The 115,343-nt window shown below is 70.1% G+C and carries 88 protein-coding genes (1 of these 88 running past the window's edge); 58 read left to right on the top strand and 30 right to left on the bottom strand.

All coding sequences use genetic code 11. From position 1 onward, the window contains the following. Positions 1 to 28 precede the first annotated feature (28 nt). The 6 genes from Ahu01nite_RS33090 (at position 29) to Ahu01nite_RS33115 (ending at position 20,161) form a co-directional block, all read left to right on the top strand. Positions 29 to 15,655, top strand: coding sequence for an SDR family NAD(P)-dependent oxidoreductase (locus Ahu01nite_RS33090; protein ID WP_203840638.1), 15,627 nt, complete (start codon positions 29 to 31; stop codon positions 15,653 to 15,655). Beyond that, positions 15,652 to 16,938 (top strand): ATP-grasp domain-containing protein, encoded by a 1,287-nt coding sequence (locus Ahu01nite_RS33095; RefSeq protein WP_203840639.1) that lies wholly within the window; start codon positions 15,652 to 15,654, stop codon positions 16,936 to 16,938. The genes Ahu01nite_RS33090 and Ahu01nite_RS33095 overlap by 4 nt, the downstream gene beginning before the upstream one ends. Further along, the gene (locus Ahu01nite_RS33100; RefSeq protein WP_203840640.1) at positions 16,928 to 18,007 is read left to right on the top strand and encodes an LLM class flavin-dependent oxidoreductase; all 1,080 of its coding nucleotides are present in this window, start codon (positions 16,928 to 16,930) and stop codon (positions 18,005 to 18,007) included. Before Ahu01nite_RS33095 ends, Ahu01nite_RS33100 begins: the two co-directional genes overlap by 11 nt. Next, positions 18,000 to 18,968 (top strand): acyltransferase domain-containing protein, encoded by a 969-nt coding sequence (locus Ahu01nite_RS33105; protein ID WP_203840641.1) that lies wholly within the window; start codon positions 18,000 to 18,002, stop codon positions 18,966 to 18,968. The genes Ahu01nite_RS33100 and Ahu01nite_RS33105 overlap by 8 nt, the downstream gene beginning before the upstream one ends. Then, the gene (locus Ahu01nite_RS33110; RefSeq protein WP_203840642.1) at positions 18,965 to 19,717 is read left to right on the top strand and encodes a thioesterase II family protein; all 753 of its coding nucleotides are present in this window, start codon (positions 18,965 to 18,967) and stop codon (positions 19,715 to 19,717) included. The genes Ahu01nite_RS33105 and Ahu01nite_RS33110 overlap by 4 nt, the downstream gene beginning before the upstream one ends. A gap of 177 nt (positions 19,718 to 19,894) precedes the next feature. Next, entirely contained in the window at positions 19,895 to 20,161 is a 267-nt protein-coding gene (locus tag Ahu01nite_RS33115; RefSeq protein ID WP_203840643.1) for a hypothetical protein, read from the top strand. 1 nt (position 20,162) lies between these two features. On the opposite strand, the gene Ahu01nite_RS33120 is transcribed toward Ahu01nite_RS33115, so the two are convergent. Beyond that, a complete protein-coding gene (locus tag Ahu01nite_RS33120) occupies positions 20,163 to 21,137 on the bottom strand; it encodes a helix-turn-helix domain-containing protein (RefSeq protein ID WP_203840644.1) in 975 nt (324 codons plus the stop codon). Positions 21,138 to 21,348: 211 nt separating this feature from the next. On the opposite strand from Ahu01nite_RS33120, the gene Ahu01nite_RS33125 reads away from it, so the two are divergent. The 4 genes from Ahu01nite_RS33125 (at position 21,349) to Ahu01nite_RS33140 (ending at position 23,942) form a co-directional block, all read left to right on the top strand. Continuing rightward, positions 21,349 to 21,873 carry a SigE family RNA polymerase sigma factor gene (locus Ahu01nite_RS33125; protein WP_203840645.1) on the top strand — a complete coding sequence of 175 codons (525 nt, stop codon included), beginning with the start codon at positions 21,349 to 21,351 and terminating at the stop codon, positions 21,871 to 21,873. Next, positions 21,860 to 22,924: a hypothetical protein gene (locus tag Ahu01nite_RS33130; RefSeq protein WP_203840646.1), complete on the top strand. Its 1,065-nt coding sequence runs from the start codon at positions 21,860 to 21,862 to the stop codon at positions 22,922 to 22,924. Before Ahu01nite_RS33125 ends, Ahu01nite_RS33130 begins: the two co-directional genes overlap by 14 nt. A 117-nt stretch (positions 22,925 to 23,041) precedes the next feature. Beyond that, on the top strand, positions 23,042 to 23,218 hold the full coding sequence (locus Ahu01nite_RS33135) for a hypothetical protein (protein WP_203840647.1): 177 nt from the start codon (positions 23,042 to 23,044) through the stop codon (positions 23,216 to 23,218). Between the two features lie 244 nt (positions 23,219 to 23,462). After that, on the top strand, positions 23,463 to 23,942 hold the full coding sequence (locus tag Ahu01nite_RS33140; RefSeq protein ID WP_203840648.1) for an Hsp20/alpha crystallin family protein: 480 nt from the start codon (positions 23,463 to 23,465) through the stop codon (positions 23,940 to 23,942). Between the two features lie 502 nt (positions 23,943 to 24,444). On the opposite strand, the gene Ahu01nite_RS33145 is transcribed toward Ahu01nite_RS33140, so the two are convergent. Both Ahu01nite_RS33145 and Ahu01nite_RS33150 read right to left on the bottom strand, forming a co-directional pair. Continuing rightward, the gene (locus Ahu01nite_RS33145) at positions 24,445 to 24,903 is read right to left on the bottom strand and encodes a protein kinase domain-containing protein (RefSeq protein WP_307794633.1); all 459 of its coding nucleotides are present in this window, start codon (positions 24,901 to 24,903) and stop codon (positions 24,445 to 24,447) included. Between the two features lie 27 nt (positions 24,904 to 24,930). Continuing rightward, the gene (locus tag Ahu01nite_RS33150; RefSeq protein ID WP_203840649.1) at positions 24,931 to 25,758 is read right to left on the bottom strand and encodes a LacI family DNA-binding transcriptional regulator; all 828 of its coding nucleotides are present in this window, start codon (positions 25,756 to 25,758) and stop codon (positions 24,931 to 24,933) included. Between the two features lie 41 nt (positions 25,759 to 25,799). Between Ahu01nite_RS33150 and Ahu01nite_RS33155 the strand changes: the two genes are divergently transcribed. Then, positions 25,800 to 26,975: an ROK family transcriptional regulator gene (locus Ahu01nite_RS33155; RefSeq protein ID WP_203840650.1), complete on the top strand. Its 1,176-nt coding sequence runs from the start codon at positions 25,800 to 25,802 to the stop codon at positions 26,973 to 26,975. Here Ahu01nite_RS33155 and Ahu01nite_RS33160 read toward each other — a convergent pair. From Ahu01nite_RS33160 to Ahu01nite_RS33175, 4 genes are read right to left on the bottom strand one after another with little or no spacing between them, the layout of a single operon-like run. Continuing rightward, positions 26,970 to 29,414, bottom strand: a complete 2,445-nt coding sequence (locus Ahu01nite_RS33160; RefSeq protein WP_239159331.1) for a glycoside hydrolase family 2 protein — start codon at positions 29,412 to 29,414, stop codon at positions 26,970 to 26,972. The two genes, Ahu01nite_RS33155 and Ahu01nite_RS33160, sit on opposite strands and share 6 nt — an antisense overlap. Beyond that, positions 29,411 to 30,232, bottom strand: coding sequence for a carbohydrate ABC transporter permease (locus tag Ahu01nite_RS33165; protein ID WP_203840651.1), 822 nt, complete (start codon positions 30,230 to 30,232; stop codon positions 29,411 to 29,413). The genes Ahu01nite_RS33160 and Ahu01nite_RS33165 overlap by 4 nt, the downstream gene beginning before the upstream one ends. Then, complete coding sequence (locus tag Ahu01nite_RS33170; protein ID WP_239159332.1) at positions 30,229 to 31,086, bottom strand: carbohydrate ABC transporter permease; 858 nt, start codon at positions 31,084 to 31,086, stop codon at positions 30,229 to 30,231. The genes Ahu01nite_RS33165 and Ahu01nite_RS33170 overlap by 4 nt, the downstream gene beginning before the upstream one ends. After that, a complete protein-coding gene (locus tag Ahu01nite_RS33175; RefSeq protein ID WP_203840653.1) occupies positions 31,083 to 32,369 on the bottom strand; it encodes an ABC transporter substrate-binding protein in 1,287 nt (428 codons plus the stop codon). The genes Ahu01nite_RS33170 and Ahu01nite_RS33175 overlap by 4 nt, the downstream gene beginning before the upstream one ends. A gap of 174 nt (positions 32,370 to 32,543) precedes the next feature. Here Ahu01nite_RS33175 and Ahu01nite_RS33180 point away from each other — a divergent pair, with 174 nt between their 5' ends. From Ahu01nite_RS33180 to Ahu01nite_RS33190, 3 genes are all read left to right on the top strand, one after another. After that, entirely contained in the window at positions 32,544 to 33,710 is a 1,167-nt protein-coding gene (locus Ahu01nite_RS33180; RefSeq protein WP_203840654.1) for an ROK family transcriptional regulator, read from the top strand. Between the two features lie 161 nt (positions 33,711 to 33,871). Continuing rightward, positions 33,872 to 34,867, top strand: coding sequence for a glycosyl hydrolase (locus Ahu01nite_RS33185; RefSeq protein ID WP_203840655.1), 996 nt, complete (start codon positions 33,872 to 33,874; stop codon positions 34,865 to 34,867). A gap of 198 nt (positions 34,868 to 35,065) precedes the next feature. Then, positions 35,066 to 36,373 (top strand): serine/threonine-protein kinase, encoded by a 1,308-nt coding sequence (locus tag Ahu01nite_RS33190; protein WP_203840656.1) that lies wholly within the window; start codon positions 35,066 to 35,068, stop codon positions 36,371 to 36,373. Between the two features lie 77 nt (positions 36,374 to 36,450). Here the strand turns inward: Ahu01nite_RS33190 and Ahu01nite_RS33195 are convergent, their stop codons facing one another. Genes Ahu01nite_RS33195 through Ahu01nite_RS33205 form a run of 3 tightly spaced genes read right to left on the bottom strand, consistent with a single transcriptional unit; the run spans position 36,451 to position 39,277 of the window. Beyond that, a complete protein-coding gene (locus Ahu01nite_RS33195; RefSeq protein ID WP_203840657.1) occupies positions 36,451 to 37,101 on the bottom strand; it encodes a response regulator transcription factor in 651 nt (216 codons plus the stop codon). After that, positions 37,089 to 38,162 carry a hypothetical protein gene (locus Ahu01nite_RS33200; protein WP_203840658.1) on the bottom strand — a complete coding sequence of 358 codons (1,074 nt, stop codon included), beginning with the start codon at positions 38,160 to 38,162 and terminating at the stop codon, positions 37,089 to 37,091. The genes Ahu01nite_RS33195 and Ahu01nite_RS33200 overlap by 13 nt, the downstream gene beginning before the upstream one ends. Continuing rightward, a complete protein-coding gene (locus tag Ahu01nite_RS33205; protein ID WP_203840659.1) occupies positions 38,159 to 39,277 on the bottom strand; it encodes a sensor histidine kinase in 1,119 nt (372 codons plus the stop codon). The genes Ahu01nite_RS33200 and Ahu01nite_RS33205 overlap by 4 nt, the downstream gene beginning before the upstream one ends. Before the next feature lie 153 nt (positions 39,278 to 39,430). Between Ahu01nite_RS33205 and Ahu01nite_RS33210 the strand changes: the two genes are divergently transcribed. The 4 genes from Ahu01nite_RS33210 to Ahu01nite_RS33225 are packed head-to-tail and all read left to right on the top strand — an operon-like array spanning position 39,431 to position 42,121. Further along, the gene (locus Ahu01nite_RS33210) at positions 39,431 to 40,264 is read left to right on the top strand and encodes a lysozyme family protein (protein WP_203840660.1); all 834 of its coding nucleotides are present in this window, start codon (positions 39,431 to 39,433) and stop codon (positions 40,262 to 40,264) included. A gap of 14 nt (positions 40,265 to 40,278) precedes the next feature. Further along, positions 40,279 to 41,157 carry a peptidase inhibitor family I36 protein gene (locus Ahu01nite_RS33215; protein ID WP_203840661.1) on the top strand — a complete coding sequence of 293 codons (879 nt, stop codon included), beginning with the start codon at positions 40,279 to 40,281 and terminating at the stop codon, positions 41,155 to 41,157. Next, entirely contained in the window at positions 41,154 to 41,621 is a 468-nt protein-coding gene (locus tag Ahu01nite_RS33220; protein WP_203840662.1) for a hypothetical protein, read from the top strand. Before Ahu01nite_RS33215 ends, Ahu01nite_RS33220 begins: the two co-directional genes overlap by 4 nt. 26 nt (positions 41,622 to 41,647) lie before the next feature. Next, positions 41,648 to 42,121: a hypothetical protein gene (locus Ahu01nite_RS33225; protein WP_203840663.1), complete on the top strand. Its 474-nt coding sequence runs from the start codon at positions 41,648 to 41,650 to the stop codon at positions 42,119 to 42,121. A gap of 53 nt (positions 42,122 to 42,174) precedes the next feature. Here Ahu01nite_RS33225 and Ahu01nite_RS33230 read toward each other — a convergent pair whose 3' ends face one another. The 8 genes from Ahu01nite_RS33230 to Ahu01nite_RS33265 all read right to left on the bottom strand — a co-directional run bounded on the left by Ahu01nite_RS33230 (position 42,175) and on the right by Ahu01nite_RS33265 (position 49,145). Next, complete coding sequence (locus tag Ahu01nite_RS33230) at positions 42,175 to 43,002, bottom strand: hypothetical protein (protein ID WP_203840664.1); 828 nt, start codon at positions 43,000 to 43,002, stop codon at positions 42,175 to 42,177. A 76-nt stretch (positions 43,003 to 43,078) separates the two neighbouring features. Beyond that, positions 43,079 to 44,071: an aldo/keto reductase gene (locus Ahu01nite_RS33235; RefSeq protein WP_203840665.1), complete on the bottom strand. Its 993-nt coding sequence runs from the start codon at positions 44,069 to 44,071 to the stop codon at positions 43,079 to 43,081. A 29-nt stretch (positions 44,072 to 44,100) separates the two neighbouring features. Next, on the bottom strand, positions 44,101 to 44,952 hold the full coding sequence (gene pdxY / locus Ahu01nite_RS33240) for a pyridoxal kinase PdxY (protein ID WP_203840666.1): 852 nt from the start codon (positions 44,950 to 44,952) through the stop codon (positions 44,101 to 44,103). Then, entirely contained in the window at positions 44,949 to 46,529 is a 1,581-nt protein-coding gene (locus Ahu01nite_RS33245; protein ID WP_203840667.1) for a DUF8823 domain-containing protein, read from the bottom strand. The genes pdxY and Ahu01nite_RS33245 overlap by 4 nt, the downstream gene beginning before the upstream one ends. Before the next feature lie 35 nt (positions 46,530 to 46,564). Continuing rightward, positions 46,565 to 47,203, bottom strand: a complete 639-nt coding sequence (locus tag Ahu01nite_RS33250; protein WP_203840668.1) for a hypothetical protein — start codon at positions 47,201 to 47,203, stop codon at positions 46,565 to 46,567. A gap of 20 nt (positions 47,204 to 47,223) precedes the next feature. Next, positions 47,224 to 48,066: a hypothetical protein gene (locus Ahu01nite_RS33255; RefSeq protein ID WP_203840669.1), complete on the bottom strand. Its 843-nt coding sequence runs from the start codon at positions 48,064 to 48,066 to the stop codon at positions 47,224 to 47,226. A gap of 30 nt (positions 48,067 to 48,096) precedes the next feature. Next, a complete protein-coding gene (locus Ahu01nite_RS33260) occupies positions 48,097 to 48,453 on the bottom strand; it encodes a hypothetical protein (protein WP_203840670.1) in 357 nt (118 codons plus the stop codon). Continuing rightward, positions 48,453 to 49,145 carry a hypothetical protein gene (locus Ahu01nite_RS33265; protein ID WP_203840671.1) on the bottom strand — a complete coding sequence of 231 codons (693 nt, stop codon included), beginning with the start codon at positions 49,143 to 49,145 and terminating at the stop codon, positions 48,453 to 48,455. Before Ahu01nite_RS33265 ends, Ahu01nite_RS33260 begins: the two co-directional genes overlap by 1 nt. A 117-nt stretch (positions 49,146 to 49,262) precedes the next feature. Here Ahu01nite_RS33265 and Ahu01nite_RS33270 point away from each other — a divergent pair, with 117 nt between their 5' ends. After that, positions 49,263 to 49,511 (top strand): hypothetical protein, encoded by a 249-nt coding sequence (locus tag Ahu01nite_RS33270; RefSeq protein WP_203840672.1) that lies wholly within the window; start codon positions 49,263 to 49,265, stop codon positions 49,509 to 49,511. On the opposite strand, the gene Ahu01nite_RS33275 is transcribed toward Ahu01nite_RS33270, so the two are convergent. After that, positions 49,508 to 50,305 (bottom strand): hypothetical protein, encoded by a 798-nt coding sequence (locus Ahu01nite_RS33275; protein WP_203840673.1) that lies wholly within the window; start codon positions 50,303 to 50,305, stop codon positions 49,508 to 49,510. The genes Ahu01nite_RS33270 and Ahu01nite_RS33275 overlap by 4 nt on opposite strands. Before the next feature lie 60 nt (positions 50,306 to 50,365). Continuing rightward, positions 50,366 to 51,286 (bottom strand): hypothetical protein, encoded by a 921-nt coding sequence (locus tag Ahu01nite_RS33280; RefSeq protein ID WP_203840674.1) that lies wholly within the window; start codon positions 51,284 to 51,286, stop codon positions 50,366 to 50,368. Between Ahu01nite_RS33280 and Ahu01nite_RS33285 the strand changes: the two genes are divergently transcribed. From Ahu01nite_RS33285 to Ahu01nite_RS33435, 31 genes are all read left to right on the top strand, one after another. Next, complete coding sequence (locus Ahu01nite_RS33285) at positions 51,263 to 51,685, top strand: hypothetical protein (RefSeq protein WP_203840675.1); 423 nt, start codon at positions 51,263 to 51,265, stop codon at positions 51,683 to 51,685. The genes Ahu01nite_RS33280 and Ahu01nite_RS33285 overlap by 24 nt on opposite strands. A gap of 129 nt (positions 51,686 to 51,814) precedes the next feature. Continuing rightward, the gene (locus Ahu01nite_RS33290; protein ID WP_203840676.1) at positions 51,815 to 52,462 is read left to right on the top strand and encodes a LuxR C-terminal-related transcriptional regulator; all 648 of its coding nucleotides are present in this window, start codon (positions 51,815 to 51,817) and stop codon (positions 52,460 to 52,462) included. A 142-nt stretch (positions 52,463 to 52,604) separates the two neighbouring features. After that, a complete protein-coding gene (locus Ahu01nite_RS33295) occupies positions 52,605 to 52,946 on the top strand; it encodes a hypothetical protein (protein ID WP_203840677.1) in 342 nt (113 codons plus the stop codon). After that, positions 52,934 to 53,902: a hypothetical protein gene (locus Ahu01nite_RS33300; protein WP_203840678.1), complete on the top strand. Its 969-nt coding sequence runs from the start codon at positions 52,934 to 52,936 to the stop codon at positions 53,900 to 53,902. Before Ahu01nite_RS33295 ends, Ahu01nite_RS33300 begins: the two co-directional genes overlap by 13 nt. Then, positions 53,899 to 54,705 carry a hypothetical protein gene (locus Ahu01nite_RS33305; protein WP_203840679.1) on the top strand — a complete coding sequence of 269 codons (807 nt, stop codon included), beginning with the start codon at positions 53,899 to 53,901 and terminating at the stop codon, positions 54,703 to 54,705. The genes Ahu01nite_RS33300 and Ahu01nite_RS33305 overlap by 4 nt, the downstream gene beginning before the upstream one ends. A 2-nt stretch (positions 54,706 to 54,707) precedes the next feature. Further along, positions 54,708 to 56,288: a phage tail sheath subtilisin-like domain-containing protein gene (locus Ahu01nite_RS33310; RefSeq protein WP_203840680.1), complete on the top strand. Its 1,581-nt coding sequence runs from the start codon at positions 54,708 to 54,710 to the stop codon at positions 56,286 to 56,288. A 9-nt stretch (positions 56,289 to 56,297) separates the two neighbouring features. Then, positions 56,298 to 58,682 carry a phage tail sheath family protein gene (locus Ahu01nite_RS33315; protein ID WP_203840681.1) on the top strand — a complete coding sequence of 795 codons (2,385 nt, stop codon included), beginning with the start codon at positions 56,298 to 56,300 and terminating at the stop codon, positions 58,680 to 58,682. A gap of 24 nt (positions 58,683 to 58,706) precedes the next feature. Further along, complete coding sequence (locus tag Ahu01nite_RS33320) at positions 58,707 to 59,168, top strand: phage tail protein (protein ID WP_203840682.1); 462 nt, start codon at positions 58,707 to 58,709, stop codon at positions 59,166 to 59,168. Next, positions 59,165 to 59,992, top strand: coding sequence for a T4 family baseplate hub assembly chaperone (locus tag Ahu01nite_RS33325; protein WP_203840683.1), 828 nt, complete (start codon positions 59,165 to 59,167; stop codon positions 59,990 to 59,992). Before Ahu01nite_RS33320 ends, Ahu01nite_RS33325 begins: the two co-directional genes overlap by 4 nt. Next, a complete protein-coding gene (locus Ahu01nite_RS33330; RefSeq protein ID WP_203840684.1) occupies positions 59,935 to 60,165 on the top strand; it encodes a hypothetical protein in 231 nt (76 codons plus the stop codon). The genes Ahu01nite_RS33325 and Ahu01nite_RS33330 overlap by 58 nt, the downstream gene beginning before the upstream one ends. A gap of 6 nt (positions 60,166 to 60,171) precedes the next feature. Further along, positions 60,172 to 62,154 carry a hypothetical protein gene (locus tag Ahu01nite_RS33335; RefSeq protein ID WP_203840685.1) on the top strand — a complete coding sequence of 661 codons (1,983 nt, stop codon included), beginning with the start codon at positions 60,172 to 60,174 and terminating at the stop codon, positions 62,152 to 62,154. Positions 62,155 to 62,164: 10 nt separating this feature from the next. Then, a complete protein-coding gene (locus Ahu01nite_RS33340; protein ID WP_203840686.1) occupies positions 62,165 to 62,737 on the top strand; it encodes a CIS tube protein in 573 nt (190 codons plus the stop codon). Continuing rightward, a complete protein-coding gene (locus Ahu01nite_RS33345; protein WP_203840687.1) occupies positions 62,737 to 63,051 on the top strand; it encodes a LysM peptidoglycan-binding domain-containing protein in 315 nt (104 codons plus the stop codon). The genes Ahu01nite_RS33340 and Ahu01nite_RS33345 overlap by 1 nt, the downstream gene beginning before the upstream one ends. Continuing rightward, positions 63,048 to 64,181 carry a phage late control D family protein gene (locus tag Ahu01nite_RS33350; protein WP_203840688.1) on the top strand — a complete coding sequence of 378 codons (1,134 nt, stop codon included), beginning with the start codon at positions 63,048 to 63,050 and terminating at the stop codon, positions 64,179 to 64,181. Before Ahu01nite_RS33345 ends, Ahu01nite_RS33350 begins: the two co-directional genes overlap by 4 nt. 9 nt (positions 64,182 to 64,190) lie before the next feature. Next, positions 64,191 to 64,874 carry a phage baseplate assembly protein V gene (locus Ahu01nite_RS33355; RefSeq protein ID WP_203840689.1) on the top strand — a complete coding sequence of 228 codons (684 nt, stop codon included), beginning with the start codon at positions 64,191 to 64,193 and terminating at the stop codon, positions 64,872 to 64,874. A 10-nt stretch (positions 64,875 to 64,884) separates the two neighbouring features. Then, on the top strand, positions 64,885 to 65,286 hold the full coding sequence (locus Ahu01nite_RS33360) for a hypothetical protein (RefSeq protein WP_203840690.1): 402 nt from the start codon (positions 64,885 to 64,887) through the stop codon (positions 65,284 to 65,286). Then, positions 65,283 to 65,654: a GPW/gp25 family protein gene (locus Ahu01nite_RS33365; RefSeq protein WP_203840691.1), complete on the top strand. Its 372-nt coding sequence runs from the start codon at positions 65,283 to 65,285 to the stop codon at positions 65,652 to 65,654. The genes Ahu01nite_RS33360 and Ahu01nite_RS33365 overlap by 4 nt, the downstream gene beginning before the upstream one ends. Next, positions 65,651 to 67,147 carry a baseplate J/gp47 family protein gene (locus Ahu01nite_RS33370; protein ID WP_203840692.1) on the top strand — a complete coding sequence of 499 codons (1,497 nt, stop codon included), beginning with the start codon at positions 65,651 to 65,653 and terminating at the stop codon, positions 67,145 to 67,147. The genes Ahu01nite_RS33365 and Ahu01nite_RS33370 overlap by 4 nt, the downstream gene beginning before the upstream one ends. Next, entirely contained in the window at positions 67,144 to 69,657 is a 2,514-nt protein-coding gene (locus Ahu01nite_RS33375) for a phage tail protein (RefSeq protein ID WP_203840693.1), read from the top strand. Before Ahu01nite_RS33370 ends, Ahu01nite_RS33375 begins: the two co-directional genes overlap by 4 nt. Before the next feature lie 3 nt (positions 69,658 to 69,660). Next, positions 69,661 to 71,574, top strand: a complete 1,914-nt coding sequence (locus tag Ahu01nite_RS33380; RefSeq protein ID WP_203840694.1) for a DUF6519 domain-containing protein — start codon at positions 69,661 to 69,663, stop codon at positions 71,572 to 71,574. Positions 71,575 to 71,591: 17 nt separating this feature from the next. Next, complete coding sequence (locus Ahu01nite_RS33385; protein ID WP_203840695.1) at positions 71,592 to 74,198, top strand: vWA domain-containing protein; 2,607 nt, start codon at positions 71,592 to 71,594, stop codon at positions 74,196 to 74,198. Between the two features lie 351 nt (positions 74,199 to 74,549). Continuing rightward, complete coding sequence (locus Ahu01nite_RS33390) at positions 74,550 to 77,063, top strand: metallophosphoesterase family protein (protein ID WP_203840696.1); 2,514 nt, start codon at positions 74,550 to 74,552, stop codon at positions 77,061 to 77,063. A gap of 6 nt (positions 77,064 to 77,069) precedes the next feature. After that, entirely contained in the window at positions 77,070 to 80,432 is a 3,363-nt protein-coding gene (locus Ahu01nite_RS33395) for a DUF6603 domain-containing protein (RefSeq protein ID WP_203840697.1), read from the top strand. Between the two features lies 1 nt (position 80,433). Further along, entirely contained in the window at positions 80,434 to 83,826 is a 3,393-nt protein-coding gene (locus Ahu01nite_RS33400) for a hypothetical protein (RefSeq protein WP_203840698.1), read from the top strand. A 29-nt stretch (positions 83,827 to 83,855) separates the two neighbouring features. Continuing rightward, positions 83,856 to 88,361, top strand: coding sequence for a hypothetical protein (locus Ahu01nite_RS33405; protein WP_203840699.1), 4,506 nt, complete (start codon positions 83,856 to 83,858; stop codon positions 88,359 to 88,361). Beyond that, entirely contained in the window at positions 88,354 to 90,054 is a 1,701-nt protein-coding gene (locus tag Ahu01nite_RS33410) for a hypothetical protein (protein ID WP_203840700.1), read from the top strand. Before Ahu01nite_RS33405 ends, Ahu01nite_RS33410 begins: the two co-directional genes overlap by 8 nt. A gap of 13 nt (positions 90,055 to 90,067) precedes the next feature. Next, a complete protein-coding gene (locus Ahu01nite_RS33415) occupies positions 90,068 to 91,423 on the top strand; it encodes a hypothetical protein (RefSeq protein WP_203840701.1) in 1,356 nt (451 codons plus the stop codon). Further along, positions 91,417 to 92,106, top strand: coding sequence for a hypothetical protein (locus Ahu01nite_RS33420; RefSeq protein WP_203840702.1), 690 nt, complete (start codon positions 91,417 to 91,419; stop codon positions 92,104 to 92,106). Before Ahu01nite_RS33415 ends, Ahu01nite_RS33420 begins: the two co-directional genes overlap by 7 nt. A gap of 115 nt (positions 92,107 to 92,221) precedes the next feature. Next, positions 92,222 to 92,764: an IPT/TIG domain-containing protein gene (locus tag Ahu01nite_RS33425; protein WP_203840703.1), complete on the top strand. Its 543-nt coding sequence runs from the start codon at positions 92,222 to 92,224 to the stop codon at positions 92,762 to 92,764. A gap of 119 nt (positions 92,765 to 92,883) precedes the next feature. Continuing rightward, on the top strand, positions 92,884 to 93,426 hold the full coding sequence (locus Ahu01nite_RS33430; RefSeq protein ID WP_203840704.1) for an RNA polymerase sigma factor: 543 nt from the start codon (positions 92,884 to 92,886) through the stop codon (positions 93,424 to 93,426). A gap of 104 nt (positions 93,427 to 93,530) precedes the next feature. Further along, positions 93,531 to 94,313: a LolA-like protein gene (locus tag Ahu01nite_RS33435; RefSeq protein ID WP_203840705.1), complete on the top strand. Its 783-nt coding sequence runs from the start codon at positions 93,531 to 93,533 to the stop codon at positions 94,311 to 94,313. A 303-nt stretch (positions 94,314 to 94,616) separates the two neighbouring features. Here the strand turns inward: Ahu01nite_RS33435 and Ahu01nite_RS33440 are convergent, their stop codons facing one another. The 3 genes from Ahu01nite_RS33440 to Ahu01nite_RS33450 all read right to left on the bottom strand — a co-directional run bounded on the left by Ahu01nite_RS33440 (position 94,617) and on the right by Ahu01nite_RS33450 (position 96,878). After that, the gene (locus Ahu01nite_RS33440) at positions 94,617 to 94,979 is read right to left on the bottom strand and encodes a hypothetical protein (protein ID WP_203840706.1); all 363 of its coding nucleotides are present in this window, start codon (positions 94,977 to 94,979) and stop codon (positions 94,617 to 94,619) included. A 62-nt stretch (positions 94,980 to 95,041) separates the two neighbouring features. After that, on the bottom strand, positions 95,042 to 95,851 hold the full coding sequence (locus Ahu01nite_RS33445; RefSeq protein WP_203840707.1) for a polysaccharide deacetylase family protein: 810 nt from the start codon (positions 95,849 to 95,851) through the stop codon (positions 95,042 to 95,044). A gap of 112 nt (positions 95,852 to 95,963) precedes the next feature. Next, on the bottom strand, positions 95,964 to 96,878 hold the full coding sequence (locus tag Ahu01nite_RS33450) for an SDR family NAD(P)-dependent oxidoreductase (protein ID WP_203840708.1): 915 nt from the start codon (positions 96,876 to 96,878) through the stop codon (positions 95,964 to 95,966). Positions 96,879 to 96,979: 101 nt separating this feature from the next. Between Ahu01nite_RS33450 and Ahu01nite_RS33455 the strand changes: the two genes are divergently transcribed. Further along, on the top strand, positions 96,980 to 97,645 hold the full coding sequence (locus Ahu01nite_RS33455) for a TetR/AcrR family transcriptional regulator (RefSeq protein WP_203840709.1): 666 nt from the start codon (positions 96,980 to 96,982) through the stop codon (positions 97,643 to 97,645). 40 nt (positions 97,646 to 97,685) lie between these two features. Here the strand turns inward: Ahu01nite_RS33455 and Ahu01nite_RS33460 are convergent, their stop codons facing one another. Both Ahu01nite_RS33460 and Ahu01nite_RS33465 read right to left on the bottom strand, forming a co-directional pair. Further along, entirely contained in the window at positions 97,686 to 98,252 is a 567-nt protein-coding gene (locus tag Ahu01nite_RS33460; RefSeq protein WP_203840710.1) for a Uma2 family endonuclease, read from the bottom strand. An 88-nt stretch (positions 98,253 to 98,340) separates the two neighbouring features. Continuing rightward, on the bottom strand, positions 98,341 to 99,474 hold the full coding sequence (locus Ahu01nite_RS33465; RefSeq protein WP_203840711.1) for an ROK family transcriptional regulator: 1,134 nt from the start codon (positions 99,472 to 99,474) through the stop codon (positions 98,341 to 98,343). Between the two features lie 113 nt (positions 99,475 to 99,587). Here Ahu01nite_RS33465 and Ahu01nite_RS33470 point away from each other — a divergent pair, with 113 nt between their 5' ends. The 3 genes from Ahu01nite_RS33470 to Ahu01nite_RS33480 are packed head-to-tail and all read left to right on the top strand — an operon-like array spanning position 99,588 to position 104,923. Further along, positions 99,588 to 101,684 carry an alpha-galactosidase gene (locus Ahu01nite_RS33470; protein ID WP_203840712.1) on the top strand — a complete coding sequence of 699 codons (2,097 nt, stop codon included), beginning with the start codon at positions 99,588 to 99,590 and terminating at the stop codon, positions 101,682 to 101,684. 4 nt (positions 101,685 to 101,688) lie between these two features. Next, entirely contained in the window at positions 101,689 to 102,645 is a 957-nt protein-coding gene (locus tag Ahu01nite_RS33475; protein ID WP_203840713.1) for an acetylxylan esterase, read from the top strand. Positions 102,646 to 102,655: 10 nt separating this feature from the next. After that, positions 102,656 to 104,923, top strand: a complete 2,268-nt coding sequence (locus Ahu01nite_RS33480; protein WP_203840714.1) for a glycoside hydrolase family 95 protein — start codon at positions 102,656 to 102,658, stop codon at positions 104,921 to 104,923. Here Ahu01nite_RS33480 and Ahu01nite_RS33485 read toward each other — a convergent pair. Continuing rightward, positions 104,920 to 105,273, bottom strand: a complete 354-nt coding sequence (locus tag Ahu01nite_RS33485; RefSeq protein ID WP_203840715.1) for a MerR family transcriptional regulator — start codon at positions 105,271 to 105,273, stop codon at positions 104,920 to 104,922. The two genes, Ahu01nite_RS33480 and Ahu01nite_RS33485, sit on opposite strands and share 4 nt — an antisense overlap. 87 nt (positions 105,274 to 105,360) lie before the next feature. On the opposite strand from Ahu01nite_RS33485, the gene Ahu01nite_RS33490 reads away from it, so the two are divergent. Then, on the top strand, positions 105,361 to 106,230 hold the full coding sequence (locus Ahu01nite_RS33490) for an NAD-dependent epimerase/dehydratase family protein (protein WP_203840716.1): 870 nt from the start codon (positions 105,361 to 105,363) through the stop codon (positions 106,228 to 106,230). Between the two features lie 46 nt (positions 106,231 to 106,276). On the opposite strand, the gene Ahu01nite_RS33495 is transcribed toward Ahu01nite_RS33490, so the two are convergent. The 4 genes from Ahu01nite_RS33495 to Ahu01nite_RS33510 all read right to left on the bottom strand — a co-directional run bounded on the left by Ahu01nite_RS33495 (position 106,277) and on the right by Ahu01nite_RS33510 (position 110,711). Beyond that, positions 106,277 to 107,020, bottom strand: a complete 744-nt coding sequence (locus tag Ahu01nite_RS33495) for an LPXTG cell wall anchor domain-containing protein (RefSeq protein ID WP_203840717.1) — start codon at positions 107,018 to 107,020, stop codon at positions 106,277 to 106,279. Between the two features lie 122 nt (positions 107,021 to 107,142). Then, positions 107,143 to 108,810, bottom strand: a complete 1,668-nt coding sequence (locus Ahu01nite_RS33500) for a type 2 periplasmic-binding domain-containing protein (RefSeq protein WP_203840718.1) — start codon at positions 108,808 to 108,810, stop codon at positions 107,143 to 107,145. Positions 108,811 to 108,834: 24 nt separating this feature from the next. Next, on the bottom strand, positions 108,835 to 109,728 hold the full coding sequence (locus tag Ahu01nite_RS33505) for a carbohydrate ABC transporter permease (RefSeq protein WP_203840719.1): 894 nt from the start codon (positions 109,726 to 109,728) through the stop codon (positions 108,835 to 108,837). After that, a complete protein-coding gene (locus Ahu01nite_RS33510) occupies positions 109,725 to 110,711 on the bottom strand; it encodes an ABC transporter permease (protein ID WP_203840720.1) in 987 nt (328 codons plus the stop codon). Before Ahu01nite_RS33510 ends, Ahu01nite_RS33505 begins: the two co-directional genes overlap by 4 nt. A gap of 180 nt (positions 110,712 to 110,891) precedes the next feature. Here Ahu01nite_RS33510 and Ahu01nite_RS33515 point away from each other — a divergent pair, with 180 nt between their 5' ends. From Ahu01nite_RS33515 to Ahu01nite_RS33525, 3 genes are all read left to right on the top strand, one after another. Continuing rightward, positions 110,892 to 112,034: an ROK family transcriptional regulator gene (locus tag Ahu01nite_RS33515; RefSeq protein WP_203840721.1), complete on the top strand. Its 1,143-nt coding sequence runs from the start codon at positions 110,892 to 110,894 to the stop codon at positions 112,032 to 112,034. Between the two features lie 98 nt (positions 112,035 to 112,132). Continuing rightward, a complete protein-coding gene (locus Ahu01nite_RS33520; protein WP_239159333.1) occupies positions 112,133 to 114,583 on the top strand; it encodes a X2-like carbohydrate binding domain-containing protein in 2,451 nt (816 codons plus the stop codon). Positions 114,584 to 114,702: 119 nt separating this feature from the next. After that, a protein-coding gene (locus tag Ahu01nite_RS33525) for a GGDEF domain-containing protein (RefSeq protein WP_203840722.1) crosses the window boundary here: on the top strand, positions 114,703 to 115,343 show its 5' portion. Its footprint extends 436 nt past the window's final position; only the first 641 of its 1,077 coding nucleotides appear in the window; the start codon lies at positions 114,703 to 114,705; the stop codon falls past the right edge of the window.

The following is a 115,343-nucleotide window of genomic DNA, read 5'->3' on the forward strand; positions in this document are numbered from 1 at the left end:
CGGGTCGCTGCAGCAGCGCACCGAGGACATGCTCAAGGATGTGCTCACCGAGGTGCTGCACCACGCACCCGGCACGGTCGAATCCGGCGTCAACCTCATCGAATACGGCATCGACTCGCTGAGCATCATGGAGACCACCCGGCGGCTGGAGAAGATCGTCGGGTCGCTGTCCAAGACGATCTTCTTCGAGCACCTGAACATCTCGTCCGTCGCGCAATACCTCGTCCGGACCCGGCACGACCAGCTCACGGCCCTGTTCACCGCCGCCGCACCCGCCGCTGTCGCCGAACCCGCCGCTGTCGCCGCTCCTGTCGCTGTCACAGCTCCCCTTGCTACCACCGCTACCACCGCTGCCGTCGCTGCCACCGCTCCCGCTGCTGGCGCTGAGCCGGCCGGGCGGGATCGGGACATCGCCATCATCGGGGTCTCCGGGCGTTATCCGGGCGCGAGCACCCTCGACGAGCTTTGGGAGGTGATCGCCGATGGGCGGCACATGTTCGAGGAGATTCCCGATGAGCGGTGGAGTCACGAGCAGATCTACGACAACGACCGGGCGGTGCTGGGCAAGAGCGTCATCCGTACCGGGACGTTCCTGACCGACATCGACAAGTTCGACCCGCGGTACTTCCGGATCTCCAAGCGTGACGCCGACCGGATGTCCCCCGAGGTGCGGCTGTTCCTGCAGGCCGGGGTCGAGGCCCTGGAGGACTCGGGCTACTCGAAGGAGACGATCCAGCTCCAGTACGACGGCGACGTCGGCGTGCTCGTCGGCACGATGAGCAACCACTACAACCTCTACGGCTTCGAGAACAGCCTGACCCGCGGCTCCGAGGAGAGCGGGAGCTACACCGCGACGATCCCGAACATGCTGTCGTACTTCTACGGGTTGACCGGGCCGTCAATCTTCATGGACACGATGTGCTCGGCGTCGTCAACGTGTATCCACCAGGCCGTACAGATGCTGCGCTCCGGCGAGTGCCGCATGGTCGTCGCGGGTGGCGTCAACCTGATGCTGCACCCGTACAACCTGATCGCCTCGTCGCAGGAGTACTTCACCACCGGCACGTCGGACGTCATCCGCAGCTTCGGTCAGGGCGTCGACGGCACCATCCTCGGCGAGGGTGTCGGCGCGATGGTCCTCAAGCCGCTCGCCGAGGCCGAGCGCGACGGCGACCACATCTACGCCGTCATCAAGGGGACGGCCCTGTCCAACGCGGGCATCCGTAACGGTTTCACCGTGCCGAGCCCGGCCATGCAGGCCCGCGCGGTCGAGAAGGCCTTCGACGACGCCGGCATCGACGCGCGCACCGTGAACTACGTCGAGGGCCACGGATCCGGGACGGCACTGGGCGACCCGATCGAGGTCAGTGCGCTCACCAGCGCGTACCGCAAGCACACCGCGGACAGCGGGTTCTGTGCCCTCGGCTCGGTCAAGGCCAACATGGGCCACCTGCTGGCCGCCGCCGGGATGATCGGCATCACCAAGGTGCTGCTCCAGCTGCGTCACGGCATGCTCGCGCCGTCGCTGCACAGCACCGAGCTCAACCCCGACATCGACTTCGGGGAGACCCCGTTCCGGGTGCAGCAGGAACTCGCCCCCTGGAACCCGATCGTCATCACGCAGGACGGCGTCACGGTCACGCTGCCCCGGCGCGCCGGCGTCACCTCCATCGGTGCGGGCGGCATGAACTCGCACATCATCCTCGAGGAACACCGCACGACCCGGCCTGCTGCCAATGGGCCGGCCGGTGACCAGCTGTTCGTCTTCTCCGCCATGCACGAGGCGGCACTCGCGCGGTACCTGACGACGTTCCGTGCGTACCTGGAACGGGCGGACGACGCGGAGCTGCCCGACATCGCGTACACGTTGCGGGTTGGCAAGAATGCTCTGCCGCATCGATGGGCATTCACCGCCACGGACAAGGCGGCCGCGCTGGCGGCGATCGACCGGTATCTGGCCGGCGCCCGGGATGCCGTCCTTGGCGAGCACCCTCAGGCGTGGGTGGCGGGGCGTAGCGTCGACTGGACGCAGCTGCCGGTGGCACGGCGGGTGTCGCTGCCGGCGTACCCGTTCGACAAGATCAAATGCTGGATCGAAAGTACGCCCGGAGCGCCGTCGGTGCTAGCACCGCTAGCACTGCGCGAACGGCTGCATCCGTTCATCACCCGTAACGCCTCCGATGTACGGGGGCTGCGCTGGGAACTGGACGTCGACCTCACCGACCTGCGTGACTACAGCTACCGGCTACAGGACACACCGGAGATCATCAGCACGTACGCCGTGGACCTCGCGCTCGCTCTCACCCGGCTGAGCGGGCACTCCGACAGCCCGGCGGTGCACGACCTGCTGCTGTTCCAGCCGATCGACTGGGCCACGACCTCGCGGCTGGACATCGTCTTCGACGGCGGGCGCGGCTCTGTCCGTACTCATGACGGTGCCGTTGTGGTCTCTTTCAGCGCCGGGACGGGCGACGCGGCCGAGACGCGCCGCGTTGAGGTAGGGCGCACCGAGCGCGTCCTTGATCAGCAGGGGTTCCTGGCCTCGCTCGCTGAGGGAGGTCTGCAGTACCGGGACGCCTACAGTGCTGTCGACGGGGTCGAGCGGACCGTGGACGGGCAGACGGTGCTGCGGCTGCGGGCTCCACGGCTGCGCCAGGACCATGTACGGCGCAACGTCACCCTTGATCCCGCTGTGCTCACCACCGTCGACCAGGGGCTGCGGTGGCAGGCGAAACGTGCCGGGGTGGTGGACTGGGCGCGGGCCGGGCTTTCCGGTGCGGGGTCGGTGCGGCTCGGGGTTACCGCGCCGGTCAGCGCGATCGTGTTCACGTCGGCCGGTGACGTCCTGCTGCTCTCCGACGGCGGTGACGTTGTCGCCGAACTCAGCGACGTGCGATCCGGTGCCGAAATCAGCGGCTCGCGGTCCGGCATCGGTGACACCGCGGGCGTTCCGTTCGTCTCCCCTGCCACGGCACCACAGCCTCAGCGAATCGCCCCGACCTACATCGCGGCACCACAGTCAGCGCGACCGGCCCCGGTCGTCGTCGCGGCACATCAACCGGCTCAGACCTTCGGTGCGGCACCTCAATCTGCGCCGCAAGCTCCGACCTTCGTTGCGACACCGCAGGTTGTGCCGGCGGGCTCGGCCTTCCTTGCGGCACCGCGGGCTGAGGAGCCGGCTGTGGCTCTTATTGGAGAGCTGCAGGCGATCGCGGCGGACATCCTCGGGTTCGAGGCGCATGAGCTGGATACCGGGACCGGGTTTGACGCGTTCGGGTTCGACTCGATGTCGCTGGTCACGTTCACGCAGCGGATCAAGGAACGGTTCGGGCCCGAGCTCAGCCCGGCGGTGTTCTTCGACCTCAACACGATCGACGCCCTGGGCGATCACCTGGCGACAGAGCACGGCGTGCGCGATGTGCGTCCCACCGCCGCGCCTGCGATGCCCACGGCCGTAACGCCGATCGCCACGGCCGCTGCCGCCGTTCCGGCTGTAGCAGTTACATCGGGGACAACGGCGCCCGGCGGCGGGATGCCTGTTGCTGTGATCGGGGCTGCGGGGCGGTTTCCCGGTGCGCGCACGCTCGATGAGTTCTGGGCGAATCTGACGGCCGGGGCGGACCACGTCACCGAGTTCCCCCTGCACCGCTACGAGGGTGACTATCGCCGCAGCATCGAGGGTGCCGACTTCCCGCACCGCATGGGGGTGCTCGATGACATCGACGCTTTTGATGCCGCGTTCTTCGGCATTCTGCCGCGGGAGGCCGAGCGGATGGACCCGCAGCACCGGCTCGTGCTGGAGACGGTGTGGAACGCGCTGGAGCACAGCGCACATCAGCCGGACGAGCTGCCGTCGGACACGGGGGTCTTCATCGGTGTCTCGGCCAACGAGTACAGCGGGCTGCTCACCGCGTACGGCGTGACTCCTGATGCGTTCACCACCGTGGGTAACACGCACTCGATCCTGGCCAACCGGGTCTCCTATCTGCTCGATGTACGCGGGCCGAGCGAGCCGATCGACACCGCCTGCTCCAGTTCGCTGGTGGCGGTCCACCGGGCGGTCGAGGCGATCCGTTCCGGGGCGTGCGCCATGGCGGTCGCCGGTGGGGTCAACGTGCTGCTCGGCGCGGACGGGTTCGTCAGTGCGCAGCTTGCCGGGATGCTCAGCCCGGACGGGCGGTGCAAGACCTTCGACGCACGGGCCGACGGGTACGTCCGCGGTGAAGGCGTCGCCGCCGTGGTCCTCAAACCGCTCGCCGACGCCGAGCGCGACGGTGACGCCATCATGGGCGTGATCCGGGGTACCGCGCAGAACCACGGCGGCCGGGCGAACTCGCTGACCGCGCCGAACGCCGACGCGCAGGCCGAGCTGGTGAGCGCGGCCATCGGCGACCTCGACCCCGCGACCATCGGCTACATCGAGACGCACGGCACCGGCACCGCCCTCGGCGACCCGGTGGAGATCCGCGGCCTGCGCAAGGCGTTCCGCGGTCTCGGCCACGCCGACGACGGTGCCTGCGCGCTCGGCTCGGTGAAGGCCGGCATCGGGCACCTCGAGGCAGCGGCGGGCATCGCCGGGCTCGTGAAGGTGCTGCTCGCGCTTGAGCACCGGGTTCTGCCCGGCACCGTCGGACTCGACCGGATCAACCCTTACATCGAGCTGGCAGGTGGCCCGTTCCATGTGGTGCGGGACGCCCAGCCGTGGCCCGCGCCTCGCGATGGAGCGCCGCGCCGTGCCGGGGTCAGCAGCTTCGGCTTCGGCGGGGTGAACGCCCACGTGGTCGTCGAGGAGTACCACCGCGTGGCGCAGGAGCAGCGGAACGTCACCGGTGTTGTGGTGCCGCTGTCGGCGCGTACGCCGGGACAGCTCGTGCAACGGGCCCGTGACCTGCTCGCTCATTTGCAGGGCGCGCGGCCGTCACTTGATTCGATCGCCTGGACGTTGCAGGCGGGGCGGCAGGCGATGCGCGAACGGGCCGGTTGGGTCGTCGCGTCGCACGAGGAACTTGTCTCGGCGCTGCGGGCCTTCATCGACGGTGGCAATCCCGCACCGGCGGCGACCGCGGGCGGCGATCTGGGATCGGTGCTGCAGCGGTGGCTCGGCGGCGGGCTGGTCGATTGGAGGTCGCTGTACGGCGCGCGGACGCCGAACCGGGTGCACCTGCCCGCCTACCCGTTCGCCGGCGACCGTTTCTGGATCCCCGGCACCGGCCGTGATCAGCGACCCGGCACGGCCGACAGTCATCCACAGCCCGCGGCCGCCAGTCGCGATCAGCGGCCTGCGGCAGGCACGGGCAGGACGTCGCTCTTGACCGCGCTGTGGGAGCCCGCTGCGGCAGGGACTGCTGGTAGCTACGACCGGCATGTCGTGATTCTCTTCGGGGTCGACGGGGTGGTGCCCGGGGCCGAGTGTTTCCGCGTCCGGACGGACAAGGGCCGCCCGGAGAGCCGCCTGCGCGACATCTCCTGGCAGGTCGCGCGGATCGTGCAGGAGCTCGGCGAACCGGCCGGGCGAACCCTGGTGCAGATCATCGCCGAGAAATCCGAGGGAGCCGATAGAGCCGGGCAAGCCGATGGAACTGCAGCGCTCGCCCTCGCGGGGCTGACCCGGACGCTGACCCGGGAACTGCCCGGCATGACCGGTCAGGTCATCGTCATCGAGGGCCAGGACGTCGCCGCGGTTGCCGCGGAGAACTCCGGGGGCGCCGCCGATCTGGTGGTCTACCGCGACGGCGTACGGACCGTGCCGGTCTGGACCTCCGTCACCCCGGCGCCGGACAGGACCGCGACACCTTGGCGCGACGGTGGCACGTACGTGATCACCGGGGGCGCCGGTGGGATCGGGGCGCACGTTGCCCGCCGGATCGCCGCGGACACCCGTGACGCGACCGTGGTCCTCAGCGGCCGGTCGCCGCGGGACGCACGCATCACGGCGCTGCTCAGCGAGCTGGAGCATGCCGGACTGGTAGCCCGGTACGTGCGGGCGGACGTCTCACGGTGGGAAGAAGTGCGGCATCTGGTCGCGCAGTCCGGGCAGGTCACCGGCATCGTGCATGCCGCCGGCCAGACCCGCGACGCCCTGCTCACCGGCAAGACGGCCGAGCAGTGGGACGAGGTCCTGGCGCCGAAGGTGGACGGTCTGGTGCATCTCGACCGGGCCACCGCGGACCATCCGCTCGAGTTCGTTCTCGCGTTCTCATCGGGCGTCGCCCTCACCGGAAACCCCGGTCAGGCCGACTATGCGGTCGCCAACGCTTTCCTTCACGCGTACGCCGAGCAGCGCAACACCCAGGTTTCGCTGGGCCGGCGCCATGGGCGTACGACGGCGATCGCCTGGCCGTTGTGGCAGGACGGCGGGATGCGGGTGAGTGCGAGCACCCGCGACTACCTGTGGCGTGACCGGGGACTGGCCCCGATGCCTACCCCGGACGGCCTGACCGCACTCACCGCCGCGTGGCAGCTCGGCGCCGACCAGGTCTGGGTCCACCACGGCGACCCGCAACGGCTGCCGACAACGCCGGAGTCAACGCCGACTGCGTCGCTCGAGCCGGTCAATCAGGTCAATCCGATCGGGCAAGCCGATCAAGTCAGGCAGGCCAATCACGCCGGGCACGCCGGGCAGGTCGGGCAGGTCGCCGCGGACGGTCCGGCCGTGGATGTTGACGCGGTTGTCGAGCTGTTTGCCGAGGTCACCGGGCTGGCCGTGGATGCCGATCGGCCGCTGATCGATCTGGGTCTGGAATCAGTGATGATCATTCAGCTCAACCGGCGACTGTCCGAGATCGCGCCCGGCTTCTCCCGGACAGTCTTCTACGAACAGCCGACCTTGCGAGCGGTGGCAGCCACCCTGCGCGGCCAGGCACAAGCCGCACCCATCCTGCGCGGGCAACAGGCGGTCGCACCCGCGGCGCAAAGGCCGAGGGCCGCGGGCCCCGTGCCGGGCGACGAGCCGATTGCGATCATCGGGATGAGTGGCCGGTATCCCGGGGCGGCGGATCTCGACGAGTTCTGGGAGAACCTGAAGGCCGGGCGGGACAGTGTCCGTGAGGTGCCGGCGGATCGCTGGGCGCTGGACGGGTTCTTCGAGCCGGATCGGGACCGCGCCGTTGCCAGCGGCCGTAGTTACAGCAAGTGGGGCGGGTTCCTCGAGGATGCGACCGCGTTCGACCCGCGGTTCTTCGGGATCGCGCCGCGGGATGCGTACGCCATGGATCCGCAGGAACGGCTGTTCGTTCAGGCGGGCTGGGAGGTGCTTGAGGACGCCGGCTACACCCGGGCTCGCCTCAACGAGCAGCACCGGGGCGGGGTCGGGGTGTTCGCCGGGGTCACCAAGGTCGGGCACGCACGGTATCCGGCCGGGCGGCTCGCCTCGGGGGAGCTCGTGGTGCCCGGGTTGTCGTTCGCGTCGTTGAGTGCGCGAGTGTCGTACCTGCTGAATCTGACCGGGCCGAGTTTGACCGTCGACACCATGTGCTCGGCGTCGCTGACCGCGATCCACGAGGCCTGCGAGCATCTGCGGCGCGGTGACTGCGAGGTGGCCGTTGCCGGTGGCGTCAACCTGTACACGCATCCACTGGACTATGTGGAGCTGTGCCGTTCGGGGATGCTGTCGCCCGACGCGCGGAACCGTTCGTTCGGTGCCGGTGGACACGGGTTCGTGCCCGGTGAGGGTGTCGGCTGTGTGCTGCTCAAGCCGCTGAGCCGGGCGGTCGCGGACGGGGACCGGGTGCTCGCCGTGATCCGGGGATCGGGCATCAACCACGGTGGGCGTACCAGTGGCTACACCGTGCCAAGCCCGGTTGCGCAGGCCGCTCTGATCCGCGCCACCCTCGACAAGGCCGGGATCCCCGCGGACCGGGTCGGCTATGTCGAGGCTCATGGCACCGGCACCGAGCTGGGCGATCCGATCGAGATCACCGGTCTGAGCACCGCGTACGACCAGGACAGCACCGAACGGCAGTACTGCGCGATCGGCTCGGTGAAGTCCGGCATCGGGCACCTGGAGGCGGCCGCGGGTATCGCCGGCCTGACCAAGGCGGTGCTGCAACTGCGGCACAGGCAGCTCGTGCCGTCCCTGCACGCCGGCAGCGTCAACCCCAACATCAGCTTCGAGCGCACCCCGTTCCGGCTCCAGCGTGAGCTGACCGCGTGGGAGTCCGCACAGCCCCGCGTCGCCGCGGTGTCGTCGTTCGGCGCCGGTGGATCGAACGCACACATCATCGTGGAGGAATACGTCATGCCCCCTGCGCCGAACGCGGGACGCGCCACGGACGAACACATCGTCGTCCTCTCCGCGCGCACCGGTGAACAGCTGGACCGCTCCGTCGACCGGCTCGGCGAGTTCCTCGACCGGCATCCCGGCACCGACCTGGCCGCGCTGGCCCACACCCTGCAGACCGGGCGGGAGGCGATGACCGAGAGGTACGCCGTTCTGGTCTCCTCAACCGCAGAACTACGTGCTGCTCTGCGTACGGGCAGGGGCCATCGGGGCACCGCCCTCGCCCTCGCTGAGCTCGACGGTGACAGCGACCTGCAGAACGAGTTGGTGCGCCGCTGGATCGAAGCGGGCAGCCTCGGCAAGCTCGCGGCCCTGTGGGTTTCCGGTACCGCGGTGGATTGGTCCCTGCTCGGCTCCGGGACCACGCGGCCGGTGTCGCTGCCGACGTACCCGTTCGCCAAGGACCGGTTCTGGATCGGGGATCTGACCGCGACCGAGGTGGCCGCTCCGCCCCCTGCCGCGCCCGCGGCCACGCCGGACTGGGATCACTACATCTCTGGCCTGGTACGGCAGAAGGTCGCGGTCGCTCTGGCCCTTGACGAGTCCGAGGTACGCGGTGATGTCGCCTTCGCCGACTACGGGCTCGACTCGATCCTGGCGATCCGTGTGGTCAGCCAGCTCAACGAGGCCCTGTCCCTGCGCCTGTCCACCAACGTGATCTTCGATTTCAGCACCGCCGACCGCCTCGCCCAGCACCTCCGCACCGAGTACCGCGACACCATGACCCCACCGGTGGCGCCGGCAACCCCGGCAGTCGCTGACACATCGGTAGCGGCGGCAGGACCGGTAGCAGCGGCAGGGCCGGTAGCAGCGACCGGAACGGCACGCGGGCCGATCGCCATCATCGGGATGAGTGGCCGGTATGCCGGTTCGGACGATCTGGACGAGCTGTGGCAGCACCTCGCGGCCGGCGATGATCTGATCACCGAGGCGGATCGCTGGGACCTCACCGGTGTCAGCGACTGCACCAGAGGCGGCTTCCTCGACCGCATCGACGAGTTCGACGCGATGTTCTTCACCGTCTCCGGCACCGAGGCCGCGGTGATGGACCCCCAGCAGCGGCTCGTGCTGGAGGAGGCGTGGAAGGCCCTGGAGGACGCCGGGTACGCAGGCCCGGCAGCCGACCGCCGCTGCGGTGTCTACCTCGGCGGCTGGGCGGGCGACTACCACTCGCTGCTCGGCGACGACGCTCCCGCGCAGACGTTGTGGGGCAACATGAGCTCGGTCATCCCCAGCCGGGTGTCCTACTTCCTGGACCTCGAAGGCCCGGCCATCGCCGTGGACACGTCGTGCTCCAGCTCCCTGGTGGCCATCGACCTCGCCTGCAAGGACCTCTGGCTCGGCCGTACGTCGAGGGCGCTGGCCGGTGGTGTGTTCCTGCAGTCGACGCCGCGGCTCTACCGCCAGGCCGACCGCGCCGGGATGCTCTCCCCCACCGGCGTCTGCCACTCCTTCGACGAGCGTGCCGACGGGTTCGTGCCCGGTGAGGGCGTCGGGATGGTGGTCCTCAAACGGCTCGAGGACGCGCTGGCCGACGGCGACCACATCCACGGCGTGATCAGGGCCATCGGGACGAACCAGGACGGCGCCACCAACGGCATCACGGCGCCCAGTTCGCTCTCCCAGGAGCGGCTGCTGCGTGACGTGTACGAGGACTTCGCCGTCAACGTTGACAACATCCAGTTCGTGGAGGCGCACGGTACGGGAACCGGGCTCGGCGACCCCATCGAGTTCGGTGCGTTGACCCGGGCGTTCCGGGCGCACACCGACCGGCAGGAGTTCTGCGCCCTCGGGTCGCTCAAGGCGAACATCGGGCACACCCAGTTCGCCGCCGGGGTGGCCGGGGTGCTCAAGGTGCTGCTGGCGCTCAGGCACCGGCAGATCCCCGCCCTGACCAGCTTCGCGACCGCGAACCCGGCGATCGAGCTGACCGGCAGCCCGTTCCGCGTCCCGACCAGCCTGCAGAGCTGGGACGTCGCGGACGGTGTGCCACGCACCGCGGCGGTCAGCTCGTTCGGGGCGAGCGGCACCAACGCCCACCTCGTCATCGAGGAGGCACCCCCGGCCGTGCGACGCGGCCCGGCGCCGCAGGGTGAGCAGGTCGTCGTCCTGTCGGCGAAGACCCCGGAGCAGCTCGACCAGCAGAAGCAGCGTCTGGCGGCCCACCTGCGTTCGGCCGGCTCGGACGTCGCGCTGGGCGACGTGGCGTTCTCCCTCGCGGCGGGCCGGCGGCACTTCACGCACCGCTTCGCCTGTGTCGCCGACGATCTGACGGAGCTGGTCGCGGTCCTCGACGGGAGCTCTTCCGCTCGTACGAACGACGGGGTGCGCACGTTCCTGGAGGGTGGCGCACCGCCGGTCATCACCGGCGCGGCCCGCCGGGTCCCGCTGCCGACGTACCCGTTCGCCGGGGAGCGTTACTGGCCCCGCACCGGGAGGCCGGCAACCGGCGAGCCGACGACTGGAGGGCTGGCGACCGAGGTTGTCCTCAGCCCCGGTGACCAGCTCATTCGCGAGCACACGGTGCAGGGCCGCGGTGTCCTGCCCGGTGTCGCGCACCTGGAACTGGTACGCAGGGCGGCGGCACGGATCACCGGCGCGACGGTTATGGGGTTCCGTGACGTCACCTGGGCGCGGCCACTCACCGTCACGACGGAACCGGTCACTGCCCAGATCGCGTTGAGCACGGATGGCACGGACGGTTACCGGTTCACGATCGCGGCCGGCGACACGGTCTTCTCCCAGGGAGACATCACGCTCGCCCGGTCGTCGCGGCCGGTCCCGGTCGACCTTGCCGCACTGCGCGCCTCCTGCCGCGACAGTGTTCCGGAGGAGCGCATCCACGCGGCCCTGACCGCGGCGGGTATCGACCACGGGCCTGCTCTGCGCGCGATCCGCGACGCCCGCGTCGGTCCCGGCCTGGTGCTCGCGGAGCTGCGGCTGCCCGCCGGAGCCGAGCGCGGGATGCCCGCACCGGCCCTGCTGGACGCCGCCATTCAGGCCTCGGTCGCCACTCATCTGGCGGGTGGTGAACGGCGACTGCAGGACACCGCGGTGCCATTCGCGCTGAGCAGCTACGAGGTGTATGCCCGCTGCGGTGACGTCATGTGGGCGGTCGTACGTGGTGGGCAGGCGGGCACGCTTCCCGCGCTCGACATCGACCTGGTCGACGCGTCCGGGGCGGTGTGCGTGCGGATGAAGGGATATACGGCCCGCCGAACGGCACTGCCACCTGTGACAGCGGCTGCCACATCGGGCACGTACGCGCCGCAGTGGGAGCCGACCGTGACAGCGACCGCTACATCTGCCATGTACGCGCCGCGGTGGGAGCCGATTGCGGCCACCGCGGCGAGCACGCCTCGCGCCGGTGACCGGGTGCTGGTGGCGGGTGGCACCCCGGTGCAGTGGGCGACGCTGTCCGCCACCGGCGCGCACGTGGACATCTGGCCGCTGCCCGCTACTGCCGCGGCGGCCGACGTCGACGCGGCGTTGCGTACCCGTGGGCCGGTCGATCATCTCGTCTGGATCGCGCCGGCCATTGAGCTCAAACCGGCTGACGCGGCGGGGTACATCGCCGCGCAGGAGGAGGGTGTCATCGCCGCCCATCGCATGATCAAGGCGTTGCTGGCGACCGGTTGCCAGGAACGGCCACTGGGTATCACGCTCGTCACCACGCGGGCATTGGCAACGCATGCCGGTGACCGGGTCGAGCCGGCCCACGCCGGGCTGCACGGGCTGTTCGGGTCGCTGCAGCGCGAGTATCCGCATTGGATGGTGCGGCGGACCGACGTCGAGAACGCCGGCTGGCCCGCGGATCTCACCGCTCTGCCGGCCGCGTCGCCCGACGACGCGTGGGTGCATCGCGCCGGAAGCTGGCTCGCGCGCCGGTGGACGCCGTTCAACGCGCCCGGCCGGTCGATCTACCGCGCGGACGGCGTCTACGTGGTGGTCGGGGGTGCGGGTGGGCTGGGCACCGCATGGACCCGGCATGTGGCCGCGCTCGGCGCTCACGTCGTCTGGATCGGCCGCCGGCCGCAGGACGCGGACATCGACGCCAAGCTGCGATCGATCGACGGGCCCGGCACGGTCCGGTACGTGCAGGCGGACGCCGGTGACCCGGTCGCGTTGCGCCGCGCCATCGATGTCGTCAAGCGTGATCACCCGAGCATTCACGGCGTGGTGCAGGCCGCGCTGGTGTTGCGGGACAGCGGTTTTGCCGCGATGACCGAGGACGATCTGCGGGCCGCGCTCGCCGCAAAGGTCGACGCGACGGTCGCGCTGGCCGAGGCGGTCGAGGGCGAACCGCTCGACTTCTTCCTGCTGTTCTCCTCGATGCAGTCGTTCACCACTGCGGCCGGGCAGGGCAACTACGCCGCCGGGAGTACGTTCCTCGACGCGTACGCCCATGCGTACGCACAGCACCGCGACCTTCCGGTAAGGGTGATGAACTGGGGGTGGTGGGGCAACGTCGGCAGTGTCACGTCGGCGTTCTACCGCGAGCGGATGAGCCGGGCCGGCCTGGAGTCGATCGAGGCCGCCGACGGCATCGCGGCGCTGGATGTGCTGCTGGACGGCGTTCAGCCGCAGCTGGCGTACATCAAGATCAATGAGCGCAACACCCTGCCCAACCTCGACCGCGCCGCAGCCGGTGAGCCCCGCGATGAGGACGCGGACCTGATCGAGCGGGTGCGGCACTGGCGCAACGAGGAACGCGACCCGATGCTGGCCACCGTTCTGGCGGCTCAGCTCGCCACGATCCCGGACCGCTCCACGATCGCGCCGCAGTACGCCGAATGGATGCGGCACGCCGAACGGCTCCTGCCCGCCGGCCGGCCCCAGCCCGCGCACACCGCGCTCGCGGAGTGGGACCGCCGCTGTGTCACCTGGTCCGCCGAACCCGACAAGGCCGCCGAGGTACGGCTGGTGACCGCCGCGCTGCGGGCTCTGCCGGACGTGCTGACCGGCCGGATCCGGCCGACCGACGTGCTGTTCCCCGGCGGGGACATGGGGCTGGTGGAGGGCTGCTATCGCGACAACGACGCCGCCGATCTGTTCAACCGGGCGATGACCCGGGCCGCCACCGCCCTGGTCGCCGGGCATGTCGAGCGGGACCCGCAGGTCCGGCTCCGGATCCTCGAGATCGGCGCGGGCACGGGCGGGACGAGTACGGCGATGTTCGAGGCGCTGCGGGCGTACGAGAAGAATATCGACACGTACGTCTTCACCGACCTGTCGAAGGCTTTCCTCAACCGGGCCCGGGCGCGGTTCGGGCCCTCGGTGCCCTACCTGGAGACCCGCCGGCTCGACGTCGAGCAGCCGATCGCCGGGCAGGGCTTCGCGGACGGCGACTTCGACCTGGTCATCGCCGCCAACGTGCTGCACGCCACCCGCGACATCCGGCGGACCGTGCGGCACAGCCGGACGGCCCTGCGCGACGGGGGTTCGCTGCTGCTCAACGAGCTGTCGAAGTTCGACCTGTTCAGCCATCTGACGTTCGGGCTGCTCGACGGGTGGTGGCTGTTCGACGACAAGGCGCTGCGCATCCCCGGATCACCCGCGCTCACCCTGGACAGCTGGCGTGAGGTCCTGAAGAGCGAGGGCTTCCCGACGGTGGTGTCCGAGCTGCCGCGGGCGGGAGAACTCGGCCAGCAGATCCTGCGCGCGGTCACCGCCACGGCCGCGGCTAGCGAGCCTGCCCCGCCGACTCCAGCGACCCTAGCGACGCTAGCCGTTCCCACGGCCCCAGCGGCTCTAGCAGCGCTAGCGGCTCCGGCAGTCCCAGCAGCGCTAACAGCGCTAGCGGCTCCGGCTGCCCCAGCGGCCCTAGTAGCGCTAGCGGCTCCAGCGACTACCGCGCCGATCACGAACGTTATCCGGGACCGGGCCGCCGCTGTCCTCGACATCCCGGCCGGGCGAATCGACACCGCGGCGCCGCTCACCGACTACGGACTGGACTCGATCCTCGTCCTGCAGCTCGCGAATGCCCTGCGCACCGAGCTCGGCACGAACGTGACCCCGGCGATGCTGTTCGACGCCGGCTCCATCGACGAGTTGAGCGCCCAGCTGGGCGGAAGCACCACCGCGGCGGGTGAGACCTGGCAGCTGTCCCACGGCCAGCACGGCATGTGGCAGGTCCAGCAACGCTGGCCGGACACCACCATCTACAACCTGCCGATCCTGTTCGAGGTGCACGGCGAGCTCGACGAGGACGCGCTGGAACGCGCCGTCGCGGAGCAGTTCCGCCGCCACCCGGTCCTCAGCGCGGTCCTGCACGAACGCGACGGCGTCCCGGTGATGGATATCGACCCCACCCGCCGGCCGTCGTTCGGACGGGTCGACATCACCGCCGGCTCGCGGGTCGCTCAGCTGGCCCGACTGCGAGAACTCGCGAACCAGCCGTTCGACCTGAGCACCGGACCGCTGCTGCGGGCACACCTGGTCACGCTGCCCGGCCGGCGTCGCCTGCTGCTGCTCACGGCGCATCACATCGTGCTGGACGGCACCTCGACAACGGTGCTGATCCGCACGCTAGGCGAGGCGTACCGCGACCGCGACCGCGGCAGCAGTGGTAGCGGCAACGTGGCCACAACAAGCGCGGTCTCCTACCAGGACTACGTGACATGGGAACGCGACATGCTCGCCGGGCCCGACGGGGAAAGCCACCGCGCCCACTGGGTCGCGGAGCTGGGGAACACGCCGGCGGCGCTCGCTCTGCCCTACGACCGGGCCCACGACCCGGCGCGGACACCCCGCGCCGACGCCCTGCCGATCAGGATTCCCGCCGACCTGGCCGGCGCCGTCGCCGCCACCGCCCGTACCCATCGGGTGAGCATTTCCACGGTCATGTTCACGGCGTACGCGATGTTCCTGCACCGCCTCACCGGTCAGCGTGACTTCGTCGTGGGACTGCCCACCGCCGCCCGTTTCGACGAGCGGTTCCGGTCGGTCGTCGGGCAGTTCGCGAACTGCCTGCCGATCCGCTGCGAGCTCACCGGCGAGGAGGACTTCGCGCAGTTGACCCGCGCGCTGCATCACCGGGTCCTGAAAGGAATTGAGCACGGCGCGTACCCGTACGCGCAGATCGGTCAGGCCTTGGATGCCACCCACGAACCGCTCGTGACGACGAACTTCCTGTTCCAGAACTTCGAAGGCGTCGGCCTGCTGACCAACGCCGGGGCGGCCCGGCCCGGCGAGCTCGACCTGCGGCAGTTCGACGATCTGCCCGACGCCGGGGAACGGCGGCTCACCGTCGAGATCTACCCCGACGGCGAGGGCTACAAGGCCTTCTTCAAGTACGACACCAACGTGTTCGACGCGACGACCGTCCGCGCGATGGCCGACGAGTGGTTCACCGTCCTCCAGGAGGTTGTCCGATGAAACCCCACGTGGTGCATGTCGGGTTCTACGAGAGCTACGCCGACGCGGTGGACTTCGACGCCTGCAACGTCACGCTCGTCGTCGACCGCTACGCCGCCGGGCTGCTCAGCGACCCGGTCCGCGCGAAGTTCGCCGCGATCGCGGTGCTGGACGTCCCCGACCGTATCGACATGGACGACTACGACCGGGCTTTCGACCAGATCGAGTCAGCGGTACGCGGATTCGCCGGCACGTTCGGCACACCCGACGCTGTAGTCGCGGTGTACGAGCACACGACACTGCCCGCGGCCCGGCTGCGGGACGTGTTCGGCGTACCCGGAACGGATCTGCGCACCGCCCTGTTGTGCCGCGACAAGGTGGCCATGAAGCAGGCACTGCGCGGCGTGGTGCGGACCCCAAGATTCTGGGCGGTGGACGAGAAAACGACACCCGACCGCCTCGCCGAGATCGTCGCGCGGATCCCGGGGAAGGTCGTGCTCAAGCCCCGCAGCCAGGCGGCCGGATTCGGGGTGCGGGTCTTCGACAGCGGGCACGACCTGCTCGACCATGTCCGGACCGAGCCGATCGGGGCTGCGCACGAGATCGAGGAGTTCATCGGGGGGACGATCGGGCACACCGACGGCGTGGTCCGGGACGGGCAGTTGCACTTCTTCAGTGCCTCGGACTACTACGGCGATTGCTACAGCACCCAGCATCACAACGCGCCGCTCGGTTCGGTCACAGTGGACGATCCCGAGCGGGTTGCGCGGCTTTCGGCGTACACGAGCACGGTCCTGAAGGCTCTGGGTCTGCGCGACAGCGCGTTCCACCTGGAGTTGTTCACGACGCCGGACGACGACCTGGTCTTCCTGGAGATCGCGAACCGGTTCGGTGGCGGCTACATCCGGCAGCACGTGCGGACGGCGTACGGCATCGATCTGGCCGACGAGGCCGTCCGGGCCTGCACCGGCACGCCGTCGTCCCTGCCGGGACCGGCCACCCACCGCGACGTCGAACCGGTGCCCGGCGGTGCCTCCGGGGCGCTGTGGGCCGGCATGGAACAGACGAGTGACCCCTGCCGTGTGCAGGCCGTGCACGGGGTGGAAACGCTGCCCGTCTCGGTGCTGCACGCCGATCTGCCCGAGGTCGGTCAGGTCCTCAACGACGGCCGCCCGGTCTTCCACACCACCGGCACGTTCGTGATCGCCGGGCCGAGCAGCGCGGCGGTGCGCCAGGACATGGAACACATTCTCAAGACCTATTCCATTGATGTACGCGAGGAGGCGATCAGCGATGCCCGTTGAATTCCTGGGAACCGGTGCGATCAACGACGGTTCGGAGATCCGGGACCGTTCCGGGGCTCTCATGGACCCGGAGTACACGATCCGGCTGGCCCGCGCCCACGAGGACTTCGGGTACGACCGGGTGCTGGTGCCGTACTGGACCAGCGCTCCGGACCCGACGATGGTCGCCGGTCTGATCGCGGCGAACACCCGCAGCCTCGGGCTGGTTGTCGCGCACCGGCCGAACGTCTGCCACCCGACGTACGCGGCGAAGATGTTCGCGACCCTGGACCAGATCTCCGGCGGCCGCGCGACCGTGCACTTCATCACCGGCGGCGTGCAGAGCGAGCAGCAGCGTGAGGGCGACTATCTGAACAAGGACCAGCGGTACGCCCGGACCCGCGAGTACATGGGCATCGTCAAGCGGGCGTGGACGACGCGGGAGCCGTTCGACCACGACGGCGAGCACTACCGGTTCACCGGGTTCCAGAACGACGTCGTCCCGGTCAGCGCACGCGGCCCCGAGGTGTCGTTCGGTGGTTCGTCGCCGGCCGCGTACAGCGCCGGAGGAGCCGAGGCGGACATCTACGCGCTGTGGGCCGAGTCGCTGGAGGGCACCGCCGCGCAGATCGCGTCGATCCGGGCAGCCGCGAAGGCCGCCGGGCGCACCGATTCCCCGCGGATCCAGATCGGTTTCCGGCCGATCATCGCGGCGACCGAAGACCTCGCGTGGAAGAAGGCCCACGACATCGTGGAGCGGCTCTACGCCCGCCGGGACCCGGACCACAAGGCGGAGAACGCGGGTACGCAACGCTTGCTGGCGCTGGCCGGCAAGGGTGAACGCCATGACCGAGCACTGTGGACGGCGACGGCGGTCGCCACCGGAGGCAGCGGTGACACCACCGCGCTGGTGGGCACGCCGGACACCGTGGCCGCGGCGATCCTCGACTACATCGATCTGGGTGTGGACATCATCGCGGCCCGCGGCTACGACTGGCTCGGCGACGCCATCGACTTCGGCCGCTACGTCATCCCGTCGGTGCGCGAAGAACTCGCCAAGCGAACGGTTGAGGAGACCGCGAATGTCTGAGAACGGCGTGGTGTTCGTGTTCCCGGGTCAGGGTGCGCAGTGGGACGGGATGGCTCGCGAGCTGCTGGACACGGCACCGGAGTTCGCCGCCGAGATGGATCGCGCCGCCGCGGCACTCGATCCGCTCACCGGCTGGTCGCTGCTCGACGTGCTGCGCGGTGTGCCCGGCGCGCCCGAGCTCGACCGGGTCGACGTCGTGCAGCCCGTGCTGTTCGCGATGTACGTATCGCTCACCGCGCTGTGGCGTTCCCACGGCGTCGAGCCGAGCGCGGTGATCGGGCACAGCCAGGGCGAGATCGCCGCCGCGTACGTCGCCGGCGCCCTCGACCTGAACGACGCCGCCCGGGTCATCGCGCAGCGCAGCAGGTTGCTGGCCGAGCTCGCCGGCACCGGCGGCATGGGATCCCTGGTGCTGTCGGCCGAGAAGGCGCAGGAGTATCTGCGGCGCTGGCCGGGGCGGCTGACCCTGGCCGCGATCAACGGCCCGCAGAGCGTCGTCGTCTCCGGCGAGGTGGCTGCGCTCAATGAGCTGCTGGTGCAGTGTTTCCGCGACGACGTCATGGCCCGCAAGGTCAAGGTCGATTACGCCTCGCATTCGCCGCTGATGGAGCCGTTGCGCGAGCCGATCCTCGCCGACCTGGCGTCGATCTCGCCGCGCTCGGGCGTCGTGCCGTTCTACTCCTCCACGACCGCCGACCTGGTCGACACCGCCGGCCTCGACGCGCGGTACTGGTTCGACAACCTGCGCGGCGCGGTGCTGTTCGAACCGGCGCTGCGGGCCGCCGTCGCCGGTCACCGGACGGTCATCGAGGTCAGCCCGCACCCGGTGCTGCTCGAAGGCATCCGCGCGATCGTCGCGGCGGCCGGCAGCACGGCGACGGCGGTCGGTACGCTGCGCCGCGGGCACGGTGGGCTGGCGCAGTTCGAGGAGTCGCGTACCGAGATCATGGCTGTCCGGTGAGCGCGCAGCTGTGGTTGCGGCGCTATGCGCGTACTGATGAAGGATCGGGCCGCGGCAGGCTCATCTGCCTGCCGCATGCCGGGGGTTCGGCGCCCTTTTACCGGTCGCTCGCGCTCGCGCTGGAGCCCGGCCTGACCGTGTTGTCGGTGCAGTATCCGGGCCGGCAGGACCGCCGTGGTGAGCCCCTGGTGCCGAGCGTGGCGGAGCTGGCCGACCGGCTGGCCGAGGTGATCCTGCCGCTGGCGGATCAGCCGCTCACGTTCTTCGGCCACAGCATGGGTGCGACCGTCGGGTTCGAGACGATCCGCCGGCTGGAGGACAGGGGTGCCCGGGTCGACCGGTTCTACGCCTCCGGCCGGGTGGCACCGTCGCGGCAGCGGCTGAACGAGCGGGTCCATCTGGCGCCCGACGCGGAGATCCTGGCGGAGCTGCGCAGCCTCGACGGCACCGACACGAGCCTGTTCGACAACCCGGAGATGGTGGCCCTGATCATGCCGGCGCTCCGCAACGACTATCAGGCGATCGAGCGTTACCGCAGCGAGCCCGGCTCGGTCATCACCAGTGCCGTGCACGCGTTGATCGGCCGTGACGACGTGAAGGTGAACGATGCCGAGGCCCGCGCGTGGGCCGAGCACACCCGCGGCCCGTTCGAGCTGACGACGTTCACCGGCGGCCACTTCTATCTGACGCAGCACCAGGATCGGATCGCCGGCCTGATCCGTGCGACGGCGTTGACGGCCCTGACCTGAAGCGCTGGCCTGAAGCGCTGGCCTGAAGCCCTGACCTGAAACGTCCTGGACGGTTGAGGCCGCCCGTCCGCCCTTCCCGCAGCACCCGTCCGAGCGGAAAATATTGCCCGGGGGAACGGCACTCCCCCGGGCACCGCCCCTTGCCGGTCCTTGCCCGCCGACTGAATCGACGTACCCATGCGTCTTGTGACGATAAAGCTCGTCCCGCACGGCCGCTGCCCGGCCAACGAGTCGCCGCCGGCGGTGATCACGGACGTGATCTGGACCGCGGCCACACCGGAGGACCTCCTGGAACACGTGAGCATCCGGTCGGGCCCGGCGGTCATCCATCTCGGCTTCTACAGCCGCCTCGACGGAGAGCCGGCGTCCGCGTCGGCCGCGGCGATCTGCCGCCGGGCACTGGCGACATCGCCGTCCCTGAGCGGCTGGAGACTCTCGCCGTAACTCAGAGCCAGCCGAGCTGGGCGGCCTTCACACCCGCCTCGAACCGGCTGCGCGCACCGAGCCGCTCCATGATCGAAGCCATCATCCGGCGTGAGGTGCGAGCGGAGATGAACAGCTGCGACGCCGAGGACTCATCGGTGTGCCCCTGCGCGATGAGCACCAGCAGCTGCCGTTCCTGCTCCGACAGCCCGATCCGCTCGGTGTCCGGCTCCGCTCCCAGCGGCGTGGCGACATCCCAGGTGGCCTCGAAGAGCGCGACGAGGGAGGCGATCACGCCCGGCCCGGTGTGACACAGCGCTCCCTTACGGGTGTCGACCGGGTCGATGGGTACCAGCGCGATCGAGTTGTCCACCAGGACCATCCGCGGCGGCAGCGTCGCCACCGTGCGGAACTCGCCACCACGGCCGGTCAGCTCACGGGCGTACTCAAATGTCGCTTCGTCCTGCCGGATGCTGTCCACCCCGATGGTCCGGATGGTCACCCCCCGTCGCAGCACCGACTCGTCATTGCGCAGTGCGGCGGTCAGCGCCGGGCCGGACTGGGCACCCCCGGGCATAAAGGTCATCACCGTACGCGTGGCATTGCACGACAACTGCTCCAGCCGCCGCTGCACGGCCTGGATCCCGTCGAGCCGCTCGACACCGCCCTCGTCACCGGCGCGACCGCCGACGGTTCGCAGCTCGCTCTCGGCCAGCATCCGGGTGATCATGTCCTGCCGTTCGGCGATCTGCTGCTGCCGTTCGACCAGGTGACGCCGCTCCTCCGCCATCAGCTCCTGCAACCCTGCCAGCGGATCGACGGCGAACATCCGGCCGGGGTCCTCCAGCGACTCCCGGAGCAGCCGGCGCTCGAAGAGCACGTCCAGCGCCGTACGGATATCGTCGGTCGAGAGGGTGAGATGCTCCGCGAGCTGCTCGACGGACATCTCCTGATGCCCCAGCATCGCGCGGTAGACGGTCTCCGGTATCCCCTGCATGCCTAGAATCTGAAGCAAGGTACAACTCCCAGGTCCTGCGCTGATCCAGCCGGGTATCGCTGATTGCCGGACCGCTACCGGTTCGTCGACCAGACAATCGGAAACCTATAAGCCCAAAAAGATCTTGGCTATCAGGGTCTTGCCCGACAGAGCCGTGCAACCTTCCTCGCCGCTGCGGCCGTTCTATCTCCGCCGAAGGGAGGCAGGCGATTTGAGAGCCGCAGACGAAGACGCGTTTCGTGAGTTCGTGACGTCGCAGATGGCGTCGTTGCGCAAGCTGGCATACCTGACCTGCGGCGACTGGCACGCGGCGGAGGACGCCGTGGCCAACGCGCTGGTCAAGCTCTACCCGCGCTGGCGCAAGCTGGAGCGCCCGGACCTGTACGTCAAAACCATGGTCTACCGGGCCGCGATCGACGAGACCCGGCGCCCGTGGCGGCGGGAACGGTCGGCCGGCGATGCCATGCCCGAGGTCGCAGTGCAGGACTCGGCGGGCGCCACCGATGAGCGGTTGCGACTCAAGGCCGCCCTGGACGGAGTGCCGCCCCGGCAGCGGGCCGCCGTGATCCTGCGGTACTACCTCGGCCTGAGCCTGGAGGACACGGCCCAGGTCCTGGGCTGCAGCCTCGGCACGGCGAAGAGCCAGACCTCCCGGGGCCTCGCCAAGCTCCGGGAGCTCATGGCCGCGGAAAAGATCGATCTCAGCGAAGGAGAGTTGTCCCATGCGGTTGCATGAGCTCGTGGACACGGTGACGGCCGACGAGCCGCCGATGGGTCGCGGCATCGACATCGACGGGATCGTGTCGGCCGGTCGCCGGGCCGAGCGTCGTCGCAAGGGCGGATTTGCCATGGGCGGTGCGGCGGTGCTGGTCGCGGTGGTGACGGCCGGCGCGTTTGCGCTGCCCTCGCACGACACCACCACCGCCACCACCACCGCCACCGCCGCCGCGGAGACGTCATCGCCGTTCAGCTTCACCTTCGGGGCGTATGACGCGGGCAGGCTGCACGTGCAGAACCCGACCGACGTGTCCGGCGCCTACCAGGTCGCCACGATAAAGATCGACGACGCGCCCTCGAACGCGTATGGGTCGCTGACGGTCTACCAGCGGGGCGCGTTCAACGAGGCCTCCCTCGCCAACGCCACGACGGTGAGCGTCAACGGGCAGACCGTGCTCCAGGCGAGCCTGCTTGCGGACAGCAAGCCCAGGACCGGCGACAAAGCGATCGCCTGGCAGCACGCGGACGGCGCCTGGGCGGTCGTGAAGGCGTTCTCCACCGACGCGGACAACCCCTCGTTCGCCGACCTCACCGCGCTGATCGCCGGCCTCGAACCGAACAGCAGCCCGAACCCCGCCGTCCTGCCCTTCACGATGGGTTACCTGCCGGCCGGCTACACCGCGGTCGACGTGGCCGAGCACTCGCTGCCCGGCTGGGACAGCGTCACCGGCAGCGACGCCAGCGTCTACGGCGGCGCGATCTTCGCCCGGAACGCCCCGGCAACCGGCCTGTCGGACCCGTACCTCGACCTGCCCGGCAGCTTCACCATCACGGTCAGCTCCCTCGCCGAATCAGCACAGAAGCCCCCACCCATCGACGCCGCCCACAAGTGCACCGACGCCGACGCAGCGACGTTCTGCACCTACTCGATCATCACCGGCACAACCCTGCTCTCGGTCACCGGCAACCTCCCCATCGCCGAGAAGACCCGGGTCGCCAAGTCGATCAAACTGGCCGACCTCACCGACGAAGCCACCTGGACCCCCGCCTCCAAGCTCCTCCAGCCGTAACGTCACGCACCTGCGCCGAGGCCGCTTAGCCACGGCGCGATCAACGCGATTTCGCCGGGGCTCCGGGTCAACCTTTCCGGTACCGGCGTCGTCTTGACCGCGACGACAGGAGAGCCCGTGGCGAAGGGACACCTGGACACCCGCTCCTACGGCGCGACCCTGGAGCTGTCCGGCCACGGGCTCACGGTCGAGGTGAAGCGGCCGGCCGACGTGGTCCGGCGAGCTGACATCACGGGTCCCGGCCGGCGGGCCGGGGCCGGCGGGCCGGGGCCGGCGGCAGAGCGAGATATCTAGTCGGATCAACACAGATTTTCTTTGCGCAGCTCAGAAGATAAACACCCGCGAACCTTGCCGATTTACTTGCCAGCTCGTCGGTCCGGGTGCTACAAAATACGTGTCGCTGCTGCTCCTCGCGGTGATGGACCACTACGGGAGCCACACCACCGGAGCATGCTGCGACCTCGGCGAGCTTGATCTTCAGCCGAGCGCCACGTGTCCGCCGGGCAGGCCGGCGGACCACTCCAGAGAGGTGGATCCAGTGGTGCTGACTTTCGATCCTTTCCGCGAGTTCGACCGCCTGGCCGGGCAGCTGCTCGGCGCTGGAACCGCCCCGGGCAGCACCGTCCCGGGCGGGACCACTCTGGCGATGCCGATGGATCTCTACCGCTCCGGCGACCACTTCGTCCTGCACTGCGACCTCGCCGGCGTCGACCCCGGCTCCGTCGAGATCGACGTCGACAACCGCGTGCTGACGATCCGCGCCGAGCGCTCCCCGCGCACCGACAACGACGTGCAATGGCTGCGTCGCGAACGCCCCACCGGCACCTTCGAACGCCGCCTCACCCTCGCCGACGGCCTGGACCTCGACCGCATCACCGCGACCTGGCAGGACGGCGTGCTGACCCTCACCATCCCGGTGGCCGAGGCCGCCAAGCCCCGCCGCATCTCCATCACCACGGGCGACAAGGGTGTCGTCGAGAGCTCAACCACCGACGCCACAGCGATCTCCAGCAACTGATCGGGCCGGGCTGAAAGTCGACCGGGCTGAAGTCGACCGGGCTGAAGTCGACACCGGGCAGCGGCTTCCACCTGGAGGTCGAGCACCGGGCTGATAGTCGGCAGGTCCACAGACCACGTCCGGACGTGGTCTGTGGACCGTCGGTTCAGCCGACGGCGATGTGGGCGTCCCGGAAGACGACCTTGATTTTGGGGCCGCCGCCTCCCTCGCTGGCGCCGAAAGTGACCTTGCCGCTCTTGTGGCGGGCGCCGGAGGACCTGCCGCGGGAGAGGTCGCTGGTCAGGACCTTTTTGCGTCCACCGAGACCGTGGCGAACGGGTTGTGGCCCGTTGCCGCGAATGCGACCACCGCCCCCACGCGAAGATGTCCGCGGCCGGGGTCAGGCTCTCCTCCGCGTCCGGGGAGAACCGTTCCGGGGACATGTACGCCAGCATGCCGACCATCTCCTGCGTACGCGTGTGGTGGCTCGTGGCCTCGACCGCCTTCGCGATGCCGAAGTCGATCACCTTCGGCGAGCCGACGCGAACAGCACGTTCGCCGGTTTCAGGTCGCGGTGCACGATGCCCGCGCTGTGGATCGCGACCAGCGCCGAGGCCACGCCGACCGCGACGCTGTGCAGGCTGCCACCGCGCAGCGGCCCCTGGCTCCGGACGACCTCGGCCAGGCTCGGACCGTCCACATACTCCACGACCAGGTACGGCGTCTCGTGGTCGGGATCCGCGTCCAGCACCTCGGCCGTGCAGAACGCCGGGACCTCGCGCGCCCGGTTGACCTCGCTGCGGAACCGGGCCCGGAAGTTCTCGTCCAGTGCGTACTGTGCCCTGATGACCTTGACCGCGACGGGCGTGCCGGCCGGGTCGCGGGCCAGGAACACGTCGCCCATGCCGCCCTGGCCTAGGCGGCTGATCATCTCGTAGCGACCCAGAACGCGGGGGTCCCCTGGGCGCAAGGAAGAGGTCACGCGGGCACTGTCATGCCCCGGGGGAAATCAGCGCGTGCTTGCGCGGGCCACCAGATGGGCGGTCGGGGCCTGGTAGACGGCGGGCGCCGCGCCGGTCATCGCGTCGAGCAGGGCGCGGGCGGCCAGCTCGCCGATGCGGCCGACGTCGTGGCTCATCGCGGACAGCGCCGGCACGGCCAGCTGGCACAGGGCGGAGTCGTCCCAGGCGACCACCGAGATGTCACCCGGGACCGCCACGCCGCGTTCGCGCAGCTCGTCGAGCACGGCGAGCGCCATCAGATCGTTGTCGCAGACGATCGCGGTGGGGCCGCCACCGAGCAGATCGGCGGTGACAGCGCGGCCTGAATCGTACGAATAATCGCCCTCACCGTGCAGCAGCCGCAACCCGCGCGTGGCAGCCTCGGCCTCGGTGCCCTCGCGGCGCAGTTGGGTGTGCACGAACGACATCGGGCCGCTGATGTGCCCGATGACCTCGTGCCCGCGCTCGGCCAGGAACCGGACCGCCTCCCGGGCGAACCCCGCGTCATCGGTCCACACCGTCGGCAGGCCCGACGCCGTCGACGGTGCACCGAGGACCACGGCGGGCAGGCCCAGCCGGTGCACCAGGGCGACCCGGTCGTCCTCGGTTGTCAGGTCGACGAGCACGACACCGTCGACCTGCTTGCCGGCGGCCCACCGCTCGTAGGTCTCGTTCTCGGCCTCGCGATCGGTGACGACCTTGACCAGGACAGACACCCCGGCCGGGGCGAGCACGCGCTCCAGCCCCTCGAGGAACTCGTGGTAGTAGGGCTCCTCGCCCAGCACCCGCGAGGCACGCGCCAGCACCAGCCCGACCCGCCGTTGCGCCTGCGTCACCACTGCCTCCGGTTCTGCTCCCTAGGCGATACGGTACCGCCATGGCACGTCGAGAAACGCCGGCGGCCGGGCCGGGGAGCCGGGCGCTGGTCGTGGATGTCATCCGGTCGGCGGGCACGATCAGCCGGGTGGAGCTGGCCGGGCTGACCGGGCTGACCCAGCCGTCGATCTCCATGATCGTGCGGATACTGATCGCCGACGGCGTCGTGCACGAGACCGGCTCGGCGGGTTCGGTGCGCGGGAAGCCGCGCAAGCTGCTGGCGATCACCCCGGCCGGGCGGTTCGGGATCGGGTTCCATCTCGGGGTCGACGCGCTGACCTGCGTCGCCGTCGACCTCACCGGCGGGGTGGTCGGGCGGGAGGTGGTCCCGCTCGACGGCGACGACCCGGGCGGTGACGATGTGGCGGCCCGGCTGGCCGACCGGTTCCGTGACTTCACCGACGGGCTCGACCTGCCCACATCGCGGATCGAGGGCCTGGCGATCGTGGCGGCAACCGCCCGCCCGGGGCGTGAGGCGGCCGGCCCGGATCTGAACGCGGTCCGCGCCGAGCTGGCCGGCCGGCTGGGTATCCCGGTCCTGGTCGAGAACGACGCGGCGGCGGCCGCGCTGGGCGAATTCTGGAGCCGGCGGGTCTCGCGGGACCAGTCGTTCGCCGGCATCTACCTGTCGACCGGGATCGGTGCGGGCCTGGTCTTCGGGGGTGCGCTGTTCCGGGGCACGAGCGTTGACGCGGGTGAGCTGGGACATTTCTCCATCCATTACGACGGCCGGCCCTGTCCGTGCGGCAACCGCGGCTGCGTGGAGCGGTACGCCTCGATGACGGCCGTCGCCGACACCGCCCGCGCCGACGCGGATCTGGCCGGGCGGTTGCGGCTGGAGGGGAGCGTCCCCGAGGTGTACGACGCCGTCGCTCGCGCGGCGGTCAGTGGCGACCCCGGTGCGTACGCCCTGCTCGACGAGGCAGCCGGCCGGCTCGCCGTGGCAGCTGCCTCGATGGTGAACCTCCTCGATGTGGGCCGGCTGGTCCTGACCGGGCCGGGAGTCGCCGTGGCGGGTTCGATCTTCGCCCAGCGGGTGCGCGGTCAGCTGGCCCGCAGCGTGCACGCCCGGCATCGCCGCGAGGTCATGGTGGAGTTGTCCGCGCAGCCCCGGGACGCCGCGAGCATCGGAGCCGCCGCCCTGGTGGTGCAGGCGTCGATCGCGCCCGCGTCATAACTCCGGCGACAGGACCGATGCCAGGTCGGTGAGCACCCACGGCGCTTTGATCAGTGCGGGATCGAGTGCGTGCGGCGCGCGTACCCGGATGGTCGTGGTCTCCCCCGGCAGCAGGGTGAGGAAACCGCGGTCGGCGACCGCTTCGGGGTGGATCCGGTCGGCCTGCAGCAGCACGTCCCTGGCCAGGCCGGCAGCGCGGACATGCACATCCAGGCCGCCGGGGACCGGCTCGGCGGTGACGGTCAGGCCCGCGTCGGGATAGGGGAAATCCTTGTCGGGTACGCCGAACCACAGCGCCCGCGCGTCGTCGAGCGAGGCCACCATCAGTTCCCCGTCACCGAGCGCGGCCACGTCCTGCGCGATCTCCACCGTCGACACCTGCCGGGCGGGCACGTCGACCTGCCCGGCCCACGCAGCCCGGATCTCGCCGGCGGCGGTGCGCCGGTGCACGGCCAGCCGCCCGGACCAGGGTTGGGGGCTGTCGTTGAGCACCGCGACGACCAGGCCGGTGACGCGCGGCTGCACGGTGAGGGCGTGCGGGGCGTGCAGCGACTTGAGCTCGAAGTAGAGCGGTTTGAACCGGCCCGCCCCGTCGATCGCCGCCCAGGACGTGACCGGCCACAGGTCGTTGAGCTGCCAGAGGATCGTGCCGCCGGTGTGCGGCCAGTGCGAGCGCCAGTGCTCGACGCCGGTGCGGATCGCGCGTACCTGGTTGAGCTGGGTCAGGTAGTGCCAGGCCTCGGTGCTCGCGGGCGTGCCGAAGTGCGGGGCCAGCCCGCGGGCGAGTTTGCCGTTGCCGTCGTCGGCTTTCTGGTGGTGGAGCACGCCCGGGGAGTCCGGCAGCATCGGGTCGTCGGAGACCGCGTCGCGCAGGGTGGTCCACGCCGGTGGTGCCTGCCAGCCGAACTCCGCGACGAACCGGGGTGCCGAGTCGCGGTAGTTCAGGTAGTCCTCGCGGTTCCACACCTCCCACGAGTGGAACGTGCCGTGGCCGGTGTCGTTGGGCAGGTGGTCCCACGAGCCCGACCAGGGGCTGCCCGCCTGGTACGGGCGTGACGGGTCAAGCTCGGCGACGATCTGCGGCAGCGTGTGCAGGTAGTAGCGCTCGCCCCAGGTCAGGTCGCCGCCTTCCTCCTGGTCCCAGCGCATCGCGCCGTGCAGCCAGAGGTTCTCGTTGTTGCCGCTCCACGTGATCAGGCTGGGGTGCGGGGCGAGCCGGGTCACGTTCTCCCGGGCCTCGGCGACGACCTCCGAGTAGAGCGGCTCCTCCTCGGGGTAGCAGGCGCACGCGAACAGGAAGTCCTGCCACACCATCAGGCCGAGCTCGTCGCAGATCTCGTAGAAGGCGCGGTCCTCGTACAGGCCGCCGCCCCACACCCGGATCAGGTTGACGCCGGCGTCGGCCGCGGCCCGGAGCCTGAGTTCGTAACGCTCGCGGGTCATCCGGGACGGGAAGATGTCGTCGGGGATCCAGTTGACGCCCTTGATCAGGACGGGTTCGCCGTTGACCTCGATCACGAACCGGGAGCCGGCCGCGTCGGGGGTGTGGTCGATGGCGACGCTGCGGAAACCGGTGCGTTGCTGCCGGCGATCCAGGAGTACGTCGCCGGCGGACAGTTCGACGGTCAGCTCGTACAGTGCGGGGTCGCCGTAGCCGGTCGGCGCCCAGGGGCGTACCCCTGTGATGGTCTTGTCGAGACGCAACCGGGACGCGCCGGGCGGCATCTCGTCGCGTGCCACCTCGCGGCCGTCGAGAAGAACCCGCACGCCGAGCGGCGCGTCGTGCAGGCGCTCGGCCTCAATCGTCAGGTCCAGGCGGGCCTCGCCATCGGCCCACGTCGCGAGCGGGCGGACCACGGCGAGCCGGGCGACGCTCCAGGCCTCCAGCCGGACCGGGCGCCAGATCCCAGCGGTGACCAGCGTCGGACCCCAGTCCCAGCCGAAGCTGCACGCCATCTTCCGGATGAAGTTGAACGGCTCCGGGTACGCGTTGGCGCGCGCCCCGAGCAGGTCACGGACCCGTTCAGCCTCGGTGTAGGCGGAGGTGAACCGTACAGTGAGCGGCTGCGCGCCGTCGGCGAGCAGATCGGTGACGTCGTAGCGGTAACTGCGGTGCATGTTGCGGGTCGTGCCCAGCGTGACGCCGCCCAGTTCGACGGCCGCCACCGTGTCGAGGCCGTCGAAGACCAGGTCGACGCGTTCGTGCGCCGGACCGCTCCGGGCCACCTCCCGGGTGTACTCCCAGTCGGTGCGCCCGACCCACGCGACGGCCTTCTCGTTGTCGTCCTGGAACGGGTCCGGCAGCCGGCCCGCGTTGATCAGGTCGACGTGGACGCAGCCCGGGACGATCGCGGGTACGGCGCTGTCGTTCGCGTGTTCACGCAGTTCCCAGGCCCCGCCGAGGTCTTCGCAGTGCAGCATGTGTTCGTCCTTGGTCACTTGGTGGCTCCTGCGGTGATGCCGTTGTAGATGAAGCGCTGCAGCAGCAGGAAGATCAGCACGGTCGGCAGGAGGACGATCATCGTGCAGGCGGCGATCGTCTCCCACTGCGCGCCGTACGGTCCCTTGAAACGGAACAGCGCGGTGGAGATGACGTTGAGATCGGGCGATCGCATGTACAGGAAAGGAATGTAGAACTCGTTGTAGATGGCGATGCCCTTGATGATCACGACGGTGGCGATGGCCGGTTTCATCAGCGGCAGGATGATCCGGCGGTAGATGGTGAACCGGCCCGCGCCATCGATCATCGCGGCCTGGTCGAGGCTCAGCGGGATCGACTGCATGAACTGGATGAAGATGTAGATGGACACGATGTCGGTGCCCAGGAACAGCACGATCGCCGACCACTGGGTGTTGACCAGGCCCATCGACTTGACGATCTGGAACGTCGCCACCTGTGTGGTGACGCCGGGGACCAGCGCGGCGACCAGGAACAGGCCCAGGACCAGGCGCTTGAGACGGAAGGCAAAGCGGCTTATCGCGTACGCGGCAAGCGTCCCGATCGCCACCGTTCCGCTGAGCGAGATCACCAGGATGACCGTGGTGTTCCAGAATCCGCGCAGCATGTTCCCGGCCGTCCACGCGGTGGCGAAGTTGTCGAAGTTGAGCCAGTTCCGCGGCGGGGTGAGCGGGCCGGTCGCGTTGTACTCGGCATGCGTCTTGAGAGCGGCGAACAGCACGACCACGAGCGGGATCAGCACCACGAGCGAGGCGATCACCAGGGAGGCGTACTTCGCGCTGCGCGCAAGGGTTCTCATGTCAGGGTCACCTCGTCGTCGGGCAGGATCCGGCGCTGGACCCAGGTGAGTACCAGGACGATCAGCAGCAGCACGACCGCCATGGCCGAGGCCAGGCCGATCTGCCGGAACTGAAATGCCGTCTGGTACGCCTGGACGACGAACGTCCGCGTCCCGTTCGCGCCGCCGGTCATGATGAACGGGATCTCGAACACCGCGAGGCTGCCGGAGATCGCCAGGATGAAGGACAGGCTGATGATGCGCCGGATGCCGGGCGCGATGATGTGCCGGAACTGGTGCCACCGGTTCGCGCCGTCGATCTCCGCGGCCTCGTAGATCTCGCCGGGGATCGACTGGATCGCGCCGAGGAACAACACGAAGTTGAGCCCGGTGAACCGCCACACGGACGTACCGGCGAGGGAGAAGTTCGCGATGTCCGGGTTGCCAAGCCAGTACTGCGTGTGCTCGCCGAGCCCGATCGCCCGCAGCATCGTGTCCAGGGTGCCGTCGGGCTGGAACAGGTAGAGGAAGACGAAGCCGACGGCGACACCGTTGAGCAGGTACGGGAAGAACAGGATGCCCTTGAACAGGTTCTTGAACCTGACGTTGAACGAGAGCACGACCGCGAAGTACAGGGCGATCGCGATCTGTGCGAACGACGCGACGAGGTAGTAGCCGCTGACAAGGAAGACGCGCCAGTACTGCTCGTCGGTGAAGACCCGGATGTAGTTGCCGAAGCCGGCCGGGTCCATCGTGACGTCGAGGCCGTCCCACGTGTGGAAGCTGTAATAGAGCATGTTGGCGACCGGCACGTAGGTGAACGTGATCAGCAGGATCAGCGCCGGTGCCAGGTACAGCCAGGGGCGGTTCCTCACTTCATGACCTCTGATTGGGCTGCGCCCCACCGCTTGTTCAGGTCGGCGAAGTACGACTCCTTGTCGCCCTTGGCCGCACCGCGGGCGATGTCGACGAGTTTCTGCCGGTAGATCTCGCCCTTCAGGTCGATCTCCGACTTCTTGATGATCTCGTCCTCCTTGCCGGCGTTGGTGGTCGCCGCCGGCACCTCCACCAGCTCGGCGCCGGTGGCGGCGAAGGCCTGCAGAGCCGCGGGGAGCGGCTGGCTGATCGCCGGCGGGATCGCCTGCTGGTCCGCGGCGAACCCCGAGTCGTTGACGAACCAGTCGAGGAACGCCCTCGCGGTGGCCTTGTTGCCGGAGTTCTTGCTGACCGCGGCCATTTTGTCGCCGTCGATGGCGGCGTGGAACTTGCCGCCGGTCTGGTAGGGGAACGGCCAGAAGCCGATGTCGCCGGGGTTAGGACCGGCGGCCTGCATCTGTGGCACCGCCCATGAGCCGAGCAGCATGGTCGCGACCTTGCCGGTGGCGAGCATCGGCTTGGAGCTCTCCCAGTTGGTCGTCAGCGGGTCCTTCTCACTGAGCCCGCTGTGCACGATGTCGTAGAGAAGCCCGTCGGTGATGTACTGGATCTTGCCGGGCTGCCAGGGTGCGGCGTCGGCCGGGAACGTGTCGTTGATCGCCGGGTCGGCCAGGACGGCGCGGTGGTTGTTCCACTCGCTGAGCGGCCAGGCGTCCTTGTAGTTGGTGTAATACGGGATCGCATCGGTCTTGTCGGCGACGGCTTGCAGACCGGCGAGGAATTCCTGCGGTGTCTTCGGTGGTGCGGTGATCCCGGCCTGGGCCCAGATCCGCTTGTTGATGACAAACCCCTTGGCGACGCCGCCCAGCGACAGGCCGTACACGTTGTCCTCGTAGGTCGCCGGGCCGGTGAACCGGTATTTCGCCTTGAGGTCGGTGGCGGTGCCGAGTGGTTCGAAGAACTGGCTGTACTGGTCGAGGGCGACGGTGCCGGGGATCAGCAGGACGTCGCCGTAGTCACCACCGCTGAGCTGGGTGGTGACGTCGTTGTCGTAGTTCGTCACGCCCTCGAACGTCACCTTCGTGCCGGGGAACCTGGCCTCGAAGGCGGTGGCGTACTGCTTGAACGTGGTGTCGACCAGGTCGGTGCGGTTGGTCAGGACCGTGATGGCCCCCTTCACCTCGCCGCTCTGGTCGCTCTCGTTGTTGCCGGCGCCGCCTGTGCAGCCGGCGACCAGGGCGAGCGCGGCCGCCGCGCCGAGAAAATTCCTTCTATTGATCATGCTGGGATCCGTCCACCGAGGGTGATCGGGGCGGGTACGACACCGCCCGTTGGAGCGCTCAGCATGGGACGGCCGTTACAGCGCTGTCAAGATTAGATTACTAATTTATTTTAAGCCCCGGTGGTATCGGCGCAGCTCGGTGACTTCCTGAGAACGCCGTCTAAGGTCATCGGCATGGCTCGTCGAGAAGCACCCGCCGCCGGACCGGGAAGCCGCGCCCTGATCGTCGACGTCGTGCGGTCCTCGGTGGCCATCAGCCGGGTCGAGCTCGCCGAGCTGACCGGGCTCACCCAGCCGTCCATCTCGAACATCGTGCGTGACCTCATCGCCGACGGGATCATCCACGAGATCGGCTCCATCGACTCGGTGCTGGGGCGGCGGCGCAAACTCATCGCGATCAGCCCGGCCAACCGGTTCGGCGTCGGCTTCAACCTCGGCCCGGACACGGTCACCTGCGTGGCGATCGACCTCACGGGCGGCGTGGTCGGGCGGGAGGTGGTCCCGCGGCGGCGCGACGAGAGCTGGGGGGTGGACCGGCTGGCCGAGCGGTTCGAGCGGTTCACCGGCGGGCTGGCCCTGCCCCTCGACCGCATCGAGGGCCTGGCCGTGGTCACCCCCGCGGATGCGCTCGCCCCGCCGGCGGACGGGCCGGCCGGGCTGGAGGAGCGGCTCGGGCTGCCGGTCCTGGTGGACAATGACGCGGCGGCTGCGGCGCTGGGTGAGTTCTGGAGCCGCCGGGTGTCACGTGAGCAGGCGTTCGGCTGCATCTACCTGTCCAGCGGGATCGGCGCCGGGTTCGTGTTCGGCGGGGCGCTGTACCGCGGGGCGAACTTCGGTGCCGGCGAGCTCGGTCACGTGTCCATCGACTACGCCGGGCGCGCCTGCCCGTGCGGCAACCTGGGCTGCGTGCAGCAGTACGCGTCGATGCGCGCGATCGTCACCGCGGCCCGCGACCACGCCGACCTGCGAAAACGTCTCCCCCTCGACGGCGGCGAGTCGAGCGCGTACGACGCCGTCGCCCGCGCCGCGGTCAACGGCGACTCGGACGCGTACCAGGTCCTGGACAACGCCGCCGAGCGGCTGAGTGTCGCCGCGACGTCCATGGTGAACCTGCTGGATCTCGGCCGGCTCGTCCTCACCGGCCCGGGTGTCGCCCGGGCGGGATCCATCTTCGCCCGCCGGCTGCGCGCCCACCTCGACCGGACCGCACACTCCCGGCAACGGCACAGCGTCACCGTCGAACTCTCGGCCCAGCCCCGCGACGCCGCCGGCATCGGCGCCGCCGCCCTGATGGTCCAGGCCTCCGTCGCCCCCGGCCACACCCCCGGCCAGACAGCCTGACGCGCCACCACCCCCGGCCCACGGCCTGACCCTCATCAATCTCCCCCATTAACTTAAATTATTAATCCTTCTATTGACACGGCCGGGAGAGCTGCCCGAAGCTTTCGTCACCAAGCCGGATCCCCACCTCCGACCCCCGTCCAGAAGGAGGACCACCGAGCATGAAAATCCCCATTCGCGCTCTGACCGCGACGCTCGCCGCCACAGCCCTGCTGGCAGCCGGCGTCTCGGCCGCCATGCCCGCCCAGGCGTTCGCCGCGACGCCGAAGCAGACCGTGATCAACTACCTGAAGGCGATCACCGGGAACCACATCGTCAGCGGCCAGCACAACAAGGAACCCGCTTCCGCCCCCGGTCAGTACACCCAGCAGGTGCACGACGTCACCGGTCAGTGGCCCGGGCTCTGGGGTGGCGACATGATGTTCAACTCCGCGGATGTCGCCAACCGCCAGCGGGTGATCGATCAGGCCAAGACCGAGTGGGCGAACGGCTCACTGGTCGCCCTCACGTGGCACGCGTGTTCCCCGACCGTCAGCGCCACCTGCAACTTCGACGGCGGCGTGAAGACCAGCATCAGCAACGCCCAGTTCCAGGAGATCGTCACCGGCGGGACCACCCTCAATGCCACGTGGCGCAGCAGGATGGCGGCCGTGGTGCCGTACCTGAAGCAATTGAAGGATGCCGGGATCCCGGTGCTGTGGCGGCCGTTCCATGAGATGAACGAGACCTGGAACTGGTGGGGTGGCCGGTCGGGTGCGAACGGCGGCGCGAAGATCTACCAGCAGATGAAGGACTACTTCGACAGTCAGGGGCTGGATAACCTGATCTGGGTCTGGAACGTGCAGGACAACCCGGCCGGCGGCTGGGCCGGTTACTACCCGGGCAGCAACTACGTCGACGTGGTGTCGCTGGACGCCTGGTACAAGAGCTACCCGTCGAGCGGCGACTACCAGCAGATCCAGTCGATCGCCGCGGGCAAGCCGATCGCGATCGCCGAGCTGGGCAAGCTGCCCACCGCGGCCCTGCTCGACAGCCAGCCCAGGTGGGCCTACTTCATGATCTGGTCCGAGCAGCTGCGCGGTAACAACAGCAACACCGAGATCCAGAACTCGTACTACCTCCCCCGCGTCTACAACCAGGGCGAGATCACCTTCTGACGAACCGCGTGCCGCCCGTCACCGAGAGGGCGGCACGTGGCCTGGTGTGGCAGTACTTCCGCCGTTTTCGCCCGTGACTTCATCGAACCGTTGCCATGCGGCCATCGATCGGGGCGGTTTGATCACTGCGGCCCGGGGTAGGATCTGCGCACATCCACCGAGGCTCTCTCACTGTGGGTGGTGGTGGGGGAGGTCGCGGTGCAAGAGCTCGCAGGGCGTTACCGGGTGGGCAATGCCGTCGGCCGGGGCGGTAGCGCGGTGGTCCATCGCGGCTTCGACCGTACGTTGAAACGACACGTCGCGATCAAGCTGTTCTTCCCCTACAACTACGCCGACGACGCCGCGGATGCCGTGCTGCTCGAGGCGCGGACGGCGGCGGGGCTCAACCACCCGAACATCGCGCGGGTCTACGACTACGGCGAGGTTGCGGACGGCGCCGACCGCACGCCGTACCTCATCATGGAGTTCGTCGCCGGTGAGACGCTCGCCGACCGGCTCAAGGGCATGGGTCCCCTGCCGTGGCAGCGCGCCGCCGAGATCGGTGCGGACGTCGCCGCCGCGCTGGCCGCCGCCCACGAGCAGAATCTCGTGCATCGCGACGTCAAGCCCCGCAACGTCATGCTCTCCCCGGACGGCACGAAGGTCCTCGACTTCGGCATTGCGGCCGCGGCGGGCAAGAACGCCGTCGACACCCAGGGCCGGCTGTGGGGCACCCCGGCCACGCTCGCCCCGGAACAGCTCCGCGGTGAGGCGACCTACCCCGCAGCCGATGTGTACGCTCTCGGCCTGCTGCTGTTCGAATGCCTCACCGCCGAGCGCGCCTGGCCGGGCAACAGCATCGTGGAGATCCTCACCGCCCGTCACCACAATCCGTCGCCCCGGCTGCCCCGCATCCCCGGGCTCCCCCGCGACCTCATCCGGCTCTACGAGGCGTGCACCGCCGACGACCCGGCCCGGCGTCCCACGGCGGCGGCCGCGGCCGACATCCTGCGGCGCAGCTCGGAGCCCCTCACGGCGTTCATTCCCGCTATGGGGACGGCGCGCTCGCGACGGCGTGGGGTCGTCATGGCAGCGTTGGGTGTCGTGACGGTGGCCCTGACCGTCGTGGGGATGCAGCTCGCCAACGGTGCCGCGACGCCCGGCGGTCACCCCGCCGACGCCGCTGTCGGCGAGACACCGCCCGCCGCGACGACACCGGCCGTGCCCGGCTCGTCGACACGACCGGTCATCGCGCCCGAGACCACAGCGGTCGTCCCCGTGGAGTCGACCGTGCCCAGCCGGCCCCGCTCGTCGTCCAAGCCGGCCCCGTCGGCCAGTGCGTCCCGCTCAGCGAGCCCGTCCGCGTCGCCCTCCGGCTCGCCGACCCCGTCCACGCCGCCGGAGTCCCCGGACACCAGCCCCACCCCGACCGAGCCGGTCGACCCGACCCCCGACCCGGACCCGACGTCCACCCCGGTCGAGACGCCCCCGCCCACCCCGACCGGCGAGGCCCAGGGCCTGGTCTGAGCGGGGCCTGGTCTGAGCGGGGCCTGTTCTTAGCAGGGCCTGTTCTTAGCAGGGCCTGTTCTGAGCGGCGGCGGCCGTCAGAGGTCGTCGAGCTGGATCAGTCCGTCCTGCAGGGCGCGCGCGACCAGGGCGGCCTTCGTCGAGGCGGGGCGCCCGGCGCGGGCATAGCGGACCCGGACCCGGTCGATGTAGCCCTCGACCGTCCGGGGCGAGAGGTTGCACCGGGCAGCGACCAGCTGTTTGGACTCGCACTGGAACCAGGCCAGCAGCACCTCCTGCTCCCGCTCGGTCAGCCGCGGGCGATCGGAGGCCTCGTTCGCCGACATCGCTCCGGCGAGGGCGGGTGGCACGTACGGCAGATCCTGGGCGGCCGCCCGCACCGCCGCGACCAGGTGTTCTTCTCCCTCGGCCTTGGTGAGGAACGTGGCGCAGCCGGCGTCGAGGCAGCGCAGCGCGGTCTCGCGGTCCTCGCGCATGGTGTAGACGATCACGCGCCGGCCGGCGGCGACCAGCTCCGCCAGGGCGTCCCAGGCCACGGTGTGCCGGTCGGTGAGCTGCAGGTCCAGGACGACGACGTCGGCTTGCAGGCCTTCCGGGGTGGTGGCGATTCTCGGGTCGTTGCCGGTGGCCGTGACCGTGATCCCGGCGGCCTGGAACCAGGCGCGGGCGCCGGCTAGGACCACCGGGTGATCGTCGACGATGGCGACGGACGGGTTCAGAGGGGACATGTCAGCTCCACCCACAGGGTTTCGTCGATGGTGGTGGTGCGGATCGCCAGCGGGGCGGGGACCGGGTCGAGCATGAACGGCCCCCCGGGGTTGCCGGTGCGGGCGACGACGCTGAGGCTCAGGTGGGTGGGGGTCGGCACGGCGGTGAGGCGCAGGCGGGACACCGGCAGGCGGGCGCACGCGCGCACCACGTCGAGGGCCGCCCGGCGCAGCACGGGTGGCAGATGGCCGGTGTGCACGGCGACCTCGACCCGGGTGCCCGCCGCCTGCAGGTCGTCGAGGCAGGCTGACAGGTCGTCACCGAGCGGGTCGCCGTCGTCGTGGTTCCACGCGGCCAGCAGACGGCGCACCTGGGCAGCCGCGATGCGACTGCTCCGGCGCAGGCTGTCGTCGGGGACGGTGCCGGCTGCGACGCCGGCGAGGCTGGCCAGGACGGGTTCGACGGCGGCGGCGACCGTCCGGGAGCGGCGGAGCCGGTCGTCGTGCAGCGCGGACGCCACGAACTGCTCCGTGCGGATGGCCTCCTGCGTCAGCTGCAGTTGCCTGGTGGCCTCGGCGGAGCGTTCGAGTGCCCGTGTCGCCAGCGCGATCGGGACCTGCAGGCCGAGAATGCCGAGTGCCCGGACGCACATCACGGCGATCTCCGGCGGTCCGGCGGGGATCGCCGCGGCCAGGGCGAGCACCACCGGCAGGGCCAGCCACAGCACGAGCAGCGACAGCCGGACACCGGAGGCGATCGTCAGCAGCAACCAGCCGTTCACCCCGATCGCCCAGTTGGCGTTGGTGTGCTGCAGACCGGCGGGCACGGTGAGGGTGACGGCGGTGGTGGCGGCGAGTGTCACGGCGCTGAGGGTGGTCGCGAGCACCTGGCGTTGCCGGGTGCCCCGCTCGGGCCAGGCCATGAGGCCGGCCGTCGCGAGCCAGGCGCCGATGCTGGCCAGGTAGGCCGCGCGCTGGATGCCGGCGGAATTTTCGAGGGCGTCGGCGCGGTACAGCACGAGCAGCAGCACGCCGCACATCACCCAGGTCCCCCACCGGGCCGCCCTGCGGATGTCGGTCACGCGGCGGGCCAGCGCAGTTCGACCCGGGTGCCCCGGCCCGGGGCGCTGACGACCCGGGCGCTGCCGCCGGCCCGGCGCATCCGGGCCTCGACGGACAGTCGCAGGCCGAGATGTGTCCCGCCGGGAACGTCGCCCGGCCGGAACCCGCGACCATCGTCGATGACGTCCAGCGTCACCGTTCCCGGTGCGGGTAGCCGCAGCCGCAGCCGGGCCTGGCCGGTGCCGGCGTGTCGTTCGACGTTGCGCAGTGCCTCGTCACGGGCCAGGAGCAGGGCATCGATGGCGTACGCGGGGATCGCCGGAACGTCGCCGGCGGGTTCCTGCGTGACGGTGACGCCGAGCGTACCGTTCTCGGGCGGTGTGGTCAGGTCCGCGAACGTGGCGGTCCGGGGTGCGGGCTCGAGCCGGGACAGGTCGGATCGCGCCCGGTGCTGCAGTTCGGGGCCGCTGACGCCACGCGCCGCCGCCGCCGTGAGCGTGGCGGCGACGGTGTCGTGCAGCACCGCGAGGTGTTCCTCGACGTCGGCACGGCGGGCAGTGGTGAGCTCCGCGTCGCGCCGGGCGGTGGCTGTGGCGGCGGTGAGGTCGTCGACGCGCCGGGCGCTCCGCGTGACCAGCACGATGAGGCACCGGGCCAGCCCGCCCTGCCAGAGCAGCATCACCGCCTGGGCGCCGCGCAGGTTCCAGTCGTCGCCCGGCGCCAGCGCCGACCCCGTCCACACGGCGGCCGCGGTGACGGTCGTGTAGCCGAGACCGACGAGCGGGCGGGTGTAGAACTGCGCAGCGCCGACACACACGGAGGTCACCGGCCGCGCCCAGTCGTCCAGGTCGAGATGCCCGTGCGACGGGTGGAGCAACGGCAGCAGCACGCACGCGGCAACGAGCGGGATGCCGTCCACGACCGCGCGTGCTCGCGGCCACCGCCCGGCCAGCACGAACGCGACCTGCCACGCCAGGACGGCGACGACGACCGCGGCGGAGGCCGCTGTCACGCCGCCGAGGGGCACCAGGGCGGTGCAGGCGACGACGACGAGCACCTTGGCGGTCACGGCGATCCGGGCGGCGGCGGCCTTGACCGAGGTCTCCACCGGCCCGATGTCGCTGATGGTGTGCACAGCCGCCCCCTTTCTCCCCCGCGCGCGCCAGCCTATTTGATCAATGCCACCCCGCCGGCGGATGAGGGTCGTTCACCGCTCACCGCAACGGTTACGCGTCAGTAGCGTCCTCTCCCGACAGAGCAGAAACCACTTTGCACGGAAGGGTTTCCGGTGAACGTTTCCCGTCGTTCCCTGCTGGCACTGGGCGCCGCCGTCCCCGCGCTCGCGCTGGCCCCGCAGTCGGCATTCGCCGCTGCCGCACTGCCCACGGTCGATATGGAGGCCGTGCTCAAGGCGGCGCAGTGGGACCCGGTCAAGGCCGACGAGGCGGTCACCGCCGGCGCCGGTCCGAGCGTCAAGCTGGTCGAGACCGCCCTGCGTAAACAGGGCCTGCTCGACGCCTCCTACGTCGATGGTCACTTCGGCAGCAAGACCATCGCCGCGTACGCCCAGTGGCAGAAGCAACTCGGCTACAGCGGCATCGACGCCTCCGGCCTGCCCGGCAGGACGTCGCTGACCACACTCGGCGACGGGCAGTTCACGCTGACCCGGATCTTCTCGGTCGGCGCCAGGACCACCCACCAGGGGTTCCCCGTCAACACCCGGACCCTGGCCATGCTGAAGGCGGCCCAGACCCGGTCCGGGATCACCTTCACCGTCGAGCAGGGCTCGTACTCCCCCGGCGCCGACCCCACCTCGGCCGGTACGCACGACGGCGGTGGCGCGCTCGACCTGGACGCCGAGGCGCTGACCGCCGCCAAGCGCACCGCCGCCGTGACCGCGCTGCGCCAGGTCGGCTTCGCGGCCTGGCTGCGGACACCGTCCCAGGGTGACTGGCCGCTGCACATCCACGCCGTCGCGATCAGCGACACCGACCTGTCCGCCTCGGCGCAGAAGCAGGTGGGCGCCTATTACGAGGGCCGCAACGGCCTGGCGAACAACGCGGCCGACGACGGCCCGCGCGTCTCGAAAGTCACCTACGAGGAATACCTGCGTTCCCTCTGACAAGGAGTTCGTCCATGAAGAGATTCAAAGCTCTCGCCATCGCCGCCCTGATCGGCGCCGGCATCGTCACCGTGGCCCCGACCGCCGCGCACGCCGCCGGTCGCGACGGTGTCTGCAACGACGGCGAGTTCTGCCTGTACTACAACAGCGACAACGAGGGATCGATCTCCGACTTCACCGGTTCGATCTCGGACTACGGCGCCACCCAGCCCAGCTGCTACGAGTTCAAGGGCGCCGGCGCCGGCCAGGACCTGTGCGTGAAGAACGAGGCCGCGTCGGTCTGGAACCGCTCCGAGGTCCCGGTCACCGTCTACTTCAACAGCGGCTACGGCGGCGCCCACCAGGGCATCGCGGCCGGTAAGAAGGTCAACCTCAACTCGAAGCTGAAGAACGAGAACGCGTCGCACAAGTTCGGCGTCGACGACACCGCCGACGAGAACCTGACCCACGGTCTCTACAACGCCAGCGGCACCATCACCTGCGGCTTCGACCGCTACACCACCACCCCGGGCCGCCACGAGGGCATCGACATGGCCCGCGAACTCGGCGCACCGGTCCGGGCCCTGCTGTCCGGGAAGGTCATCAACATCGTCCGCGGCTCGACCGGGAGCGGCGGTCTCTCCACCATCGCGATCTACCACTCCGGCATCGACGCCACGATCATCTACCTGCACAGCGCCCCGCTGGCAAGCCTGAGCGAGGGCGACACCGTCACCCGCGACCAGCAGATCGCCACCGAGTCCTGGCGTGGTGTCGGCTCCAGCAGCGCCGCGCACACCCACGTCGAGTACCGCCCGGGCCGTAAGGAGCTCGCCGCCGTGAGCAGCGACGAGACCCTGGTCAACCCGAACCCGACCGCGTTCTGGAACGCACGCGGATACAACGTCCGATGACCCCACTGCGCAGGGCCGCCCTCGCCGCCCTCCTCCTGCTGACCTCGCTGCTCGCCTTCGCAGCGCCCTCCCCCGCGAACGCCGACGTCTCCGGCAGCTGCTCCGGCACCCAGATCGACTCCAAAGCGATCAAGGGCGGCACCCACACGTACGGCACCCTGTACGTCTACTACGACTCGTCCACCGGCAAGAACTGCGCCAAGGCGACCAACACCACCGGTACCGCCCACCAGCTGGCCGTATGGGTCTTCCGCTGCAAGGCCGGCTCCTCCGGCACACAGGCGACCTGCGATTTCACCGACACACCGACCGAGAACAAGAACCTCGACTCCGGGATGTTCAGCAGCTACGCCGGCCCGGTCTACACCCTCGGCAGCGCCGCCGGCCGGTGCATCTACGCCGGCGCCCAGATGGTGACCAGCGGCGGCGAGGCCCGCGCCGACATCTACGGCCACTGCGGCTGACCGCCGCCCTCGACCAAGGAGATGTGATGATTTCTCTTCGTAAAACCGGTCTGTCCGCAGCCCTGCTGCTGACCCCGCTGCTCTCCCTCGCAGCCCTGGCCCCGGCCCCGGCATCGGCGGCCGTCACCGGCAACTGCTCCGGCACGGAGATCGACACGGCGGCCATGAAGTCCGGCGGCCACACCTACGGCACGCTCCACCTCTACTACAACTCGGCCACCGGCAAGAACTGCGCCAAGGCCACCAACGCCACCGACGCCGCCCGCGACATGTCCGTGTGGGTCCTCCGCTGCTTCGGCACCAGCGGCCCGGTGGCGAGCAGGTGCGACAGACAGGACGGCCCGGTCCAGAACGTGAACTACGACTCCGGCCACTACAGCAGCTACGCCGGCCCGGTCAACACCAAGGGCTCAGCCGCAGGCACGTGCATCAACGCCGGCTCCACCATCGAGGTCGGCAGCATCACCGCCACAGCCCAGATCTACGGCCACTGCGGATAACCCGCAAAGCCATCGGCAACGCCTTCTGCGTGTGCCGGACCCGCCGGTCAGCGTTACGACCACGGCTCCGGGTCCGGCACGCGTCCCCACCACCAACCGCGACCGGGCTCGGGGCCGGCCGCGGTGGTGTGGTCGCGGAAGACCGCGTCGACGGCCTCGACAGCCCGCTCGAACGGTACGGCGACCACGGCGGGCACCGCGGTTCGCGTCAGCTGGTCGCGTACCTCGAGGTCCTGGTCGTAGAAGTCACGTGGGTACCGGCCGTCCGGCGGCCATCCCGTGGTCATGCGGACGGTGAGCGCTTCCCACGCCTTCAACCGGGTCGTGGCGTGCCAGAGCTCGTCACCGGTCACCGGAATCAGCGCGCTGTCTCCCAGCACCGCATCGAATGCGTCAGCGATCGGATGAGGAACAGGGTGATCCTTGATGACCTCGGGCTGCGGCGCGACCCGGACCCGCGGCAGCAACGCCACCGGCCGCTCCACCGCGTCGATCACCAGCGAACCCTCCTCCGGCCCGTCGTAGACCCTCGCCCGGGTGCGCGGCCCGTCCGGGGCAGCAAGCCAATACGCACTCGGCCGTACGCCGCCCGCGTCATACAGAACCGGAACGCGCAGCTCAACCGCCAGCTCTTCGGCGCTCTCGGCCACTGACCTTCGCACTGGAGCCGCCTCCGTCACATAGACGTCGAGCGCCCACCGGATGTCACCGGAGCGCGGCGCAAAGGTACACAACACGATCGCCTGCCAGTTCCGGTCCTCGGCGGCCTCGTCGGCGACGTCGACCTCGTCCAGCGGCACCTCGTTGATCCTGCCGAGAGCAACTCGCAGCCGCACCACGTCGAGGTCGCCGGCGATCAGCAGGTCGTAGCCCGTCGTCATCCCAGATATGTCCCGTCGTGGAGGGCCGGTGCAGCTCCGGCCCGAGGGTGGGAGCTGCACCGGTGGCGGGCCGTGACTACCAGGCGTAGGCCTCGGGGGCCGGCTTGGCGCCGTTGGGGCCGGGCGGCGGGAAGAGCTCGTCGAGGCGGGCGAGGGTGGGGTCGTCCAGCTTGATCTCCAGGGCGTGGAGGGCGCCGTCGAGCTGGGCGGCGGTGCGGGGGCCGATGATGGGGCCGGTGACGCCGGGCTGGGCGAGGAGCCAGGCAAGGCCGACGTTCGCGGGGTCCTCGCCGAGGTCGGCGCAGAGTTTCTCGTAGGCCTCGATGGCGTCGCGGTGCTTGGCGAGGCCGTCGGCGGCGCGGTCCGAGGTGCTGCGGGAGGCGCCGCCCTCGCGCTGTTTGCGCAGGACGCCGCCGAGGAGGCCGCCCTGCAGCGGGGACCAGGGGATGACGCCGAGGCCGTACTCGCGGGCTGCGGGGAGGACCTCGAGCTCGACCCAGCGGGTGAGGAGGTTGTAGATGGACTGTTCGCTGACCAGGCCGAGGAAGTGCCGGGAGCGGGCGGCTTCCTGGGCCTGAGCGAGGTGCCAGCCGGCGAAGTTCGAGGAGCCGAAGTAGAGGACCTTGCCCTGCTGGCGCAGGACGCTGAACGCCTCCCAGATCTCGTCCCACGGCGTGGTGCGGTCGATGTGGTGCATCTGGTACAGGTCGATGTAGTCGGTCTGCAGCCGTTTGAGCGACGCGTCGCAAGCTTTGCGGATGTTCAGCGCGGACGACAGGTTGTCGTTGGGCCAGTCGCCCATGCTGCCGTAGTACTTGGTGGCCAGCACGGTCTTCTCGCGCCGGTCGCCACCCTTGGCGAACCAGCGGCCGATGATCTGCTCGGTGACGCCTTCGCCCTGCTGCCAGCCGTACACGTTGGCGGTGTCGAAGAAGTTGATGCCGTTCTCGTGGGCGCGATCCATGATCGCGTGGCTGTCGTCCTCGGACGTCTCCGGACCGAAGTTCATGGTGCCGAGTACGAGCCGGGACACGGAAAGGCCGCTACGACCCAGGCGGGTGTATTCCATACCTCGAACCTACGCCGGACCGGCTGAGGTCAGCGCACCCGTTCGGCCTTGAACTGCATGCGCGGCGTGGCGTAGAACTCCTGGGCCTGCACGAGCTGGAGCTCGCGATCGCCGGAGCGGTACGTGGTGTCGAGCAGGTCGAAGACGCTGGAGACCGTACGCTCCAGCGACAGCGCCGCGTCCCCGGTCGTCCCGTAATGCGCGGTGAACAGCGCAGCCGTGACGTCGCCGGACCCGTTCGCCTTGAACGGCAGGTGCGGGGTGCTGACCAGCCAGGCGCCGGCAGGGTCCACGACCAGCATCTCGATCGTGCCTTCCTCCCGGTCGGGCCGTTCCACGCTGGTGACCAGCACGGTCGAGGGGCCCATGGCACGGGCGAGGTCGGCCGAGACGAGGGTCGACTCGAGGCTCGCCGGGTCGGTGCCGGTGAGGAACCCCAGCTCGAACTGGTTCGGGGTGATGATGTCGGCGACCGGCACGACCCGGTCGCGCAGCAGGTCGGGGATCTCGGGTGCGACGAAGCAGCCGGACTTGGCGTTGCCCATGACCGGGTCGCACGCGTAGAGCGCCGCGGGGTTCGCGGCCTTCACCCGGCGTACGACGTCGATGATGACGTCACCGATGCCGACCCCGCCCTGGTATCCGGACAGCACGGCGTCGATCTGCGGGAACACTCCGCGCTCCTCCACCCCGAGCAGGACCTCGGCGACGTCCGCCGGTGGGATGAGCGGGCCGCGCCAGGCGCCGTACCCCGTGTGGTTGGAGAAGTTGACCGTGGGGACCGGGATGACCTCGACGCCGATGCGCTGCAGCGGGAACACGGCCGCGGAATTCCCGACGTGGCCGTGGGCGACCGCTGACTGGATGGACAGAACCTTCATGGCCCCAGCCTAGGCGGGCACGGCGTGCCCCGGTCGAAGGAGTAGCGGGCGTCGATGGTGAACGTGCCCGCTGCACTGGTGATCAGCTCGGTCCAGTCGCCGTGGCGGGTGAGGCAGGCCGTTCCGGCGTCGGTGGCCAGCCACGGTGACCAGGCCACGCGGAGCAGCGTCGATCCGGCGCGCGGCACGGTGACGGTGACGGATGCGGGGCTGATGTCGGTGACGGTCGCGGGGGCGTCGGCCAGTGGGGTGGGCGTCACAACGCGGTAGATCCGCCAGTCCGGGTTCTGCCACACCGGCGACAGCCCTGGCATGCCGGCCGTGATGAGCCGGGCCTCGTCGATGCCGGCGCCGTCCGGGGCGGCCGTGGGCAGCACGACGTAGCCGATGCTCCAGGTGCGCAGCCAGTCCTGGTACGTGGTCGCGGTCAGGGTGCCGTCGTAGAACAGCGGGTTGCGTTCGACGTCCGCCTGACGGTTCCAGCCACGGGCGAGGTTGACGTACGGTGCGACGCCGAACGCCTCCCAGTGCGTACGCAGCGGCACGACCTCGACGCGTCCCCGCCCGGCGTCCAGGCGCCGGAGTTCGTCGAGCAGCGGGCGGGCGTCGGCGACGGCGTCCATCCGGGTGTAGTCGTTGACCGGCTGGGCCACCGTCCAGACGGCGATCCCGGCGGCGGCCGCATACGTCGAGAACAGCCATCGGCCGGTGCGTTCGCGGACGGCGGCGGCGCTGATCAGGACGGCCGCCGCGCCGAGCAGGGCGAGCCGTTCGACGTTGCTGCCGATCGGGGTGGGGATCGCCCAGCAGAGTGCGACACCGGCGAAGTACACCCAGGCTCCGGCGCGTACGGTCCGCCAGGATCGTGGGGTCAGCACGGCGACGGCGACCGCTGCGGCGGCGGTGAGCAGCGCGGATCCCAGGGGGAACGGTTGCACGCCGGAGAACGGGAACAGCACGGTGGTCAGCCCGATCACCAGCGCCGGGCCGGTGGCGAGCAGAACGCCGTCCCGACGGCGGCCGGTCAGGAACAGTGCGGCGGCGAGCACCTCCACGAACAGGCCGGCGACCGGACTGCCCAGCGTGGCCACCGTCCCGAGCACCGCCGCGAGCACCGGCCGGCTCTTCCCCGGCAGCAGCGCGACGACGGCCGCGAGCAGGACGAACACCATGCCGAGCAGGTAGGTGACCCGTCCGGTGGCGAGATTTCCCCAGAGGGCGAGCGCGAGCCAGAGGGCCGGCAGGAGCGGGCGGCGGATCCCGGAGCGACTGAGCAGGAGACCGCCTAGAACGGCTCCGGCGGTGCAGGCCAGCACGCCGGTGGTCCGGACCCCGATCCAGGCCATGAGGTACGGCGAGACGACGCTGTACGAAACCGGATGGATCCCGCCGTACCAGGAGAAGTTGTACGCCGACCCCGGATGCTCGCGAACGAAGCCGGTCCAGGCGTACTGGGCCGTGAGGTCCCCCGCGTTGCGTGCCAGCCATACGCCCCACACCACGCTCAGCACCCCGGCGAGCAGCCCGGCGGCGACGGCGGGGTGGCCCCACCGGCGTACCTCGTGAAATTTTCCCATCGCCCCGGGCACGCTAGTGGATCAGGGCGAGGACCTTAAGCCAGATCGTCGAGGACGTCGCGGCCGAGGGCGACCAGGGTGTCGGCGTTTTTGTCACGGGTGGCGGCGAAGGACGCGGGCTCCATGTCGGCGACGCCGTAGGAGACCTGGACCTGGGCGTTGCTGGCCCGCGTCGACAGCACGATGCTCTGCCGGTCGCGGTGAACGCCGAGGTAGCCCTGGTCGCCGACGCCGCTGACCGGTTTGGCCGCCAGGGTGCGGCCGTCGTCGATCGAGGTCTGCCAGTCCTTCTCGAACTGCCCGGCGGTTCGCTCCTCGGCGGTGGGCGTGCCGGTGTGGCGGTCGATGGACACCAGGACGGCGACGGATCCGGCGCCGGTGCCCCACGTGCACGTGACGAGCTGGGAGATCGGGGTGTCGGCGTTGGCGTCGGCGGGTGTGCCGGTCGCGGGCAGTTTCAGGTCCTTGGCGGTGTCACCGTCGAGCGTCGGGCAGGCGCCGTTCAGCTTGGTGTACTTGCCGGCGAACGCGTCCGACCCGGCAGTCGGCGAGGACTGCTCCGCGCCGGGCGGGAGTGCCACCGGATCGGCTTCGACACCGCACCCGGTCACGGTCACGGTCACGGTCAGCGCGACGGCGAGCACCGGCACGATCAGTAGGCGACTGGTCACCATGAACCTCCGTCAGTGCGAGATCAGTCCGAGACGGGCGACGGCCACATGCCGTCCGAGGTGAGGCCGGTGAGATCGGCCTTTTCGGCTTCAAGCTGCAGGATCTGGTCGAGCACCTCGGTGATCCGGGCGCCGAGGGTTGCGGCGTACCCGACGATCTGGGTGGCGACGGTGCCGATGACCTCGGAGAAGTGCGCGAGCAGGGCCACCGCCTGGGTGAGCGCACCGGCCGCGGTCGCGCCCAGATCGATCACCGCGGTCACGATGCTGCCGTAGATCTCGCCCAGCCGTTCGCCGAGGCTCGCCATGTACGCCATGTTGCCGGCGCCGGCCTGGCCGAGGTATTCGACGAGCTTCTTGAGCTTCGCGGTGGCGTTGGTGACGGCGTCCTGCTGATCCTGCACGCGCTTCTCGTACGTGTCCTTGGCCGGGCCGCGCCAGAAGTCGATCTCACCGGAGCCGGTCATGTCGCCGTACATGCCGGTCAGCGGCCGGGTCACCTTGTCGTTGATGTCGAAGCCGTGCGAGATCAGCGACGCGACCGGCACCGCACCGGCCACGGCCTCGGACGCCTTGGTGAGGATCTCCGAAATCTTGTCCCGGACCTGCTCGGTCGCCGCTTTGATCGTCTTGAGATTGTCCTCGAGGTCACCGGTGAAGAAATTGATGACACCGCCCAGAATGCTGTCGTTCACCGCGTCGACGGCGGACTGCATGAAGGCGTTGACACCGTTGATCAACTTGACGAGCTCGTCACGGATCTTGGTGATCAATTCCTGGACCAGTTCCACGGCCTTACGGAAGGCCTCGATGGCGACCGGGGTGTAGCTGCTGCTCGTCGCGGGTGGCGTGGGATTGTCAGGCACGGCCGGCCCCTCTCCCCGGGGCGGGACCGATCATGACGCCGCGATCGTGTCGAAGGACTTGGCACTCAGGCCGTCCGTGCGGTCGTATTCGTCGGCGCATCTGTTCAGCGCGTCGCCGAACCGATCCATTTTCCCGGTCGCGTCGGAGAACAGCGACGTCAGCCATTCCTGCGTCGTCGTATAAGCGCCGGACTGATCGGCGCCGGTCATGACGCCGGTGATGTCGATGACCGCGAAAGCCGTGGCCGACAGCGTCAGGCCACCCATCGCCGTGGTGACGCCGGCCATCGTGTCGGAGAAACCGAACCATTTCTTGGCCTCGTCGCGCACCGCCCCGGTGGCGACCTCGATGGCTTCCGGAGTGAAGTAAGGATATTCGTCCGGCATCAGCCGACAACCTCTCTGGCGAACCAGTACCTCGGATCGTTCTCGCGGGTGGCCCGCACCAGCGCGGCGCGCGCGTCCTCGGCGAGCAGGCCGGCGTCAGCGGCCGACAAGGCGTTCTCGTCGACGTCTGCGTGCTGGAGATCGAAACCTGCCATGGTCAGCCGGAACAGCCCGCGCGGACCGGTGACGACCCGGTGCTCGGCGGTATCGCGCCGGCGGCTCATCCGATCGGCGACGTCCACGATCGACGCCGTCCGCCGGACCTTGTCATAAGCGGCGGCGATCTCGGATTCCGGATCGGAGTAATGAGGCGCTTCCGCTGCCTGAAGAAAGGTGAACGGGTTTTCGCTCCGCTCTTCTGCCCGGTGGCCGTAGTGCCCGAGAATCGCCATCGCGATCGAGCTCTTCTCCTGGGCGAACGCGAGCGCGTCGAGCACGGCGGCGGCGACACCCGAGGGACCGACCGTGTACCACCAGTCCGATTGCAGGCTGAGATCCACAAAGTCACCGTGGACGTTCACAAAACACGTGACGGTGTCGCTGACATCCGCGCCCGGGATCCGGTCGAGCCCGTCGACGGGAAGATCACGAGGAGTGTTAGCAACGGTATTGCGAAGCCGCTCGGCGAAGTGCCGCGCGCCGGGCACCCGTGGATCATCCGGCGCAATGGTGCGCTTTGTTTTCAACATCATTTCCCCCCGGCTCCCCCCACGGGAGTGCGCCGATCAACGTAGGCGATTGTCGATATCCGGCCACGATAGCGGAAGGGCGCACGCCACGTTGTCCCCGGCGCTCGCTACCTTGAGGACATGCAGCCAGCCTCCGCTCCCATGAACCACGAGGTCGACGCCGCGGTCGTGCTCAGCGGCCAGTTCGACCCCCGGCCTTACCCCTTCCCCTATCTGGCCGTCGTCGCGAACCTCGGCACGTCCGGAAGCATGCTGTCGGTGCTGATGACCGCCGTCGGCATGCTGAAGGAGCACGGCTGGGAGCTCGTCAGCGTCGCCAACACGGGCGGCACGGTGCTCCAGCTCACGGCGTTCCTCAAACGGGCTTAAGGGGTCGGGGCGGGGAAGTTGCGCTGCGGGCAGCTCGCCGGCGTGCCCGGATCCACCCGGTGCAGCGCGTAGGCCGTACCCTGCGTCGGGTTGTGGGTTTCCGGCGCCCGGTCCCCGATCATCACCAGCGCGTGCCACCCCGTGCGCTGCGCGGTGTAGAGCGTGCAGCCGTCGAGCACCTGGGTGTGCTGCCGGGCCGTCGCCGTGGCCCGCCCCTGCGCGAAGGTGCCAGGGTTCGCCGGATCGCTGTCCAGCAGAAACAGTGAGGCCGCCGCCGTGGTCGTATTGGCCCAGAACGATTCCCCGGCGCTCAGGTAGAGGTCGGCGATCGCGACCACGTCATGATCGGCGAGGCTGACGAACGCGAGGTCGGGGTCACCCGCACCGGTGACACCGTGATGAGTGACCGCCGGCAGCGTCACCGTGTCGGTCCCGGCGAACTGCTGCACCCAGTGAAGACCAGGGGTGTACGCCGTGACCACCGCCGTATACACATCGAACGGCCGCCGCCCCACGTTGGAGTCCACCGCGACGAAATCCGTCCGCCCCGCGCCGTACACACTGGTCGCGACGATGCTGCCCGCATTGTCACGCAACGCCAGATCCCAGTCGGCCGTGGCAGCGGGCTGCACCGCGACGACCGACCAGTGCCGGTTGTAGGTGCGGTACGTGTAGTCCTGCGCCGTCCGGGCGATCCGGATCTCCCCGTTCCCGATCCCGGTGCTCGCATGGGCGACCCCGGGACTCAGCACCACGGCGACGGCAACGGCGGCGATCATGGCCTTGATACGCATGCGACTCCCAGCTCAGGGCATGTACGGCTCAGGGTGTGTACGGCTCAGGGTGTGTACGGCTCAGGGTGTGTACGGCTCGTCATGGAAGCTGGTCTGCGCCAGACCGTTCACGTGGTAGTGGTAGATCGCCGTCCGGCGGATGTTGACCCCGGCGGCCGGTACATCCTCCGTACGCGTCAGATAGACCACAACAGCGTCACCGCCGGTGATCGTGACCGACTGGATCGGCTCCCGGTCGTCGAGAACGTCCTGCACGCTGCACTGCGTTCCGGTCTTGCCCGGCCCGCACAGCACGAGCGCCCACCACCGGCCCGTCGTGCCCTCCGTGCTCCACATCAGCGTGGCCACGGTGGCCGTGCCGTCGAGGTTCTCCAGCGTGCCGGTGGTGCACGGCCGCTGCACCGCCAGCCGTTCACCGCCCGAACTCCAGACCCCGCCGGACAGCTGCAGCCCCTGCGGATGATCGCCATAGGGCGCCTCGGACCCGGAAACCTTCGCCGTCGACACCGCCGAGCAGCCGGACCGCGCCCTCGTGGCAGTGACCGCGGGCTTGACGACCTTTGTCGGAACGGCCTTGGCGGCAGTGGTCCTGACGCGCGCAATCGTGGGCGATTCACTGGGCTCGGCGCTGACGGCATGAGTGCCGGGCGACTCGGCCACCGCGGGCTGAATGGTGGCGGCGGAATCGGCCACCGGCGCGGCGGTGTCACCGCATCCGGTCAGTGTTCCGATAAGGACAGAGGCGGCAAAAAGTACGGTCTTGTGCATGGGGTTTCCTTTTTCCGGACGAGGCAATCGGACTGTAAACGATCCCCGCCGGAAAAGCATCGTCAACTTTCCGACGATGAAATACCACCCCTTTCGGACAACCCCTGTCGAATACATTTCTTCCCCATGGAGAGCGGCGGCGCGACGCACCGCCAGGACGGACCCGCTGAGGCGATAGGCTTCACGCCCGTGAGCAAACTTCTCAAGGAGCACGTGCAGAACGTGCTCGAGGCGAACTTCGCCAGCCTCGGTCAGACCCGGCAGCGCATCGAGGAGCTCGAGGCGCAGGGCCATCGCATCATCACGGGCGGCCAGATCGGTGACGACGGCTGGGACATCATCGACTGGCGTACCAGCGAGATCCTCGCCGCGGGCGGGGGCGGCCTCGAGGAGTACGAGGCCGCTGCCGCCGAGCTCGACCCTGATGGCAAGTTCGTCCACCACGACCGCATCCTGGAGGACGAGGACCTGACGTACGTGTCGTCGCCCGAGCTGCCGGACGGGCTCGCGAACGCCATCGAGGACTGGGCGCTCGCCGAGGACGCGGAGGAGGTCGCCGAGTTCATCGGCTGGCCCGTCGAGAAGGTCGAGGAGTACCAGGCGGAGCAGTAACCGCCCGCGCCGGCGGGGCGCTGGTGTCGTTTCAGCGCCGCGTCAGCGCCGTTTCAGCGCTCGGTGCAATCGTTTCCGAACTGTCCGGGAGATTGCAGGGAAATACGAGGCGCCGTGCAGACAGTAAACATGGGGGAATCCGACGTCCGGGTGCTCGTCATCGACGGGGTCCGGCTTCGACGAGATCTTTTGGTCACCGCGCTGCGGCGGGAATCGGTCGTGGCGGAAGGCACCGGTGACGCCGAGCAGGCCGCGCGGCTCGTGGCCGAGGACGGCTTCGAGGTGGTACTGCTCGGCACGGGCAGCCTGCCGGTCTGCCGCCGGGTGGTCGCCGCCGACGACCGGGTTCAGGTGATCGCGTTCGGCCTCGCCGGGAACGACGACGAGGTGATGGACTGCGCGGAAGCCGGCGTGACCGGCTATCTGCTGCACGACCAGCCTTTCGACGCGTTGCTGGCCACCATCACTGCCGCCGCGAAGGGCGAGATCACGTGCCCGCCGGCGATCGCTGCGGCGTTGCTGCGCGGCATGGGGCGGCGCGGTGCGGGCGTGCGGGAGCAGGCGAGCCGGATGACGCCGCGGGAGCGGGAGGTTCTGGTCCTGCTCGAGGCGGGTCTTTCCAACAAGGAGATAGCCCGCAGGCTCAGCATCGAGATCCGGACCGTCAAGAACCACGTGCACAACCTGATGGAGAAGCTCAACGTACGCCGCCGCGGTGAGGCGGCGGCGCTGATGCTGTCACAGCGATTCGCATTGGACCTGAGTACCGGAGCGTAGGTACCAGATGAGGGCATGGTCCTTTTTCAGGCCCCGAGCTCTATTAATTCTTACCTGATATTTCCCTACGCTGGTGATTGCCTCGCAAGGGGGAATCGAATTGCCAACCATTCGCGTACTGCTCGGTTCATTGCCGGATAACGTGCGGCACACCATTTCGCAGGCCATCTCCGGCCGGCCCGGGCTGGAACTGATCGGGGTTTTCACCCGTCCGGTCGAGCTGCTGGCGGCGGCCGGTGAGCTGCGGGCCGACGTGGTGGTGGTCGCGGCTGAGGCGGGCGGGCTGCCCGGCATCGCCACGCACCTGGTCGACCAGTTCCCGGACATCCGGGTCCTGGCGGTCACCGGGGGCGGGACGGCGCTGAGCTTCCGGCTGGAGCCGTGTCTCCGCGAGGTGCGGTGCACGACGACCGGCGAGCTCGCCGAGGTGATCCGTGGCGTGGAGAGCGACGACAACGCAGAGGGGGACCCATGCCGAAGCTGACGGTGCACGATTTCGCGGACGGCTGGACGTCCACCGACCCGGACCTGCTCGCGGTGACGTTCACGCCGCACGGTCTTCGCCTGTCCGCCCGGTCCGGGGCAGCCGGGGCGGCCGCTGTCCTCACCCCGCCCACGCCGCTCGATCTGGGCACGTTCGACGAGCTGCGACTCCGGGTCAGTGCCACGGATACGGCCGACGGCAGTCCCTCCGGACCGTTCCTGCTCGGTTTGTCCTATCAGGACGCCGACGGGGAGCACGGCTGGCTGGTTCCGGTCAACCGCGCGGACACCGGGGAGCAGCACCGTTTCGGCATCGCCGAGGACGAACGCGGGCGGATCACACGATTCACGCTCCGGGCGCTGACCGACATCCCGTTCACCGCCGAGGTGGGCGAGCTCCTGGCGGTCCACGAGGACGTGCTGGCCGACGTCGAGACCGCGCTGGTGGAGCTGCTGGCGGCGCTGAACGTGCCCGTTGTCGTCGAAGAGGAGCAGTTCACCGAGCTGCCCGACCCGGTGCTGCTGGTCACGCTCACCGACCAGCGGGAGGATCCGGAGCGCGGCTGGAACGTCCCGCAGCGGGATTCGTTCCGGATCCGCGGCGACACGACGGTGTGCAGTGTGCGCCCGGCGGCGCGGCCGGTGCTGGCCGAGTACCAGGTGCTGCCGGCCGCGAGCGACCGCGCCACGTCGCTGGCACTGCGCGGGGAGATCCTGCGACGGATCGGCCTGGACACCGGGCTGCGGGTCAACGGCGAGGTGCTGCCGGTGCAGACGCTGCTGCCGCCGCCGCTGGACATCCGGGTACGCGCGGTCCCGGCCCCGATCTACCTGCACATCGGAGCGCGCATCGAGCAGGGCCCCCGCGTCGAGGTGCCGTGGCCGCGGCGGATCCGGGTGCTCGCCGGCCAGCGGCCCGCCGATCAGGACCAGGAAGGAATCGTGCTGCGGACATGACCACTCATCTCGTGCTACGGGTCGGCGACGGCCCCTGGCAGAGCGCCGACGTGACCGGGCTGGACGGCGACGAGCTCGCCGTCGCCATCAGCGGACTCGACGGCGTGACCGCCACCGTCGGCGACGACGGGCTGCTGGTGCTGGCCACCGAGGAGACCGGTGAGACCACGACCCTCGAAGTGGACCCGGAAGCCTCCACGGCCGTATTGGGGTGGAGCTCGTACCGGGCCGCCGGCCAGGGACCCGGGCACGCCACGCTGACCGGTTCGCGGCCCGGCCCGTACGCGCCGGCGCCGGACGCTGCGATGACCCTGCACGTGGACGGGAAGTCGCGGAAGGTCACGTTCGACGAGGAGGACCACGGCGAGTGGTCCGCCGATGACGTGGCCGCCCGGATCAACCGCCAGCTGCGCCGCAAGGTCGCCCACGGCACCGGCGACGGTCGCGTGCGGATCACCTCGCCGACCCAGGGCGTCGGATCCCGTCTCGAGGTCACCGGTCCCGAGGGTGATGTGCCCGACGCGGCGGAGCTGCTCGGCTTCACCGGTGACGCGGCGCGCGACGACCCGTACCGCACCGAGCCGGCACGGCTGATCTGCCGGCCGGCGGCGGAGGGCACGGACACCGGCGTGGTCGTGGAGAACCTCACCGCGGCGCCCCTCGAACTTCAGCTACCCACCGGCCGCAGCGTGCTGCCCGCCCGGGGACGCCTCGTCGTCACCCGGGACGCGGCGGCCGACGGCCTGCTCGGCCGGCTCAGCGCGCAGGGGACGGTCCGGATGTCGCCAGAGAGGAACTCATAGCGATGGCACTTCAGGTAGGCCTCAACGTCACCGAGGTCGACGGGCGCGCCGCACCGGCGCCGGCGGCGGCGAACACGTCGATCGCGGCGTTCGCGGGCCGGACCCGCCGGGGCGTGCCGGGGCAGGCGGTGCGGATCACCGGCCTCGACCAGTTCGTGGACCGGTTCGGCGGCGACCACCCGGACGGTTTCCTGCCGGCCGCGGTCTCCGGCTTCTTCCTCAACGGCGGCCGCGAGGCCACCGTCGTGCGCGTCATCGGCGCCGGCAGCGTGGCCGCGCGGGCCACGCTGAACGACCGGCAGGGCGCACCGGCGGCGACGCTGCGGGTGACCGCCGGGCATCGCGGTGTCGCCGATCCGGGGGTGTGGGCGCACGCTTTGCGCCTCGATGTGCGAGACGATCCGCAGGCCGCCGGCCGGTTCCGGCTGATCATCCGGCTGCAGGACCCGTCGACGGGGGCGTTCCCGGTGGTGGAGACCTGGCCGGCGCTGTCCCTGGAGCCGGGGACGCGGGACTACGCGCCGGACCGGCTCAACCACCCGGTGACGGGCTCCCGGTTCGTGACGCTCGCCGCGCTGGGGTCCGCGATCCCCGCGGTGGTCAGCGGCGTCGCGCTCGCCGGTGGGGCCGAACCCGCGGCGGCGGCCGGGGATCTGATCGCCGCTCTCCGGGCGTTCGACACGGTGAGCGTGCAGCTTCTGGCGATCCCCGACGCGCATCTGCTGGCGACGGCGGGCGAGGTTCAGGTGGCCCGCACCGCGATGGACTACGCGGCGGCGCGGGGCGACTGCATGTACGTCGGCTCGGCACCCGACCGCGGTCACCCGGCGACCGTGGTTCCGCGGTCGGCGGCGGACTACAACCAGACGGTCGCCGCGTACACCGAGGCCGTCAAGCAGTACGCGACGCAGTTCCAGGGCGCGAAGGTGTACGGCGCCCTGTACACGCCGTGGATCCTGGTCGCCGATCCGGCCGGGGTGGGTGCCGCACCGGTCCGGTTCGTGCCACCCGAAGGTCACGTGATGGGCGTCTACGCCCGCACGGAACAGGAACGCGGCATCCACAAGGCGCCGGCCGGCGATGCGGCGACGGTCCGCGGCGCGCTGAGTCTGGCGGCGAGCTTCGGTCAGGGCGAGCACGACGATCTGGTGCGCACCGGGCGTACCAACGCAATCCTGTCCCCTGGCGGCCGGGCACCGGCCGTGGCGGCCTCCCGCACCTTGAGCACCGACCCGCGCTGGCAGTACGTGGGTGTGCGGCTGCTGTTCAACTTCGTCAAGAGCTCGTTGCGCGACGGTCTGCGGTTCGTCCGGCAGGAGCCGCACACGGACGCCCTGCGGCGGATGGTGAAGTTCAACGTCGTCACGCCGTTCCTGCTCGGCCTGCGCCGGACCGGTGCGTTCGGATCGGATCCGGCCGACAAGGTCTTCACCGTCAAGTGCGACGCCGAGAACAACCCGCCCGCGAACGTGGATCTCGGCCTGTTCACGGTGGAGGTCTTCTTCTTCCCGTCCCGCCCGGCCGAGACCGTGCAGATCATCGTCGGCCAGCAGCCCGGCGGCGGCACCGCCGCGGAAGCCTAGGAGTGTGTTATGCCCACCAATCTCGGTGTGACCGTCGTCGAGGTCGACGGCAGGTCCTCGCCGGCCATTGCCGCCGCACCCACCTCGACCGCGGGCTTCGTGGTCCGCAGTGAACGGGGCGCGCCCGATCGGGCGATCCGGATCCGCGGCTTCGCCGACTACGTCGCCACGTTCGGCTCCTACACGGCGAATGCCTTCGGAACGTACGCGGTACGCGGCTTCTTCGACAACGGCGGCTCGGACGCCTTCGTGGTCAGGGTCGTCGGCCCGGGAGCGCAAGCGTCCTCGGTGACCGTCAAGGACCGCGCGGGTTCGGCGAAGGACACGCTCCGGCTGCGGGCCGGCGCTCGCGGCGTGGCGGACCCCGGTGCGTGGGGAAACTCGCTGAGCGTGGCCGTCGAGCCGCACCCGCTCGGGTCGGCGACGGTCCCGGCACACGTCGTCGGTGCCACCGCGGAGCCGTTCGCGCTGGCCAACGGCAGTACGGTCAGGTTCACGGTCACGACCCGCGGCGCCGACCAGGCCGGCACGGTCACGTTCGCCACCGCCGACTTCGCCACCATCGGCGCGGCCTCGGCCCAGGAGGTCGCCGCGGTCATCAACCGGCAGACGACCATGGTCCGCGCGGCGGTGACGCCGGACGGTCACCTGGCCGTGGCAGCGTCGGCGGCCGATCCGCGGGTGTGGTCGCGGCTGGTCGTCTCCGACGCCCCGGCGGGTCTGGGGTTCACCGGGAACAATGCCAACAGCGATGACGGGATCGCGGCCGGTCGCACGGTGGCGGCGGTGTCCTCGGCGAGCGGTTTCCGGGTCGGTTCGGCCGCCCGGTTCGGGTTGCGGGCGCACGTCATCGCGCCGAACGCGGTCGCGGCGACGGTGGCCGACGGCGCCGGGGTCAAGGTCACCGTCCCGGGCAGCCCGCCCGAGACGGTCGTGTTCCACCCCGCCGATTTCGCCAACCCGGGTGCCATCACGGTCACCGAGGTGGTCGCGGCGATCAACCGGCAGGCGGTCGCGTTCTCCGCCGGGATCACCGCGGGCAACCGCTTGGTCCTGCTGTCCAATGCGGACGGTACGGGTGTCAGCATCGCGATCGCCGCACCCGCGTCCGGTGGTGATGCGCAGGCCGCGCTCGGGCTGGCGGGCGCCGCGCCGGTCGCCGGTGCGGAGGCCTTCCGTCAGCTCACCGCCGCCTCGGAGACGTACCGGCTGATCGGCTGGGGAGCGGATCCCACGTTCGCGGCGATGCCTGCGGCGGCTGTCCGCGTCGCTACGGTCGAGTTCGACCTCGTGGTACGCCGCAACGGCGCCGAGGTGGAGCGGTTCGGGCCGGTCAGCATGGTGGACTCCCACGACTCGTACGTCGAGGCGGTGCTGAACGATCCGCAGCGCGGGTCGGCGTACCTGGTGGCCGTTGATCTGGACAGTGGTTCCGGGGCCGGGGTGGACGCCCCTGCGGCGGGTGTCTATCCGCTGACGGGCGGCGCCGACGGAACTGATCCGGCGGACACGGCGTTTCTCGGAGACCCGGCCGCGCGGACCGGGATGGAGGCGTTCAACGACGTCGCGATCCAGCTTCTCGCCTGCCCGGAGAGCACGTCGATCGGGGTTGCCGCGGGGGCCGTCGGCTACTGCGAACGCCGTGGTGACGCGATGTTCGTGGGCGCCGTCCCGTTCGGGTTCGACCGTGAGGGGGCCAAGGCGTACGCGGCGGCACTGCGCGGGCGCAAGGTCTTCGGCGCGCTGTACGGGCCGTGGATCCAGGTCGTGAACCCGGATCCGCTGGCCGCCGCCGCGCAGCCGCTGGTCTACTGCCCGCCGGTCGGCCAGGTGCTCGGCACGTACGCCCGGATCGCCGCCGCCCGCGGGGTGTGGAAGGCACCGGCCGGGGACGAGGCGCGGCTCGCCGACGCACTGGGCGTGGAGTACGACATGACCGACGCCGACCACACCGACCTGGTCCGCAACGGCGGGGTCAACGGCATCCGCGCGCTGCCCGGCGCCGGGATCGTCGTGGACGCCTCGAGGACGCTGTCGACCGACACCCGGTGGTTGTTCGTGAACGTCCGCCGGCTGTTCAACTTCGTCAAGTCCTCGCTGCGGGGCGGGCTCACGTTCGTCGCGCAGGAGCCGAACGACGAGACGTTGCGGCGGATGGTCAGGTTCAACGTGGTGACGCCGTTCCTGCTGGGGCTGTACCGGCAGGGCGCGTTCGGGCCGGGCACCGCGGACGAGGTGTTCACGGTGAAGTGCGACGTGGAGAACAACTCCCCGCAGGACGTGACCAACGGGATCTTCACCGTCGAGGTCTTCTTCTTCCCGGCCAGACCGGCCGAGTCGATCCTCATCGTCGTCGGCCAGCAGGACAGCGGCGCCACCGCAGCGGACAACTGACGCTTTCTTCGAAGGGCGAGAAGCATGGCAGAGCTGACTTTCCAGGAATCGTTCCGGACACACGGATTCCTGGTCGAGATCGAAGGCACGCAGTGCCCGGTCACCAAGGTCACCGGACTCAGCGAGGGCACGACCGAGACGATCGAGCAGCCGGACGGCGGCTCCTCGACCGTGCACAAGATCGCCGGGGCCGTCTTCAAGTTCGAGACGCTGACCCTGGAGCGCAACGTGGACGGCAGCCGGTTCGACGACCTGTTCAAGGACTGGTTCAGCGAGATGTTCCAGCTCAACGGCAACACCAGGAATTCACAGGTACGCCGTAACGGCGCGATCATCAAGCTGGAGAACGGCGTCGAGGTCCTCCGCTTCGCGTTCTACGGCGCGTGGATCAAGTCCTCGAAGTTCTCCGACCTCGAGGCCGGCAGCTCCGGGCTGTTCAAGCAGACCCTCGAACTCGAGCACGACGGCCTGGAGCGCGTCTCATGACGACCCTCGCCACCGATCCCGCCGGGATCGAAATCGCGGCCGGGCCTCGCCGGGCTCGCGAGCACGAGGTGACGCTGCCCGTCGGGTATCTGGACGCTGACGGCCGCCTGCATCGCACCGCGCTGCTGCGCAAGATGACCGGCCATGAAGAGGCGTTGCTGTCCGACCGGAAACTGCGCGCCAACGGCGGCAAACTGGTCACCGAACTGCTGACCGGCTGTGTCCGGGCGGTCGGCGACATCGCTCCGGCCGGGCGGGCCCTGCTCGGCTCGCTGACCTCCGCGGACCGCAACTTCCTGCTCCTGGAGCTGCGCAAGCTGACCTTCGGCACCGAGCTGGAGGCGAGCTACACCTGCCCGTCGTGCCGGGAGACGGCCGTCGTGATCGAGGACCTGGACACCTTCCCGGTACGCGCGAGCGACGGCACCGGGCTGCCGGAGATCGTCGTACGGCTCGAGGACGGCTTCGACGACCGCACGAAGGACGGCTGGTACGACGTACTGCGGTTCCGGCTGCCGGTCGGCACCGACGAGGAACGGGTGGCGACGATCGCCCGGGACAACGCGGCGAGGGGCACCAACGCGCTGCTGGCCCGCTGCCTGGTCAGCGTCACGGGCGACGGCGAGGACATGCCGGACAGCCGGCGTGAGGCGCTGGGCACGAAGATCCTGTCCGACCTGACGATGAGTGACCGGGCCCGGATCGAGCGGGCGTTCCGTGACGAGTTGCCCGGTCTCGACCTGACCCGCGAGTTCGACTGCGGCTCGTGCGGCCGGATGATGCGTACCTCCCTGGATCTGACCAGTTTTTTTACCCCGAGCTGACCGGCGCCGACCAGCTCCGGCAGGAGGTCTTCGCGCTCGGCTACCACCTGCACTGGGGCTGGTCCGAGGCGATGGGGCTGGAGATCGGTGAGCGGCGGGCGTACGTACGGCTGCTCGCAGACGTGCTCGCGGAGCAGAAGTCCGAGATGGAACGAGCGAACCCGAGGAGGTGAACCACCGTGGACGGCGTACTCCCCATGGCTATGTCCTTGAACCGGATCGAGGCGCGCCTCGACGGCATCGGCACCCGGCTGCGGATTCTCGGGATCGACATCGGCGGTCTCTTCGCGGGGCTCGACGGCCGGCGTTTCAAGGTCCAGGTGATGAACCAGGACCTGCTCGACAACGCCGAGGCGACGCGCTGGGCGATGGCGGACGTCGCGTTCAAGAGCTTCCCGCAGCTGCTCGCGGAGGTCGCCGGGCTGCACTGGCTGGCGGAACGCTCCCACCTGCACCTGCACGACATCATCGGGCTGCTCGACCTGATCTGGTTCGAGGCCGGTCTGCTGACCGACGTCGCCGGGCTGATCACCGGCCTGGTCGCGCAGGTCGGGGAGAAGGTCGACGCGCTCATCCGCACGGTCGCCCTCGTCGGCTACGGCACCAACAGCCTGCTCTGGGCGATCCTGCAGAAGCTGAACCAGGGCATCGGCGTCCACGGCACGATCAAGATCGAGATCGCCGGGGGCGGTGGCGGCGAGGACGGTCCGGGTCTCTGGGCGAAGCTCGGCATGCTGGCCGTGGCGGCCGCCCTCATCGCCGGGTTCGTGGCGCTGCTCGGCCTGGCGTTCCGCACGTTCAGGGCCGGGGCGATCACGGCGGCGATCGCGATCGGCGTACTGGTGACCGGCCTGATCCCGTTGCTCAACACGCTGGCCGCGTTCAAGCTGACGCAACTCGGGAAGATCGGGCTCGGGTTCGCGGCCATCGCCGGGTTCGTGGCGCTGCTCGGCAAGGCGTTCCAGCAGTTCACCACCGACATCGGCAAAGTCGTCCCGCACCTCACCACCTTCTTCGGCAGCATCGCGAAGCTCATGACGACGCTGGCCGCCTTCAAAGGCAGGGACCTCGCGAAGATCGGGCTCGGGTTCGCGGGCATCGCCGGGTTCGTAGCGCTGCTCGGCAAGGCGTTCCAGCAGTTCACCACCGACATCGGCAAAGTCGTCCCGCACCTCACCACCTTCTTCGACGGCATCGCGAAGCTCATGACGACGCTGGCGAAGTTCAAGCCCGGCGAGATGGTCATCATCGCCGCCGGCTTCCTGGTGATCGCCGGGTTCGTGTGGCTGCTCGGCAGGGCGCTGGCCACGATCACCGATCAGGCGATCGCGGCGATGGACCCGCTGACGAGGTTCGTCGGCGTGTTCCCCGAGCTGATGAACGCCATCGCCCGGTTCACTCCCGGCGAGATGGCGACGATCGCCGCGGGATTCCTGATGATCGCCGGGTTCGTCTGGCTGCTGTCGATGGCGCTCAACACGCTGACCGAGCAGTCGATCGGGGCGATGGAGCCGCTCGCGGGCCTGCTCGGGGCGATGTCCGCGCTGGCCACCAAGCTGGGGTCGATGACCGCCGGCGAGATGATCACGATGGCGATCGGGCTGCTGCTCATCGCCGGGTTCGTCTGGGCCGTCGCCGCCGCGCTGAAGTTCGCGGCCGGCCCGCTGGAGATCCTCGGCAAGATGTTCGAGAGCTTCGGCGCGATCCTGTCGAGGATCGGCGACATCGCGGGCCGGGTGTGGGGCGTGCTTTCCGATATCGGCGGCTTCTTCAAGGACGTGGGCGGCGGGATCTCCGACTTCGTCACCGGCGACCTGTTCAGCTCCATCGACGTCCAGGCGATCGTCGACCGGCGGACCGCGATGGCCGCCGCCCAGGTTCCGCCGCCGCCTCCCCCGGCCGCCGGAGCTCCCGCCGCAGCCGGCGCTCTCGGGCCGCTCTCCCCCGGCGGTGCGCTCGCCGCCGCGGCTGCCGGCGGCCCGGCGACGGTCGACCAGAGCGTCAACGCGGGCGGCATCAACGTCAGCATCACCGCCGACCGGCTCGAGGCGAACTCGGCGCAGCTTCTCACCGACGAGATCGTGGCCCAGCTCCAGGAGCGGCTGGCCGCGCTGCGATCCACCCAGGACTTCCGGGCCGGCGGCCGCCCGATGACGGCATGAGAGGGCGGCGATGAGCAATCTGCAGGTACGCAATCCGGTCCGCGGTTTCCTGCGGAGCGTGGACGTGGAGCCGGAGATCCTCGTGCACTTCCAGTACAACCCGGAGAAGGTCATCGACAAACGGTCGGTGCCGTACACCACGCTGAACGCGCCGGGGATGGTGATGCCGCTGCGGCAGTACAGCGCGGGCGGCGAGCGCACCATCGCGTTCACGGTGATCGTCGACGGCCTGCTGAAGGGCCCGGCCGACGACGAGATCGACGTGGCGCACGACGAGAACGGCGGGATCGTCGAGGAGCTGAACAAGTACCGCGCGTTCGTCCACCCCCGGACCGACCGGTGGCGGGAGGCCGGCGCCGGTGGATTCGCCAAGCTGTACGCGGGCCAGGAGACGGTGTTCGCCGCCCCGCCGGCCGCCCTGTTCTGCTTCGGCGAACGCGTCGTCGAGTGCGTCGTCACCGACGTGTCGATCGTCGAGAAGACGTACAACGCCGACCTCGATCCCGTACGCGCGGAAGTGCAGATCACCTGTGTCGAGCTGACCCCGTACGACCCCGATCCCACCGCCGGAAGGCCCTCCTGATGCCGATCACGCAGAGTTCCCGGTTCGCCGGGCTGCCGATCCTCGAGGTCACCGCACCCGACGGCAGCCGCCGGCGCGTGCTCGGCCTCGGGCTGCGGGCCACCGGCGAGCCCGGCCCGGCCACCCACCGCGTGCGGCAGGGCGACGCGATCGACCTGATCGCCCGGCGGGGTCTCGGCGACGAGCGGCTGTGGTGGCGCGTCCTGGACGTGAACCCGCCGCGGTACCCGCTCGACCTGGCCCCCGGGGAGCAGCTCCGGCTGCCCGATCGGGCGCAGGCGACGCGGGCCAGCCGGGCGAGGAGCTTCCGGTGACCGCGCCGGGGCGTCACGTGCGGGTGCCGTACTTCTCGGTGGTGGTGACCGAGGCGGCCGTGGACATCACGCCGTGGGTCTCGTCGGTGCAGGTCGTGGAGGACGACCGGCTGTCCGACAGCACCACGATCGTGGTCAACGACCCCCGGATGATCTACGCGGACGCCCTGATGGAGGGGTGCCACGTCGAGATCGACCTCGGGTACGCCGAGCCGGACCAGCACGCCCTGATGTTGCGGGCGACGATCACCAGGGTCGAGGTCACGTACCCGGAGAACGGGTCCCCGCAGATCAAGATCAAGGGTGAGGACCGGTCCATCGAGATGGGCCTCGCCGAGCGGCGGGTGAAGTGGCAGGGCACGACGGTCAACCAGATCGTCAAGGAGATCGGCGACCGGTACAAGTTCGCGGACGTCGTGGCCTCCCTCAAGCCGGACCCGGAGGTGACGCTGGAGAACCAGGACGCGAAGACCGACCTGGCGTTCCTGCAGGACCTCGCCAAGCGGTACACCGCTAAGTGCTTCGTCGAGCTCAACGAGGCCGAGCGGGAGGTCCTCTACTTCATCCCGGACCGGCGGATCCTGCGCCAGAACCGCGCGGACGTCCTGAATCTGCGCTACCGCCAGGGACCCGTCAGCAACCTGATGTCGTTCAGCCCGCAGTTCGACGCGAGCGACATCGACCGGGTCCGGGAGGTGCACACCATCGACCGTGGCGGCCAGGCGGTCCGGACCCCGCCGCAACCGCCTGTCGAGGTGTTCATCTGGCCCACCGCCGGCGACCTGGACGCCCGCGCGAACGCCGCCGACCTCGAGCGGATCGACGCGCTCTACCGGGCGGGCCGGGCGGCCCGCGAGAAGCTGCAGAAGGAACTGGCCAAGCCGAAACCGGTCACCGGTAAGACGGCGGTCTCGCAGCAGCAGGTCGACAACGAGGTCGGTGCGCTGGAGTCGCGGCGGCTCGGGATGTCGTGCGCCGGCGCCACGATCGGCTCGATCTGGATGCGGGCCAAGTGCACCGTGACCGTCTCCGGCGTGCACGAGCGGTTCGCCGGTGACTGGTACGTCTCGCGGGTCACGCACACCGTCGACAGCAACGGATACAGGACCGACTTCAAGGCCGTCCGGTGAGGGGGAACCGTGGCTGACCGCTATTTCGGCAAGTACAGCGGCGTCGTCAAGGACAACCGGGACACCGGCGCACTCGGCGTCGTCCTGGTCTCGGTGCCGGCCGTCTTCCCGGAGGACGACACGGTGCCGGCGCGCGCCGCACTGCCGTACGGGATGTTCTTCGTGCCGGAGAACGAGACGCACGTCTGGGTGGAGTTCGAGGGCGGTGACACGTCCGCGCCGCTGTGGACGGGCGTGCAGCACGTGCCCGGCTCCTGGGCGCCGGAGGCGGCGAAGAACCCGCCCACCGTGCGTGCCGTCCGGACGGCGTCGGGTCATCTGCTGATCTTCGACGACACCGAGGGCAGCGAGTCGATCGTGCTGAGCGACGGCAGGAACGCGCACCGGCTCGCCTTCACCGCCGGCGGCATCACCCTCACCGACGGCGTGAACGGCCACCGGATCGCGATGACGTCGAGCGCGATCGAGGTCGCCCACGCCGGTGGCGCGACGGTGACCCTCGAGGCCGCGGCGGTCACGGCGGCGGCCGGCGCCGCGAAGGTCGAGCTGACCGGCGGGATCGTGCGCGTCGACGGGTCGGCGGTGCTGCTCGGCGCGGGTGCGACGCAGGTGCTGCACCTGGGTGACCAGGGCATCGGGAACCTCGGCGGGCCGGTGCCGATCACCACCACCCAGTCAAAAGTGTTCGTGTGAGGAGGCGGTCATGGCTCTCGGATCGGACCGGGCCGCATGTGCGGCGGAACTGCGCGAGGCGATGCGCGCGCAGCTCGACACGCTCGACCCGCCCGCCGGTTCCAACGTGGACCTGCCGGCGGTGAGCTCGAACTTCGACGCGCTCGGCGACGGTGTGTTCCGCATCCTGACCCAGGGCGCCGAAACGGTCAGCGAACGCGCCCTGGACCCGGCGTTCTGGGACTTCATCAGCGCGCTGCGCACCGAGGTCGAGGCGCTGCGGGCATTCAACGCGAGTCTGCTGAACGCGTTCATCAACTGGGCTCCGGCCACGCCGAGCTCCACCGTCACGTTCCGGAACACGGTCGCCGCGCTCGTCGCACCCGGCCCGACCCCGGACGCGCCGACCCAATTGAACGGGAAGATCCGATGACCACATTGCGCGGCATGGCCACGCCCTTCCGGATCACCGGCGGCGGGGTGGAGCAGAGCAGCGGCTCCCGCAAGGTCGCCGACAACCTGCGCCACCTGCTGTCCACCCGGCTCGGCGAGCGGCTGCTGCGCCGGGGTTACGGCGGCGGGGTGCAGCACCGGTTGCAGCAGCCCAACGACAGCACGCTGCGCACGCTGATCCGCCACGAGATCGAGCTGGCGCTGCGGGCCCACCTGCCGCAGGCCCGGCTGACCGGCCCGGTCCGGGTCACCCACGGCGAGTCCGAGGTGACCGTGGCGTTCGACTACGCCGTCGCCGCGGCCGAGCCGGCCGAGCGGGTCACCCTCACCCTGGCGAGGTCGTCGTGACCGGGGTGCGGGGCCTGCCCATCGACTACACCAACCTCGGTTACGACGCGCTGCGCGAGTCGATGCTGGCGATCGCCCGGGAGACGCTGCCCGAGTGGACGGACCACTCCGAGAACGACCTCGGTGTCCTGCTGATCGAGCTGTTCGCCTATGCCAGTGACATCACGCTGTACTACCAGACCCGGATCGCGGCACAGCTGTTCCCGGCGACCAGCGACGAGCCCGAGTCGCTGGTGCAACTGCTGCGACTGCTCGGGTACGAGTTGCGCCCGGCCCCGCCGGCCACGGTCGAGCTGGCCGTCGCGGTCGACGCCGGGCAGGCACTGCCGCTGACGGTCCCGGCCGGCACGGCGTTCCAGACGCAGACCGCCACCGGTGACCGGCTGCAGTTCGAGACCGTACGCGACACCACGATCACCACCGCCGCGCTCGGCCCGGTGCTCGAGGGGAACCTGCGCTGGTTCCTGCCGGTCACCGCGGTCGAGGGCCGGACGGTCACCGGCGAGCTGGCGGGCGTGTCCGACGGCAGCCCCAACCAGCTCTACCCGCTCGGTGAGGGACCCGTCATCGCAGGCTCGATCACGGTCACCGTCACCGGTCCGGGCGGCTCGGCCGTCTGGCACGAGGTGCGGACGCTGGCCACCGCAACGCCGCAGGAGCTCTGCTTCGCCACCCAGCGGGCCGCCGACGGCCGGGTGACGCTGCTGTTCGGTGACGGCGTGAACGGTGCGATCCCGCCGCGGGGCGGGGTGTCGCTCGATCAGGCCGAGATCCTGGCGACCTACCGGGCGGGCGGTGGCCCGGCGGGCAACGTGGCGCCGGGGACGGCTTTCGACTCGCCGATCAGCGCGCTGCGTCAGGTCGTCGCCCCGGCCGGTGGTTCGGGCGGGGCGGTGGCGGAGAGCGTGGAGAGTGCCCGGGACCTCGCGCCGCGGTTGTTCCGGGCGCAGGAGCGGGCCGTCACCGCCGACGACCATGTCGAGCTGGCGCTGCGTACGCCCGGTGTCGGCAAGGCCCGGGCGGTCGCGCTGAACTGGAACGACGTGCTGCTCTACGTCGCGCCGAGCGGGCGGGTCGAGCAGCCCTCGGAGCTGCTGCGCCGGGATCTGCTCGCGGCGTTCGAGCAGTCGCGGATGGTGACCAGTGCGCTGCGGGTGCTCGGGCCGGAGCCTGCCGACATCTACTTCCGGGCGACCGTACGCGCCCAGCCGTACTTCCTGCGCGACGACGTCCGCGCGGTGGTCACCGCGGCGGCCGCCGAGCTGCTCGCGTTCGACCGGGTCGACTTCGGCGAACCGCTCTACCTGAGCCGGCTCTACGACGCCCTGCAGAGCCTGCCGCAGGTCGCCTCGCTGACGGTCACCCAGTTCAGCCGTACCCCGGACGGCGGGGTGGACGCCGACGGTGTCATCGACCTCGAGCCGTTCGAGCTGGCCCGCCCCGGATATCCGGAGACGATTCAGCTGGTCATCGAGGGCGGGGTGGCCCGATGACGGCCGCGATCGTGAGCCGGGCGCCCGTCGCGGCCCGCGCGCTGCCCCGGCTGGCCGGCCGGGAGATCGAGCTGTCCTGGACGAACCCGCCGGTCTCCGCGTTCGGTGACGGCTTCCTGCTCGGCGTGCGGGTGGTGCGCCGGGAGCGGACGTTCCCGCTGCTGCCCGACGACGGTGACGTGGTCCACGACGAGGGCGGCCCGGTCGTCGACCGGCTCGCGGACACCGGGCTGACACCGCTGACCCGTTACTACTACACGGTCTTCGCGTACGACGGGACCGGCTTCCACACCGGCGAGGAGGCGCGGGCCAGCGCGCTCGCGACCGACGACCACGGCCTCGCCGAGACGCTGTTCCGGTTGCTGCCGGCCGTGCACCAGCGCGACGACGTGGCGTTGCGGCCGGACGAGATCCACGCCCTGGCACCGGCGGTGCAGGAGGGCCTGCGGGTGCTGCCGCCGGAGCTGCGCGGGAGGGGGCAGCTCCGGCGGTTCCTCGCCGCCGCCACGGCTCCCCTGGCGCTGGTGCGCAGCACCGCCGAGGCGCTCCCCCAGCTGCACGACGTCGACCGGGTGCCACCGGATTTCCTGCCGCTGCTGGCCGCGTTCCTCGACTGGCGTCCCGATCGCACCCTGCCGGTGTTCGCCCAGCGCAACGAGGTCCGCGCCGCGCCGCAGCTCTACCGCAGCGTCGGTTCCGTGCCGAACCTGCGCTCGATCGTCACCCGGTACACGGGCTTCACGAGCCGGATCGTGGAATTCGGCGAGCATCTCGCCCGGTCCACGCACGCACCGGCGCAGAACGTCTTCGCACTGCGGCTCGACGACGCGGCACCGGTGTCGACGCTGGTCACCCTGGACGGCGCGGCGCGCGGCCGGCTCGCGGTCGTGCCGGGCAGCGGTGGCGCGTTCCGGCTCTTCCACGCCGCCGGCGATCCGCTCGGTCCCGCCGACGATCGCGCGGCACGCCGCGCGGTGTCCGGCACGGCTTTCCCCAGACCACCCGTCGCAGGTGAGCCCGGCGCTCCGGTCGACGCCGGGCGTGGGTCGCCGTTCCTGACCGCCGCGCCGGTCAGCGTGGTTCAGGTCAAGGCTTTCAGGGGTGGGACGTGGGGCGGATCCGTGCCTCTGTTCCCGGGTGGCGAACCCGCCGCGGCCGCCCTGCCCGCCGGCCGGATCCTGCTCGCCTGGGTCGACCGGCCGGGACTGCCGGACGCGCGGGTCCTGGTCAGCACCGGCACCACCACCGGCCCGGCACCGGCCGTGCTCACCGGGCACACCGGGACGCCGTTCGCGGTGGCGCACGGGTCGTTCCTGCTCGTGCGGGACGGCACCGGCACGGCCCGGGCGGCGCAGTTCGCGCGCACCGACTTCGCCGACCCGGCCGCGGCTTCCGTCAACGAGGTGGTCACGCTGCTCAACACCCGCCTCGGTGGGCTGGTGACCGCGTCGGTGGCGGGTGGCGGCGCGCTCCGGCTGACCTCGGCGGTCACCGGTGGTGACGCGCGGCTCGAGGTGGATCTGGCGAACTCGTCCGCGGCCGCGGCGCTCGGGTTCGGCCCGGACAACGCGGTCGCGGCCGGCGACTGGAGTGACGCGATCGGCTGGGACCAGCCGCGGGTGCTCGACACGATCCCGGCCGGGCGGCTCGCCGACCTCGCCGCGGTCACGGACGGCGCCGGCGTGCGGCTCGCGTACGCCCGGCACGACGGCACCGCGTGGCAGGTCCGCACGATCCGCTTCGACGGCACGGTGTGGAGCGGCGACGAGGCGCTCACCAGCGGCGCGTTGTCCAGCCGGGAGCCCAGCCTCGGGCGTGACCCGGACGGCCGGGTGTGGGCGGTCTGGGCGCGGCAGGGCAGCGTGGGCGGGGCGGGATGGTCGTTGCGGCAGCGCAACCGGCCCGCGAGCGGGGCGTGGAGCGCGGAGACGGCGCTCACCGACACGCCTGCGGCGGGCACGGCCGGGGACCGTGAGCCGGGGCTGGCCGTGCGCCCGGGTCTGGCACCGCAGGTGTTCTTCCGTTCCGATCGCGCCGGCGGCACCGACCTGTGGGCCGTCCCGATCGGTGGCTCGGCCACACGGGTCACCTCCGGGGTGCCTACGGAGTCCTGGCCCGCGCCGGTCACCGTCGGCGCGGAGCACTGGCTGCTGCATCGCAGTGACCGCTCGGTCTCGCACGCGGGCGTCGCCAGCTCCGGTGCGGGTGCCGGCACCGGGACGGCCCGGCGCTATGCGGGATCCACCACGGTCGTGCTCGCCGACACCGGGCGCCGCGACCGCATGGGCGCCTTCGACGACCTTGTCGCCTACACGCCGCAGCGGCCCGGGGACGGCCTGCTGCGTGGCGACGAGGTCTACAGCCGCGGCAGCGTGGGGCTCTTTCTCTCCCGGGCGGACTCGGCGCCGCTCGGCGACAGCACGGTCGCGCGGCTGCGCGGGGTGCTGGACCGCTTCCTGCCGATCACCGTACGCGCGGTCATCCGGCCGCTGTCCGAAACCGAGGAGTGATCCGTGGCCGTCATCACCGACAGCACGTTCGATCCGTTGCTGGCACACGTCAACGTCCGCCTGCAACAGGGCGTGCCCATCGTGGACGCCGACTGGAACACCCAGGACGACATCCGCAAGTTCGAGCTGCGCGCGTTCCTCAAGTGGTACGTGGGCGACGGTGCGCCGGACCAGAACGACGGGTTCCGCATCGCCGCGGGCACCACGAACAGCTTCGTCGTCAAGGCCGGGGTGCAGGGCCCGGCGGGCAGCCTGACGAACCAGGAGACCGCGCTGCGACAGGTCGGGCGGTTCATCGTCGACGGGCTGGACGTGTTCCTGCGCTCCGACGTGGCGTTCGACCAGCAGCCGTTGCACGAGAGCCAGCCGGGGGCGGCGGCGTTGGCGGCACGGTTGGGCGTACCCGTCATCACCGCCCTGCAGAGCCCGCCGGGTGACCAGACGGTGGTTGTCGAGCTGGACGTGTGGGAGCGGCTGCTCACCCCGGACGAGGAACCGCGGCTGATCCATCCGGCGCTGGGTGTCGAGACGTGTTCGCGGACCCGGCGCGAATGGGTGGTGCGGGCCTATCCCTCGACCGCGATCGGGGCACGGCTCGCGGGTCATTCGTATGCGACCCTGGCCACGCTGCAGCGTTTCGCGAACCAGACCGGCATCGCGGACGGGCAGATCACCGACCGGCGTCAGCGCAAGCTGCTGGTCCCGCCGGCGAGCCTGGTGACCGACATGCTGGGCGTCGACCCGTACGACTACCGCGCCGGTCAGGGCCGCCCGCCGATCAGCCTGCGCGCCGCGGTCAACGCCCTGCTCGCCGGTCAGCTCCCGGCGACACCGGACCTGGCGGTGTCGCCCGCCTCGCAGCCCGACACGATCAGTCGCTCGGTCCTGCTCGACGCGCAGAACGGGTTGACGGCGTTCTGGACGTCGCAACGGCTCAGCAACGTCGATCAGGTCCATGTCAGCCGGATGGATCTGGCGGCACCGACCGCTTTCTCCGCGGCCGTGGCGATCACCGGCAGCGGCGCGCACAGCGCCCCGGCCGCCGTGGCCCTGCCGAACGGGGAGTTCGTGGTCGCCTACCAGGCCGGCGGGACGGGCATCGCGAGCACGGACGTGAAGATGAAGCGGGGCTCGCTCTCCACGCTGGCCGGCGCCACGGAGGTGGACGTGGCGAAGTCGGCCGGTGCGGACGAGTCGCCGGTCGCCGTGCTGACCGGCGACGTCGTCACGTTCTTCACCCGGCAGGACTCGTCGGACCTGTGGCAGTTCCGCCGATACCGGCACACCGACAACACGTTCCTGGACGACAGCCCGGTGTCGTTCCCCACCGGCACCGGTCCGGGGATGTCCGGCGGCATGCACGCGGTGGCCGCCGGCGGCATGGTCTGGTTCGCGTTCGTCGCCGGCAACACCACGTCGACGATGCTGGGCCGCTTCAACCCCGCCGCTCCGGCCGCCTCCGCGGTCGACCACTTCATCACCACGGCGCTGGCCGGCAATGAGCCGTACGTGGTCGCCATCAGCGCCACCGAGGCGATGGTGTTCTACAAGGACAACCAGATCAAGACGGTCACCGCCACCGGCGGCAGCTGGGTGATCACCTCGCCCGTGCCGATAACGGGTACGGAGAACGACCGTCACCCGGCGGCCGTCCGCGACGCCGACGGCACCGTGTTCCTGCTGGCCGACCGGGTGGTCACCGGCACGAACAACGAGATCTTCCTGCGTCGCCGCGATCCCGCGAACCTCGCCTGGGGCGCCGCTCAGCTGGTGATCGCCGGCCCGGCCGGTGACCAGCAACCGCAGCCCGTACTCGTGCCGGGCCAGGGCATGTGGGTGCTCTGGAGCAGCGACCGGCCCGGCACGAGCACCGGCAACTTCGACCTCTACGCCAAACACATCATCACCACCATCTGACCGGAGGAAGGCGCAGCATGCCGCACATCTCACCGACCGGCTTCGACGTCGAGTCCTACACCATCACCGACAGCCGCAAGTTCGTCGTGAACTCCCTGCTGGACCTCAATGCGGGCGTCCCGCTGCCGTTCACCGTCACCTACCCCGACCCGGCCCCCGCCGGGCTGAACCTCACCCTCGTGAAGGTCGGCTCGAACGAGAGCCTCGACCTGACGTCGTTGCCGGACGATGCCGGGAACACCGGCATCGGCGGCCGGGTGATCACCGTGCACCGGGAGCCCGGCACCGCGACCACCGAGTTCACCGTCTCGGTCCGGGACCCCTCCAACGGCGCCATCGACGAGCACTGGGAGCTGCGTGTCTCCGCCCGGGACCCGCAGAACTGGGGCTACACGCTGGCCAACCGTTCCGCCAACACCGTCGTCCGGCTGGTCTGTGACCCCAGGGCCGAGCTGAGCACTCCGTCGGGAACCCTGCTGGAGAAGGACGACCTCAAGCTGCGAGCTGCCGACGCCAGGGGCGATGACGCTTTCCCGACTGTGCTGGTCAACGCCGATGCTCCGCTGACCCTGCCCGCACCGGTGCCGACCTACCGTTTCGCACACCAGGGTGCCATCGCCATTCCCCCGCTGCCGTCGCCGGTCGGCACGAGCCAGTCGTTCGAGCCGAAGGACGTCGACAACAATCCGCGGTTGTGGCCGGGCGTCTACGGCGACACCGCGGTCCAGCTCACCGTGGACGTCGTCCTCCCGGGCATCGGCGGGGACGCCTTCCTGAGCCGCACCGGCGTCACGCCGGTGACGCTCAAGGCCCGGCCGCAGCGGGTTCAGCTGATCATGGACCGCTCCGGCAGCATGAGCGAGTTCAACAAGTGGGAGAACGCCAAGACCGCCGTCCGCATCTTCATCAACTTCTTCGGCCAGTTCCGGGCCGGCGTCAGCAGCGACGACCGGATCGGCGTCACCGTCTTCACGGACAACACCGGGTTGTTGTTCCGCGGCACCAACCCGGCCGGCCCGCCGGACATCACCGACATCATCCCGCTGGCCGCGCCGGACGTGGTGGCGAGCGCCCCGCTGGGTCCCGAGGTCTTCGGCGTGCCGGGCGGCACCACACCGCTCGGTGACGGCCTGTTCTTCGGGTTGCGCAAGCTTCAGGAGGCCGGGTTCCCGCCCAACGTCCGGTTCACCTGCGTGCTGCACACCGACGGGCTGCAGAACTCCGGCACGATCCGGATCGGCGAGGTGGTGAATCCGAACGGGGCCCGCGAATGGACGCAGGCCAAGGCGGATCCGGCCATCCAGGCGATCACCTCGACGACGTCACGGCTGGAGTTGTTCGCCCTCGCGCACGGCCCGGACGCCGACAAGGCGCTGCTCCAGAAACTCGTCGGCGCGCAGCACTTCGCGGGCTCCGACATCATCGCCAACTTCATCGACACGTTCGCCACGATGTTCAAGGTCTCCCAGGAGGCCAACAAGCTGGACACCCGGTTCACCGACGTCCTGGGCGGCACACCGCCGCAGGGCCCGCTCACCGAGGTCTTCTTCAACACCAACCGGGCGCAGCGCTTCGGCGTGGCGGTGCTCAAGGAGGCCACCGCCACGGGCCCGGCGGCACCCATCGACAGCGTCGAGATCGCCCGCTGGAACGGCTCCAAGTTCGACCCCGAGAACATCACCGCCACGCAGTACGAGGGCCACTTCTACATCGGCGTGAACGACGCGACGGCGTTCAACGGCGGCAGCGCGACGTGGCGGATCCGCCGGCTCTCCGGTGGTGTGGCCCAGCCGATCGAGTTGAACCACGTGTTCGCGTTCGAGGACCTTCGCGTCAAGTCCGTACTGTCGCTGGACAGCAAGAACTACCTGACCGGCGACACGATGCGCCTGACCGTGGAGCTGCGCGAGGACGGCGAGCCGCTGCGCGACGCGACCGTGCGGGCGGTGCTCGACGCGCCCGACGAGAGCCTGAGCACCCTGATCGCCGAGCTCGACGCGGACGACCTCGCCCGGCACGAGCAGCGGCTGTCCGCCGGCGACGACCAGCCGCAGGGCCGGGCGGCGCTGGCCGGTGCCGTCCTGCACAAGCACGGCTGGGACCACCTGCCGCACCGCGACCCGGACCGCGGCGGCCTGTTCGACGACCACACCGACGTGCTGCACGACCGGGACGGCGACGGCATCTACACCAACCGGTTCTCGAAGGTGAACGCCGACGGCGTCTACAACTGGACGGTCTTCGTCAGCGGCGAGGACAGCCAGGGCAACCCGTTCAGCCACCGCCTCGACGCCACGGCCCTGGCGGCGATCGGGGTGGACCGCCGCACCACCATCGTGGAGAAGGAACCGGTCACCTCGGCGACGCCGCAGAAGACCACGGTGCTCGACGTGACCGTGACCCCGCGCGACAAGTTCAAGAACCTGCTCGGTCCCGGCTTCGACGAGTCGGTCATCTGGGCGATCACCGACGGCGCGTCGTTCGACCACATCGTCACCAACACCCCGGCACCGGTGCACACCGACGGCACCTACACCCGGCGCATCATCGTCAAGCGGGGGTCCCGGCCGACGCTACGCGTGTCGATCAACGGGGTGGTACTCCCGGCCATCTCCCTCACCTGATCCCCCGCGACAACAAGGTGGCCCGGGCAGCACGCCCGGGCCATCGGCGCGCCGCTCAGAAGACGCGGGGGTATTGCCGTTTGTGTTGAGGCCTGCGGGGAATCCGCCATTCTGGATCAGCACAACGCCGGGCGACAATTCAATATCTGCTTACTAAAGGGCACTTGAGTATCCAATATTCTGAATTAAAACCCTCTCCAATTGTCGGATCGAGGACAACGAAGAGAATGCATCATGCGGCAAATCACTGACGAGGGTGAACGCCTTGACCAGCCGCCTGAAGCGGGGTAAGCCTTTCCCCAACGCTCTTATCAATCAGCAGCTGAACGACTCCCCACGGGGGTGAGAACAGTGCTGCCATTCGTGCTCGCCGGTCCGATCGTGCGCCGGGTGGACGCCTCCTCCGCCACGTTCTGGATCGCCCTTTCCGAGCCCGCCACGGTTCAGGCGGTGATCTGGCTCGGCGCAGATCAGGACAGCACCGGGCCGGGCACTGTGGCCTCGAACTCCGCCACCGTCGCGCGCAGCGACACCGTCCCCGCCCGCAAATGGGGAGAACACCTCTACACGGCCACGGTCACCGCGAGGACCGACGGCGGGGCCGGGATGAACCCTGGTGCACTGTTCTCGTACGACCTGCTCGTCAACGGCTCCGGCCTGCGCGATCTCGGCCTGTTGGCGGACGATTCCGGTGAGGGCGGCGGCATCCACGCCGGCGCGCCGGCCCGGCTGGCTCTCGGCTATCGCACCGACCGGCTGCCCACCTTCGCCGGCCCGGCCGCGGACATTCCCGGTCTGCGGCTGGCGCACACGTCGTGCCGGAAACCGCACGGGCCCGGCCCGGACGCGCTGGCCTGGCTCGACGACATCATCGCCGGCGAACGGCCCGGCCTGCCGGAACGTCCCCAGCTGCTCTTGCTGACCGGCGACCAGATCTACGCCGACGACGTGGCGGCACCGCTGCTACCGATGCTGCAGGCCGTCGCCGGGGAGATCCTGGGATACACGGAGACCGTGCCGCTCACCGAAACCGAGCACGCCGAGGTAACCGAACTTCCGACGCTGCGCCGGGATCGGCTCACCGCCGAGGTCGCCCGGTTCACGTCCACCGCCGCCCGGAGCCATCTGCTCGGCTTCGGCGAGTTCGCCGCGATGTACCTGGCGTGCTGGAGTCCCCGGGTATGGCGCACCCTCCCCGCCACGGCCACCTTGTTCGCCGACGTCCCGCCGGAGCGGCGGGATGCTCTGCACCTGACCGATCTGGGCGGCAAAACCGACGAGCAGAAGAAGGAGTCCGTGGCCAAAGCTGTCGACGAGCGCACCGCCGTCGACGGCTTCGCCGGCACGGTTGCCAGGGTGGCGCGGGTGCTGGCCAACTGCGCCACCTACATGATCTTCGACGACCACGAGATCACCGACGACTGGTACATCAGTGCGCCGTGGCGCGCCCGGACGCTGACGTCGCCGCTGGGCCGTGCGGTCATCCGGAACGGGCTGATGGCGTACGCGGTCTTCCAGGCACCCGGCAACGACCCCGACCACTGGCTCATCCCGCAGACGGCCGGGCCGCCGGAGGCGCCGGGGCTCACGCTGCACCTCGCGATGGGCACGTTGCTGGCCGAACGGGCCGCGAAAAGCACGGAGCACCCGGAGAAGATCGACGAACTGCTGAGACTGGTCAAGCCGCCGCGCCCGCCCGAGGGGCAGCCGGAGCCCGGTGCCGAGGCGAAAGCCAGAAAGGAGCTCCGGTTCCACTTCACGATCGATGGTCCCCGCCACCGGATCCTGGTGCTCGACACCCGCACCCGCCGCACCTACGAGTCGGCGATCCGGGACAGCCCGCCGCAGCTGCTCGGCGAGTCCCTCGACGCCATGCTGCCGGCCGGGCCGCTGCCCGGTGACCGCGAGGTGCTCATCGTCGTCTCGGCCGTACCGTTGCTGTTCCCCCGGATCTTCGACGCGCTGGTCCAACCGGCCGCTGCCGCGTTCTTCGATTTCAAGAACCACCTGTCCGGCGCTGCGACGTTCGACCCCGCCAACCCACGGCCGGTGATCGTCGGCAGCGAACAGTGGGATGTCGAGGGTTGGGGCGCGCATGAGGGTGCCTTCCACGCCACGCTGCGCCGCCTGGCCACCTACCCGCGCGTGGTGGTGCTCGGTGGGGACGTCCACTTCGCGTCGAGCCTGGTCTGCGACCTGTGGACCCGGGGCGACGACACCGCCCGCAGCCGCATCCTGCAATGCACGAGCAGCGCCGCCAAGAACCAGCCGGACGAGGGCCAGCGCGCGGTGCTCCGGGCTCAGCGCAGCGCACAGCGGTTGCTGCGTGGCCCGGCCGTCGAACGGCTCGGCTGGGACGCCGCTCACGGGGTGGTGCTGCCTCCCGGCGCGGCCATCTCGCCGGGCAGGCGGGGACGGCTGCTCTCCCGGCCGGCGTTCGTGCCTGCCCGTGACTGGCCGGCCGGCACGACGATCGCCGCCGGCAACCCACCCGACGTCCGCTACCGGATCTCCGTGCTGCGCGACGAGCGTCCCACGGCCGCGATGGGGGTCGGCGCGCCGGTGTCGCCGTCCCTGCCCGCCATGAACGCCGCCGACCCGATCGTCACGTACGCCTCCGTGGCGGCCGCCCACCAGCAGTTGCTCGCCCAGCTCCAGGACCCGGTCCGGCTGATGGTCTTCCGCAGCAACGTCGGGCTGGTCTCGTTCGCCCCGTCGCCGACCGGTGCGGGCGAGTACGTCGCCACCCACACCCTGCTCTCCCCGGTGGGCGACGGCGCCACCGGATCGGGCTTCACCCAGCACGGCGTGGACCTCGCCCGGACGGCGGCCGCGCCGCCGCCGGCCCTGATCGCGGGAGGGTGACAAGCGATGACCCAGCCCGCAAGCCCGAACTTCCTCCAGCGGGTCGTCACGTGGGTGAAGTCCGTCGTGGAGTGGATCGAGGCGACCTTCAGCGATCCGGCGATCACCGCGCAGATCCTCGGCGACCTCGGTCTCAACCCGTCGACACCGGTCAACCCGGCGCCTATCGACCCGGCCGTCCGCGCGAAGATCGACGAATTCGTCGACAGACAGGATGTCGACGAGGCGTCGCTGCTGTCCGTGATCGCCCAGGTGCAGGCACTGGTCAGGACCGGGCTGACGTTCGCCGACGCGGTCAAGTCCGGCGGGCTGACCGAGCAGGACGTGCTCTGGCTGCTGTTCAAGGTCTACGCGGCCGACTCGCTCAAGGTCCGCAACCCCGCCGCCTACGGTCTGATCCGTCTGGTCGGTCTGATCACCGAGGACGACGAGGCGATCGGTACGCTCGATCTGGCCCCTGTCGGCCGGCTCTTCAAGGGCGAGCTCAGGGGTGACGCCGAAGCCGTCATCGATCGGCTCTCGTTCGTCGCCGGGAGCCTCGTCGTCGGTCTGGACGCCATGGTGGCCCAGGCCGGCGGTTTCATCGACGCCGCCTACGGCTGGGATCCCGACCCCGGCACCGACCCGGTCTCGGCCGGCATCGCCGCGCGGGCGCTGACCGTCAAGTTCCGCATCGGTGACGCGGCACCGGTCCTGACGGTCATCGGCGTGCCCTCCGTGCACGGCGGGCCCGGCATCCTGCTCAGCGTCGGCGCCCAGCTCGAGATCAGCACGACCACGGGAAGCACGAAATACACCCTCGCCGCTGGGGCGAACGGCGCCTTCTCGGTCTATCTGGGCGCCGGTGAGAACCGGCTGCTGAGTGGTCTGCGGCCGACGCTGTCGTTGCGCAGTGAAGCCGTCGACAACGCCGGCGGCAAACCCGCGTTCCTGCTCGGTGTCAGCGACGGGACACGTCTGGAGATCGGTTCTCTCGCGTACGGCGTCGAGGTCGGCCCGGATTTCGCCGCGTTCCGGTTCGCGCTGCGCAAGGGCCGGCTCGTGGTCGCCTTCGGCAAGGGCGACGGTTTCCTGAGTAATCTGCCGGTCGGTACCCTGGACCTGCCGTTCGAGCTGGGTTTCGTGGCCGACACCAAGGGCGGTGTCCGGTTCGAGGGCGGCACGGGGCTGAAGGTGAACCTGCCGGTGTCCGGTTCGGTTCTCGGCGTGCTGACCATCCAGTACGTCGAACTGGAACTGATCCTCGGCGAACGGGTCGTCCTCGAGGTGCACAGCGCGTTCTCGCTACGCCTCGGTGCGTTCACCGCGACCGTCGACAAGGTCGGCATGGGCATCGACTTCACCACGTTGTCGCGTGGTGCCGAGATCGGCAGGACAGTGTCGTTCCTGCCGCCCAAGGGCGTGGGCCTGAGACTGGACGCCGGCGCCGTCAAGGGTGGCGGCTACCTGTTCATCGATCCGCAGCGCGGCGAGTACGCGGGCACACTCGAACTCACCTTCGCCGCGGGTTTCGGGCTCAAGGCGATCACCCTGATCACCACCAGGCGGCCGGACGGCAGCCCCGGCTGGTCGTTCCTGCTGATGATCTACGGCCAGTTCTCCGTCCACATCGCCTTCGGCATCTTCCTCACCGGGGTGGGCGGGATGATCGGCCTGCACCACGGTATCGACATCCCGGCCCTCACCGCGGGCATGAAGACCGGCGCCCTGGACGACGTGCTGTTCCCCGACGATCCGGTCGGTGACGCGCCCCGGATCATCAACCGCTACCGCCGGCTCTTCCCGATCGTCCCGGACAGCCTGGTCCTCGGCCCGATGCTGGAGCTGTCCTTCGGCAAACCCCCGATCGTGGTCGCCCGGCTGGGCCTGATCTTCGAGGTGCGCAACGCCCTCGGCGGTGGCAGACCGATCGCTCTGACCAAGATCGTCCTGATCGGGCAGTTGCTGGCTCAGTTCCCGCCCAAGGCGACCAAAGCGCCGGCGATCCTGCGGCTGCTCGTCGACGTCGTCGGCTTCTACGACGCGCAGGAACAGTTCCTGCTGATCCGGGCCCGGCTGCGGGACTCGTTCGTCGGCATCGAGGACCGCACCATGCTGCATCTGGGCGGCGAGCTGATGCTGGCCATGCGGATGGGCGGGACGCCCTCGTTCCTGCTGTCGGCCGGCGGTTTCCACCCGGCCTTCAAGGACTTCCCGGCCGGGGTGCCCACCTCGCTGGAGCGGCTGAGCATGTCCTTCGGCATCGGGGTCATCAAGCTGCGGTGCGAGTGCTACTTCGCGGTCACCACCAACACCGTGCAGACCGGTTTCCAGGTGGCACTCGAGGCGAAGATCGGCCCGGCCGCGCTGGAGGGCAGCCTCGGCTTCGACGCCCTGATCACCGTCTCGCCGAAGTTCCGGTTCGTCGTGAGCCTGCACTTCTCGGTGGCGATCAAGGCGTTCGGCCAGACCCTCACCGCGGTGACCGTCATCATGCAGCTCGAGGGGCCGGGCGAGTGGCACGCAACCGGCTCGTTCGCGTTCTCGATCCTGTGGTGGGAGGTCGAGCGGTCCTTCGACGAACGATGGACCGATGCCGACATGATCGCCGCCCTGGCCAAGGCGGTCAGCGCCGCTCAGACACTGCTGGCCGACATCTCGCGCCCCGAACGACTGCTGCCCGGCCCGCCCGTCGGCGGATCGTCCCTGGTCACGCTCGCCGCCGCCGAGCAGGGCCTCACCGCCGCCCATCCGCTCGGCCGGCTCACCGTGTCGCAGAAGACGGTGCCGTTCGATGTCACCATCGACCGGTTGGGCACCAGCCCGCTCACTGAGGGCTCGCCCCGCTTCTCGGTGAAAGAGGTACGCATCGGCGGCAGGGAAGCCCGCGGGGTGACCGGGGTCGACGAGCACTTCGCCCGCAGCCAGTTCATGGAGGTCAGCGAGAAACAGCGGCTCGGCGGCAAATCGTTCGAGCGCTTCCCCTGTGGGGTGACCGTTGGCCTGGACGGCTACCGGGTGGACGACCCGGGCGTCATGGTCGCGGCCACGTACGAGGAGAAGATCCTCGAACCGGAGCCGGACATCGCCCGCTTCCCGTGGGTCACGATTCCGATCGGCCACCGGGACCTGCTCGACGGGCAGGTCCTGGTGCACGTGACGCTCGGCGCCGCGGCCAAGTCGGCGCGCGCTGTGAAGGCCGCCCTGACCGGAGGCGGGCCGGGCGCCGCGACGGTGAAGCAGGACCCGGCCCTCGTCCTGGCCGATGCCACCACCCTGGTCAGGGCAGAGACGCTGACCGGCACCGCGGCCGTCTCCGAGGCGGCCGCCGAGCAGGCCGCGAGGCTGGGCACGGTCGTCGTCGAAGCGTTCGAGATCACCGGAGTCTGACATGACGACCGTCTACCGTTTCCTGCCCTGGACCCGCCGCGGCCTGTCCGCCGCGCTGCCCGACCCACCGGCCGGCGGCTCGATACCCGCCCGCGCGCAGGTCACGGTAACGGTGACCATTGACGGTGCCGGCGCAGCCACGACGCAGGCCACGGTCCTCGGCCCGGGCGACGTCACCGGCATCGACCCGGCGCAGATCGTCCGCACGTTCCCGCGCCCCGAGACCACGAACGCCGAACCGAACTACCTGGCCGCGATCGACCTCGACGCCCCCGAGCTGCCCTGGCTGTTCACCCCGCACGGGGTCCCCGCCGACGGGCGGCTGCCACCCTGGCTGGTGCTGGTCGTGGTCGAGGACCGGGACGGCGTGACCGTGACCGCGCCGCGGGGTGCACCACTGCCCCAGCTGAGCGTGACGGGGGCCGGCGATGAACTTCCCGATCTCGACGAGTCCTGGGCCTGGGCGCACGTCCAGCTCATCGACACCGCCGGCACCGCCGGGCCGGCCGCCGACCTGGCCGCACGGCCCGACCACAACGTGGCCCGGCTGATCTGCCCGCGCCGGCTGATCCCCGGCCGCCGGTGGATCGCCGCCCTGGTGCCGGCGTTCGACGCCGGCCGGATCCGCGGAATGGGCGGCGTGCCCGGCCCCGCCATGACACTGGACAAGGCCTGGTCGCCGAAGCAGGACACGGTTGTACTGCCGATGTACTTCCACTGGCGTTTCCAGACCGGGATCGAGGGCGACTTCGAGTCGCTCGCCCAGCGCCTGCGCCCGCACCGGATCGACGCGCAGGTCGGCCGGACCCCGATGGACGTCGGAGACGCGGCTCCCCCTCTGCGAATCACCGGAGAACCCGCCGTCATGTCGATGGACGGTGTCCTGCGCGCACCGCTGCAGAGCACCCCCAGCCTCCACGACACCCCGGAGCGGCTGCGCGCCGGTCTCGCCGAGATCACACGTACCCTCGCCGACGCCGCCGACGGGGTCCTCGACGGACAGGCCCTCGAAGACGCCTCCCGCCAGCCGGTCGGCCCGCCGGTCTACGCCGGTGCACACGTGCAGCGGTGGAGTGTCCGTGACCGGGTCGCCGGTGAGGATGCCGAATGGTTCCGCGAACTCAACCTCGACCCGCGCTCCCGGGTCGCGGCCGGGCTCGGCGCCGAATGCGTGCGCGACAACCAGGAAGACCTCGTCGACGCGGCCTGGCAGCAGGCCGGGGATGTGCTGACCGCGGAGGCCGCACTGCAGCGTGCCGCGCTCACCACGCTGGTCACCGAGTCGTTCTACCGGCGGCACGTCCTGCCGATGACCGACGGCGTCCTGCTGGGCGTCATGGCTCCGGCCGCACGGCGTACGCCGGTCGGGAAGCTCAGCCTCGTCGCGACGGTCGCTGCCTCCTCGATGCCGGACGCCACCGTGGATGCCGGGTTGCGCCGGGCTCTCGCGCCGTCCGGACGGGCGGTCGCCCGGGCGGCCCGCCGGCTGCGGGTCGTGAGCACCGCGCTGCGGCCCACACTGGTGGCCAAGCTGGCCGTCGGGCACCCCGGGCTGGACGCGACCCGGTTCGCCCGGCCAACCCTGACCGGCATCGACCCGACCGCTCTCACCGGCACCACCCTCGCCGCGTTCGGGCTGCCACTCGAGGTCGGTGCGGAGGCCGTCCAGTCACTGGCAGCCTGCGCGCAGAAGGTCGCCGCGGCGCGGACCGACCAGCAGACCAGGCTGACCGTACGCACGGACCTGCACACCGTCGGCCTGCTCGCCCAGACCCATGTGGACGCGGCACGCACGCTGGCAGCCGAAACCGTGCTCACCGTGGCCGGCACCGAGCCGACCGGCACCGTCATCGAGACGATCGGCAGCGGGGCGTTGCTCGACGCGCTCACCACCGGCGTCGCCGCGACCGCGGACCGGGGTGTGGGGATGTTGCTGGAGGGACCGGTCGTGCGGGCCGGGACGCTGACGACCCCGATGTCGGTCGGAGTGCTGGACATCGACGCGGGTAACACCCTGGTCCTGCGTACCGGCGTGGCCCGGCAGCCGGTCGCCGTGCTCGACCCGGGCGTGGCCACCCTCGACCTCGGCGGCTTCCTCTCCCGGCTACCGGTCAACGTGATCCGCAGGAGCGACTCGGCGCACCTGCCCGGCGTGGGGACCCTGCCGGTCCTGCGACCCGCGGTTCCCTTCCCCCTCTTCCCCGGCGGCGCACGGCCCGGCGGCGCGTTCCCGGGTGGGCCGATCGTCATCGGGAAGCCGCCCGTCGTGATCGCCGACCCGGTCGTGGTCATCGGCACGCCTGTCACAGCCCCGGCGGGGGCCGGCACGACCGTCGCGGTCCCGGCGTTGATCACCGACCCTCGGGTGATCACGCTGTTCGAGACCGCGATGACGGCGCAGAAGAGGACAACCGCGATCGCCGTGCCGCCGCCGGTCGCCACCGTCGTCGCGTACGACCTCGCCGGCACAGCAGCCGCGATCAAGCAGCACCTGCTGCCGTCCGTCGCCCAGCCGCTACGCCGCGACGCGATGATCCGGTTCGCCGGTAAGGGGATCGGCGAGTTCACCGCGGCCGGGCAGCCGTTCACCGTGGACGGCTGGTGGGCGACCCGCGGGCTGGACCGGGTGATGACCTATCCGGTGCTGGCCCGGGCGGGGGCCGACCTGCTGACCGGCCATGACCGCACCCGCTTCTGCCCCGGCGTCGACACCGTCCCGCCGGATTCGGTGACCGTGCTGGAGACCAATCCACGATTCGTCGCCGCGTTCATGGCCGGGCTCAACCACGAGATGAACCGCGAGCTGCTGTTCCGCGGCTTCCCGGCGGACGGGCGTGGCACCCCGTTGCGGCGCTTCTGGCGGCGGCTCGACGGGCGTGACGACATCGCGCCGATCCATGGATGGCGGACCGGGAACCTCGCCGGGCAGACCATCGACACGGCCGGCAATCTTGTCCTGATGCTGCGCGGCGACCTGCTGCGCCGCTACCCGAACACGGTCGTGCTCGCGGTCCCGGCTCTGGACGCGCGGCGGCCGGACCGGGCGCGTACGGTGGCGCCGATCTTTCAGGGGCAGTTCGACCCGGACGTGTCCTACTTCGGGTTCCCGCTGCCTGAAAGTGCTCTCACCGACGGCGCCGGGCTCTTCTTCGCCCTGATGGAACCACTCACCGAGCCGCGCTTCGGCCTCGACGAGACGAAAAACGCCGAGGCCGGGGCCGGCGCGCTGAGCTGGTCGGACACCCCCGTAGCCCCCGGCGCCCACCTGCGCGTGGCCGACGCCGTGGCCCCCGGCGTCAACAAGGCCACGGCCCGCGCCGACACCCTGGCCGCCACGCTGTTCCAGCAGCCGTTCGCACTGTACGTACACGCCTCTCACCTGCTCGCCCCTTGACCGGCCCGCATCAGCCCCCGGAGGTAGCCGTGCCCGATCTGGACCTCACCGGCATCGCCGCCGCCCGGGCAGCCGTCACCGAGCGGCTAGACAGGCTGCGGCGGGTCCGGCTGGCTCTGTCCGACAGCCGGGACCGAGCGGCGGCCGCCCGCAGCCGGGGCGACGATCAGACCACAGCCGCCGCTCAGGCCGAGGCCACCGACCTGGACCGCCGACGTGGCGAGCTGATCGCCGCGCTCCGGTCGGGTGGCCGGACGGTCATGTCCGCCTCGGAGGCGCTGGTCGCGGTGGCCGGGCCGGAGCAGGCCGTCACGTCCCTCTCGGCCGGTCTGCCGATCCTGATGCTGCCGGTCCGCCTGGAGACCCGGTTCTTCGACGGCGGACAGACCTTGAAGGTCCGTATCTTCCCCGACCAGGCGCACGTGACCAGCCACGATCCCGCGGTGAGTGACGCCGAGGCGCAGGGGCTCACCTGGTACTGGACCCAGCGGTGGCCGGAGCGCGACGCCCGCACCGAGGTCGGGCGGGCGCTCGCCGACGCCGCCTGGCAGGGGCTGGCGAGTCGGCTGCGACCGGGACGGGCCGCGTTCCTCGTGCGTACCTACGAACCCGGCAACCTGGCTTCGGCCGACGCCGGGCCGATCTGGCGGGACCTGCCGCGCCGTTCCGGTGAGTGGAGTGTCGCCGCTCAGGCGGCGCTGCTGCCCGACCGGTGGTGCGTACTCGGCTACCAGCGGAACGAGCCGGGGCGGCACACCGAGATCTTCCGCCGATGGGGCGGTGCCGTGCCGGACCGGCTGGCCGCTGGTCCCTCGCCCGATCCGGAGGCTGCGACGCTGCCCGGCGGCCTGCCCGCCGACCCCGACCTGGCCTGGCTGCACGACGTTGACGAGGCCGAGCGGGTCGGGATGGTCGTCACCGTCCGGCAGAGCGACCTGCTGCACGGCGCGAGGCTGGCGGACGGCGTGGACCGGCTGATCGCCGTCGGCGTCGACTGGACGCTCGACCCGGCGCGGACCGCCGGCCTGGTCGAGGAGCACCTGGCGGCGCACGCCGACGAGGGACGGATGGCGTTCGTGCCGCAGGGTGTGCCGACGAACTCCACGACCGCAAAGCGCAGCCCTTACACGACCGACCCCGAGGCGGCCCGGCGGGCTTCGGCACCGCACGAACCTCCGCCGCAGCCGGACGGCTCGGCAGGCGATCTGACGACGCGGGCGCTCGGACTCGGTGGTGCGACGCTGCGCCGTGTGGCCGGTGCCGACCTGCGCGAACAGCGGTGGCAGCAGGCCCTGCTCGAGGCGACGTGGTCGGCGACCGGTGGCTACTACCTCACCGAGATGCTCGACCCGCTGACCACCGGCCCGGGTGTCGAGGCCGGCCTGCGGCAGCACGTCGTGGCCAACCTCCGCGCCGGCGGTCCGTTACCGACGGTGCGGATCGGCAGTCAGCCGTACGGAATCCTGCCGGTGATGCCGCGCGACCGCACCGAGGCCGGCGGCAGCGTGCAGGGGGTGACGGCGGTCCTGCGCTCGATGGTCGAACCGCTGGTGCCCGGTGTCCCGCGGCTGGCTCAGGTGCGGGCCCGTGGCGACGTCGACGACATCATGCTCGCCCTGCTGCAGCGCATGCCGGTCGCCTGGGAGCTGACCGTCCGCAAGCTGATCGGGCCGGTCGAACGGCAGGCGTTGCATCCGTCGTGGACCGAGACAGCCCGGTTGCAGCGTACGGTCATCGCCCTGCTGTTGCGGCGGATGGGCGTGCTGCAGCTGCCCCGGCTGGCCGAGCTGACCTTCGACGAGGCGGACCACCCGCTCGACGTGCCGCTGGTGCTCAAGGCCGAGGCGGGCGGGCAGCGGGGCACCGGTTATCTCGGCGAGATCCGCCGGTTGCTGACCGAACCGGACGGGGCGGTGATCCTGACCGCCAGGAAGAATTCCGTCGCCCTGCTGGAGGCGTTCCTGGCGTGCGCGGCGCCGATGGAGAATGCCAGGGCCGGTAAGGCGATCGTGGCGGCGCAGGCCACTTCGCTGGAGCTGTCGGCGAGCTTCGTCGACTTCCTGACGCGGCCGGCTGACCGGTTGCCGTACACGTTGCGGATCGAAGAGGCCGTCCTGTCGCCGGTGACCGCCGGAAGCACGACGCCGGTGCCGCGTACCCCGCTGGAGTTCCAGCAGACCGTGCTGCCGGCCCTGACCGGTGATTTGACCGTTGGGGAGTTCGTCGCCGTCAGCTATCAGAAACGGCGGGGACAGCCGACCGTGGCGGAGGATCCGCTGCACCACCGGTTCGACACGGCCTTGTCCACCCTTGAGCAGGCACCGGCCGACCAGCTCGAATGGGCGTTCCGCGGTGTTCTCGACCTCTATTCCACCCGTCTCGACGCGTGGATCACATCGCTGGCCACCGCCCGGCTGGCGCAGCGACGGGCGGTCAACCCGGCCGGTCTGTACGCCGGTGGCTGGGGTGTGGTCGAGGACCTGCACCCGGACACCGGGCCGGCCGCCGAGAGCCTGGGTTTCGTGCACGCGCCGTCGCTGGGGCAGGCCGCTTCGACCGCGGTACTGCGTAGCGCCCGGCTCTCCCACCGCGGCGAGGACGGCCGGCTCTTCGACCTCGACCTGTCCTCTCGGCGGGTCCGCGCCGCCCTGCGCCTGCTGGAAGGTGTCGCGTCCGGGCAGCGGCTCGCCGCCCTGCTGGGCTACCGGTTCGAACGCGGTCTGCAGGAACGCGACCTGCGGCTGGCGCAGTGGATCCTGCCCCTGCGCCAGGTCTGCCCGCTGCGCAGCGAACGCCCGGATCCGCCCGGCGCCGCCGCACCGGCCGAGGCGGTCGCGGCCCGGGACGTCGTCGACGGGGTCGCGCTGCTGGCCCGCTGGCAGGCCGAACGGTCAGGGCTGCTGGCCGCCGCGGGGATAGCCACGGGTGACCGCGACCAGGTGGCGGCCGAGCTCGACGACCTCGCCGGGCTGGCGGACGGGGTCAGCGACGTGCTGCTGGCCGAATCGGTGCACCAGGCCACCGTCGGCAACCTGGACCGATCGGGTGCGGCGCTGGCCGCCCACGACCGGCAGGCCCCCGCGCCCGCACCGGAGTTCGTGCGAACGGGCCGGGCGGGGCCGATCGTCACCCACCGCGCCGGTATCTGGCTCGACCGCGACGCGACCGCCCCGGCCGACGGCTGGCCCGCCGATCTGCGCAGCCTCGCCGAACCCCGGCTCGACCGGTGGCTCGGCACCCTGGTCGGCCGGCCGGGCACCGGGACGGTGACCGCGCGGGTGGTCCGGGAGCAGGAAACCGTCCCGCTGCCCCCGGCCACGCTCGCCGACCTGCGTATGTCGGCGTTGTCGGTGGTTCTCAGCGCCCGCCGGGACGGCTTGAGCGAGGCATTCGCGGGGCATTACGCGCTCGGCCCGGATGATCGGCTCGACCTGGACACATCAGCGATGGCGGAGCTGCTCGACGTCGCGACCTGGGCCGCCGACACGATCAGCGCATCGCCGCTGGCCCCGGAGCATCTGGAGTCGGCGGCCGATGTCAGCGCCGGCACCGGCACACCGGTCGCCGCCGTCGACAGCGTTGAGGCGCAGGGCCGTGCCACCGCGCTGCGCGCCCGGGTCCAGGTCCTGCTGAACCGGGCCACCGCGGCGCTGGCCTCCGGGGACGCAGCCGGTCTGCGTGATGCGCTCACCGCGTTGACGCCGGTCGGGCCGATCGCTCCCGGCGAGGACCCTGCCCTGGTGCTGCAGCGGATCCGGCATCGGCTGGACGCATCCGGAGCGGCGGACAGCGCCACGGCCGTCACCACACTGCTCGGCGACCAGCAGCCTTTCCTGCCGGTGCTCGCGGCCGCCGACCCGGCACCGTTCGAGGCCTCCCGGCGTGCCCGCGACCGGCTCCTCGCCGGTGACGGCACGGCCCTGGTGTCGTGGCTGCACCGCAGCGCGCTGGTCCGGCCCGGCCTCGACGCGTTCGCGGCCCTGCTCGTGCATGCCGAGGCGGACGGTGTGGACGTTCCGGGGCGGTGTGAACTGGTGCAGACACCGCACCGGCCGGACGTACCGTGGGTGGCGCTGCCGTTCGGCGACACCGGCCCGCCACCGGCCGGTACCGCCGGGGTCGTCCTCTACGCACCGGACGGTCTCGACTGGGCCCGGGGTGGTGCGGGCCTGCTGGTGGACGCCTGGACCGAGACCGTGCCGGCCGCCGACGAGACCACCGCGGTCGCGTTCCATTTCGACGCGCCCGGCGCCCGCGCCCCGCAGGCGATGCTTCTGGCCGTCCACCCGTCACCGGACGAGACCCACTGGAGCTTCGACACCGTCGCCGGCTGTGTTCACGAGGCCGTCGACCTGGCGCAGTTGCGCACGCTCGGTTCCCCGGAACTGGCACCGCTGGCCACCCTGGTGCCCGCGCTTCTGCTGCCTGACGCGTACACCCGCGACACACCAGGCATCCGGTTCCTGGAACTCGCCGAGATGCTCGGCGGTCTGGTGGCGACTCATGTCTATGGGAAGAAGGGGCGTCATGCCTGACCTGAGCGACCTGCTCGCGCAGGCCAAGATCGCCAAGAAGGACATCGCGGACCTGCGGCTCCAGCCTCTGCTCACCAGCTGGTCACGGCTCGAACCGCTCACCGTCACCAGCGGCGACCTGACACCCGGCGCGCAGGCCCTGGTCGCGGATCCGCTGTGGATGATCGGCCGGCAGTGGCAGTTCGACGAACTAACCGGCGAGGACGCCGGAACCCCGATCCTGGCCACCGTACGCGGGGAGTCCGGCACCTTCTCCCGGCTCCGCAACGACGGCGGTGCCTCGGACATCCCGCCGCCCGGCGAGTCAGCGCCGCCGCTGGAAGCGCTGGTGGAAGCAGAACTCCCGCCGGTGCTTCCGCTACGGCTGCGTACCCAGGCCGGGCTGCATCTGCTGCGGATGCTGCGGGCGGCGGGCCTGACCGCGGAGGCCCGGGCGGCGATCGACGCGTACGCCCCGGCCGGTCGTGGTGACGCCCGTGAGCGTCTCGCCGCCGGGCGGGTGCCGGACAGTGCCGCCGTCCTGGCCGCGCTGGCAGGGTTCGACGACGGAAACGGGGGCTTGACCGGGCTGCCGGACAGCTTCGGCGCCGCCCCCGCCGCCGCCACGACCCCGGTGGTGGCCGGCTGGCAGCGCTGGGTCTCCGGCTTCCTCGTCGCACCGGCCGGTGACAGTTGGAACCCGCACCGGCTGGAACACTCCTTCGCCGCCGAGGCCACACTGTCCGACGGCCCGGTCGCGCTGCACGTCGACGAATACACCGGCGGCACCCTCGACTGGTTCCACGGCGACCTCACCGGCGCAGCCGTCCCGTCCCCACCCGGCACCACCCTCGCGGACACCACGCTGCCTACGCCGGTCCGCTTCGCCGGGATGCCCAGCGACCGCCTGTTCGAATTCGAGGACGCTCGCGTCTACCTCGGTGATCTCGAGGCGGGGCGCACCGACCTGGCCCGGCTCGCCACCGTCGAGTTCGCGCTGACCTACTCGGTCGACTGGTTCCAGGTGCCGCTGATCGTTCCGTACGGCACTGCGACGAGGATCGACACCGTGCACGTCGTCGATACGTTCGGTGTCGACGTGGACGTACATGCGTCCCGCGAGACCGGCTGGGGCGTGTTCCGCTGCACCCCGCTGACCGACAGGTCCCGGCTCGCCGACATCTTCGTGCTGGCGCCGACCATTCCCCGCGTGCTCGAGGGTCTGCCGTTGGAGGAGGTGGCCCTGTTCCGTGACGAGATGGCCAACCTCGTCTGGGGCGTCGAGCGCATCGTGCCCGACGCCGGGACCGGCGAACCGGTCCCCCGCGCCCAGCAGGCCGCCGCAATGCCGGCCGCGGCCGTTCCCGGCGATGCCCGGCTCCATTACCGGCTGATGACCTCGGTCCCGGAGAACTGGATCCCGTACGTCGCCGTGCCGCAGCGGTCCCACCCGGTGCTGGAACGCCGCCCGATGCTGCGCTACCTCGACGACGGCACCGCCCAGGTGGTCGACCCGCTCGGCACGATCCTGCCGGCCGCGGCGACCATCGCGGAGGAGGAGGTTCCCCGCGAGGGGGTGCTTGTCACCCGTACGTTCCAGCAGGCCCGCACGGTCGGCGGCGGCACGGCCCTCTGGATCGGCCGCCGGGTCACCACCGGCCACGGCGAGGGCGCCAGCGGCCTCCGCTTCGACCTCGCCCTGCCCCCACTCTGAGCCCGGGAGGATCATGATGGAACGGCTGACGTCAGGGCAGACACTGTTCGCCGGCGAACGCCTGCTGTCCGGTAACGGCTGGGTGGAACTCGTCGTGCAGGGCGACGGCAACGTCGTGTTGTACCGGGTTCAGACCGGTCAGGCGCTGTGGGCGTCGGCGACCGACGGCCAGCCGGTCGACCGGCTGGTGATGCAGGCCGACGGCAACCTGGTCGCCCTCACCGCCGCCGGGGAACCGCGCTGGAACGCCGGCACCGGCGGCCACCCCGGTGCCGAGGCGACCCTGCGGGACGACGGCAACCTGGTCATCTATGACCCGGGCGGGACGCCATGGTGGGCCAGCGACACCGTGCAGGACTTCGGGTTGCCGACGGTCCGCACGGTGGACGACCGCGGGTACTCGTACGTGGAGACATCAGAACGGTGGAAACTGCTCTGCCAGGAGCTCCCGTGCACGACGGCGCTGCAGTGGCCCGGCTATGCCACCACCACCGCTGAGATCACCATCAACGGCGAGCAGGTGGTCATCCAGCTGTGGAAGGGCTGGTGCCAGAGGTTCCTCGGCCTGCCCATCTTCCCCGGCGGCATCGGTGCCGAGGTCGGCGTCTACCGCCGGATCCCCGGTCATGTGCTGCCGGGTTCCCTGCCGTTCCTGCCGCCGCCGCTGGACGCCTTCTACCTCAACGTGCTCAGCCGGGCCGCGGACAACGAGCTGTGGTGGCCCGCCCCTGACCTGGCTGCTCAGCTGACCTTCTCGCTGATCAACCCGGTCACCGGGGACATCGTGTTCACGGCCGGGCCGGAGCGGTCGTACTGGCTGGCCAAGTGGATGAACGAGGACGCCTACCTCAAATATCTCGCCGACCAGGGCTTCCGGGTGCCGTTCCTGCCGGACGCGTACATCCTGGAATGGCGGGTCAACGGCCAGTCCGGCCGCTGGCCCGAGCTTCCGGCCGGCCCCGCCGCGGCCGGCGACACAATGACCGCCGGTGAGATGCTGGGCAGCAACGGCACGCTGTTCTCGGCGAACGGCCGGTTCCGGTTCATCTATCAGGACGACACCAACCTCGTGCTCTACCGCACCACCGACAACGTCGCCCAGTGGGACACCCGCCCGAAGCCCGGCGGCGTCGGCGTGTGCCTGATGCAGGGTGACGGCAATCTGGTCGTCTGCAACGCCTCGGCGCAGCCCGTGTGGTCGAGTCAGACCGCGGGTAACCCGGGCAGCCGCCTGGTGATGCAGGATGACGGCAACGCGGTCGTCTACCGGCCCGACGGGGAGGCGATCTGGTCGAGCAACACCGCGCAGAACGTCCCGCCCGGCGGTCCTCCGGCCGCCGGCGACACCATGTCCCCGGTCAGGTGCTGAACAGCAACGGCACCCTGTTCTCGGCGAACGGCCGGTTCCGGTTCATCTATCAGGACGACACCAACCTCGTGCTCTACCGCACCACCGACAACGTTGGCCAGTGGGACACCCGCCCCAAACCCGGCGGTGTCGGCGTGTGCATCATGCAGGAGGACGGCAATCTGGTCGTCTACAACGCGCGGGGCGAAGCCGTGTGGGCGAGCGACACCCCTGGTAATCCCGGCGCGCGGCTGGTGGTGCAGAACGACGGCAACGCCGTCATCTATCGCCCCGACGGAGTCGCCGCGTGGGCGACGTGGACCGGGCAGCAGGTCCCCCCGACCGGCGCCGACGCCAGCGGCCACTCCGTCATGGAGTCCGGCGAGCAGTTGGCCGGTAACGGCACGCTGTATTCGGCGGACGGCCGTTTCCGCTTCGTCTACCAGGACGACACCAACCTGGTGCTCTACCGCCGCAGCGACGACCTGGCACTGTGGGACACCCGCCCGAAACCCGGTGGTGTGGGCGTCTGCGTCATGCAGACCGATGGCAACCTCGTCGTCTACAACGCCGCCGGCCAGGCGGTCTGGGCAAGCGACACGGACGGCGAGGCGGGTGCGCGGCTGGTGATGCAGGACGACGGCAACGCCGTCATATACCGCCCTGACGGAGTCGCCGTATGGGCGACCGGGACACAGGCGTGAGCGACCATGGCCGACCGGCGCCTCCTGTCTCACCCTCCACCGCAGCGCCAAAGCCGACCGGCTCGGCCTTCCGGAAGGCAGCGTCCGGGCAATCGTCGCGCTCATCCTGATCTTCGTGGCGACCACCTTCATCTTCTCGGTGCTGGCCCAGCCCGGCGACCCGATCTCACTCGAGGGCCTGACACCGGCACAGTTCGCGGCGCTGAACCCGGCGGATCTGATCGGCTCCACCCCGAATCCGCCCACCGGCACGCCGACTTCGTACGACGTCCTGGTCCGCGCACAGACGCCGGCCGCAGCGACGGACATCGGCAAGAACCTCGTCGTCCTGCTCGGCACGCTGATCACTGCCGTGTCCTCGTTCTACTTCGGTAGCCGCTCGGCGACCGCGGCCGCCGCGGAGATGGCCAAGCAAATCCCGTCAGCACGCCCACAGATCAGTCAGGTCGACCCCGCCCGCGGTCCGGAGTCAGGCGGCACCCCCGTCACACTGACCGGTGCGGGCTTCACCGGTGCGGTCGCCGTCGCTTTCGGATCGCGAACCGCCGATACGATCACCGTCGAGTCAGACACGGAGATCAGCACCGTCTCGCCGGCCGGAACCGGCACCGTCGAACTGCCGATTCCCGCGCAAGGGGAGAACCCGCCTGGCGTCTGACACACCTGAGCTTCAAGACGGCGGTTGAGACTATCTGCTGTGCGAGAGTTGTGTCCTGCGGCGAGATGGGGCCGGTCCCGGACATGTTGGTAGAGATGGTGTCGTCGTCCGGAGGTCGCATGAATGAGGAAGCCTTTCGTGCGTTTTTTACCGCGAATTTCGGCGATGTGTGGGCGTTCATACGTCGGCGGGTCGCTACTGATGAGGATGCGGATGACGTAACGGCTGACGTTTTCGCCGTGGCGTGGCGGCGCCGGGAGGACCTTCCCTCGGGTGCTGAGCGGATGTGGCTGTTCCGGACGGGCTACAACGTGCTTGCGAATTTCCGCCGCGGTGTCGAGCGGCAGCGTCAGCTGCATTTAAGAATTGTTTCGGTTGATCCTCCGGAAGTGGGGTACGAGGCCGTTGCCGACGTGGACCAGGAGTTGTGGTCCGCCCTGGCGGCCTTGTCCGGCAGCGACCGTGAACTGCTGCTGATGCAGGCGTGGGACGGCTTGGAGGTCGCCGAGATCGCCGCTGTCCTGCAGGTGAGCGCGCCGACCGTGTCCTCGCGGTTGTACAAGGCCCGGGACCGGTTGCAGCGGGAACTTCACCGGCGAGATCGGCAGGGCCGCGGAAATGTACAGGGTGAGTCCCACGGAAAGGGGAGCACACGCAGATGAATGGCGAAGAAGAAATTGAGCGCCTCCGTCGGCTGAATCCCATTGTCCGTAGCGCGCCGCCGGCGCCGGGATCACCCCGTTTCAATGCCATCCTGGAGAAATCCATGTCGCAGACCAGCACCCTGAATAGTCTCGCCGACCAGGCGCCGCCGCGCCGGCGCAAACGATGGACCGTGGTGGCGGGTATCGCCACGGCCGGCGTCGCAGCGGCAGTTGTCGCGGCTGTCGCGCTGGCGGGTGGCCCCGACGGGCGACCAGCGCCCGGCACGGGGCCGGTTGATGCCGGATCGGTGCTGCTGGCCGCCGCCGAGCGTACCGAGCAGGTTTCGTCGTTGCGGTTCAGTCAGCCCCCGCAGGGCGGTGGCGCCTTCAGCGCCGAGGGTGAGGTCAGCGGAGCGAACTCGCGCATCGTCAGCAAGGGCGAGGGCGTGACGGAGACGACCATCGTCATCGGCAGCGACCGCTATGTCACGGCAGCGGACGGCACGACCAAGAAGGAGACCATTCCCGATGACCAGAAGCTCGCCCCGTTCGCCCGGGCCGCGGGTGACCTGACCCGGGCCGCGTCGCAGGACCGCAACGTCGCCGTGGTCGGCACCGAGGACGTCCGCGGGGTGAAGACCACCCACTACCGGCTGACCCTGCCGGCCCGGACGAGCGCCGCGGATCCCGCCTCCCCGGTGACGGAACTGCCCGCGACCGAGCTGGCCTGGTTCGAGCTCGAGAACGTCGATTCCTACAGCGCTCCGGTTCAGGTCGACATCTGGGTTGCCGACAACCTCGTGCGCCGGATCAGCGGCACGGTGCAGAACCAGGACCCGCTCACCACCGTCGAGTTCTACGACTTCAACGCACCGATCAGCATCACCGCACCCGCCGGCAGGTGACTGTGGCGCTGCGCAGTGCCGTCCCCCGCACGGGCACTGCGCAGCGGCCGGTCAGAGGCGTACGGGAAACGGTCACCGGCGGGTGGGGTGATATCGGAGGCGATCGACACGGTTACGGCGTCGTTCAATGCCGCCGAGACCGTGCTGCCGGCGCTCATGTTCGCCCCAGGGTCGCCGGCATAAAGTTGTCGCCTCCCGCTGCCCAGCGCAACATCTGGCCCGTGTCCAGCCGTAGGACTGTGGCTGGTCGACCCGGCGGCCGAACACTTCGTCGCTGTTCCTCCCCCGTGATGTCGTGCCGCCCTACAGCGGCGGCACCAGGATTTCGACGGTCTTCGGGTACGCCTCGTCGTCCACGACGACCCGCATGTGGCACGGGCCGTCGTCGAGCCCGACCACGATGGCGTTCTCAGCGCCGACGTCGCGGACCCGCAGCCGTCCGTAGCTGAGGTTGATCTCGCCCTCGAACACGGTCACCGGCAGGGTGGTCTCCCCGTCGGATCCGATGACCGATACGGCGACCAGACCGTCGGCGTCGCTCTGGACCCTGATGAGCAGCACATCCCCGGTGGCGGTCACCGACGCTTCACCGACGTCGAGCATGCCCTCGAACGTGGTGTCGGCGTCCTCCACGATGAACAGCCCGTTCGATGCCAGGATCTGCATCGAAGCCATCAAATCTCTCATGTCCCACCGATCCGTCGACACCTCGTCCTGGCCGCATGGGCTTACGCTTGCCCCGGTTTGGCGGGGGTCGCGGCGAGCAACTCCGAGACGGTGACGAAGCGGTAGCCGCGGTCCTGCAGCCCGGCGATCATCGCGGGCAGGGCGTCGAGGGCGACCAGCCGGCGCCGGTCGCCCGCGTCGTGCGCGAGGACGATCGAGCCGGGCCGCACCGTCGTCACGAGGTCGCGGGCCTGCCCGGCCGGGTCGCTGAGGTAGTTGCGCTCGTGCATCTGGTGGGACCACAGTGCGATGTCGTAGCCCATCGCGTCGGCGGCCAGCACGGTCGAACCGCCCAGGTGCCCGAACGGCGGGCGCAGCAGCGTGGCCTCACGCCCGGCATGACGCCGGATCGCGTCGTGGGTGCGTTCCAGCTCCCGGCTCGCCGCGGCCAGGTCCAGTGTGGCGAGGTCGGTGTGCGACCAGGAGTGGTTGCCCACCTCGTGCCGGTCGAGCCGGCCCCGGACCAGGTCGGCGTGTTCCTCGAGGCGGCTGCCGACCATGAAGAACGTGGCCGGGATCCGGGCCGCGTCGAGGGCGTCCAGGAACCGCGGCGTGAAATCCGGCAGGGGCCCGTCGTCGAAGGTGAGTGCCACGACCTTCTCGGCGGTCGGCTGAAAGTAGTGGATCTGCACGCCGCCGTGCGTCACCACGCCCAGGTTGTCGGCGGCCGCCGCGTAGCCTCCCCCGAGCGGCGGCCGGTCCCAGCCACACCAGTGCTTCACCGGCCCGGCGCCGGCCAGGGCGGTAGCCGCCCCGGCCGCGGCGAGCAGGGCGCCACGGATGACGCCTCGCCGAGTGATCGCAGGTTTCATCGTTCCCCCATGAATAGAACCTGCGCGCAGCATTCTTGATCATGGATGGCACCCGCTTCCGCCTGTGGACTGATTTAGGCGCCGCGAGACCTCGGCCGTTCGGCTGAGCCCGTCACGCTGCGGCGGTGGCCTGGCCGATCGGGAACCGTACGCCGGTCAGGTCCTCCGATACCGCCCAGAGCCGTTGCTGCACGCTCACGTCGTAGGAGTCGGCGCTGGACGTGACCAGTTTCGGGTGCCCGCGCCCCTCGGCGAGGCCGTCGGGGCCGTAGTACTGCCCGCCGAGGACGGACGGGTCGGTGGCGGCCCGCAGGGTGGGCAGCGCCCCCGCCGCCGCGGGCTGGCTGATCATCGGGGCGAGCAGGGTGACCGGCCCGCGGACGATCGCCGGGGTGTTGCGGGTCAGTTCGGTGTTGGAGACGCCGGGGTGTGCGGCGACGGCGATGGTGGTGCCGTGCGGGGCGAGCCGGCGCTGCAGCTCGTACGTGAACATCAGGTTGGCGAGTTTCGACTGGCCGTACGCCGCGGCCCGGCCGTAGGAATGCTCCCACTGCAGGTCGTCGAAGTGGATGGCGGCGCGGATGCGGTGGCCGGTGCTGCTGACCGTGACGACCCGGGAGCCTGGCACGGGCAGCAGCAGGTCGAGCAGCAGCCCGGTGAGCGCGAAGTGGCCGAGGTGGTTGGTGCCGAACTGCATCTCGAAGCCGTCGCGGGTGGTCTGCTTCGGCGTGTACATCACGCCGGCGTTGTTGATCAGCAGGTCGATCCGCGGGTGGGTGGCACGCAGGCCGGCCGCGGCGGCGCGCACCGATTCCAGTGAGGTCAGGTCCAGCTCCTGCACGGAGACGTCGCCGTCGATCCGGGCGGCGGCCTGCTTTCCCTTCGCGGTGTCGCGCACGGCCAGCACCACCGACGCCCCGCGCTCCGCGAGCCGCCGGGCGGTCTCGAAGCCGAGTCCGGTGTTGGCGCCGGTGATCACGGCGATCCGGCCGTCCTGGCGCGGAATCTGCTGCTCGGTCCACTTCATGACAGCTCCTTAAAGTACCGCTGGTAACTTATGTCTCCGACGGAGATGTACCACCGGTAACAAGTCAAGTAACCGCCGGTACCTAAGCTAGGCTTGATCTCATGACGTTCCAGCGGGCCCGCAGTGAGGAGCAGCGCGAGGTCCGGCGCCGGGCGATCCTGGAGACCACCTCGGCGATGCTCGACGAGATGCCGGTGGCCGCGGTGACCCTCAACGAGCTCAGCCGCAGGGTCGGCCTGGCCAAGACGGCGGTGCTGCGCTACTTCGAGTCCCGCGAGGCGGTGCTGCTCGACCTGCTGGACGACCGGACGACAACCTGGCTGGCCGATCTGGAGCAGGAGCTGGCCCACGGCGTCAGCCCGAGCGGGTCCGCGATGCAACGAGCGGAGCAGACGGCCGAGGTGCTCAGCGGCTCGCTCTCCACCCGCACGGTGCTCTGCGACCTCATCAACGCCCAGGGCGGCGTGCTCGAGCACAACGTCTCGGTCGAGGTGATCCGCCGCCACAAACGAGCCTCACTGGACAACCTCGCTGTGATGGCAGCCCTCGCCCGCAAGTACCTGCCCGAGATCACCGACCACGCCGAGGAGTTCTGCCTGAACGCCCTGATCATGGCGGGCGCCCTGTCCGCCTACACGTCACCGCCGCCGAGCCTGCTCGCCGCCTACGAATCCGAGCCGGCCCTCGCCGTCCACCAGATCGACCTGCGCACAGCCCTGCGCCTCGCCATCATCACATCACTCGTAGGCATGCTGCCGCGGCCTTGAGCCCAAGGTGCTGCAGCGCCAGCGATCATCCCCCGCGGGACTAGATACGGCAGAGGTCGATCTCGATGGGGAACGGCGCGGAAGTCTTCACGACGCCGGTAAACATTTCGCTGTCGCGGTAGCGGCCGGTCGCAGGATCAAGTACATACGTGTACACGAGAGGCGCACCCGTGGCGGCCTGCTCAACACGCCAGTAGAACTGAATCCCGGCCCTCGCGTACTGATCGGCTTTGACGACCCGGTCAGTCGTCTCCGAGCCGGGTGAGACCACCTCGACCACGAGGAGCACATGCTCTGGGCGGGTAGGAGTGAGGTCAATGGTGTTCGCCCGGTACACCGTCACATCAGGGCGCCGATTGTTCAGCGGCACATCCTGAAGCCGAACGTCGAAATCGGTGTCCGCGTTCCAGTCCTGCCCCGCGGCCGCATCCAAGGAGTTCGCGAGAAGCCGGGCGAGGCGATTGTGCCGCTTGGAGGCGCTCGGACTCACGAGGACCATCCCATCCACGATCTCAATGCCCGCACACTGTTCTTCTGTCCACGCCTCGTACTGCTCGGCAGTGACTTGCTGGTGCATCCAGGCCGGCGCGACCATCTCTACGGTCATACACACCTCCTGGAGTCCGGTCGGCTACCAGACTCACGATACCGTGCCCCTGGCGACAAGCAGACCCCTCGACCAGTCCGGCCACGCGTCAGGAGGCGACGAGGGCTTTGATGCTGACGGCGGCGGCGCCGCGGGCCCATTCTTCGAAGGGGAGGGGGCGGATGGAGAGGGGGCAGTCGGCGGCGGCGCCGAAGGCCTGGCGTTGGAAGCCGGCCCGGATGTGGGGCTCGAACAGGTCGTAGGCGGACAGTCCCTCGCCGGAGACCACGATCCGTGACGGCCCGACCAGGTTCGCGACCGCGGCGATCCCCGACCCGATCGCATCCCCGGCGCGGGCGAAGGCGGCGCCGACGGCAGCGTCTCCCGACCGGGCAAGCGCCACCGCCTGCGAGAACGTGACCCCCGGACGACCGACAGCCCGCACGATCGCATCGGCGCCCGCGATGGCCTCGACGCACCCGCGGCTCCCGCAGTGACAGGCAGGACCGTTCGTGTCGACGCTGATGTGGCCGATCTCCCCCGCCACGCCGTGCGCCCCCGAAACCAGCCGCCCGCCGACGATCAGCCCGCAGCCGATGCCGGCCCCCACGGTCACGAGCGCGAACGAGTCGGCGCCCACCCCCTCGCCGAACCATTGCTCGGCGGTGGTGAGCGCCTTGACGTCGTTCTCGACGGTGACGGTGAGCCCGGTGGCTTTCTCCGCCAGCTCGCGCAGAGCCACGTCGTGCCACCGCAGGAACGGCGAGTAGCGCACGAATCCGGTGGCATGGTCGACGTCGCCGGAGACGGCGAGCCCGAGGTGCCGGGTCCGCGGGCGGAAGCTGCCGAGCAGCTCGTTGACGAGCTCACCCAGCTGGGTGAGGACGTCGTCGATGCCGGTGGCGGTGAGGCGGCGGTGGGCGGAGGTGCGGACCTCGGCGCGCAGGTCGGTGACCACGCCGATGAGCTCGTCGCCGGTGATCTTCACGCCGACGAAGAACTCGCGGTCGGCGCGGATGGCCAGGGGGCTGGCGGGACGCCCGGCACCCGGCCCGGTGCGCTCGGTCGCGGCCTGTTCCTCGAGGTAGCCCATAGCGATGAGCGGGCGTGCCGCTTTGGTGACGGCGGCGGAGGACAGGTTGAGCCGGCGGGCGAGGGCGACGCGGCTGATCGGTCCCTCGGTCAGGACGGCCGTGAACACGGCTGTCGCAGCGGGAGCCAGGGCCTCGCCGTCGGGAAACATGCCCGAAATCTATGCTCAATAATTTCCTTCGTCAAGTATTGATTTCGAGCGGAATGCCGCCCTACGCTCGCCGCACTCACCGTCTGTGTTCGCGATGACGACCAAGGACCCCGATGCCCGACGTGCAATACGATCCTGACCAGCGACTCTGGCTGCTGAACACCCCTTCGACCTCGTACGCCGTCCGTCTGGACGACAACGACGATCCAAGGCACGTCCACTGGGGTACGACGCTGACCCTGGCCCAGGCGAAGGAGCTCGCCGCGCGTACCTCGCCGGCCGGCAGCAGCTTCGACACCGCGGGCGGACCGGAGGAGTTGCCCGTCGAGGGCGGTGCGCGCTTCGGGGTCGCCGGTCTCCAGGTGCGGTTCATCGACGGCACCCGCGGCGTCGAGTGGCGCTACGCCGGCCACGACGCCGAGGACGGGCACCTGAGCATCCATCTGGACGACCGGCACTACCCGCTGCGCGTCACCCTGCACTACCGGGTGCACGAGGACAGCGACGTGATCGAACGATGGACCACCGTCGAGAACCGCGACCCCCACGACCTGATCACGGTGCAGCGGGCCGACAGCGCGGCGTGGACCCTGCCGTCCGGCGGCGAGCACCGGGTGAACCACCTGGTCGGCGCCTGGAACAGCGAGTTCCGGCTGCGCCGCACCGAGGTCCCCACCGCCGAGACCGTGTTCACCAGCCGCCGCGGCATGACCAGCCATCACGCCAACCCCTGGCTGGCCCTGGATGACGGTACGGCCGGCGAGGAGCACGGCGAGGTGTGGAGCACGGCGCTGGCCTGGAGCGGCAGCTGGCGGATCACCCTGCAGCGTGACCCGGCCGGGCGGACGACGTGGACAGGCGGTCTCGGCCACGAGGGGCTCACGTGGTCCCTCGCACCGGGCGAGACCTTCGAGACGCCGGTGTTCGCCGGGCTCTTCACCACCGGCGGGTTCGGCGGGGCCAGCCGTACCTGGCACGACTACGCCCGGCGGCACGTGATCCCGCACCCCGGCGAGTCACGGCCGGTGCTCTACAACTCGTGGGAGGCGACCGGGTTCGACGTCGACGAGCCCGGCCAGACGGCGCTGGCCGCGCGGGCGGCCCGGCTCGGCGTCGAGCTGTTCGTCGTGGACGACGGCTGGTTCGGCGAGCGGGTCAGCGATCACGCCGGGCTCGGTGACTGGACACCCAACCCGGACCGGTTCCCCGACGGGCTGCGGCCCCTGGCGGCCGAGGTGCACCGGCTCGGGATGCGTTTCGGGCTGTGGGTCGAGCCGGAGATGGTCAACCCCGACAGTGACCTCTACCGGGCGCATCCGGAGTGGGTGCTGCACATGGCGCATCGCGACCGTACGCGGATGCGCAACCAGCTCGTGCTCAACCTCGCCCGGCCGGACACCGCCGCCTGGGCCCACGCCTGGCTCGACCGGCTGGTCACCGAGCACGACATCGACTTCCTCAAGTGGGACGCCAACCGGCCGCTCACCGAGGCGGGGTGGCCCGGGCACGGCGACCCGGACCGGGTGTGGATCGAGCAGACCCGGGCGGTGTACCGGATCATGGACCGGCTCCGAGCCGACCATCCGGACCTGCGCATCGAGGCGTGCTCCGGTGGTGGTGGCCGCGCCGACCTGGGCATCATCGCCCGCACCGATCAGGTGTGGACGTCGGACAATACCGACGCGGTGGACCGGATCGGGATCCAGCACGGGTTCAGCCAGCTCTTCCCGGCACAGGTCATGGGCGCGTGGGTGACCGACAGCCCGAACGTCGCCACGGCCCGGCGGACCCCGCTGCGGTTCCGGTTCCACGTGGCCATGGCGGGTGCGCTGGGCGTCGGCGGTGACCTGGCCCGGTGGAGCGAGGACGAGCTGAAGAAGGCCACCGGGCTGATCGCCACGTACAAGAGGATCAGACCCGCGGTTCAGCACGGTACGGCGTACCGGCTGAAGGGGGACGGGGCTTTGACCGCGGTGGGGTACGCGTACGAGAACCAGTTCGTCGTCCTCGCCTGGTGCCCCACCCGCCCGTTCGGCCACAGCCCCGGCGCGCTGCCGCTGACAGCGCTCGACCCCGAATCCTCGTACCGTGATCAGGACACCGGCGCAGTGCACTCCGGAGCCGTACTGATGCGATCCGGACTTGATCTCGCCCTGCCCGACGGTGACCACGCCAGTGTCCTCGTCCACCTCGTCCGTATCGGGAGCTGACCCCATGGCCATGTTCGACCTGTCGCCGGAGAAGTTGCGCGACTACCGCCCGGAGCTCGCCGAGCCCGCCGACTTCGACGCGTTCTGGCTCCGCACCCTGACCGCCGCCCGCGAGCACGACCTGGCGGCGCAGCTGACCCCGTATGACGCACTGCTGCCCGGCGTGGAGGTGTTCGACGTCCGGTTCAGCGGCTACGACGGCCAGAGCGTCGCGGCCTGGCTGATCAAGCCGGCTGGTGCCAGCGGCCCGCTGCCGTGCGTGGTCAATTTCATCGGGTACGGCGGTGGCCGCGGCCGCCCGCATGAATGGCTGCTGTGGCCGGCCGCCGGGTACGCCGTCCTCGTCGTGGACTCCCGTGGTCAGGGCGACGGCGACACCCCGGACCTGCCCGGCGACACCACGCCGCACCACTCCGGCCTGATGACCCGCGGCGTGCTCGACCCCGGGCTGTACTACTACCGCCGGTTGTTCACCGATGCGGTGCGGGCGGTGGACCTCGCGGTGACGCTGCCGGGCGTGGACGCTGCCCGGATCGTGGTGGCCGGCGCCAGCCAGGGCGGCGGCATCGCGCAGGCGGTCGCCGGGTTGCACCAGCAGGTCCGCGGGGCGCTGATCGACGTGCCGTTCCTGACCCATTTCCGGCACGCCACGGAGATCACGGACTCGTACCCGTACCAGGAGCTGTCGGTGTTCTGTGCGACCAACCGTGACCGGACCGAGCAGGTCTTCCACACGCTGAGCTATTTCGACGGTGTGCATTTCGCCGCCCGGGCGACCGCGCCGGCGCTGTACTCCGTCGGCCTGATGGACGACGTGTGCCCACCGTCCACTGTGTACGCCGCGTTCAACCGATACGCCGGGCCGAAGCAGATCCAGGTCTGGCCGTACAACCGGCACGAGGGCGGCGGCTCGTTCCAGGCCCCGGTCCAGCTCCCCTGGCTCCGCGAACTCCTGTCCTGAAAGGACTTCAGTGTCTTCCAGCGTTCTGTTCTACGACCGGCCGGCGGAACGCTGGTTCGAGGCTCTGCCGATCGGTAACGGCCGGCTCGGCGGCATGGTCCACGGCGGTGTCGACACCGAGATCATCCGCTTGTCCGAGTCGACCGCCTGGTCCGGCGCCCCTTCGGACAGTGATGTAAGCCCGACTGCGCTGCGTGAGCTACCGGCTATCCGCAAGCTGCTCTTCGACGGAGAGTACGGGCAGGCCCAGCGGCTGGCGTCGGAGCATCTGCCCGGTTACCCGGCATCGTTCGGGACCAACATGCCGCTCCCCCGGTTGCGCCTCGACTTCCCCCAGGACGAGACCGGCGACCCTGCCGGCAACTACCGTCGCACCCTCGATCTCGACACCGGCCTGGTCCGCGTGGAATTCGATCAAGGTCAGATCCGATGGGTACGCGAAAGCTTCGCCTCCCATCCCCACGGTGTGATCGCCATGCGCCTCACCGCGGACCACCCGGCGTCCCTGAGCTTCACGGCCACCCTCGACGACACCGTGCTGGACGGCGGGACCACCAGCACGACGGACGGCCTGGTGTTCCACGGCCGCGCCGTCGAAAGCCTGCACAGCGACGGAAAACAGGGCACCACCGTCGAGATCCGCGTCCGGTTCGACATCGACGGCGGCACGCTGGCGCACGACGACGCCGGCACGGTCACGGTCAGCGGCGCGGACGTGGTCGTCGTACTCATCGCAGTCGGCACCGACTGGGCAGGCGCGGATCCGTCGGCACGGGCCTCGATCGGGGTTCTCGATTACGACATGCTGCGCGCCGCGCACATCGCCGACCACCAGAGCCTGATGCGGCGGGTGTCGATCGACCTGGGCGATGCCGTCGCGCTGCCCACCGACGTACGCCGCGAGCGTTTCGCCCGGGGTGAGCGCGACGACGACCTGATCGCCCTGTACTTCCAGTACGGCCGCTACCTGACCATCGCCGGTTCCCGCGAGGACTCACCGCTGCCGCTGGCGTTGCAGGGCGTGTGGAACGACGGCTTCGCCAGCAGCATGGGCTGGTCCAACGACTTCCACCTCGACATCAACACCCAGCAGAACTACTGGGCCACCGAGCCGGGCAACCTCGCCGAATGCCACGCCCCGCTGGTCCGGTTCGTGCAGAATCTCGCCCAGGCGGGCCGCAGCACAGCACGGGATATGTACGGCGCGGACGGCTGGGTCGCGCACACGGTCACGAACGCGTGGGGCTACTCCGCGCCGGGCGCCGGCATCGGCTGGGGCATGAACGTCACCGGTGGCGCGTGGATCGCCCTGCAGCTGTGGGAGCACTACGAGTACCACCTCGACGAGGCGTACCTGAGGGAGCAGGCGTACCCGGTCCTGCGGGACGCGGCGCTGTTCATGCTGTCGTACCTGACACCCCACCCGGCCCACGGCTGGCTGGTCGCGGGCCCGTCGGAGTCCCCGGAGAACTGGTACCTCGCCCCGGACGGCACACCCTGCTCGGTGGCGATGGGCACCACCGCCGACCGTGTCTTCGCCGAGGCGATCCTGCGGATCTGCGCCCAGGCGGCCACCATCCTCGACGTCGACCCCGACCTGCGTACGCGGGCTGAAGCGGCCCGGCTTCGGCTGTCGCCGTTCCGGATCGGCCGCCACGGCCAGCTGCAGGAATGGCTCGACGACTTCGACGAGTCGGACCCCGCCCACCGCCACACCGCCCACCTGTGCGCGGTGTTCCCCGAACGCCAGATCACCCCGCGCGGTACCCCCGAGCTGGCCCGAGCCGCCGCGGTCATCATCGAGCGCCGCCAGCAGGCCCCCGGTTGGGAGCAGACGGAGTGGGGCGAGGCCAACTTCGCCGCTTTCTACGCCCGCCTGCTCAACGGCGACAAGGCCCTGACCCACGTCACCCGGCTGATCGGGGACGCCAGCGAGGCGAACCTGCTCAGCTTCTCCGCTGGCGGCATCGCGGGAGCCGCCCAGAACATCTACTCCTTCGACGGCAACGCCGCAGGCACGGGCGCGATCGCCGAAATGCTGCTCCAGTCCGACGGCGAGGAACTCGAGCTGCTGCCCGCGCTACCGTCGACGTGGCGCGACGGCTCGGTCCGTGGCCTGCGCGCCCGCGGCGGCTTCACGGTCGACCTGACCTGGCACGGCGGCCGCCTGCACGAGGCCCGCATCCACGCCGCCCGCGCCGCACGTGCCCGCGTCCGCTACGCCGGCACCGTCACCGACGTGACCTGGGAGGCGGGTCAGGAGCGCTCTGTCGTCTAGTTGGCCGAGCTGCGCTGCAGGAACGCGGTCAGGGTGTCCCGGGTTTCGAGCAGGTGCCGGGCCTTCTGGTCGATCTCGTCCCGGATCTGCGTGATGTGCGCTGTCAGGGCCGAACAGTCCGAAACCGGGGCGTCCGCGCCGCCGGTGCACGGGAGGACCTTCTCGATCAGGGCCATGGGGAAGCCGAGGCCGAGCAGCGACTTGATGGTGGCCACGGTCTCGATTGTGGGTTCGTCGTACTCGCGGTACCCGTTCGACCGGCGCTGCGACGAGATCAGGCCCAGCTGCTCGTAGTAGCGCAGCGAGCGGGGGCTCGCCTCGGTCGCGCGGCTGAGTTCACCGATCTTCATGACACCGCTTCCTCGGGCTTGACCTTGACACAGATGTCAGAGTTTACGGTCGTCCTGACCAGCTCACATCGGCGGAACGGACGGCTCATGAAGGTCTTCATCACAGGCGGGACCGGCTATCTCGGCTCGGCGCTCGTCGAGCGGCTTGTCGCCGCGGGACACGAGGTGTCAGCACTCGCACGCTCGGACGACGCCGCGAAACGACTCGACGAGGCCGGCGCCGTACCCGTCCGCGGGTCGCTGGGAGACACCGACGTCCTGCGGGAGGCCGCGGCCGGCGCGGACGCCGTGATCCACGCGGCCGTCGACTACTCGCCGTCACAGGAGGCCTCCGACACCGAGCTGGCCGCCGTCCGGGCCCTGGTCGCCGGAGGGTCCGGCAAGCCCGTGGTCTACACCTCGACCGGGATCGTGTACGGCTTCGACCCGCTGGACACCAGCGAAGACGCCACCCTGCCCGAGGTGAGCGCCCAGCCGGTCAAGGCCGCCGCCGAACGCATCATCCTGGACGCCGAGACCATCACCGGCATCGTGATCCGCGCATCCCTCATCTTCGGCCGCGGCGACACAAAACTCATCACCGGCCTCATCCACGCAGCCCGATCTAACGGCGTCGCAGCCCACATCGGCGACGGCACGAACACCTGGTACCCGGTCCACATCGACGACCTGACCGACCTCTACCTGCGCGCGATCACCCAGCCGGCAAAGGGCGCGTTCAACGCAGCCGGAGACGTGCCGTTCTCGTTCAAGGAACTCGCCGAACTCATCGGCGAACTGACAGGAACCCCCGTCGCCGCCGTACCCCTCGCCGTCGCCGAGCAGAACAACGCCCAGGGCGCCCGCCTCATGACAACGAGCAGCCGCCTCCCCACCACCAAAGCCCGTACAACGTACGGATGGAAGCCGACCGCCCATTCCCTGCTCGACGAGGTCCGCCGCCAATACCAGCAGTGACGGTGCGCCCGGCTCGGTGCAGCATCGAGCCGGGCGCGTCGATCAGCTACGCCACGAACCGGGAGCGGCGCCGGCGTCCGATCAGGTAACCGGCACCGCCGATGAGCAGCAGCGCACCACCGATGCCGGCCACGGTCCCGGTGGCAGCACCGGTCACGGGCAGGCCGCCACCCTCGCCGCCGGACGTGCCCGCGGTGGCGGACGGCGACGGGAACCCGGCAGCGGGCGCCGAGTCGCTTGGCGCGACGCTCGATGACGGTGCGGGCTGGGACGGCTCGGACGGTGCGGGCTGGGACGGTGACGGCTGAGCGGCGCAGTCGAGCTCACGGGCGGTGTACAGGCCGTCGTTCAGGTAGGCCAGGTACGTGTCGATGGTGCCGTCGTCGAGCACCTTCTGCGCGGCCGCCTTCACGTTGGTGCCCGCGCCCGTCAGCGTCCGGACCACCGAGATCCGCAGGTCCGTCGTCCAGGCCTTCCGCAGGTCCGTCTTGAGGAACGCCCGCAGGTCCTCGGGGGTGCCGTCCAGCCGATCCTGAATTGCCGGGGGCAGAACGGGCAACGACTCGGCCTTTGCCACGGACAGAATCTGATTGGCCAATACCCGGACCTGCACATCGGTGGCAGTATCCAGATCGATGGTCACCAGCTCACGAATATCTTTGTACACCTTGCGTTCAACCGTTTGACAGGACTCGTTCAGCCCGGGCGATTCGGCGTGAGCCATCGCCGGTGCCGCCGGAATCAAAAAGGCCAGCGCCAATAGGACGCCGGCCGACAACTTCCGTCGCATGTGGTCTTCCTCCCCCGTTGCAAGCCAAAGCGTGGAGATATTACCGACGGCGCACGGAGAAGCAAATATATTGCACAGCCGCCCGGCCGCCCGGCTGTCACCAGCCGGCCGGGCGTCGCCTGTTACTTGCCGGACTTGTACTTGTCGTAGGCCTGCTGGTTGAGTTCGAGGTAGCGCTTCATGCCGATGCCGTCGAGGCCCTGGACCCAGGTGTCCCAGTCGGTGTCGATCTTCTTGGTGCCGGTGATGAACGCGAGTTCGCCCTGGCTGACGTAGCTGTCGAGGTTGGTCTTCAGGGTGCCCATCTCCGAGACGGTGCTGGGGTCGGCCCAGACCTGGGCCTCCGGGTAGACCTTGGCCTTGTCGACGTGCGGCTCGTAGAGCTTGGACGCCTCGAACAGGCGCCGCTCGAGGCCGGTCTCGGCGTAGATGTCCTGCGGGACGGCCTGGGCGTTGCGCAGGGCGAGGGTGACGTTGTACTGGCCGAGGGAGTCCCAGGTGGAGTTCTTCGGGACGTTCGCCGACGGCAGGGACTTCCAGGTCGGCTTCACGGTGGTGTCGAGGGCGATGTCACCGGCGCCGGGCTTGACCCAGCCGACGCCTTCCGGGCCGGCGTTGACGATGAGCTGGCCCTCGTCGGTGTAGATGTAGTCGAGCATCTTGAGGGCGGCGATCCGGGCCTCTTTGCTGGACTTGTTGGTCAGCATGAAGGTGTAGCCGGTCGAGGTCGGGTTGTTGTACGCCGTGTAGCTCGCGCCCGTCGGACCGGTCAGCGGCGGTGCGGCGTCGTACTGCTTGTCGCGGCCGTCCTTGGAGCCGAGCTGGACGAAGATGCCGGGGTAGAGCACCGGTGAGGCGCCGATCTTGACGGCGGCGGGGTCGTTGCCGGTGGCCTGGAGTGCTTCGGCGTTCTGGGTGAAGGAGGCCTGGTCGATCAGGCCCTCCTGGTAGAGCGAGTTGATGTATTTGAGGCCCTCGCGCCATTCCGGCTTGTCGACCGGGGTCTCGACGGTGTCGCCGTTGAGCTGCAGGAGGGACGGGATGCCGTTGCTGGCGCCGAACGGGGCATAGGCGAACGCGCCCATCAGGTAGCCGATCAGCGTGCTGTCCTGCGCGTCGGTGGTCAGCGGGATCTCGTCGGCCTTGCCGTTGCCGTTCGGGTCCTGCGTCTTGAAGGCCCGCAGGACCGTACGCAGTTCCTCGGTGGTCTTCGGCATCGGCAGGTTGAGCTTCTTGAGCCAGGCGGAGTTGAGCCAGAGCTTGTTCCAGTACGTGCAGTGGTAGCAGTCGGACCACTGCGGCAGGGCGTAGATGTGGCCGTCCGGTGCGGTCGACATCGCCTTGAGTACGGGGTTGGCGTCCAGCGCCTTCTGCAGGTTCGGGGCGTTCTCCTTGATCAGGTCTTCGAGGGGTACGGCGACGCCCTGCTGGCCGAGTTTCTGGACCTCGGTCTTGGTGAACGCGTCGACGTACGGGATCAGCAGGAACATGTCCGGGTAGTCGCCGCTGGTGATGGCGATCTGCCGTTTCTCCTTGGCCGGGCCGCCGTCCATGGTGGTGGTGTCGAACTGGAACTTGATTTTGTACTTGTCGCTGAGCAGCGTGGTGATCGCGTTGGTATCGAGCTTCTTGTCGGGGTCGGCGGGAGCCAGCACCGTGATGACGACCTTGTCGCCGTCCATCTTCGCTTTGGGGGCGTCTTCGGTGTCGCTGGAGCTGCAGCCCGCCGCGACCAGTGCCGCGGCGGCCGCGACGGCGACCAGCTTGAATCGGGGGGATTTTATTGTCATGACTGGTCCATTCCTGGGGTTCCGTCAGCCCTTGACCGCGCCGACCATCACGCCCTTGGTGAAATAGCGCGCGACGAACGGGTAGATGATCAGTACGGGCAGGCTCGAGATGACGATGAGCGCGTACCGGAGAACGTTGGCGAGTTGTTGCTGGCGCATGGATTCCGCGAGGTCGATGGCGCCGGTGCGGGGGGTGTTGAGAATGAGGATGTTGCGCAGCACGATCTGCAGCGGGAACAGATCGGGGTCCTTGAGATACACCAGGGCGTCGAAGTAGGTGTTCCACTGGTAGATCGTGTACATCAGGGCGAGAACGGCCAGCAGCGGTTTCGACAGCGGCAGCACCACCGAGCGCAGCACCCGCAGATCGCTCGCGCCGTCCAGCGCCGCGGCTTCGTAAAGCTCGTCGGGGATCGAGTTGGCGAAGAACGTACGGGCGATGATGACCTGCCAGACACCGATCGCGCCGGGGATCAGCAGGGCCCAGCGGGTGTTGAGCATGCCGAGGTCGTGCACGACCATGTAGGTCGGGATCAGCCCGCCGGAGAACAGCATGGTGAAGATGAGCAGGGTCATCACCACGTTGCGGCCGTAGAAGGACTTGCGGGACAACGGGTACGCGATGGCGACCGTGAGCGAGACGCTGATCGCCGTGCCGGCCACCGCGTAGATGAGCGAGTTGTAGTAGCCGCGCAGGACCTCGGAGTTGCTCAGGGCCGCGCGGTAGGCGTCGAGCGAGAACTCGACCGGCCAGAAGCTGACCCGGCCTGCGTTGACCGCGGCGGGGCTGCTGAACGAGCTGGCGACGATGTAGACCAGTGGCAGCAGGACCAGAGCCAGCACCACGGCGAGCATGATCCTGATGACGATCAGGGAGAGCCGGTCGCGGAACGGTTCGCGGATTCTCGTCGTGCTCATCGCCACAATCCGTTCCCGGTGACCCGCTTGGCGGCGAAGTTGACCGCCAGCAGCAGGCAGAGGTTGATCACTGAGTTGAACAGGCCCACGGCGGTGGCCATACTGAAGTCCGCGTTGACCAGGCCGGTCTTGTAGACGTACGTCGGGATGATCTCGGACTGGGCGAGGTTGAGGTTGTTCTGCAGCAGGTAGGCCTTCTCGAACCCGATCGCCATCATGTTGCCGACGCCGAGGATCAACATGATCACGGCGGTCGGCATGATGCCGGGCAGGTCGACGTTCCAGATCCGCTGCAGCCGGCCTGCGCCGTCGATCTTGGCTGCTTCGTGCAGCGCGGGGTCGATGCCGGCCAGCGCGGCCAGGTAGATGACGGCCGAGTAGCCCGCTGTCTGCCAGACGTCGGTCCAGACGTAGATGTGGCGGAAGAAGTCCGGTTCGGCGAGCAGGTTCATCGGGCCGGCGCCGACCTGACCGAGTCCCTTGCTCACGAGGCCGACCTGCGGTGACAGCAGCAGGATCGTCATCGAGACGACCACGACGGTGGAGATGAAGTAGGGGGCGTAGGTGACCATCTGCACCGTACGTTTGAACCAGCCGTTGCTGATCTCGTTGAGCCCGATCGCGAGCAGGATCGGGATCGGGAAGCTCGCCAGGACCAGGTAGAACGCCAGGATGAAGGTGTTCTTGAGCAGGCTGCCGAAGACGGGGTTGTTGAACAGCTGCTCGAAGTTGCGCAGGCCCACCCACGGGCTGTCCCACGGGCCCAGGACCGGGCTGTAGTCCTTGAACGCGATGACGTTGAAGGCCATCGGGATGTACTTGAAGATGACGAAGTAGGCCAGCGGCACGATCACCAGCAGGTACAGCTGCCAGTGCGCCCGCCAGGCCCGTTGTGCCTGGGACCATCGGCTGCGCCGGGGCACCGGCATGCCGGGGTGCCGTGCCGGCCGGACGGGTCGTCCGCTGTCGACCTCGGGAAACATGGCCGAAACCTAGGCTCAATAATTTCCTTCGTCAAGTATTGATTTAAGTCAGCGTTTGACCCTAGGCTCGTCCCCACCCTGTCCCACTCCGACCAGCGCGGACGTCCCTGGAATCCATGTCGGACACCCGGGGAAAGTCAATACTTGACTCGGGAAAGTAATGGGGCCTACGTTTCGGCCATGTTCCCCGAGGCCGAATCCGTCGCACCGGCCATGACCGCCGTACTGACCACGGTCCTGACCGAAGGTCCACTGAGTCGCGTCGCTCTCGCCCGGCGGCTGGGGCTGTCGCAGGCCGCGGTCACCAAGGCGGCCCGGCCTCTCATCGAGCAGGGCTACCTGCAGGAACTCGCCGCGACCGAGCGGTCCGGTCCCGGTGCCGGGCGCCCGGCCAGCCCTCTCGCGATCTGTGCGGACCGGGAGTTCTTCGTCGGCGTGAAGATCACCGGCGACGAGCTGATCGGCGTGGTCTGCGACCTCGGCGCGCAGGTCCGGACATCCGCCCACCGGCCACTGCCGGACGCCGGCGTCGAGCACGTCCTGACCGAGCTCGGCCACCTCGTCGACGACCTGCTCGACGGTCCGGGTGACTACCGCACCCGGACCCGGCGGCTCGGGCTGGCCGTCTCCGGTGACGTCGACCGCGGCACCGGGCTCGTGCGCTATTCGCCGTTCCTGCACTGGCACGACGTACCCCTGCAGGATCTTGCCGAGAAGATCACCGGGCTGACCGTGACGGTCGAGAACGACGTCAAGGCGCTGACCACCGCGGAGCACTGGTTCGGTGAGGGCGTCGGCGCGGAGTCGTTCGCGCTGGTCACCGTGGGCACCGGCATCGGCTGCGGCCTCGTGGTCAACGGCCGGCTCGTGTCGGGTTCGCATGGCGTCGCCGGCGAGATCGGCCACATCGGCGTCGACGTGAACGGCCCCGCCTGCCACTGCGGCGGCCGCGGCTGCGTCGAGGCCATCGCGGGCACCGACGCCATCGTGCGGGCTGTCGGTCGTCCGGGGCTTACGTTCGAGCAGGCGGTGACACTGGCCCGGGCGGGTGACGCATCGGTCAGCGCCGTCTTCGCCCTGGCCGGGGACGCGATCGGGTCCGGCATCGCCGCGGTCGCGAACCTCGTCGGCCCGTCGCGGATCGTGGTCTCCGGGGAAGGGCTGTCCGCCTACGACCTGTTGGAGCCACACATCCGGGCCGGTTTCCAGCGGCAGGCCTTCGGCGCCGCCGCTCAGTGCCCGCTCTCCGTCCGGCCGTTGCCCTTCGAACAGTGGGCCCGCGGCGCCGCCACCGTCAGCATCCAGGCGTTCGTCGCCGCCTGACACCCCCCACAGCACGTCCACCGGTCGGTCCACTCCCCCGACCGGCACCCCGCCGTCCCCAAAAACAGCCCACCGTTCCCGAAACAGGAGGCAACACCGTGATACGCACCCGCCCGGCCGCCGTCCTCAGCGCCGCCGTGCTCATGCTCCTGGTCGCCGGCTCCCAACCGGTGCAGGCCGCCCCCAACCCCTCACCCGGAGCCGGCGCCCCACCCGCCGCCGCGACCACCTCCACGGTGCCATCCGCTTCGACCCCCGACCCGTGGGCGACCCGGCCGTACATGGGCTGGAGCAGTTACAGCATGCAGGTCTACTCCGGCAACGGTAAGTGGATCACCGCCGACCAGCTCATCAAGCAGTCCGACGCGATGCACACCAAGCTGCAGAAGTACGGCTACAACTACCTCAACGTCGACGCCGGCTGGAACGACGGCGTCGACGCCAACGGCCGCCCGAAACCCAGCGCCACGCTGTATCCCCAGGGCCTGCAGAAGGTCATCGACCACGTCCACGGCAACGGCCAGAAGTTCGGCCTCTACATGATCCCGGGCATCTCCCCCGCCGTGTACGAGGCGAGCCTCCCGATCGCCGGCGCCCCCGGCTGCACCACGCACGACATCGTCAAGCAGCCGACCCAGCAGGCCGACTACTGGAACATCGGCTACAAGATCGACTTCACGAACCCGTGCTCGCAGAAGTACATCGACTCGATCGTCGACCTGTTCGCCCAGTGGGGCGTCAACTTCGTCAAGTTCGACAGCGTCACCCCGGGCTCCGGGATCAGCGACCTGTCCCTCGACGCCCGCGACGACGTCGCCGCCTGGTCGTCGGCGCTGAAGAAGCACAAGATCTGGTTCGAGCTGTCCTGGGCGCTGGACCCGATGTACGCCGACTACTGGCGCTCCAAGGCCAACGGCTGGCGCATCGACTGGGACGTCGAGTGCTACTGCGCGAACGAGGCCCTCACCCAGTGGCAGAACATCGCCCGGCTCTTCCCGGACCTCGCGACCTGGTGGCGCAACGGCGGCAACGGCGGCTGGAACGACCTCGACTCCCTCAACGTCGGTAACGGCGCCATGGACGGCATGACCCGCGACGAGCGCCGCTCCGCGATGACGTTGTGGGCGATCTCTGCCGCACCGCTCTATCTCGGCAACGACCTGACAAATCTCGACGCGTACGGGCTGAGCCTGCTCACCAACCCCGAAGTGATCGCGGTCGACCAGGCCGGCACCCCCGCGCGCCCGGTGTCCGCGTCGTCGCAGCAGCCGATCTGGTACACCCTCAACGACGACGGCACCTACACCGTCGCGCTGTTCAACCTCGGCCGTACCGACAAGGACATCACAGCGAACTTCTCGGACATCGGCCTGACCGGCGCCGCCACCGTGCGCGACCTGTGGGCCCGCAAGGACCTCGGCCGCTTCTCGGCCAAGTTCACCGCCGCCGACGTACCGATCCACGGCGTCCGCCTTCTCAAGGTCACGCCGCAGTCCGGCGCGGCAGTCGCCGTCAACGACGACGCCCTGCGCGTGAACTACCAGGGCACCTGGACCCGCAACAACGGCAACGAGGTCGCCGCCACCACCCAGCCGCTCGCCCTGACCGTCACCGACACCGGCACCACCACCCCGCCGTCGACGACCGGCCCGGTCCGCACGATCACCCACGACGACACCGACCAGACCATCACGTACGCGGGAACGTGGTCACAGAGCACCGGCCGCGGCCTCGGCGACTACAACGACAACGTCCACTACACCGAACGCAACGGCGACTCGTTCCAGTACACGTTCACCGGCACCGGCGTCTCGTACATCACCGAGATGGACACCTCGCAGGGCGACGTCGACATCTACCTCGACGGCCAGCTCGTGAAAACCGTCAACACGGGCCGCGCACAGGACCAGCCCCGCCTCATCCAGCAGACCGTGTTCACCGTGACCGGCCTGCCCAACGGCAGCCACACCCTGATGGCCGTCAAGAAGTCCGGCTCGTACATGCTGCTCGACCGCATCGACGTCCTGCAGCCCAGCCTGCTCGACCCGCCGACGGCATCGTTCGACCGCAAGGCCCCGGCTGATGTCCCGGTGAAGCTGGCACGCCCCGGCACCGAGTTCACCAGCGTCTCGCTCGCCGGCACCACCCTCAAGCCGGGCACCGACTACACCCTGTCCGGCTCGACCATCACCCTGTGTGCGGCGTACCTCGCGACCCTCCCGCTCGGCGCAACCCAGCTGGACTTCGCCTTCCGCGGCGACCACCTCGACGACGTCCACGCCACGACCACCAACGGTGACAAGGTCTCGTACACGTTCACCGGCACCGCCGTCGACTGGATCACCGCGACCGGCCCCGACCAGGGCCTCGTCGACATCGTCATCGACGGCAAGGTCGTCAAGCGAGTCGATACCCACAGCGCCACCCGCGCCACCCAGCAGAAGGTCTTCAACGCTACCGGCCTCAAGAACGGCCGGCACACGTTCGCCGCGGTGAAGGTGTCCGGTGACGTGATGCGCACCGACGTCATCCGCTACACCACCCGCTGACCCTTCAGGCGGGCCGGCCGGCGCTGTCCGGCCCGCCTGAAGCACGACAGATCACACCCGTAAACCTTCAGGCCCTGCCCGCCCCGGCCGATCAGCGCCGATGGCGAGAGGGCGTGGCGATGAGCGGGCGAAGATCAGAGGTCGACCACCGCCACGACCTGGAACGGGTCGTGCAGTGGTCCCGGGCGAGCGTGGTGGCCCTGATGGGAGCCCTTGCCCTCAGCCCGCCGGACGACGTCCGGTGGAACACCACCTGGCATCCCACCCTGGCACAGGTGTCGGCGGTTATCGGCGTGGTGCAGGTCGCGGCCATGGCACTGACCGTTCTCCGGCTGCGCCACTTCTCCGACGGCCGCTACCGATGGGTCGCGACGGCGCAGACCAGCTTCGACGTCCTGGCCGTGGTAGCACCGGTGCTGGTCATCAACAGTGTCGCCGGCGTCCCGTTATGGCCGAGCGCGGTGCTCGCCCTGCTGTCGGCCTCGACCCGGCACAAGCTGACGGGTGTCCTGATCGCGTGGACCGTGGTGGCGACCGCCGTGGTCACCGGGGCACTGCTCGGCAACGGCGCGCCCGACTCCCCGCACGGCGCCGGCGTGGTCCTGGCCATCCTCGTCCTGCTCGTCGCATCCGCCACCGCCGGCGCCCAGGCGAGAAGCCTCGACCGCTACGTCGCCGAACTCCAGAACGCCCGCCTCGCCATGACCCGCCAGGCCCGCACCGACGCCCTGACCGGAACCGCCAACCGCATCGCCCTCGA

Source organism: Winogradskya humida (assembly GCF_016862215.1).
Classification (GTDB): domain Bacteria; phylum Actinomycetota; class Actinomycetes; order Mycobacteriales; family Micromonosporaceae; genus Actinoplanes; species Actinoplanes humidus.

What these genes read in the sequence shown, in the direction of transcription:
- Ahu01nite_RS33375 (WP_203840693.1), top strand. Translation starts at nt 67,144, where the DNA reads ATGACGGCCGCGATCGTGAGCCGGGCGCCCGTCGCGGCCCGCGCGCTG.
- Ahu01nite_RS33485 (WP_203840715.1), bottom strand. Translation starts at nt 105,273, where the DNA reads ATGAAGATCGGTGAACTCAGCCGCGCGACCGAGGCGAGCCCCCGCTCG.
- Ahu01nite_RS33165 (WP_203840651.1), bottom strand. Translation starts at nt 30,232, where the DNA reads ATGAGAACCCTTGCGCGCAGCGCGAAGTACGCCTCCCTGGTGATCGCC.
- Ahu01nite_RS33215 (WP_203840661.1), top strand. Translation starts at nt 40,279, where the DNA reads ATGAAGAGATTCAAAGCTCTCGCCATCGCCGCCCTGATCGGCGCCGGC.
- Ahu01nite_RS33360 (WP_203840690.1), top strand. Translation starts at nt 64,885, where the DNA reads ATGGCTCTCGGATCGGACCGGGCCGCATGTGCGGCGGAACTGCGCGAG.
- Ahu01nite_RS33460 (WP_203840710.1), bottom strand. Translation starts at nt 98,252, where the DNA reads ATGACCGTAGAGATGGTCGCGCCGGCCTGGATGCACCAGCAAGTCACT.
- Ahu01nite_RS33195 (WP_203840657.1), bottom strand. Translation starts at nt 37,101, where the DNA reads ATGTCCCCTCTGAACCCGTCCGTCGCCATCGTCGACGATCACCCGGTG.
- Ahu01nite_RS33315 (WP_203840681.1), top strand. Translation starts at nt 56,298, where the DNA reads ATGCCCACCAATCTCGGTGTGACCGTCGTCGAGGTCGACGGCAGGTCC.
- Ahu01nite_RS33430 (WP_203840704.1), top strand. Translation starts at nt 92,884, where the DNA reads ATGAATGAGGAAGCCTTTCGTGCGTTTTTTACCGCGAATTTCGGCGAT.
- Ahu01nite_RS33265 (WP_203840671.1), bottom strand. Translation starts at nt 49,145, where the DNA reads ATGATGTTGAAAACAAAGCGCACCATTGCGCCGGATGATCCACGGGTG.
- Ahu01nite_RS33180 (WP_203840654.1), top strand. Translation starts at nt 32,544, where the DNA reads ATGGCTCGTCGAGAAGCACCCGCCGCCGGACCGGGAAGCCGCGCCCTG.
- Ahu01nite_RS33385 (WP_203840695.1), top strand. Translation starts at nt 71,592, where the DNA reads ATGCCGCACATCTCACCGACCGGCTTCGACGTCGAGTCCTACACCATC.
- Ahu01nite_RS33305 (WP_203840679.1), top strand. Translation starts at nt 53,899, where the DNA reads ATGACCACTCATCTCGTGCTACGGGTCGGCGACGGCCCCTGGCAGAGC.
- Ahu01nite_RS33340 (WP_203840686.1), top strand. Translation starts at nt 62,165, where the DNA reads ATGAGCAATCTGCAGGTACGCAATCCGGTCCGCGGTTTCCTGCGGAGC.
- Ahu01nite_RS33410 (WP_203840700.1), top strand. Translation starts at nt 88,354, where the DNA reads ATGCCTGACCTGAGCGACCTGCTCGCGCAGGCCAAGATCGCCAAGAAG.
- Ahu01nite_RS33395 (WP_203840697.1), top strand. Translation starts at nt 77,070, where the DNA reads ATGACCCAGCCCGCAAGCCCGAACTTCCTCCAGCGGGTCGTCACGTGG.
- Ahu01nite_RS33455 (WP_203840709.1), top strand. Translation starts at nt 96,980, where the DNA reads ATGACGTTCCAGCGGGCCCGCAGTGAGGAGCAGCGCGAGGTCCGGCGC.
- Ahu01nite_RS33225 (WP_203840663.1), top strand. Translation starts at nt 41,648, where the DNA reads ATGATTTCTCTTCGTAAAACCGGTCTGTCCGCAGCCCTGCTGCTGACC.
- Ahu01nite_RS33230 (WP_203840664.1), bottom strand. Translation starts at nt 43,002, where the DNA reads ATGACGACGGGCTACGACCTGCTGATCGCCGGCGACCTCGACGTGGTG.
- Ahu01nite_RS33185 (WP_203840655.1), top strand. Translation starts at nt 33,872, where the DNA reads ATGAAAATCCCCATTCGCGCTCTGACCGCGACGCTCGCCGCCACAGCC.
- Ahu01nite_RS33400 (WP_203840698.1), top strand. Translation starts at nt 80,434, where the DNA reads ATGACGACCGTCTACCGTTTCCTGCCCTGGACCCGCCGCGGCCTGTCC.
- Ahu01nite_RS33435 (WP_203840705.1), top strand. Translation starts at nt 93,531, where the DNA reads ATGTCGCAGACCAGCACCCTGAATAGTCTCGCCGACCAGGCGCCGCCG.
- Ahu01nite_RS33470 (WP_203840712.1), top strand. Translation starts at nt 99,588, where the DNA reads ATGCCCGACGTGCAATACGATCCTGACCAGCGACTCTGGCTGCTGAAC.
- Ahu01nite_RS33325 (WP_203840683.1), top strand. Translation starts at nt 59,165, where the DNA reads ATGACGACCCTCGCCACCGATCCCGCCGGGATCGAAATCGCGGCCGGG.
- Ahu01nite_RS33130 (WP_203840646.1), top strand. Translation starts at nt 21,860, where the DNA reads ATGCGGTTGCATGAGCTCGTGGACACGGTGACGGCCGACGAGCCGCCG.
- Ahu01nite_RS33450 (WP_203840708.1), bottom strand. Translation starts at nt 96,878, where the DNA reads ATGAAGTGGACCGAGCAGCAGATTCCGCGCCAGGACGGCCGGATCGCC.
- Ahu01nite_RS33250 (WP_203840668.1), bottom strand. Translation starts at nt 47,203, where the DNA reads ATGGTGACCAGTCGCCTACTGATCGTGCCGGTGCTCGCCGTCGCGCTG.
- Ahu01nite_RS33445 (WP_203840707.1), bottom strand. Translation starts at nt 95,851, where the DNA reads ATGAAACCTGCGATCACTCGGCGAGGCGTCATCCGTGGCGCCCTGCTC.
- Ahu01nite_RS33415 (WP_203840701.1), top strand. Translation starts at nt 90,068, where the DNA reads ATGATGGAACGGCTGACGTCAGGGCAGACACTGTTCGCCGGCGAACGC.
- Ahu01nite_RS33490 (WP_203840716.1), top strand. Translation starts at nt 105,361, where the DNA reads ATGAAGGTCTTCATCACAGGCGGGACCGGCTATCTCGGCTCGGCGCTC.
- Ahu01nite_RS33095 (WP_203840639.1), top strand. Translation starts at nt 15,652, where the DNA reads ATGAAACCCCACGTGGTGCATGTCGGGTTCTACGAGAGCTACGCCGAC.
- Ahu01nite_RS33310 (WP_203840680.1), top strand. Translation starts at nt 54,708, where the DNA reads ATGGCACTTCAGGTAGGCCTCAACGTCACCGAGGTCGACGGGCGCGCC.
- Ahu01nite_RS33300 (WP_203840678.1), top strand. Translation starts at nt 52,934, where the DNA reads ATGCCGAAGCTGACGGTGCACGATTTCGCGGACGGCTGGACGTCCACC.
- Ahu01nite_RS33120 (WP_203840644.1), bottom strand. Translation starts at nt 21,137, where the DNA reads ATGCAGGGGATACCGGAGACCGTCTACCGCGCGATGCTGGGGCATCAG.
- Ahu01nite_RS33505 (WP_203840719.1), bottom strand. Translation starts at nt 109,728, where the DNA reads ATGAGCACGACGAGAATCCGCGAACCGTTCCGCGACCGGCTCTCCCTG.
- Ahu01nite_RS33440 (WP_203840706.1), bottom strand. Translation starts at nt 94,979, where the DNA reads ATGCAGATCCTGGCATCGAACGGGCTGTTCATCGTGGAGGACGCCGAC.
- Ahu01nite_RS33235 (WP_203840665.1), bottom strand. Translation starts at nt 44,071, where the DNA reads ATGGAATACACCCGCCTGGGTCGTAGCGGCCTTTCCGTGTCCCGGCTC.
- Ahu01nite_RS33275 (WP_203840673.1), bottom strand. Translation starts at nt 50,305, where the DNA reads ATGCGTATCAAGGCCATGATCGCCGCCGTTGCCGTCGCCGTGGTGCTG.
- Ahu01nite_RS33220 (WP_203840662.1), top strand. Translation starts at nt 41,154, where the DNA reads ATGACCCCACTGCGCAGGGCCGCCCTCGCCGCCCTCCTCCTGCTGACC.
- Ahu01nite_RS33290 (WP_203840676.1), top strand. Translation starts at nt 51,815, where the DNA reads ATGGGGGAATCCGACGTCCGGGTGCTCGTCATCGACGGGGTCCGGCTT.
- Ahu01nite_RS33260 (WP_203840670.1), bottom strand. Translation starts at nt 48,453, where the DNA reads ATGCCGGACGAATATCCTTACTTCACTCCGGAAGCCATCGAGGTCGCC.
- Ahu01nite_RS33090 (WP_203840638.1), top strand. Translation starts at nt 29, where the DNA reads ATGCTCAAGGATGTGCTCACCGAGGTGCTGCACCACGCACCCGGCACG.
- Ahu01nite_RS33510 (WP_203840720.1), bottom strand. Translation starts at nt 110,711, where the DNA reads ATGTTTCCCGAGGTCGACAGCGGACGACCCGTCCGGCCGGCACGGCAC.
- Ahu01nite_RS33495 (WP_203840717.1), bottom strand. Translation starts at nt 107,020, where the DNA reads ATGCGACGGAAGTTGTCGGCCGGCGTCCTATTGGCGCTGGCCTTTTTG.
- Ahu01nite_RS33475 (WP_203840713.1), top strand. Translation starts at nt 101,689, where the DNA reads ATGGCCATGTTCGACCTGTCGCCGGAGAAGTTGCGCGACTACCGCCCG.
- Ahu01nite_RS33365 (WP_203840691.1), top strand. Translation starts at nt 65,283, where the DNA reads ATGACCACATTGCGCGGCATGGCCACGCCCTTCCGGATCACCGGCGGC.
- Ahu01nite_RS33270 (WP_203840672.1), top strand. Translation starts at nt 49,263, where the DNA reads ATGCAGCCAGCCTCCGCTCCCATGAACCACGAGGTCGACGCCGCGGTC.
- Ahu01nite_RS33515 (WP_203840721.1), top strand. Translation starts at nt 110,892, where the DNA reads ATGTTCCCCGAGGCCGAATCCGTCGCACCGGCCATGACCGCCGTACTG.
- Ahu01nite_RS33245 (WP_203840667.1), bottom strand. Translation starts at nt 46,529, where the DNA reads ATGGGAAAATTTCACGAGGTACGCCGGTGGGGCCACCCCGCCGTCGCC.
- Ahu01nite_RS33155 (WP_203840650.1), top strand. Translation starts at nt 25,800, where the DNA reads ATGGCACGTCGAGAAACGCCGGCGGCCGGGCCGGGGAGCCGGGCGCTG.
- Ahu01nite_RS33500 (WP_203840718.1), bottom strand. Translation starts at nt 108,810, where the DNA reads ATGACAATAAAATCCCCCCGATTCAAGCTGGTCGCCGTCGCGGCCGCC.
- Ahu01nite_RS33320 (WP_203840682.1), top strand. Translation starts at nt 58,707, where the DNA reads ATGGCAGAGCTGACTTTCCAGGAATCGTTCCGGACACACGGATTCCTG.
- Ahu01nite_RS33345 (WP_203840687.1), top strand. Translation starts at nt 62,737, where the DNA reads ATGCCGATCACGCAGAGTTCCCGGTTCGCCGGGCTGCCGATCCTCGAG.
- Ahu01nite_RS33105 (WP_203840641.1), top strand. Translation starts at nt 18,000, where the DNA reads ATGTCTGAGAACGGCGTGGTGTTCGTGTTCCCGGGTCAGGGTGCGCAG.
- pdxY (WP_203840666.1), bottom strand. Translation starts at nt 44,952, where the DNA reads ATGAAGGTTCTGTCCATCCAGTCAGCGGTCGCCCACGGCCACGTCGGG.
- Ahu01nite_RS33115 (WP_203840643.1), top strand. Translation starts at nt 19,895, where the DNA reads ATGCGTCTTGTGACGATAAAGCTCGTCCCGCACGGCCGCTGCCCGGCC.
- Ahu01nite_RS33100 (WP_203840640.1), top strand. Translation starts at nt 16,928, where the DNA reads ATGCCCGTTGAATTCCTGGGAACCGGTGCGATCAACGACGGTTCGGAG.
- Ahu01nite_RS33465 (WP_203840711.1), bottom strand. Translation starts at nt 99,474, where the DNA reads ATGTTTCCCGACGGCGAGGCCCTGGCTCCCGCTGCGACAGCCGTGTTC.
- Ahu01nite_RS33175 (WP_203840653.1), bottom strand. Translation starts at nt 32,369, where the DNA reads ATGATCAATAGAAGGAATTTTCTCGGCGCGGCGGCCGCGCTCGCCCTG.